Here is a 115,343-nt window from a genome sequence, read left to right as displayed (position 1 = left end):
GAGCTGATCCCTATTGAAACCGTCCAAATCATTGGAACAAGAGCATTAGATGAACACATCATAAAACAAGAATTCCAGCATGAAATTCAGCAGCTTTGTAACCTGTTACCCCAGCCTTACAAGCATGTCTTATTTTTAAAATATGTGTATGACTTTTCTTATAAGGAAATTGCCAACATTCTAGCTGTAAAAGAAGAGACCGTAAAAACCATGTATATCGAGCACGCAATCAATTCCGAAAGATATATAGGAGGAAAATCAATGAACCTGGATCAATTTGATCTTAATCAGGATCATCAAACAATCAGAAAAGCCCTACAAAAAGCTAAGCGAAGAAATTTATTACGAAACATCCTAATTTCCTTTGTCATTTCTGTATTGGTCCTAATTAGTTTTATTTTTGCTTCAAAACAAATCATGGATTATCATTTTTATCATGTCAGAGAGGATATCGAAACTTTTGGAGAAATCACCAGACCTAATGTTGAATTTATAAGCTTTCCAACAATAAGTGAAGGTCTTTTACAAAATGAATCTGTCCTCTACACCTATAAAAATATTGAAGGACGCCCTATAAAATGGGAAGAAGAATTGTATGTCTATTCTCTCTGGGGGACGTATACAAAAATGAGCACTAACCTTAAATTTTGGTCAAGCGGGAACCAAAATAAAACGAAATTAGCTTATAATTTACACACCTTCCAAAGAGAATTATTATTCTACCTTCCTTTTATTACTACATACGAGACATACATGAATCATTTGGAAGAATTAGACGAGCTGCAAAACGGTGCGGCGGAATTGGCCATCTCCTTTGACAAGCCCTACACCGTTCAACAGATTCGTTCTATGCTACCAGAAGGGATATACCCTCAATGGTACTGGGTAGATACCTATGACGATAAACCTGGTCTAATGCCCCGTACAAGAAGCTATAATGTAACAAATGAAAAAGGTCAGGTAATTGGAACTGAGACTGCCACAGAGCTAATAAAAGATCCATACCCCAGTTATTTAGTATATGGTTTTAAAAACAAATCAGATTCTGCGTCAGAACAGGATTTTATCGAATCTCTTGAAAAGGGTATGAAATTAAACGGAAAACATCAGCTGGAATACCAGCGAATTTTCAATTTTTTAAGAGGACAAAAAGAAAAACCTGACGCAGAGGATGTCAAAATATTTGGAGTCGTCGTTACGGGTTCAAAGGAGCATTTAAAACATTTGAAAGGTGTACCATACGCAAGAGCAATTGTTTTAGGTGCATCAGGATAAACATGAATGACCGCCTTGGCTGATCACCAGGCGGTCATTTTCACATTATAACCCATGTATATGATAGACATTTCTAAAATCCCATTTACTTTAAAGCATTCTTGCCATATTGACTGGGATTAACCCCATATGTCTTACGAAATAAAGAAGCAAAATGACTAAAATTATGATAGCCTACGAGAGATGAAGCCTGACTGACACTAATGCTATTATTCTCCAATAATATCCTTGCCTTTTCCATCCGTTGCTGTCTTACAAATTCAAATACGGTCATACCAAACACTTCTTTAAATCCAATTTTTAGCTTGTAATCATTAAGTTGAATAAGTCTCGATAGGGCGAGCAGGCTGGGGGGCTGTCCTAGCATCTTTACTAAAATATCCCTAGCTAAGTAAATCCGGTCAATATCGTCTTTTTTTAAACTAGTGCCCTTTTTAATCTGCCCCATTTCCATTTCATAGATAAATAATGCCAGAAGCTCTAATGTTTTTCCTTCCATATAAAGACGTTTAGCTGAACCGCTGTACGAACAATTACGTAATTGCTGCAGCAGAACCTGCATTTTAGGACGAATCGTATCCTGAAGGTGGAAGAAGGGCTGGTCAAACCTAACCTCTACATTTTGGAAAAGGCTGCCCCATAGCCTCGCATCCATACGTAGCTCCAAGTGAGTAAAACGTTTTTCCTTGCTATGTTTAGCATGAAATTTTGTATCGTTTAAGTAGACGAGCTGAGCACTGCCTGTTTCTGTTACAATATCCTTGTTTTGTCCATCAACCGAGAAATACCCATCTCCATCTATCGTAAACGCAAGCTCAAGATGTGGATAACGGATACCTACATCAAATGAAACATTCTCATATAAAACCATATCGCTGATCTGCAATTCCATGCCATCACGAAGCTGAATGCAACTGAAATGGCCTTCGCCAAGATGAAACGGTATCCTTCCGTAATGCTCAAATGACTCTACAGGTGAGTGACCCAGAATTTTATTCAGAACATTGCCATTAAAATCTGTAAACTCTGTATTTTCAGCTCGAACAATCATTTTCTCCCCTCCTATCTGTATATACAAGGTTGTGATATATGGCTATATTTATTGATAATAATTCTCATTTATGAGTAGTTTATCACATCATGGCTATGTATGTATGCTATAAAATGTTGATATGGTCATAACCCTGTCAAGTAGACTGCCTAAAAACCCATCGTTACGCGGCGATCGTTTCTCGATACTCAATCGGTGAGCGGTCGCCAAGTTTTTTCTGAAAACGACTCTGATTATAAAAGGCTATATATTTTTCAACAATTTGATTTAATTCCTCAAGTGATTTTGGAGAGCATCGGTACATCATTTCTGTTTTCAGATGAGAAAAGAATGACTCGATACAGGCATTATCTAGGCAATTTCCCCGTCTAGAATGACTTCCTAGTATTCCGTACTCCTCCAAACGTTTATTGTAATGCCTGGATGTATATTGAAATCCTTGGTCCGAGTGTAAGACCGAACCGTTAAGTTCTCTTTCTTGACAAAGAATTTCTATAGTTCTCATCACGAGTGACAAATCGTTATGGGAAGAAATCTGCCAAGCAACGATTTCGTTATTAAATAAGTCCTGCACAGCAGATAGAAAAAAATTGTTCTCCTACACGCAGATAAGTGATGTCGGTAACAAGCTTCTTGAGAGGTACTTCCGCTTTGAGCTTTCTCTTCAGTCGATTCGGGTTCACAACCGATACCTGCCTACCGAAGAATCGCCTTTTCTTACGAATAACTGATCGGATGCCTAAATTCTTCATTAATTGATAGACACGCTTGTGCTTGATATGTAGTCCCTCTTTGCGTAGGGCTACTGTCATTCGTAAGTAACCGTAATAAGGATGAACGCGATGGATACATAAAATATGTTCCTTCAGATTCACTTCCTCTTCGTATCGTCGAACCGTTGCCTCACTAGACTTTCTCCATTTGTAATATCCCGCACGGGATACTTTTGCAAAACAGAGTAGCCAAGATAATGGATATTTGGTTCGCATTTTATCAATAATGGAAAATCTCGTTTTCTTCGATGTCACTCCCCGTTTAGATTTGGATACCGCTTTTTTAGATATTCATTCTCTGCCTTAACATAAGCTAGCTCTTCCTCAAGGCTTGCAAACTTGGTTTTTGGACGCCCTTTTCGCCAAGCTTTATTTGATCGTGAAGATGTAAGTGCCTCTCCATTACGGACCTTTTTAACCCAGTCCAACACCTGTTTTTTTCCGGTATACCTAATTTTCTGGCGACTTCTCTGGAAGATACTCCAGACTCGTAAAGACGTACGGCCTCCATTTTTTCCTTTTCAGTATATACCTTGTATGTTTGTCCCTTTTTAGCCATAAAAAATCCCCTCTGGTCAATTGTGTCCTACCCAATTATAACAGTCGGGTTTTAAACACAGTCAACCACAAGGGGATAATACCATTACTTAGGCGGGTTTTCTTGCTGAGTAAGCACGAAGCGAACCTGCTCTTGTCTTGAAATCACCTATTGGTCGAACCTCTTCAAACCCGGTGTCTTCAAGGAGTTCAGGAATCACATCTGTAACATGATCTGCTGTAGTCTCAAAGCCATCTAATAGCTGCACGGTAAAAAACGCTGCTCTCATTACTACATTATGAGGCTTACCAAAGTCAATAATGTGTACTTCTCCACCCGGACGCAGGGTTCGTAGTAATTCGTGTATCGTGTTACGTTTCATCTCCCGAGTAAGATGATGGAAGAACAGACTAGAAAAAGCGTGGTCGAGGTGATTATCTTCAAAGGGAAGCTCAAACGACATTCCCTGTTGAAACGTAAGAGCTACTTGATGTTCCTCTGCCTTATTTTTAGCTATTGATAGTATGTTAGGATCAGCATCTAGTCCAATTACCTCTGCCTCTGGCTGTGCTTGTTTGAGCATAAGAGTTAAGGTACCTGTTCCGCAAGCTAAATCCAAGATACGCTGCTCTGGCATCAGGTTAGCTTGATTTACAAGATGTCCTTTGAATGCCTCTTCTTTCATTCCCCACAACGCAGGGTCATAAAGGCGGGTCAACCAATGAAATTTTAAAGCCGGAATATAGCTTTGATTTCCTGTGTTTTTCATCTATTCTCTTCCCCTTCCACCTGAAATTTCCATCCCAATGCTTACAAGCAAGTTGCGAAAAGCACATAGTAGCAAACTGACAACTTATTACTTAAAAGTATGGTAGAAAACCAACGGAGCGAATTATACATAATCTAGGAAGCGATCACTTTTATGGGAATATTTTCATAATTAAATGATAGTGATAATCATTATCCTTGTCAATGTTCTATTCTATCCTATAATTCCAAATGATGATCACTAGTAAAAAAATTCATATTACAACAGGTAATCATATATGCTATAAAATTTCTTGCTTCTTGTGCTCTCTTTACTCTGGAAGAAAAATGCGATGCCCCATTTTCTCTGTTACGAATTCTCAAGGATTCTTTGAGAAGTAGGTGCCATTCAGCAGGAAGGACTTGCAGTGCATACTCTACCGCTTTCCCTTTCGCAATAATCTCTTGATACTTTAGCGTGTAATAAATGCGACACAATGTTACTACAGCGTCCTCAATCCATTCATCAAACAAGAAGTAAATACGACTTTTCCCTTTTTTTGCCCAATATTCATTTATGTTATAATTCATTGTCTCCTTAACATCCTGCCATTCTGTAGCAATCCCTAAGTCATCTACCCTTTTCCCCACAATCGTTATTCCATGATGCTTTAATGTCCACCATGTCACATGATTAATATCCCAGTACCCCTCTTTTTTAAAAACTCCACTAGCACAGCATGGATAAGGCTGTAAGGATTTATTATCTCGTCCGATGTCCTCAAGGTTGATATACATACCGTCTAATTTTTTGGCAAGCGGGTTACTCTTCCTTAGCTTATGATGTAGCTTCCTTATTATTTCAATCTCTTCATTCGTTAAGCTTCTTTTTACGATTGTCATAAAATCTATATCACTTTTATGCTCATCAAATGCTGACAAAGCGATCGAACCATATAAATAAACCCCGTCTATAACATCAGATAATTCGGATATTAATGTATCACTATACTCTTGCAATAAAGGGCTAATCTTTTTTGGTATCTTTACATCCATAGTTAGAATCCTCATTTCTTTTTAAGTACCTACCAACTATTATACAAAACATTTGAAATATTCATCTTTATTATGTTATATTTTATAAAAAAAGTCCCATTACAAAAGGAGTTCGCATATGAAACCGAATAATAGGTAACGTGTTGTCTGCTTCTCTAAAGCACGATCACCACCTCCATATCCACTCATTTTAGCATTATGAAAATGAAATTATGGAGGAATAAATAATGAGTAAACCAGAAATGAATGTTGCTTTAGTCTGCGGGCCTGATTCTGATATGGATACACAAGCAATCCGAGCTACTTTGGAGTATTTTGGTGCAAGAGTCTTTACGTATTGGATAGGTAGACCCAATGATTTCACTGCTATCTTATCAGGTGAGGACTTATACCCGAATACTGACATGATTATTCTCAACTTCCACGGAGATGAAGGGAAATTCATCATGCCGGAGCTAGGAGAAGACGTGTATGATGCAGATGAGCTGCCTGGCAACTTTGGTCCAGAAGAAATTTCCCACTTTGCCAGATTGGAAGGAAAAATCGTTGTTGCCAATGGATGCTCTCTGGGCGATCCTGAACTGGCAAAAACATTCCTACAATGTGGTTGTCAAGCGTATATTGGCCCAAATGACTATCCAGATGGAAATGCTGCACTGCTATTTGTTTTGCGATTCTTCTATGAAGTAATTCAAAACAAGAAAAGTATCCAAGAAGCATTCCAGTTAAGTAAAGCAATGGATGAAAACATGACGATGTATCAAATCTATGAAAATTGATAGCTGAGCAACAAAACAAATGAATATAGCATTTAAAAAGCCCTGATCTACTTCAGGGCTTTTTTACGTCTACGAATCGTTCTTTGCAGATAAAAGAATCTGGGGATTTAATGGCATATAGACAAGCTCTGGGGCTTTACTACCGATTGGCCAAATGTAAACCAACGTCGCTGAATGCTTCTTAAGATACTCTTGTGTAGATTTCTGTACCGACATCCCCGCTTGTAAGCGACATCCATTCATAATAAAAAACCTCTGAGAATAATACCAGAGGCACACATGTTTATTAGATGTTCCATTCTTAGAGCACGTTGATTAAACCAAGACTACCTATATTGATATTATCCCTACAGGTGGGGGTGTGTTCGAGTCAGCAGGATAAAATGGTATCCTGCTCTGTATATAAGAAAGCGTCGAAAAGCTACTTTTTATTCTCCTTGCTTCTTTCAAGTAGCATGTCAACGATTAGATCAATTTGTCCAGTAATAGCAATTGGATCATAACGATAAAACGTATCAAAGTCGTTATAGAATAACGTATTGTTTTTAGATGCCTTTAGGTTTTTCCAAACCGCTGAAGACTGTAATTGCTTTAATGCTTCTCCCTTATTCTGAGGATCATAAGTGGTCAAGAACATGTAATCCGCAGCATATTGTGGTAGCATCTCCATGGACAGCTTTAACGTCTGCTCCTCTGCTTTATTCTTAGCATGTGGCATTTTAAGCTTCAGTGCGTTGTAGATTGCTTGTCCACCTCGACCAGCGTTGTCTCCGAAGATCCACAGTTCACCCTTATCCGTCAGTTCATAAAGTCCAAAGGCAGCATTCTCGTCAATAACACCCTTTAGCTTCTCACGACCCTCCGCTGCCTTTTTATCAAAAGCAGCGATAAACTCCTCTGCTTTTTCCTTTTCTCCTGCAATGTCACCAAACAGTCTTACCGTTTCATAGATGTTAGTGGCAGTACCATATGGAATGTGCAAGGTAGGAGCTATTTTTGACAAAGCCTCATAGTTTTCGTCCTTCATAACAACAATCAAATCAGGCTTTAGCTGCAATGTTTTCTCTGTACTAATAGGCTCTCCGATATCACTAGCCCCTTTTAGCAGATCAGTTAAAAATGGATTTTTGAAAGTAGTTGGTTCAACACCAACAACATTTGCCCCTACAGAAAGCAATTCACCACCATAAAAATCAGTAACGATTCGTTTCGGTTTTACGGGAATCTTCACAATTCCTTTCTTTGTTTCAAAGCTATGCATTCCCTCAGCAGCAGTTGTTTCCTTTTCCTTTGGTGTAGGAGCACCACTGTTTGGACTGCTCGTTCCACCACAAGCAGTCATCAGGACAGACAGCACAATAATCATGGTTGTTATGAAGAAGAATGTTTTTTCCTTTAACATGAAATCTCCCCTATATGTATTTACAAGGATTTTTTGATAATGATTCTCATTTTTCGTAGTAAATGTATCAGACAACGTTATCTGGTGTCAATATGCAAAGTTACTGAATATCAAAAGCGTTTGAAAGCCTTCAATAACAAAAAAGCTACTCTTTTAGCAAGTAGCTTTTTTGAACATCTTCATTATTAGGTTTGCCTGTAAACTATATCCCCCGTATTAACTTCTCGGCCTTTTTATCCTTCTTCATTTCTCGATTTGAATCTGCATAATCAGTCCATGAATCCAAAATTACTCTTGGCTCTGCCTCAATCAAATCCTTTGCTTTTTCTACATTTCCTTGTTTGAAAGCTTCGATAATAGAGATTAAATCAGTACGATCTAACAATTTTACATTATTAATTCCAGCCAAGGTCTCACATGAATCCGTATATGTAGATGTTGCAATCAGAATTGACTTCTTCGCTTTATAAAATCTCATAGAGGAATATACCTCTTGTACACCACTAATTCCTACTAAGTTATCAATCCTATATCGTTTCGCTTGTATTACATTACGAACCCCAGAACGATCTGTAAAAACAAGGTCAGCCCCAAAATCTCTGCTCCCCACTGTTTTATAAACCTCTTTATAGCCTAATGCATGAAACAGTCTATATAAATACATCTCAAATTCTGATCCATCAAGCATTTTATCTATATCACGGATATCTATAGCTAATGGATCAATATCATTTGTTATTTGTCTCGTATTTGGAGATTTTTTGGGGAAACTCCCGAATTTAAGAAATATTGCAACACCTATAATCAGAATCAAAAGCAAGAAAAAAATCAATTCCATCTTGTATTCTCCTATCAATGATTTTTCATACTTAACTATTAAGAAGTACCTGCGATCTGCTTCGAGGACTAGTATGCATCCACCAATAATCCCCATTTTAACCCTTGTTTATTATATAACAATTGTAAAAATAAGTAACTTAAAAAAGAAAAGCACCTCAATGAGATGCTTTTCATCGTATATACATACCTACAGTCGTACCACAACAACTATTACAATGCCGTGACAAACAGTCTGGCAGTGTTGTTCTGGCTCCTAGTGAATGCAGGTCATTTCATTCTATAAATTATTCATTCTCCGTAACTTTAGAAATAAAGTCTCCTGATGCAAATGTTACATCATTTGGTCCGATTTTTTTATGCTCCCATTTCGACTTATTCGTTACTTTCACTTTATCTCCTACTTTATAGGTGTGAGCCTCCGTAAAGGTAACATCAACTGTCTCCGTTTTTCCTTCATTGTTTTTGTATTCTACTGTAGCATAACCATAATCACTATCTGAATCTGTGACTGTTCCGATTATAAAGTCTTCCGCTTCTTTCTCAGCAACTTTAGAAATAAAGTCTCCTGATGCAAACGTTACATCATTTGGTCCGATTTTTTTATGCTCCCATTTCGACTTATTCGTTACTTTCACTTTATCTCCTACTTTATAGGTGTGAGCCTCCGTAAAGGTAACATCAACCGTCTCCGTTTTTCCTTCATTGTTTTTGTATTCTACTGTAGCATAACCATAATCACTATCTGAATCTGTGACTGTTCCGATTATAAAGTCTTCCGCTTTATTCTCAGCAACTTTAGAACTATATGAAGAATATATATCAACTGAATCGCCTATATTTATATTTTTCAGCACATTAGCAGGCACATTTTCAGTAAAGATTGTAAGCCCCTGATTTGTTTTTCCAGTAACAATTCCTGTATATTTCTCTCTTTGCTGTTCGAAAAGAGTTTGTTGTGAGTTACCTTCTGCTATAGAAAGACTCGAAGGGATAGCTGCATGCGCTGATATAACCTCTAATCCTGGAAGATTCGCCCCCATTAAGGCCCCAACACTTAATACGCCTGTTAAAACTAGCTTTTTCATAGTTGCATCTTCTCCATTCATTAATTTTTTACTAGATCTAGTCAAATTTTCATCTAATTTCCTCGAGGTTGTAATAATTATAGTTACACATTGTTTTTTAAGTCAACAAAAAAAACCTTACACTTTTGTAAGGGAAAAATGAATATATAGACACAGATATATATAGTTCATTCTTATTGATACATCACTTTCGCTTCTGCGTTTACTTACTATTTCTTCAAAAATTCCCTAAAAGCATACTCCATTTTCCCTATAGAAAATCCCCTCCTAGTCAATACAGCAAGGTGTTTTGCTTCTTACTGTCTACTAAGAGGGGAGAATATCAGAAACGATCTATCACTACCACCCTCATAGGTGATAGCTACAAATGACTGGCTTTCTCCGTTTTGTATTTCGCCAGATCGTTCCCCTAGATTTTAAACTTTGCCAATAATCCCTGAAGCTCCTCAGCCATGCCTGCCAAGGAAGCAGCGGCATGGGTGATTTCCTCCATAGTCGCGAGCTGTTCCTCTGTTGATGCAGAAACCTCCTGCGTACTTGATGCCGCTGTTTCTGCTACTTCCGTAATCATTTCCATGGAACTGACCATTTCCTTCGATCCCTCTGACAATTGTTTAATCGCTGCTGTGACCTCCTGAATTTGGGCTGTCACCTGCTCTACAGTTACTTGAATCAGTTCGAAGGAATCTCCAGCCGTATTAATCAGGTTGATCCCCTCTTCCGATTCTTGGGTGGCCAAATCCATCGAATGGACAGCTTGATTCGTCTCCTCCTGAATGCTCATAATCAGCTTATCCACTTGTTCAGCCGAATGAGTCGATTGCTCTGCTAATAATCGGACTTCATTCGCAACAACAGCGAATCCCCGACCATGCTCGCCTGCTCGTGCTGCTTCAATAGCTGCATTTAATGCTAACAGATTGGTTTGCGTAGCGATATTTGCGATAACGTCAACAATTTTACCGATTTCCTCGGAACGCTCACCCAAGCCTTTAATGACGCTTGCCACCTTTTTAACTGTATGATTAATGGAACTCATCTGTTCTACTGCTGTCTGAATCGAATGATTGCCTTCTGTTGCTTTAACAGATGCTTCAATCGCTTTAGCTGTTACCTCTTCAGAATGGGAGGCCATTTGCTCTACACCCAGTGACATGCGCTGTACGGTTTCCGAGGTTTCTTCTACGCTATGAAATTGCTTTTCGACCCCCGTGGCTAATAATTGAATGGTCGTGCTGATTTGCTCTGTTGCTTTACTTGTTTGATCTGCATTTGCAGTTAACTCTTCAGCCGAAGCGGCAACCTGATCTGCACTAAAGCCTACCTGACCAATGAGAGTGCGAAGATTGGTCTGCATCTGTTGAAACGATTGAGATAGCATTCCAATCTCATCCTCCCCGTTCACGCTGATCGTTTCAGTCAGATCCCCTTCACTAATTTTGCGGGAGGCTTTTATTAATCTCTTAAGCGGATTGGTAATGGAAAGAATGACGAGGATCATCAAAATTGTACCTGCCAATAAAGCCGCTACGATAACGACTAGGGTACGGGTAAAGATAGGCTGAACTGCCTCTTGAATCTCTGCGGAAAACATCAGACCAGCTATCTTCCAGCCCGTTACTTTATTCGTTTCATACGAGATGAATTCATTTGTTTCATCTAGCTCGATCTGACCTGACTTCTTCGCAAATAGCTCCTCTTCCCACTTCTCCTTAAAATCAGTTCCGCTTTTTATCGTGGGATGAACCAAATATTTGCCTGTTTGGTCCACAATAAATGCGTAGCCCTGTTGCCCAATTTTAACCTGCTGAACTACCTTTGCGATATTATCTAAATTCAAATTCATCGCTACTACACCGGAATTATCCTCAAGTGTTTTCGCAATGGTTACGACCACCTTGCCCGTCGATGCCGTTACATAGGGCTCTGTAATAATTGTTTGCCCTTTCTTTGCTATTGCATCTTGATACCAAGGTCTATTTCTTGGATCATAGTCCTCAGTCATCTTCTGAACAGGCTCTTGAATCATCACTCCCTCTTTGGTCCCAACATACACACTAACCAATTCAGGATGAAGGGCATAATATTCTTTCAATCTTTCTCTTATGGGAGCTTGAGCTCCCCCTTGTAAAAACGGTTCGGTTATTTGCTTGGAAAAGTATGTGATATCATGGATTTTTGGATCAATCGTATCGTTGATAATCTGATCCAGCATATTTACGCTTCTTACACCAAAGTTGTTAATTTCCTCACGCATTTTGTCTGCTGCAATTTCATAAGACATCAAACCAATTACAATACTTGGAATGATTAAAATGATTGCAAAGGAAAAAATTAATTTCCTTCTAATCGTCAAAGTTAACCTGAATTTCCATCCCATATTATAATTTTCCTCTCCATGCGTTTTTTCGTTGTGTAATGTTTATCGGATAAAATTTTCACTCAGAATATAGCAGTTACATATTTTTTATTTTGGTAATTAATGACAAGTATAAAACCTTACAATTTCAGGCATTAACGGGTTTTTTAGTCGGTAAATAGAATGAAAGAAATGAGCGAATTTTATAGATTGATTTTAAGAGAACGATACCATATAATTATTAATTAATATAATATTCCGATAATTAGAGAGGTGGTCATTATGAAAATTCAAGCGAAAAAAGTAGAGCAAGTTTCTCCAACTCTTATGACCTCCGTATAGTGAATGAAAAGCTGACCCAAGCTTCAGCTTTTTCGTTTTTGCTTTCACGATAAATCTTTAACTTAAAATTCAAAATAAAAGGAAGGGTACGTACATGGAGATACTGGATAAATATATAGAGGCAACGAACACCCACAACTTTGATGAAGTGAAAAAATTGTTACATCCAAATGCCCTTTACTACTTCTCAAATTGTACCTGTACTACTCACCAAGAAATACAGGCATACTTTGAAAACGCTTGGTCAATCATCCAAAACGAGATTTATAAAGCACAAGATATCCAATGGCTCCATAAAGGTAATGACTCTGCAACCTGTACGTATACATATTGCTATGAAGGCTATATGAATGGAAAGTACACAAGTGGGCAAGGAAGAGCCACAAATGTATTCGTTAAGGATACCATTGGATGGCTGCTCATTCATGAACATCTAAGTCCGTTACCCGCAAAAAAGGTCTAGACTTCTAGATCTTTTTTGCATTACTTTAGCCTAATTGCCAACAGCGGCGATTGTAGCCACATACTCTCTTTGCAGAATCCCCATGTGGAAAACGTCGCTCCACTTCCCGTCTCTAAAGATGTATTCACGCGAAATACCCTCGTGCTTGAATCCCATTCTTTCATATAGGGCAATCGCTTTTTTGTTAAAAGAAAACACTCGCAATGATACTCGGTGTAGATTTAATTCCAAAAAGGCGTAATCTAATAGAAGCTTCAACGCTTCCGTTCCATAGCCTTTTCCCCAATACGCCTTCTCACCAATGTCGATGATGCACTCCGCATTTCGATTTTTATAATCAATCTGGATAAGTGAGATGATCCCAATAGGGGTTTCCGACTCCTTAACGATAATCATATAACTTTTTGATGTGCTTGATCCTAAAATAACCTGATTAACAAATTCTTGTGTGCTATCTAATGTAAACAGATCAATAGATGGATTGGTAGTTCGCATGACCTCCATATCGTTTCTCCATGTATGATAAATCGTTACATCATCGGCAGTCATTTTTCTCAGATAAATTCTTGCAGATTGAAACAACATAGTCTTGCTCCCCTTTTTTAGTTATTTCCTACTTTTATTTTTCTGGAATCGGACAAAGCAATTCCTTCAATGAAAATAGCAAAACCTCCATTTGCTCCTTCACCTTTGTTTTTTCCAGCCCCAAATGAGCGGTATCTAACATTAAACCATCGATAAATGAAATGAGATAAAGCGAAATGGATTCAACAGGAATGCGCGGACGAATATCCCCCCGCTCTATTCCCTTCTGAAAAAAAGTAGTTACTACCTCAGCTATACGTTGGTACCGTGCTGTTACATAGGGATAGCTATCTCTATTTTTGCGGTAATTCGTTGATAGAAAAAACTCCGAATTGGCTAGCAAAAGAGATTGATCAAGCCTTTGCATTTCCTGCTGCTGCTGATTAACCCACTTGGTTATTTGTTGCCAGGACGTACCTTTATCATCTGTACCGAAAAAAAGTACATCCTTTTGATCCTCAGCATGAAGCAGTTCGATGTATACGTGCTCAATGTTATCGAAGTATGCATACAAAGCGCCTCTCGAAACTCCTGCCTTATCCATGATGTCTTGCATCGTCGCTTGGGTATAACCCTTTTCAATAAACACCCGTTTTGCCGCTTGTAACAAATCCAGCTTCTTTTGTTTTTTGTATTCCTCACTTACTCTTGGAGCCATAATGGTTCGCGCCTCCTGTAAAATATACATTCATGTCGTTTTTATCGGTACGTTTATTATAAAAGACATTAATGTCGGTTTCAATAAAAGGAAGCAAAAAGATTCCATTATATCTTTTCATTTACATCATTTTATGAAAAGAAAAAAGCACCCAGATAGGTGCAAGTAAAAAAGAGCAGCTTTATCGTAGCCGCCCCAATTATCATATATTTTATCCTAGGTGGATTATTTAGGTTGTCCCATAAATTCTGTAAGCTTTGCAAAATTTCCTTGATTCCCCATACCCTCAACCATTCGATCAATTGATTGTTTCGTAAACAGAAAGTTTGTTTCTAAGGTAGAATACACCAACTCCCGAGTGATTGCGGAAGCATCAAGAATATGTGCAAACTCTGGAACAGTGTCGCGTATTTTTTTATCATACTCAGCGGTAATGAGATTCCCTGTCAATTTATCAGAAATCAAATAGAGAAAAATATGAAGCTTTGATTGCTGACCAGATGATAAGTTCTGTTCTGTCAGCCAATCATAGTAGGTATATTTCTCGTGCAAAAGAGTTCCTCCTCGTTCATTCCTAAGCAACGAACCAGAGTAGCCACTCAATAGTAACAACGATTTCCTGGATTGTTCCATCCGAAAGATTGGAGTTCGCTTTCAAAAAGTTCCTTACTTGATCTTTCACATAAACAATAGCGTATTCTTCTTTTTGTTCCCAACCCTTGACGAGGCCCTCCAAGAAATCTGCTATTTTACTAGACCATCTTTTAAAGGATTGAGCCGCCGTTGGAGACAGCTTACTAATTGCTTGTTCTAACACGGCGCCCCCTTTTCTAATGTGTGTAACAACTGTTTTTACACTTTCTTTCGTAATATGTGTTTTCCATCCATACGTCCCTACCTGTTGAGCTCCAACCTCACTGTTCGGTACTACTACAGCCTGCTGAGTTGAAGTCACGGTCGACGCTGAAACTGGAATTGCTAGAGATACAGCCAATACTGACGTAGACAAAAGACTTAAAATCGTTTTTTTCGATAGTTTACGCATAAATCTACCTCCATTCAGCATTTACTTACATCATTATCATAATTATGTAATAAATGTAAGTAAATGGGTCTTATCTACCAAATGTTAGTCTTTTGCTATGATAGGTTAACATTTAGTATACATCCATTAGATATAGTATTAGTTAACTATACGATATGAATAGAATGATAGAGCTCTACCATGTTTTTTAGACATATAAAAACTCTGACAGTTTTGCATCAGGGCTTTGTTTTTCCTAGGTTTTTCCCCGTTTATTGTTGCTACACCTATCATCATAATCTAGTAAAGAAAGGCTACACTACCCAAATAAAAAGGTAAATGCGATACATACTAGTTCACCTGTAATAAAAAAATAACATTTTTTCCATAACCAGTTTTTAACTTATACAAGATGTAACGAACATACTACACAGAATCTAAATGCGATTACATCCCTATGGTGTTAGTTTGTAAATCAATTATATAGGTGACAAAATGCATACAACTATGAACCATTATACCCAGTGAAATTAGGGGTAGGATATATTTTTCATGTCGTTTTTTGTCTAAATTTAAAGAGGGTTTCTAATTTTTTATTTTAAGGGAAATTTCAAGACGCGATGCAAAATAATAGTAAAGGGGAAAGAAAGCTGGTTTGCAAGTGCATGATGCTTTTTACTAACACAGAGGAATGTTCTAAAAAAAGACTAAACTCAAGATAACGTCTCCACCAAAAAATGCTATTCAGGTTAATTGGTATTACTCATTTATAGGATATAGGAATAAACTATATGATCCGAAACCCTTTGGGATATGAACAGTCGTGTTTTAGCTATTCATTAAAAGACAACTAAGATGTTTCACTATGTTAATATGGGTCGATTTTTATTAAGTGGAACAACCAGATAAGGATTACGAAAAAAGAATTAGAACACCAATTGGTTTATGAACTCACTTGAACTGAAAAACCAGAAGATTTGACGGGATCGGCTGTTGGAGGAAACGTTTTAGAAATTTTTGGTAATAAACAGTGTTCTTAACTGGTTATTTTTGTAATTTTTGTTATAATAAAACAAAAAGGAGGGTGATTCTTTTGCTGAAAAGATTTTCGTTAAGCTTACTTGCACTTCTTACCACACTAAGTATGTCCACATCTGCTTTTGCATCAATTGGGAGTAATACTACTTCTCCTATTGAACAAAGCGCGGAATATACTTATACCTACCATGGAATAACCTTTACTGGACTAAATCCATTGAGTGAGAATCAATTGGAAAGTATGTATGAGAGCTTGATGAAAGAAAATAGAACATCAGTCATTGAGGGACCTGGTGGCAGTGCCGAAATTGTGTATGGTCCAAAATACGACCATTTTAATCATAGTGTCCACAGAGAAATGGCCGACATCATTGTTTCTTGGGTAGCAGAGAAGATCCCAATTCCAACAAAAAAATTTAAAAAGGCACTCTTAGGTTGGACTATTGCGAAGCTTTCTGCATGGAGTAAGGAAGTATTAGCTGATACCTATGTTGGGTATTGGGTTTGGAAAGTACAGGATTCCGACATACAATCTGATATTTACTATGAGACCGTTGTTCATTATAAAGACAAAAAATTTAAAAAACCGAAAAAAGTAGAGTATTACGAAATAGATAGGAAAAAGTGGTAATAAGTAAATTCTAAAAAAGGGAGCATTCCTCCCTTTTTTAGAGATTTGGAGGAGAATTTATGGCCAATGAAAAGAAGTACTCCATGTTTATCTTTTTTGTTTTCATTAGTCTATTTATTAAACTAAATTATTGGGTTGATTTTCTTCTGGTCAATTTCTATCTTGCAACTGTAATTGAACTCTTAGTAATTTTTCTTATCATTGCTTTGTTTGATTCCTTTCTAACAAACGCAGTTAAGAGTTTTTGTGAAAAATTCAAAATCAAGCTTTTTTATCTATATCTGGTCTACATTGTTTTATATTTGCTTGTGTTTGGATTGATAATCCCCTTACCAGCCTAGATAGCCAGCTTAGGAAAAATATAAACTCTACATTTTTCCCAAGTATGTAGAACCGGTGATTTTATCACCCTCTGCAAACGCCTGACCAGTAACAAAGTATACGCAATCGGAAAGTACATCAAGGTACTGTAAAAATAGCAGCCTGTCGTGTCTGTCTCACTATGCCAATACTCCCCCGGCACAAATCCATCCATTACTGCTCTGCATAAAAGATCAATCTATTTCCCTGTTGATAAATGAACATGAATGAACATGAATTAAAATCATAATAAACCAACCCAATCCTATCCCTTCCTTAGTCCCCCCTGCTTGTTTTGTCTCAACTCAGTATCTCAACTAGTCTCGCTCCCTCTGTTTCTCTGATGATAAAATCCTTGTAAAAGTCTGCAATCTCTTTTACCACTTCATACTCCCATACGTCGTAGATAGCCTTAGCGTGATAAAATGAAAAAAATGCGTGCAGAAAGGAGCTTATCATGGAAAAAGCCACACTGGAAGCCTATTGTCTGAAGCACCCGGGAGCGGTTCATGATTACAAAGCGGAATGGGAAGCAGATCGATATCAGGTAGGAGCAAAAATGTTTGCAATGCTTGGTGGAGATTCTAACGGAAAGCCTATCCTATCCTTAAAATGCGATCCAGATCGAGCCGAACAGCTAAGAGAAGCATATGAGGGGATTATTCCTGGTTACTACTTGAATAAAAGTCATTGGAATTCTATTTATTTAGATGCCGATATTCCTGCCCAATTGTGGGAGAAGCTGATTACTCATTCTTATGAATTGGTTTTTCATAAGCTACCTAAAAAAATGCAAAAGGAATTAGTAAAATAGTGCTGTCAGAAGGAACAAAAAGCTACTGACAAAGTATGCTAGTCAGTAGCTTTTGCTTATTCACCAAACAATGAGACCCCTAACATTACCACCGTCCGATCTATCAATCGCTCTATCAGTTAATATGGAGACGGCTGTTTTCCCCTGACTCTGAAATAAATAGCCTCCCATATGATCACCGCCATCAACCTTATACCCAGTAACATCTATTCCAGTTATGTTTTTGATGAGCGGTTTACCCACTGACATCGCTTCGTCTATTGATTTGATATTATAATGATCAGTTTCATAATGTACACGATACACTCGACCTGTTTTTGCTCCAATCTCAACAGAATATTTGTCGTGATACTCATCTTCCTTATTGGAGAACCTCCACCTATCTTCTTTTTCATAGGAGGTCTTTTTTGCATGATTAAATGAGAAATCATTTTTATTTGAAAGTTTCATTAACGCTTTTTGAGCTATGGACACATACTTTTTATCCACATTATCCAGATTGTAATCTAAAGAGAAATCGGTCACTTTATTGGTATTCAGATCAACACTAACCCTCTGGTTAACTTCTGACAAAAGAGTCATGCCTGATCCTGAGTTGCTTTTAGCAAGACGGACCAGTCGAAAATTATCATGTAGATTCGTTTCCTTAATCCGATTTCGTGCGGTCTCTACATATTGTTGATAGATATTCGGTAGCTCATCTAAATTATATTCAGCCACGACGCCTGTAACCTCTGTAGTTCCAGCTTTAAACCACACGATTGCCTCTTGATCCTCTGTCTCTAAAATATAGGAATCAGTGTTTTTATCCAAGTTTTCAAAATGAAAATCCTTATTAATCCCAAACGCTTTTTTTATTTCTTTTTGAGCTGCCGTAATATACTTTTGCTCTATTACATCCTTATTTCCTGATGTGTCTATTGAAGAAGAGGTTTCTACTGAAGAAGAGAATGGCTTCATCCAGATAAAAGCAACTAACGCTGCACATGTGATAAGTCCTTTTGCCGCCCATCCCAAATATGTTTTCCGTCTTTTTTGTTTTTGCATCATTCTTCTCTCCTTTCGTATGTTTTCTACTATCACTTGGTTCCGCTCCCTAGAAAGGATCTGATCCGGGAAATGATTTAAATCTTCCAATATAATTTGCTCATCTTGTGACGGCATCGTTGATCACCTCCGAAACAGGAACATTCCTATTTTTTTGAACAGCCTTCATTGCCCTATGCAAAGTGAGATTTACTTTGGCTTCGCTCCATCCCAATACCTCCGCTGTCTCCTTACTAGATAATCCCTTGATACCGCGCAATATCAACACGTCCCTATAAGATCGTTTCAACTGATTAATGATGTCATAAAGCAGACGTTTATTCTCGCTTAATTCTAAGGATTCTTCGGGTGTTTTATCGGGCGAAACAAGATGCTGCAGGAATATATCTGGCAACCAGTTTATTAGTTTTGTTTTACGCTTTTCATCAATGGCTACACTTCTAGCAATGGCAAACAACCATGTTTTTGGGTTTACAATCTCTGTATGCTGGATAGCCTTTAGGGCACGAATAAAGGTTTCTTGTACAAGATCGTCTATATCTGTTCGTCCCGTATAATAGACGAGAAAACGATAAATATCATTGCTGTATGCTAGAAACCATTGTTCGATACGTGCGCCAGCATTGTCATCCAATTGTGTTCCACCTCCTTATCACTGTATAGACGGAAAAAATTCTGACTATATTTCACTTTGCATATAAAAATTTTTAAGCTTCACTTCTATTGCTGTGTTATAAGTTGTAAAGCTGCACGATAAGTTCCAGAAGTTATTTTTTTATTTCATCGCCTATCCCGAACAAAAAAGCCGGTAACTTGAAAATTGATATTTCTAATTTTACTTGCCATTTTATAAAACATTTACTTAAATATAAGAGTGTGGTGTCGAAATGTGTCATTTAAAGCCATTTTAATACTATATTGTAATATTTTCATAATCTTCAATTTAATATATGTAAATGAAATATATAGGTTGAAGAATGAATAGAACAGAATTCGCTTCAATAAGAAACACAGGAAGATTTACAGAGAAGTCTGCTGGAAAAACAAATAAATGAAAAAGATGAGGTTTTTAGATGAATTTTTTTAAAAAGATATTCGGTGGAAAGAACAACGGAGAAAAGTCAAAGGACGGCACTACTATTTACAAGTATGAAGAAACAGCAAGCTATTCTCCCCCAGCACCCATGGAATATGTAGAAGAAATCGTTGAACATTTTGAAACAGTATTTCCTGGAAGAGAAAGCAGTGTTTTTCATGAGATTATATCAGATACCATACATATTGATGTGAATATAATGAAACCTACTGAAGAAGAGCCATTTTGGGTCTTATATACAACTGGTATGAGTGATTTACCAATGACGATACCAGATGAGATGCAAGAGCAGCTTGATGATCCATTTGATCGAGCAGAAGTTATGATGTTTCTGCCAGCTTCTTGGGAACTAACACAGGAATCGATGCAGGATGAAAATAATTATTGGCCTATCAGATTGATGAAGCAGATCGCTCGTTTTCCTCATCAGTATAATACCTGGTTGGGATATGGACATACCATCCCCAATTATCAGGACTATGAACCATATGCAGATTCAACTGGGTTAAACGGAGTTGTTATCTTCCAGTTAAAAGAGGAAATCAGCGTCATTCCAACAAAGGATGGAAATAAGGTTACTGCCTATTTCCTGCTGCCTTTATATAAAGAGGAAATGGAATATAAATTAGAGCATGGCATGGATGCTCTGATGGAAAAATTATCGGAGTTAGGAGATGAAGTGCTGGTTTTACAGCCGAATAGAAGGAATACTTGTGGGTAGTTTAGTTAGTTAGCTGTCAAGAGTAGGGGTTTTTTCAATTTTGATTTACATGTTGGAAAACTATTAATGTAACGTTTAGTGGTCAAGCTGTGGTTATTTTCTGACTTTATAAAAAACCAAAACAACAAACCCTTGGAGCTCAAGGGTTTGTTGCATTTATTTTAATGTAAGTGAAGGTACGCTTTCTTCATGTGTGGAACAATCTATATACATTTAGTTGGTGATATATTGTGGTAATTGCTGACAAACATTTTACACCCAAAAAATCACATAAAGTATATAATGAGGTAAATAGAGATTATAAAAAGGAGGGAATATTATGAAAAAAATATCTGGTATATTAGTATTTTCATTAGCTATGATAATAGCTTTAGGTATAACAACAAATATTGAAACCGCGAGTGCTAAAGAATTAATCTCTTCCAAAAAGGCTCAATCTTATTTTGTTGATCCAGGTCATTAATTCGGGTATTTTCAACTTCTAAAAGGGAGAACGCTACTAAATATAGCGTTCTCGAGCAGAATTTTTCAAATAAAATAAGGTAGCTCAGGTATAGTTTTATTATACCTGAGCTATTTTATTGCCGTTAAACCGAAAAACATATCCCAAATTGTACTCATGCCCAATCCTCAACAGCATGATCGTTATCTACTCCCCTGCCCTTTTTTCAAATTGATAGTTGTCACTGAATAGATTGTCGTCGTGGCAAGCGATGATAAGGATATCGTATTTCTCGCTAGTCAAAATCTTTTTCAAGCTGAAATCCGAATAATAGCGATTGTCTAAAACGGTTAGTTTGTTAAAATGCTGTGCCAGATACGGCGTAATTGGATTCATGTAAGAATCTTTTATCAGCAGGACCTTTAATTGATTATTGGCTTTTGGATTTTCATAAGCGATTTTTCGTTTGTCTCCGCCATATAGGCTCTTATAAGAATAATCGCTTTCACCATTTTTGAAACGAAAAAAATCATTAAAGTCCGTGATAACTTCTTTGCCGTCCGTGCTAATAGCCTCAAAATTCTTAAATGTAAACGGCATTTTTGGTTCATAAATCGGCGTTCTATCTGCATTTTTCGGATTTACAGCATAATTGATTTGAGTATTGTAACTACCTTTGAAGTTACCCGTTGTTAATGTAGAAACATTGATCTCATGTAAGGACATTGGCTTGCCTTCGAATTTGGAGGACTTTTTAGATAGCTGAGTAATCATTTCCTGATAAGCTATGAAAGCGCCTTTGATATTCCAATGATGGTCGGTTTCGAAGTAAAGCTCTTCCAACTGTGCCTTTGTAAAGGTATCGAACTTTTCTCCCAAGTTAATCACGTTTACATCTTTATCGAGTTTAGACAAGAAATACTCTTTCGATTTAGCATAAGCGTCGGTTTGAAAATATTTCGGATATAAATGCATCAACGCTTTGGTCCTTGACGGATTAAAGATGAAGTATGCTTCTGTTTTTTGGTTTTTGGCGAATGTAACTGCGTCGTTCAATCTTGCCGTCGCAGCGTCGATTTCACTCTTATGAACGACTTTGTTGGGAATTGGCAAAATCCATTTATTGTTCGTCACTACAAGCTTGGACACTATGCGTGAATTTTTTATTTTTGTTCCGTCTTCGGGTTTCCGCGGCTTGTTAGCCTCAAACAAGTTTTCGAACAGCATGGAATTAAAGATCTCTGAATTTTGCTGATTTTGGTAGATTCTAATCATTTCGTTGCGAAAAACAATTTGGTCATTCCAATACTGATTTATTTTTTCAAAAAAACTGCCTGTTGTAACGGCTGCGAGGCTGATCTCCGGAAATTTACGTAACGTCCGATTTTCGATGGCGGAAATCTCTTTATCTGGAGAAATGAAGGTAACAATTGCGAAACCATAAATAATAGCTAAAAATGTGACCATATAAACTATTGAAATATGTTTATTCACTTCGATACTCCTTTTGAAAAATTAAAATCTAAAATACAAGAAAGGGTTATACGTAGAATTAATAAGATACAAAATCACTTCTGTAAAAAGGAAGAAGTTGAACAGCATTCCAAAAACGGTTTGTACTTTTGTCATCGACTTACTCAATTGTAATTTTTGAAGTTTCGGATATATCGGCGTGGCAACAATCATCGCAATGACAAAGTAGAACCAATTGGAAGATAACAACGAAAGTGCCAGAGAATCAAATATTTCGTTGCCCCGGGTATAGAACATGGAAGCAATGAATTCTGTTGCATATCCAAAATTGTCAGCGCGGAAGAAAACCCATCCAATCATGACAAGCAGCAACACAACAACATGGTTTAACGGAGAAATCTTGGAAAGCATTTTTTCAAGACCAGCTTTTTCTAAAGCGATTAGGATTCCGTAATATGTACCCCATGCAATGAAAGTCCAACTGGCTCCGTGCCAGAAACCGGTTAGTGCCCACACTATAAACAAATTGCGATATATCTTCCAAGGAGCAACTTTGTTTCCGCCAAGCGGGATATACACATAATCTCTGAACCAACTTCCAAGAGAGATATGCCAGCGCCTCCAGAACTCAGAAATACTCTTTGAAATGTACGGATAATTAAAGTTCTCTGCGAACTCGAATCCAAACATTTTACCTAAACCGATAGCCATATCGCTGTAGCCTGAGAAATCAAAATAGATTTGTAAGGTATAAGCGATAATACCAATCCAAGCGCTTCCAGTTGAAAGGTCCATTGCAGAAGTGGCGAACACCGTGTCTGCTACGGACCCAAGGGAGTTGGCTAAGAGTACTTTTTTAGACAATCCTAGAATGAAACGCTTAATTCCCTCGGAGAATTGTATGGAAGAAAATACGCGTTTGCTAAGTTGTTCAGCGACGGCATTATAGCGAATAATAGGACCTGCTACAAGCTGCGGGAAAAATGTAATATACAGCGCCAAGCTGAAGAGATTTCGTTGCGCTCTTTCTTTTTTTCTGTATATATCAATCAAATAACTGAGTGCATGGAACGTATAAAAAGAAATTCCTATAGGCAAAGGTACCGGTTCCAAATGAAGATTGGTTTGAAGTGCGGCATTGATTACATCAACAAAGAAGTTGGCATATTTAAAGTAGCCGAGAAGTCCGATATTAACAACAATTGCAAACGTTAAAATCCAGACTCTCTTTTTTTCGTGATTTCCCGATTTATCGATCCATATCCCATACCCATAGTTAATGAGAATGGATAATATCATTAGAACCATATACCTCGGTTCGCCCCAGGCATAGAAGACTAAACTGAATAGTAATAGAATAGTATTTTTTAATTTGAACGGAACAAAGAAATATAGTGTAAGAACAAGCGGTAAAAAGAAAAACAAAAATATGACTGAGCTAAAGACCAAAACAAACTTCCTCTCTAAGTTGTTATTTTGTGTAATGTAATCAGAATTAACAGAGTAAAATATCTACGGATAAGTATCCCCTCTCTTTCTGCTCATTCTATAATAGGTTATTCCTAGATGTTTGCAAACCTGGGACAAATTTGTCCACGATAGCATGTCTTTTGTTAAGGTTCATCACCAGTTCCATATCTTGCTTTACCTGTGGTCGTTTTAAGGGAGTAAGGTTAGCGAGTTGGACTTAGAGGATTAAAGAAAAAAGCTGAGCCCGAAAATAAGCATTAAGAAATAAACGCCCGAATCTTCAAATTCGGGCGTTAGCTATTATTAGTCATTATGTATTTCTTTTATCTAAAAACTAAATTACTTATGCTACGGCTTCTGTCCGCTTCTCTTTGAAAAAATGGGTTATGCCGGTCCAAGCAAAACTTGTTTTTCCTTACCACTTCGTCAGACCATTATGGAGAAATCCATTTTCGGGGTAATGTTACGGTTTTTAATCAAAATACACATACATTTAGTTTGCAAGGTTTTTATTCTTCTATATTTAACATCCATACCCTTTTTAAAGGTATTTCAGTTTTAATATCTTCACTCAATTTATCGTAATTTTCAAAGAGTTGTTCTATAATTTTTTTTGAATCCCATAGTCTTACCTTAAAAAACTGTTTTGGAATTTCTTTTATCACAGAGGTTTTGAATCCAGTCCAGGAGACCAACAATCCATAGTCGGCATTAAAGTTACTCATTGTTCCTATTAATTGATCCATCGTAGGTCTATCAATAGGAGAATCAGCGGTTTTTACTTGAACACAAATTTTTGTTGAACCAAATCCTAAAATATCAGAAGCTGCTAAGATATCTATCCCATTATCTGCACCTTCTGGACTTCGATAGGTTGTGAATCCTTTGGCTTTTAATATTTCTTCAACCAGAATTTCCATTTTATGACCTTTAAATTTTTTGATTATATAATCAGAAATTCTATCAAATATGTACTCATCTAAATCAAATCGTATCTCATCATCTGATTCATCAATTTTTTGAGGTATAGTTTTATCCTTTATATTCCAATTGTTTTCATACATTATCTTAATTCTCTCTTCTGCATTATTTTTATGTATCCTACATACAGTCATAAAAGCACCCATTGAATATAAGATATCTTGTTCAAATTTATCTCTTGGAATATCGACTGCAAACCACTCTACCTCTCTGTAATGGTAATATGGACTTCCTAAGCTTTTATCATAATTATAATCTCCTACAATCTTCCCAAAATGTATCGTTCTATTAATCTTACTTGGAAGTACAACCCAATCGCCTATTTCCATTCTATGGGCTATGGGATAGATTTGAGAAGCCCAATTTATCGCTGTTTTTTCTTTTTCTAGATCATACTTGTCTACAAGAAACATGTAGAGATCCTCTTTTTTGTTGAATTTTTTCAAATTTATATCTAAGTTATCCCAAGTTAGATATATTCTCTTGTCATTCAAAAACTTACTTTCGTATTCTCCATTTGCTCCAGCTCTAAATAACCAAATACTCAATGTTAGTTCCTCCTATTACTAAATCTTTATCTATTATATAGTAAAACTTACCATTCAATGGGGTCCCCATGCAAAAAGACTTGTTATTATTTTTTGACTAGTTTACCACCGGCTCAGTCCTAAGTCTAAAAAACTTCATTTCCACTATGCTGACCGACTTATCAAGTATCGTCTTAAGTCCCCTTCCCTACCATTACAAAATTTTATTCATATTTACATAATTATACATCCAAGTTAGAATGTTAAGAAATATCATTTTTTATTAAATTCGGGAAGGGGATTTATATGTCTGATATTTTAGCTTCCACAACATTAGGGGAACTGATAAAAGAAACAAGGGAAGAATTTATCTACAAATTAAATTTCTAGTTTTGCGGGTTCTGTCCACTAACAACCTTACCCGATCAGCCCTTCAATCCTTATGTTACACCTTATCTATATGCTAAAAGGCCCCCCACATCAATAGGGAGAGCCTTTTGGATGTTATATATTCGCCAGATTCGTACGCCATTTTCCATAAGTAATCAGGTTACTTTTATTAAAACTGGCGTGATGCTACATTTTATACTTTAGAAAACAAAGCCATGATACGACTTGCGGCTTCTTTATACCCGCCAGCGTCACGGAAGGAATCCCCTATCTGCTTAGCATGCTGTTTATAAGTGGATTCGTTCAACACTTGCAACAAAGCGGACTTCAAAGCCTCAGGGGTAAGCTGACTCTTATCCAAAGTAATACCCGCTCGGAACTCCTCTACCTGCTTCGCAACAAGTGGTTGATCTGAGCTTAATGGAATCATGACAAGTGGTACATTATAATATAGAGCCTCACTTGCGCTGTTCATGCCGGCATGTGTAATAAAAGCATCAGCTTGCTGGAGCACTTCCAACTGGGGCACATACGGCTCAATGATAAAATTATGAGGAATACTGTCACCTAGCGAGTCCATATCCGTGTCTTGACCGCAAGATAACACAATTTGAGCAGGGATGTCTTGAAGGGCTTCAAAGCAAAGTTTGTAAAATTCAACATCTTTGTTCAAAATACTGCCCATGGAAATGTATACAACTTTATCATATTGAGCTCGAAGTTGTTCAAGCGGAAATGAAGGAGCATCAAGACGCGGTGTAATGGAGGGGCCAGTAAATATATAGCTATCATCAAGCTTATCAGCATCTGGTTGGAAATCACGGCTTGTAAATACAATCTTAATTTGACCATATTGGCGAGTGATATCTTCAAGAGCAGGAACAGCTACGTTACATGCACTCGCGATGCTTTGCGCTGTATTCGTTAGTCTTTCATAAAGTGCTTCTACATCTAAATCTCCTACATCAATCTCTTCTACAATTTTGTTTAGAGGCCCAGCGAAAGCAAAGTTTGTAACGGAGCAAATCGTCGGAATACCTAACTTTTTCCCTAAAATTTCCCCTCCCCAACCAAATAAGGAGTCAAAAATTACGTAGTCAAAAGAATCGTTCTCTACCTGCCTCAAGATTTCCGGAATACGTGGTTCAATAATGCCTCGCAGCATAAAATCGGTGAATTGAAGCGGATGTCTAAATTCTGTTGGATTAAAACCAAGATCTCTAAATATTTGTTCATCCAATTGATAGGCCAAAAATTGTGCCCCAGTCTGGGCAAGCCTAGCCCGATATTCTTCTGAACACATATAGACGACTTCTTCTCCATTGTCGACTAGCTGCTTCACTAATCCTAATGTAGGATTAACGTGACCTTCTGCTGGAATCGTTACATACAATACGCGTGCCACTTACTACACCTCCCCAAAAATATCAAAATAGAAGATATTACTAAAAATAGAAGATGCTACAACTTGATTATAGATGAGGGCAAATATAGGATCAAGACTAACATTAAACCCCAACACATTGCATAATGGTGGCTGGGGATATTGGTAATCCATCAATTTCTACACTTGTTCAAATGCTCAGACAAATACTTGATAACACCATCCTCTGCATCATGCGAATATTCCCATACCATGGCACCAGCAAGGTTTTTTCCTTAACGTAAATGACTTTTGCCTGCAATGCTTGCTTATCCTCATACGTTATAAACGTATCTCCACCATACAAGTAAGCTGCCTTCGCCTTGCGTCTGTCAGGCCACTTTAGAAGAAAAATGAAACTGCCTACGGTTCCACGATAAAAAGCATACACATACGACGCTTATGTTGCGGATGGGTCAGAATGTGAAGGTAGTTGCTGACCGCCTCAATCATACCAATGCAGCTATGACCCGGAATGTCTACTCTCATTACATTATCGATATACAACAAGAAATTGTTGCTCATTTTGATTGAATTAATGAAGCTTTCGAGCGCCAACAAGATAGCATGATTTCCATGTGATCAATCCGTGGTCAAAGTCAAAAATCAAGGGTTTGTGTGGTCATCACAACATTATATAGAGATGATAAAAGCCCTTGTGTTCCAAGGGTTTTCGTCGTTTCTATGGAGCTTATTCACAAATCGGAAGTGTCACAATCTCAAAATGTCCCTTATGCGGTAAGCGTAGTTGAGGAAACGACTTTCTTAATTAAATTACACACCAACCTTCACTACATCCTAAACAGGTATCCACCAGAAATCCTCATCATTCTTCAACTTGATCTGTTTAAACGTTGAATCAAACTTATCTACCCATCCCCAAGCGGATTCTACCACGCCTCTGCCCTCTTTTGTCTCTTTCCACCAGCTAATTGTAAGAGCATAGTCATACTGACGTGAGTCAGATATCCGATAGCAAAACTCGGCTAACTCATCCTCTTCGATGATAGGTTTCTCAATCAGTTTCTTATCCTCGTGATGCTGACGTATCATCTCGGCGTGTTCGGGCAAGATGAATTTTGTTACAAGCGGATCAAGTAGTTTGCTAGCCATATAAACATCACCTTAAATATGAATGTGTGTTCTTGTTTTATTGGACGATGGGGAGATTATGCAACGAAAAAATAATGACAAAAATACATAAGCAATATTGTATTATGACAATTTTATGGAAAACTCTAGAAAAAAGTCGAAAAGTAGTCTATTGTTAAACTGTTAATTGGTATTTTTTTGCTAATCAGGCAGTTGATTGTAAGTATTTTTCATATGAACTAGGAGGACTATTATGCTAAAAAAAATGACAAGTTTAATGATGGTTTTTGCGCTAATTTGTAGCATGTTCGGCATTCAAAGTATTCAGTCCGTAAGAGCTGAATCAAGTAACCTGCTTTATGATGAAAAAAATCCGATACTAGATATCGAAGGCAATGAAATCGGAGAAGAAATTGAAAAGGTTTATAGGGAAGTAACGAAAGATTCAGAAGAAACCTTAGTAAAATTGATAACCATAACAGAAAATAAATACTATAATGATGAAAACGAAAACACTACTGACCGAAAAGTTACCGAGATTAAGATAACTAATGATAAAAAGTTTTTTATTAACGGTGAACAATTGTCTCAAGACTTTTTAAATCAACCAGTTACAGCAAGTGAAGATAGGGTTTCCTTTGCAAAAGCCTTTAAAGGTGAGAGTGGCGGTCGTGCGGGGGTAATCACTTATAATGAGATTAATGACGACTATTATTATCTTAAGGCTTTTCCAAAGGTAAATGATTTTTTAGAAGAGCCTAGCGGTAAAGGATTAGTAAAATATAGCAATGGTAATGGTAATGTATCCAAATTCATTAGATATGCAGACAAAGTTGATAGTAAACATGCAGATATAATAGATGCACAAGTCACAATTGCATCAATGATAGGTGCGGCTTTGGTAACTTGGGAAACCGTCATTTTGCTACTTCCAGAAGCAGGGGTTGCAGGCTGGAATGCAGTCAAACTCTACAATGCCTCGAATGCAGGTAAAGAAGCTCTTAAAGATGCGTATGACCTACTAAAAAATAAAATTACACCATACTAAGGATTAACTATGATAGATATTATTATCTGCTTACTTATACTAGCCTCAAGTATATATGCTTTATATAAGGTGTGGGGAAATAAAAAAGCAAGAGGAATAGCAGTGATATTGTTGGCTATAACCCTTAACATGGTTTATAAAGCAATAAAAGCTTATCTTAGCCAATAAAAACTTTACTCTGAATTGCCTGATTAGAAAAAATCTCAAGGGTTTTGTTATTTCCCCCTTTCAAAAAAGGGGGATTTCTCTATTTTAAGGGTTATCAAAACTTGATATGATACGTGCTCCTAAACCCTTGAAAAGTCAACTTGATCAGGGGTTTTGTCATAAAAAACAATGAATTTACCTATGATTTCTTTTCCAGAACAACTAGTCTACACCTTCTCATTTTTGATTTGCTTCAAGAAATCTACGCTTCAAATCCTCGTTGATATCTTCCCACCAACTCCAGTCTTTTTGATTTCGTTGTTCTCTCAGCAAAATTCTTTGCTTTCTTTCTTCTGATGAGTTACTAAATTGAGGATCTTCGTTATTTCTCTTTTGCTCAATCCACTCTTTCCAATATTCCAGATCGTCATGACCTAAACAATACTCACAAATAAAGTAATATTCACCTTTACGAAGAAAATTGGCTAGAATTTCCCTAGGTAAATGGTCAATTTCTGAATCCAAAACGTTTTTACAGCAATGATCACATATGGATATATCACTCGAAGGAACTTTAGACATTTTTATCTCTCCTATAAAATATTTATTTTCATTTAAATACCAAAGGAGTGAACTAACGAAATTTTTAATCAAGAGATTTAAAAATCTTATTCTTGGCTGTAGCTTTACTACTAACGACAATAATTACTCCGAGTTATGCAACAGAAAAGGAAGTAAAAGGAATTGCCTCTACATACAACATAGAATTACATAATGAATCAAGTGATTCAATAGAGATTATAGCAGAAATTAAAAGACCAAAAATCTCTTACAGGGAAATTATGGGATATTACGAAGAAGAAATTCGGCAACTCTTCATTTCTCTGGAGGATGAGCCTATTCATTCACTGGCGTATGATGATTACATTAGCTTTGACAACTGGATTAAGGAGAGGAGAATTAGTAGCGCTTGAATGGAAGCATATTAATTTAGAAGCAGGAACTATTGAAGTGAAACAAAGTATTTCTAGTTCAGTTAATGGATCTGCAATCATTCAGAACCTAAAACAAATAAATCAAAAAGAAAGGTTAGTCTCCCTGATTCAGTCTGTCATCAATTGAAAGAGTATAATTTGCATTGTGGAAAAGAAAAATTACGTCTATGTGACTCTTGGAAAGGTGAAAATCGTTTTTTTGTATTCTTTAATGCTGAAGGTAAGTCATTTTATCCAGAATCACCATATCTTTGGTTTCGAACTTTCTTAAAAATGCACCATTTGCGATATATTCGATTCCATGATTTGCGTCTTACTTCTGCAACGATTCTAATTAATCAAGGAGTACACGCCAAGATAATTTCTGAAAGGCTTGGTCACCCAAGTATTTCTACCACGATGAATGTCTACGGGCACGCCCTCCAATCAGCAGATGAAGAAGCTGCTAATAAATTTGAATCCATATTTCAACCCAAAGCATCTGGCACCACAAAATAAGACACCAGATCAATTATCCGGTGTCTTTTACTCTTTTGTGATATAGTTTTATGAATTTGGTCAACAGTTCGTCAACAATCCATTATTTCAATATCTGTTACACTCAAATCCGAATCGCTGTTATATAGCAAAAATAACTGTTATATCAATGTTTTAAGATACCTGTTCCTTTTTTAGCAAGCAAAGCCCCACTCTCCACATGACTAGAGTAATCAAAATCGACAATTAAGATACGCTTACTCGCTAGTTAATTCCTTCACTGATTAGCCCAGGAAGATACAACTAAAGCACTATTTTTAAAATGAATTATTATGGTCCTTTTGACTTTTTATCTTCATTCGGACACTTTCTTTATAGAATTTATAATAATATATTACTAACTAGTTGAGTCTCTGGAACTATACTAAATTCCAAAAATAGAAGGTATGATTTACCAAAAGGAGTTGATGTTTCTTGAGAATTCTAAACCGTTTAAAAGCAACAAAGTTACTCATTTGTTTAAGCACAAGTTTATGCATTATTAGTTATCCTTTTATTTCCTTTGCTGAAAAATCTAATACGAGTGTAGCTAGTGAAACAAACCAGCCTAATGACATTGATACTGGAATAGCTAACTTAAACTATGATGTTCACGATATTTTAGCAACAAATGGTGATCAAATAAATAGTTATGTTCCAACAGAAGGTGTTAAATCAAATGGTAAATTTATAGTGGTTAAACGTGAGAAAAAATCACTTACAACTTCACCAGTGGATATTTCTATTATTGATTCTGTGGCGAATCGTACCTATCCAGGCGCAATACAACTTGCAAACGACGCTTTTGTAGCAAATCAACCTACTTTATTAACGGCCAAGAGAAAGCCCTTGAATATTAGTATAGATTTACCTGGGATGAAAAGAGAAAATTCAATAATCGTTGAAAACCCAGCATATGGTAATGTGTCTGGAGCAATTGATGAATTAGTATCTACTTGGAGTGAAAAGTATTCAACATCAAATACTTTACCTGCAAGACTACAATATGCAGAATCCATGGTTTATAGCAAAAATCAAATAGCAAGTGCTCTTAATGTTAACTCTAAAATTCTTAACAATTCACTGGGGATTGACTTTAATGCTATTGCTAGCGGAGAAAAGAAAGTGATGATTGCTGCGTATAAGCAAATATTTTATACGGTAAACGCAGAGCTGCCAGACAATCCATCAGACCTCTTTGATGATAGTGTTTCTTTTAAGGAACTGACCCGTAAAGGGGTAAGTGATGAAGCTCCTCCTGTTATGGTGTCAAATGTAGCTTATGGCAGAACCATTTATGTAAAATTAGAAACAACCTCTAAGAGTAAAGATGTACAAGCTGCATTTAAAGCCTTACTCAAGAATACCAATGTAGAAGCTAGCGGACAGTACAAAGACATTTTTGAAGATAGCTCCTTTACTGCTGTAGTATTAGGGGGAGATTCAAAAGAGCATAACAAGGTTGTTACAAAAGACTTTGATGAAATACGAAATATTATAAAAGATAATGCGGAATTTAGTCTAAAAAATCCAGCATACCCTATTTCATATACCAGTGTTTTCTTAAAAGATAATTCAATTGCTGCTATTCATAACAATACAGACTATATTGAGACTACCTCTACAGAATATTCTAAAGGTAAAATCATTCTTGATCATCATGGTGCATATGTTGCTCAATTTGAAGTATCCTGGGATGAATTTTCATACGATGAAGATGGAAATGAGGTACTTACCCACAAAACTTGGGATGGAAACTACAAAAACAGAACAGCTCATTTCTCTACCGTAATACCACTTCCACCTAATTCTAAAAATATAAGAATTTTGGCCAAAGAATGCACAGGTCTAGCATGGGAATGGTGGAGAACAATTATTGATGAATACAATGTTCCATTATCTAATGAAATAAAAGTTTCAATTGGAGGAACTACATTGCATCCATCAGCTAGTATTAGCCACTAGAAAAGGGAAGTATCCATTGGAAAAGCAGTACCTTTCCTACTTTCAGAGGCTAGCTAGACATAAAAAAGGATTACATGATTATGATGTAAACCTAAAGCATACCAAGGCAATGAATGAGATTAAAGTAATGTAAATGGTCAACACTTCTACGCTTAATCATTTATCAGATTGAAGAATTGAAAACGGCTAAAATCCTTGCTACACAAGGACTTTAGCCGTTTTCTTTATCCTTATTTTCTCTCCAGCAAGCAAACCGACTCCACATGCCCTGTATGTGGAAACATATCCACCGGCTGCACTTCCACAACCTCATACTTCTCCGCTAACACTTTCAAATCCCGCGCCAACGTAGACGGATTACAGGACACATATACCACTTTCTTCGGCTGCATTTGCAAAATGGTCGTTAGCAAGGCCTCGTCACAGCCTTTACGCGGCGGGTCAACGACGATCACGTCAGCCACAATTCCTTGCTTGCGCCAATTCGGAATCACAACCTCAGCAGGTCCCACCTCAAAGCTGACGTTCTCCAAACCATTCAGCTCCGCATTTTTTTTCGCATCAGCAATGGCCTCTGGTACAATTTCTACGCCATACACGCGCTTAGCCTTCTGAGCTAGGAACAGCGAGATCGTTCCGATACCGCAATACGCGTCAATTACGGTCTCATCTCCTTCTAGCCCTGCATATTCCAGCGTTTTGCTGTACAGTACATCTGTCTGTTCGGGGTTCACCTGATAAAAGGAGCGAGCCGAGATAGCAAACTTAATTGGTCCGATATAGTCATAAATAACGTCATCGCCCCACAGCGTGAAGGTTTGGTCTCCGAAAATCACGTTGGTTCTGCGCTCGTTAACGTTTTGGACGATACTTTTCACTCCTGGTAATTCCGCACGGATGAGCTGGATGAGCTGTTCTCTCTCTGGCAGGAACGCTTCTGTCGTGATGAGCACTACCATGAGGTCTCCCGTTTTGGCACCTACTTTTGCTACTACATGGCGTAATAAGCCTGTGTGGTTTACCTCATTATATGGCTCAATTCCTAGGCGTTTTGCGATCCGTTTCACTGTTTCGACCACTTCATCGTTGGCTTGATGCTGGATCAGGCATTCGCTGATATCGATAATATCATGTGATTTTTCTGCATAGAAGCCGCCGATTAACGCGCCGTTTTCCTCTCCAATTGGCACCTGTGCCTTGTTACGGTAACGCCACGGGTCTGTCATCCCTAGAGTCGGAAGCACCTTCACAGCCTTTGCTGGTTCAACGTTATGCGATGTAGCTAGGGATGAATTGGAGAAGGCTTTGTCAGAAGGAGATGCTTCACCATTCGCCGTTCCTACTGCTGTTGCCTCTTTACTGGATACTGCATTTGTTGTCGTGCTCTGTCCATGTGCCAAAGCATCTGCTTCCCGTTTTCCAGCCAAGCCCTTCTGCTCCTCACCCTCGATAGGGAATCCACCAATTCGGCGCAGGTTATCCATGACGATCTGTTGCTTGTGTCGGAGTTGCTCGCTATATATTAGGTGTTGTAAGGAACAGCCGCCACAACGATCGTAGACCGGACAGGGTGGCTCCTCTCTATACTGGCTGGTAGTTGTTATTTCGAGCAACTGAGCATAGCCAAAGTTCTTTTTGGCATGAATGACCTTTGCTTTGACGGTTTCGCCAGGCAATGCACCTTTTACAAACAAAGTATAGCCGTTATATCTACCGACCCCTTCCGCTTCATGGTTAAGACCGGTAATTTCTATGTCCACTACCTGCTCCAGCTGTACAGGGTAGTTTTTAGGCTGTTGCTCCTTTGATCGATTCGTTTCTTTTCTCTGATTATTGCCGCGTTGCGATTTTCCTGTTCCTGATTTTCTCACTCTGTCTAGCTCCTTTAATATTACATAAATCTATGTCATGGTACAAAAATCTCAAAATGATTGGCAAGGGTGTAGCACTCGCAAGGTAGTTCTCCACCCAATTCTCCATCCAGATTTAAAAGTACCTGTTGTTTGTCCTTGGTTGTTGCTTTGATATAATCCGATTGAAAATATAAAACATGGGGGTCTTTGATGTGGTCTCCTTTGATGGCCATACTAACGATACGTACGATTTCTGGCAATGTTGCCTTTTTTAAAACGATACAATCGAGCTTTCCATCTGAGAGACTAGCTGCAGGAGCTATTTTTTCAAAGCCACCTACAGAATTGCTATTCGAAATGAGAAAAAGCATAACTTCCTCATCGATCATGACCTGATTACGTGTCTCGATACGAATATGTGTCGGAGTGATAAACGGAAGCTTTTCTATTCCTTTTAAATAGTAGGCAAGCTGTCCTACCACGGTTTTTAATTTACTTGGCACTTCATAGGTGAGTTCGGTTAGTGTTCCACCGCCAGCTATATTAATGAAATAACGGTCGTTCATTTTGCCAACGTCCATCTTTTGGGTGCGACCAGCTGCGATGATTTGACTTGCTTTTTTTAACGATTTTGGTATACCTAAGGCCCGGGCAAAATCGTTGGTTGTACCAGCAGGGATAATGCCAAGCTTGGGTCTATTTTTCTTTTCCGCCATGCCATTGATTACTTCATAAATAGTGCCGTCCCCACCGGCTGCGATGACAAGGTCAAATTGTCTGGATACGGCTCGGGCAGCCTCTCTGGTAGCGTCCCCTTCCCCTTTGGTAGCATGACAAGAAGTTTCATATCCGGCCTTTTCCAGCGTCTCTAAAATCTCTGGCAACTGACGGCGAACAGCTTCACGCCCCGAGGTCGGATTGTAGATTAGACGTGCTCTCTTCACTCGCGTCCCCTTCTTCCGTTACATATATATTTTCGAATTTTATCATGATACCATACCCATCATATCCTGTATGACCATTTTTGGGAATCATTATGCGGCTTGTCACATGATTTTGCCTATTTTATCCCCTCTGCTCATGGTACTATTAGTGAAAAGATGACTTGTACGAGGGGTGTATGAAGTTTGACGAAGCGTATGATTGTAGGAGTAGATATCGGGGGAACCACGATTAAGATAGCTTTACTAAATCCTAACGGGAAAATTATTACAAAAACACAAATACCTACTCCTGTTCCTGAGGGAGAAGATGCGATTATTCAGCAGATGACAAGTACGATTGACCAGTTGATGGCCGAGCAGGGCTTCACCAAAGAAGACGCCTATGGGATTGGCATCGGTGTCCCTGGGCCGGTAGATACGGACACGGGCTTTGTATATGAAGCGGTGAATCTGGGTCTAAAGGATACTGCGTTGAAGGCTAAAACAGAAGCTTTGACTGGTCTACCCACATATGTAGAAAATGATGCCAACGCAGCCGCTCTCGGTGAAATGTGGTGTGGCGCTGGACAAGGAACAGATAACCTGGTTGCTATTACACTCGGTACAGGTATTGGCGGAGGAATTATTATCGACGGCAAGATCGTCCATGGTGTAAAAGGAGTCGGTGGCGAAATCGGTCACGTAACTGTTAATCCAGATGGTCCACTATGCAATTGCGGTAAAAAGGGTTGCATGGAGCGATATGGTTCAGCGACAGCGATTATTTTAGGGATAGAAAAAGCGGCGAAGGAAGGACGCAGTACATATTTAGCTAAGCAGCTAGCAGAGAAAGGCTCCTTAACTGCCAAGGATGCCTTTGATGCAGCGGCAGAAGGAGATATAGCAGCTCAAGAGGTCATTGACCAGGCTGCGTTTTACACCGGATTTGGTCTATCTCACATAGCTAACCTACTGAACCCTGCCAAAATTGTGATCGGTGGCGGTGTATCCGCAGCAGGTGATGTTCTATTCACGCTGATCCGTAAGTCTTTTGATTCCTACACATGGAAAATTGCCGCAGATTCATGCGAAATCCTTCCTGCTACACTTGGTAATGACGCGGGTGTGATTGGGGCTGGATGGCTAGTAAAGCAGGGGCAGTCCGTGTAAATTGAGTAGCTTTTTCTATCAATAGCTGATAGATATAGACAAGCGCTGGACTTGTTATCCTGATTCTGTGATTTGAGCGAAGTCCTGCTGATTGGTTGTAACTATAATACAAGCTTGGCTCCGCTAAGAGCCAAGCTATTTTTATTTCACTAACAAATTCTCCCGTTTAAAGAACTTCGCTGCCACCTTAATGGCTATGATTACATAGCAAAGCGAGGTAAACACTACTAGAAGAGCATGCATAGGTTGGAGCTCCCCATAGAAAATCTCTTTAAAAATCGCCACCCCATTAAAGATCGGCAACAAATAGTACGCATATGGAATGTCAATCGGATTAAGAGGCATCATCAGGTAAGCAGGTACTAATCCTACCAAGACAAGTGGGGTCATGTATGTCTGCGCTTCCTTAAAGGATTTAGCGAAAGAACTAATACTTAACATGATGCCAGCAAACATAGCCGAAAGTAATATGAGCACCACAAACAACACGATGATCGAGCTAGTGGTGAAAAATTGCAAGGAGAGTCCTCCAGCAGCGTGATTCATTGGGATAAACGAAAAAATTAACGAAACACTAATCACCGAAGCTAGCGAACTGACGCCACTCATGATCATGACCGTAAATAACTTCGCTGTTAACACGCTATTAGCGGTTATCGGGGCACTTATCAGTGTCTCTAAAGTACCTCGCTCCTTCTCTCCCGCAATTAAGTCTGTGGCAGCTGGTAAGCCCCCAGAGATTAAAGAAGCAATCATGAGGATAATCAGAACTCCAGATAAAATACTACCAGACACCTTTTCATCGCTTGCTACACTTTCAAAATTAGTATGCATTGGTTCAATCGCTTCAATCGACAAGCCCACATGCTGCAAACGCTTAGAGACAACATCTCTTTCATATTCCTTTATGGATTTTTCAATTAACGTTTTAGCGTAAGTAGACTTTTGATTAGAAGGATCATACCAGACGGTGATATCAACAGCCTCACCAGCTTGGAGCTTACTCTGCAATTGCTCCGGCAATTTTATGAAAGCTCTCGCATTACCATTCTTAATTGCTGCTAAAGGATCTTCTACCTGAATCATTTTTACACTATCATTTTTTTGTAAGATTTGTACAAAGGGGTGCTGACTATCTGCATTAACAATCAGCGGCACGAAGGATTGTGCTTCTTTGGCTACTCCATTCATAGAAAATGACATGAGAAATACAAATAATGGTACAACTACCAATGGTATGACTAAAGCTCCGATCCACGTTTTGCGGTCCCGTATGAGGTCCGTCATTTCCTTTTGAAAAACAATCCAGATATGCTGTCTATTCATTTTCTTTCTCACCTCCGACCGCTCGCATAAAGATGTCGTCCATATCCTGTAGATCATAGCGTTTACGCAAAGCCGGGATCGTCCCTTCTACAATCATCTTCCCTTTATGCATGATTGTTACTCTAGAGCATAGCTTCTCTACTTCCCCCATGTTATGTGTGGAAAATAGTATCGTTTTATTCTGCTGTTGTAATTCTTTAATTAAGCGTCGAAATACACTAGCTGCTGTAATATCTAAACCTGTAGTAGGCTCGTCAAACAAAATTACCTTTGGATCATGCACTAACGACCTGGCAATCGCTACCTTCTGTCGCATTCCTCGGGAAAAAGGACCCACACGACGATCCAAGAATTCACTCATGTCCAATTGCTTACTCACCTGTTCAATTCGCTGATCTAAGAGCTTCTGATCCAACCCATGTAGCTTCCCTATGTATTGAATATTCTCTCTTGCTGTCAACCTAGCGTATAGCTCCACATCTCCGCCGAACAACAATCCAATGCGTTTACGGACTTCCATCGGATGTGTTTTAACCGAGTAACCATCCATGATAATATCGCCGTTGGTAGGGGTCAAAATTGTTGCCATCATACGCATCGTGGTAGTCTTACCCGCTCCATTTTCCCCTAGAAGCCCCAGTACCTCTCCTGGTCGACATAGTAGTGAAAGCTGATCGACAGCAACGACATCTTTAAATGCTTTTGTCACACTCTGTACTTCAATCATAGATACCCTCTCTTTCTGAAAACAAACGCGGTTCTACTTCATTCTACTCGTTTTCCCCGACTTCTTCATTTTATGTAAGCATTCCTTTGCATTGTGACTACAACATCATTTTTTCATAAATAAGTACAACCAATCCTTGCATGAATCATTGTTGCACTTCTCCTATTTTACATCAAGTTTCTCCTACTGCCTTACACAAGAAAAAAAGAAGGCCTCCGTTGTTGAGCCTTCTTGTAGATTATTCTATCTTCTACGCATTATGCACCTGTTCATCTACAACTTCTTGCAACCATTTCGCTACAAAAGGATGTGGCAGGTATGTTTTACCACTATAGGCATAGTTTAAGCCATCCAAATTGGAGGGGATGACCTTCTTAGTGAAATATCCTTCGCTCAAGAATAGCGGGATAACAATTGTTCTGCCTAGATTGATTGCTTCTTCTGCCCGAGAGCGAAGATTGTCCGGATGCAGAGTTCCATAGGTAGCCTCAGAGAATTTCAAGCGTTCCTTCAAAGTCTGTGTCATACTCTGTAATACTTCTTCCCACTTCCGATGATTTTCTCCTTCGTCTGCTCCATGTCCAACTAGGAAAAGGATCTCTTCTTGTGGGTCCGAGGAAAGCTCGCGAATCCGCTCTTCTAAAATATCCAGAATAAACGGGTGATCGTTCATTGGTGGGCAATAGATCATTTCCATTGTTGTGTGTAATCGTTCCCACTCATCATCCAATTTATTATCGGTAGCACCTAACAAATAGCCGATCTCATCAATATGTGTACTGCCTTCTGCAACAAAGAGGGGAATCGCAATGACTTTTTCTACACCGCGAGCCTCAAGTTCTCGTAGACCATCCTCAACAAGGCGTCCTTCCACCATTTCCAGAAAACAGGTGGTGTAAGGTACCCGGATGTCTAAACTAGCAACTGCCTGATCCACAAGCTCCACCCATGCTGCACTGCTGGAACCATGACCTATAATGAGTACTCCGACTTGTTTCATTCCGTGCTTCGCCCCTCTATCTATGTCATTTCTTGTTCGCGATTGAATACGATTAACCGCTAAATAAGAATAGTTATCAAGTGATACAAATTCTATTATGCAAAACTTCGAGGGGAACTGCAATAATTCAAGTGCTGTAAAAACGCGTTGTCACAAAAATGTGATATTTTAGCCCAGAATATGTACGATTTCTACTCTGTATCGACGACAATTTGACATCTCATACCAAAGGGGAATATTTTTCCTTCCACTTTTCTATAGAAAATGTTGTAAATAACGTAGTGAACGATTCCGCATCGTTAAAATAGTGGCGAGATTCTTTTGCCTGAGGATTTTGTTCTAAAAAGAGAGTAGCTGCTATTTGATTTACAGGTACCCCCTCCTTCTCCTGATCGTACACTCCTTGTTGGGCTAGAAGCTTCTCGAAATAGCGGACATAGGTAACAGTAAGCGTTTTCGTTTCTTTTCCTACTTGATAAATGACAACTGATCGCTCAAAGGTGTCCGCAGGTGATCCCCCTTTTCCAGCGGGCACGCTTTCCCCTATAACAGACAGAATTTTCATTATCTCTTCCCCTTTTTTTATTCGCACACTCGTAGACCCATCTTCTATATTATAGAATAGAGTGATTATTTCCACAAACTAGTTCATTCCTTTTTAACCCATTACAAGGGCCTTTACATGTCCAAATGTCTAGTTTGAGCAATTTTTTAGCAGGAAATTTATTGCAAAAAATTCAACTATTTAAGTTTATATCTGACCTTGCTAAGAAGTAAAGGGAGGTTCTTGTCGTCATGTGCACATGATAAAGCTGTAAACCGACAAACAAGTAACTCCTTAGCAAAGCATGTCATTTCTTGGGAAATAAATCCGACATTTCTCAAGTCACAGTCAATGGTCTCTCATATACCTTCCGAATTAGCTCCTCCACCTCTGCTTCTTGCATGGATATATCACTAATTTCTTCCCATCTACCAACACTAGTAAGTAAGTCTATAGCAGTAATCAAGCGTTTGTCATAAAGAAACGTTACTTGTTTATCAATCACTTCATAGGTAACACCTGCTGGCAATGGCAGTGGATGAGGAATGTCCTTATACTCAATCTGTAACATACTTGGTAATCCAATCTGCTCACGTAGCTGATCCATACTTCCATCTGAGATAATCGTACCATGGTTGATAATCATCACTCTGGAACAGATAGATTCTATATCATCCATGTCATGTGTGGTGAGTAAGATCGTTTTCTGTTCTTGTTTATTGATCTGTTGTAAAAAGCTCCGAATATTGGTTTTCGCTACCACATCCAGCCCAATTGTTGGTTCGTCTAAAAATAATACATCCGGATTATGTAACAAAGCAGCTACCAGATCAGCTCTCATACGTTGCCCTAGTGATAGTTTACGTACAGGTGTATCAATAAACTCTTCTATATGTAAGAGATCATCATATTGCAATAAACGAGAGCGATACTGGGCCTCCTCAACCCTGTACATTTCCTTGATAATTTCAAAAGAATCACGAACAGGCAGATCCCACCACAGTTGAGTACGTTGCCCAAAAACTACACCAATCTGATGAGCTAGTTTTTTGCGCTGACGCTCTGGATGTAGCCCGCTAACCCTGATTTCACCGGAAGAAGGATGCAGAATGCCACAAAGCATTTTAATGGTTGTGGATTTTCCCGCTCCGTTTGGTCCAATGTAGCCGACCGCTTCTCCCTTGCCAATCTCAAACGAAATATCATGAACGGCATGCACAATTCGTTTCTCCCGTGAAAAGAGACTGCGAATAGAGGAAAACCGCCCCTTTTTTGGTTTTGCTAGCTCAAAATGTTTATGAATTCCTCGTGCTATGATCATCGTAATTCCCCCTTTCCACCTTTTATTAATTGCCCGTACTGTGGTAATGTCTGATACCAAAATTCCAAAAGGAAATTGCCGCTCCAAGGAAAACAAGGGCAACAAGTGGACTAATCAATACTTGTATCCAGTTCCCTCCCTTATCTAGTAAGTAGGAAAGAGCTGTGTAGTTCACAAAAGCAATCGGCATCAGTGTAAAGAACAGTGTCTTTAACCATCCGGTATATAAGCTAACAGGATATTTAGACGCATTCATTGGAGCATAGAATAAAAATACCTGTAAATCACTGATTCTTCCCATCCAAAAGCTGAATGTTGCCACGATCAGCGATAAAGAAAAGCAGATAAATGCCCCTCCCATTATGATAATAGGCAACCACATCAGGATACTTGTGACATCCTGCCCCTGCCTCACTAGCTGAATCAGAGAGTAGCCACAGACAAGCATACCTTGTCCCAATTGGCCTAGTCTTCCAATATCAATATTACGGCTTAATAACAACATTAATGGAGAGATGGGGCGAATTAATAAACTATCGAATTCTCCCTGTAAAATGTATCTTTCAAACTCATGTATTTCGGAAGCAAACATTCGAAACATCGCCTCTGAAATGGTGGCACAACCAAAAATTAAACCTAGTTCATAGAGGGTCCATCCTTGGATGTCAGTAAACTTCCATAATAACACTGTTATTCCAAGAAAATCGACTAAGAGTAAGAGTCCTATCATCAAATTAGAGATAATGAAATTCCATTTATATTGCATACGCGAGCGGATACTTGCTCGTAATAATCGTCCATAAATTCTTAGCATCGCTCTCCCTCCTAACCACCTTGGACTTCCAAGTGTTTTTGTGCCAGCCTAGCCAAGATCATATTACATAAGGTTAACAAGATAACCCATACCACTTGGATAAAGATCACCTGTGGGCCCTGCTTTTCTAGTAGGATCATGCTTGGATAATAAAGAATACCTGCATAGGGCAAGTAAGATAGGATCATTTCCAAAGAACGGGGAAAAAACTCCAAGGGTAGCATTTGACCACCTAGTAATAGCATTAAGGACTGATTAAAATAGTGAGCCCATTTTACTTCGGTACTCCAAAAAGCTAAAATGCCTACCATGAAATATAAATTAAGACCAATACCAACCGCACAACATGCCGATAGGCCAAACCATACTATGGTTATGAAATTCGTAGGTACGTAAAAGCCAACAACACAAGAAAGAATCAGATAAATCGGAAGAAAACGGTGAAAAAAATTATAAACAATCCGGCCTATTTCCTGACTCACTGTATAAAAATAAAAATGAATGGGTTTCATGATATGTAGGGAGATTTGTCCCGTACGAACCCATTCAGGTATAGAAAGTCCTGGAGTTAGAAAAGTAGTGATCCATAGCATACATTGGGTGAGAACTAAATAAAAGAGAACATCATGTAAAGCAAGAGGACTGAGCGCTTCTTTGCCATTCATGACGCCTGTCCAAATCGCCATCATGACAAAGCCAAAAATACAGCTTCCTATCGTGTTAATAAAATGAGCCATGCGATACTGAACGTTTGCTTTGTAGGTTTTAATAACCAGTACATAATAAACCATAGCCTCCCTCCTTTACCTACCTGCGTTGTTATTCAGAAAAATTAGTCAAGGGTTTCATATTAGCAAAATCTATTTTTTTTGTAAAGAAGAAGGTAAGAAGGTTTTAGTAGACACTTTCATGCATCCTTTTTGCAAATGGAAATCCCTCTCCTTATCCCGTTAGAAAGTAGAAAAGCCTACCTCGTCTAATAACGAAGTAGGCTTTGTTTGCTTACATTCACATAATAACTTCTAGTCAAACGCTAGATTAAATAGCGGAAGTAAATATACAGCGTTGAAATCACGATGGATAGAATCATCAGTGGAAAACCAATTTTCAAAAAGCCAAGGAATGTTATCTTTTCTCCTTCTTTAGCCGCAATACCAGCTACGATCAAGTTAGCACTCGCTCCAACTAGGGAACCATTACCACCTAAACATGCCCCTAGTGCCAGACTCCACCACAATGGTTCCAGATTGTCTATACCCATTCGTCCCATCTCCTGAATCATTGGGATCATGGTTGCAACAAACGGAATATTGTCCACGAAAGCAGATGCAATCGCACTCAACCACAGGATTAAAAGAGCAGTTGCCGTAACGTTTCCTTTCGTTAGGTTGACCGCTTCCTGCGCGAGAGATGCAATAATTCCTGTCTCGACAAGTCCTGAAACGAGTACAAACAACCCTACGAAAAAGAAGATCGTTGTCCACTCTACCTTGGTTAAGGCTTCCTCTAAATAATGCTCGCCCGTAATTAATAACAATAAAAAGGCACCGACTAACGCTACTGTAGCTGATTCAAGATGAAGTACTTGGTGTAAGAAGAATCCAATAATCGTCAGCGCTAAAATGAACAGTGATTTTACTAATAACGTTCGATCTGTTATTTCAGCAGCAGCATCCAGCTTCATGAGCTTTTGGCGCAGTTCTTCTTGCGTATGCAATTGCTTACGGAACATAAAAGCAAGTACCACAATCGTAACCACTGCTATAAACATAGAGATAAGGGTCAAATTATTGATAAAGGCCACGAAAGAAAGCTCCTTAACAGCACTTCCAATCATGATATTAGGCGGATCACCGATCATTGTTGCTGTGCCTCCGATATTTGACATCAGGATTTCTGACATCAGATACGGAAACGCAGATACCTCTAATTTTCGTGTAATACTAAACGTAACAGGTACCATCAACAAAACAGTAGTCACGTTATCTAAAAAGGCAGAACCTACAGCAGTAATGAGCGATAATGCAATTAAAATATACAGTGGGTTTCCCTTTGCCTTTTTCGCTGCCCAGATCGCAATAGCTTTAAACAATCCTGTCTTGGCTGTAATCGCAACAATAATCATCATTCCGATCAATAACCCAAGCGTATTAAAATCAATATGGTGTAATGCGGTTTCTTGGCTAACAATCCCTAGCATAACCATACATACTGCCCCCACCATCGCAATAATGGTGCGGTGAATTTTCTCTGAAATGATAATGGCATACGTAACCAAGAAGATTACAAGTGCAATGATCGCCTGTTGTTCCATATCTGCCTCCCCTAAGCATTCTTGTACCTTCTGTTAAATGATTTGTCCATTTTTCTAATCCGTCATCCATTTTACCTAATATCTACTATAATCTCTAGGCTTTATAGGTAAAAAAAACCTGCAAAGTACCGTTTTTTCTTTCCAAGAAAGGAAAAAGCGAACTCTGCAGGCTAGTATCGTACTCTACATGACTACCTTTTATATTGATGGTTACTTTCTCTACATACCCTCTGGATTCGTGAGTACTACTTCATCTCCATCTTTCAAACCGCTCACAATCTCCACATATTCGGCGCCTTCAATACCTATTCCCACGTCTTTTGGCATCGGGTTTCCACTTGGGTCCTTGACCATAACCGTACCTTTGCCTTCTTCCATTACTTCTACAGCATTAACTGGCAAACGCACCGCATTCTCTTTCTTATTGATATAGATATCACAATCACCGCTCATACCATGCTTCATTTGACTGCTATCCTCAACTGCAATTTTCACTTCGAAACGAACCGATTTGTCCTGCTTACTTCCCTCTTTCGGTAGTTCTGTTACCGTACCTTTAAATGCTTTTGTTCCAAAGGCTGTGATAAATACATCAACATTTTGTCCCACTTTGACCTGTGGGAAATCCAGTTCATCAACAGCTGCTTTAAATGTGACAGAAGAAGTATCCATGATGATAGCCGCAGGATCACTGCCAAGCGCTTCTCCTACTTTCACATTCAATTTCGTAATTTCACCGCTAATCGGAGCAACTACTCTTCGTTTGGATAAATCACGCATCTTTTGGTCCATACCAAGTTGCGCTTCTTTCCAGTTTAATTCTTTCTCTTCAATTTCTGTTTTATCTTCTTCTCTATCCATTTTCGCTAAGAGCTGATTCTTTTTAAGGGTGTCTCCTTTTTTAAACAGGACCTCACCAACTTTACCTGTAGTACCCGCTAAAATTTCGATATCGTCTGCTTTGGTAAAAGGAGAATTTCCCTGACTTGCGTATTTCAATCCTTTAGCATCCGTATATTCAACAGAACCAAGGTCATTTGCATACAAGCCTCCTGTATTTTTGACCAATACGTCAACAGCATGCTGAGCCATTTTTCCGTCTTGCTTGGTTCCTTCCATATCAATACGGTCGATTTCACCATCTACATAAGTCATTGAGCTTGGTAAAAAGACCTTCACCTTTTGCCCTTCTCGTAACAATTCAGCTTCGTAAGGAGAAAAATAGCCTGTAATCTTTATATAATTAGGGTCGTTTACCTTTGCAATGACCGTCTCAGGTGATACACTGTCCCCACGTTTAACCGATATTTCTTTGACAACCCCACCGGCATTAGCTTCAATTCTGTCTTTTCTATCTTTCAAATCCTTTATTTCTTTCTGCATTCGGGCCATCGACAATTTTTGCTTCTCGATTTCGAAGCCAGCATCTGTAGCCTCCATGGTAAATAACAAATCGCCTTTTTTAACACGCTGCCCTTCCTTAACAGCCAGACTCTCTACTTTACCGCTTACATCTGGCTTCACTTCCTGGCGGGCCGTAGCTTCAACTGTACCTGTCGAATACACTGTTTTCTTCACTTCACCCAAATCTACCGCTACAGTCTGAAGTGCAGGTGGTTCAACAACTTCCTGTGATGCATCCGTAGCAGGAGCAAAATATTTATACCCTCCATAGCCGCCACCCGCTAGTACGAGCACGGTGATGGCTGAAATAATCACTTTTTTCTTAATAGCCATGCGTTAATTCCCCACATTTCTTCCATTTATATTTAAAAAACCTTTCTTTATCAAAACAATCACCTAAGCAAACATCACTGTAACGCTACTGGGAGCGAATAGCCTCCAATGGACTTAGTCGGGATGCCCGGATGGCAGGAAGAATCCCCGCTAATAACCCGATAACAACCGAGAATAGAATGGCAAATATAGCAAGAGATGGAGGTACCAATGCAATTTGTGTTACTACCTCTTCTTCTGGTCCCATGCCTCCTCCCATTCCCATTCCAATGCTATCTAAAATATCGTTGTTTTTACCAAGGTAATTGATGATCGCTACAGCCCCATAAGCAAGACCTAAACCAGTCAGTCCTCCGATTAAACCGATTGAACCAGATTCAATCAAAAAGAGCCAACGAATATTATACACGGTGGCACCAATAACCTTCATAATCCCAATTTCCTTGGTTCGCTCCAGAATGGACATGATCATTGTGTTTACTATACCGATCGTTGCAACTAATAAAGAAATAGCAGCTATACCACCAAGCACTAATTGAATAACAAAGAAAAATTTATTTAGTTTAGCAAGCTGACGTGCTGACGAATAGTTCTCATAGCCGATTTTTTGTAAATCCTTGATGACCTGCTCTACTGCTTCTCTTGATTCTACCTTTACATTGATTGAATCATATTGCAGAGCTGGCTTCTGATTGCGATTTTTTGAACGGTTCGGTTTGCTTCCACCCATTTCCATATCATAGTCGCTTTGTTCTCTCTTTTGTTCCATCCAGGTATTTAGCTCATTAATCATCTTCATAGGAACATAAATAGTGCTACCTCGATAGCTCTTTTCATCCTTTTGCATCTGGCCGACGACACGAACACGTATTTCCTTCTTTTCATACTTCGTTTCGTTGTCGATCGTGTATTCTCGTCTTAGTTCTAACATCGCCGTTTTCCCAACCATCTCTATGATTCCAGATTCTCCAGAGCCACCCATTTCATATCTGGCTCTATTACCATTCTGGTTAGCATTGCGTTTTCTAGCTTCACGGCGGTCCTTCTCCACATCTCTCATTTGTCTTGGTATTTCGTAGGAGATCACGATTTCATTGTTTGCCCCAGTTAAATACTCACCCTTTTCTAGCTCCTTTGATCTCACAGGTGCCTCTTGTTGTGGATCAACCCCAATGATTTGGAAATGCTGTGCCTCTCGACGCCCTAGCTTTAAGATGGCATTTCCCATAAATTCTTTATGTGGCATAACCGCCTCAATCCCAGGAATAGCCTTTATTTCCGGTATACTTTTACTATCTAAGCGTTTCATTTGATCTGGCGTTCTCTCAGTGGTTCCATCTGGCATCAACCAAGCTGGATACACTTCAAGCTCAGTTAAATTACCGAAGTTTTCTAGACCTTTAACCGCATTCTCTTTTAGACCAATACTAAGGGATAGCATAGTCACAATAGCAGCGGTACCAATCATAACCCCAACCGATGTCAGCACCGTCCGTAACTTCATGCGCCAAAGATTGCGCCAGACGATACGTAGCGAATCAAGCAGTTTCACAAATTACACCTCATTTTTCCCCTTGCCTTTTTACCAGATAAGAGCAAATAAATTCTTGTCTCTATTACGCGAAAGCCCAGGCTAGTCATTGTCGCAGGCCTGAGTATTGCTACTTCCCTTATTGCTGAATATAGCCATCCCGTAGAAAAATTGTCCGATCAGATTGATTTGCAACCTCCTGATCATGTGTGACAATCACAAATGTTGTACCACTTTCCCGATTCATTTGACGCATGAGCTGTAAAATTTCTTCCTCTGTTGCTGTATCCAAATTCCCGGTTGGCTCATCCGCAAGAACAATTCCCGGTTCATTGACCAAGGCCCGCGCAATACTGACACGCTGTTGCTGACCACCACTTAGCTCATTAGGCTTATGATGCTCTCGATTTTCCAGTCCCACTTGGTTTAACATCGCTATCGCTTTTTCACGTCGTACACGAGGACTTACTCCAGAAAAAACGAGCGGTAGTTCCACATTTTCAACTGCTGTCAAATTAGGCAAAAGATTAAACGATTGAAACACAAATCCTAAGCAACGCCGTCTAAACAAACATAGCTGATTCTCGTTAAACTTAGATATCTCTTCCCCATTTACATGAATCGTTCCTTGTTCGGGACGTGTTAACCCAGCCATCAGGTTAAGAAGCGTTGATTTCCCTGAACCTGATGTTCCGCATAACGAAATAAATTCGCTTTTTCCAATATGCAGGTTGATATCATGTAATACAGGGACCTGAAACTTACCTGCCTTATAAAAATGATTGACATCTCGTACCGTTAATTCACCGATGCTATTACTCACTTTCTCTTCACCTCATAGCTTCCCTCTTCCTAAAATTTTAGATAATTTTTCCTTTATTCAAAAAACATCATCCTCCACACAGAAAGATTGTTGTTTTGCCTACGTATGTACAGGAAAAAGTTTCTCTTTGAAAAGACGCTTTAGTAGACCAAAAAGTAACATTTTTTCTTAAACTCTACTAATTTTTTGTTGAGAAATGCTGGAATTAGTAGCTCATACCACTAGCTATTAATAGACGATGGTAATACATGATTGTTACAAAAAATCAGTTTTATTCTTTGACATGTTTACTGTTCATTGCTACACTGTATCAAATACCTGAAAATTCATGATACGGAGTCGATACCATTGTAAAACCCTTTTCAAGAAAAAGAAAAAACAAATGGAAACTTAGTTTGTTGAAGACAGAATAGCTCTGTCTATCTTTCTCATGAAAAGAGGTTTTTTTGTCATGCTTACCAAACAAGTACGTTTTCTTTGGGTTGGCCAAATGCTTGCCAACGCTGGCGACGTTTTTTATATTATCTCTCTACTTACCCTCGTTTTTGAAATGACACATTCCGCTGTCTATACCGGCTTCGTACCGCTTACCATTATCCTAGCGCAGACAGTGAGCAGTTTTTTCGCGCCCCTTATGCAACGCCGTTTTTCCCTATCTACCCTACTGTTTTTGTCTCAATTTGCCAAAACATTATTTTTAGGTTTGCTTGTTTTTGTAACGCAATGGTCGTCTGTTCCGTTGCTTGTAAGTTTAGGTCTCGCCTCGTTGATTTCCTTTTTGGATGGATGGGCTACTCCTGCTCGTAATGCCCTGCTACCACGAATAGCACAGCCTGTACATCTGCTACGATTAAATAGTTTATTCGCAACCACCGATCAAGTAATTCAATTTGTTGGTTGGGCACTAGGGGGAATGCTCGTAGCTTTTTTAGGAATCACATACCTTTTTTCTGTTAGTCTTGGATTATTCATCATTTCAACAATCTGTATGGCTTATCTACATGATCCTATCTCTCAAGCAACAACAAGTGCTGATGGCTCTTCCAAAAAAGAAGCACTACTCCGCGGCTGGAATTATATCCTCCATTCCCGCACGCTTCTTACACTCACTTGTATGGATGTTCTGGAATCCTTGGCAGGGGCCATCTATGTAGCTGCCATCATGCTATTTTATGTGTCTGATGTTCTTGGCAAAGGTCAAGAATGGTGGGGATACCTCAATGCCAGTTACTTTGTCGGTATGATTGTCGGAGGCTTGTTATTAGTAGTTATTGCGACTCGTGTATCTCGTTATTTTCTTTCTTTTTTACTAGGAGCTGGGCTATTCTCTGCCCTAGTAACACTAGGCTTTGGAGTTACGCATAGCGCCTGGTTTGCCTTATTCCTATCATTTTTATTGGGACCTGCCACACAGATTCAATATGTCAGCAAACAAACCTACTTTCAAAGAAGCGTGGACCCTCTCTATTTGCCTAACGTTCTATCGGCAAAAAGTACAGTGGAATACGTGGGCTATGGCTTATCAGTTCTAATCCTGACCAACGTGGTTGCGATATATGGTGCGGCTATGGCCTATCTAGTAGCTTCGAGTATACTTACTACGAGCATGTTACTCGGATTTATCATGCGCCGAGCATTTCAGATTGAGCTACAGAAGTTGAATGGATAATAGGTAGAACATAGAAACAAACAAATACACAAAAGCTCCTCTTCCTGTCATAGTAAAGCTATCGAGAGAAAGAGGAGCTTTTTCATTTACAATGCTTCTAGTGATTCTACCAACAATTTATTGACCACACCTGGATTTGCTTTTCCTTTCGTCTGCTTCATAACTTGTCCCACTAGGAAACCAATTGCCTGTTTTTTGCCTGCTTTGTAATCTTCTACCGATTGTTGATTAGCTGCAATGATTTCATCGACGATGCGTTTCAATTCGCCTTCATCGCTAATTTGCACCAATCCTTTTTCTTCAACAATGGTTGCCGGGTTCTTACCTGTCTCCACCATTTCTGTAAAGACTGTCTTGGCAATTTTAATTGAAATGGTTCCCTTTTCGATCAGCTTCACCATTTCTCCCAAACCTTCAGGCGTCATTTTCACGTCTGAGAAGTCCAGATTGTTTGCATTTAGATATCCAAACAGATCGACCATTAAAAAGTTAGCAACCGTCTTTGGATCAGCACCTGTTGCTACTGCGGCGTCAAAGAAATCAGCTGATTCACGTGTCATAGTTATAACTTCCGCATCAGATGTAGACAATCCGTATTGCTCAACATAGCGTGCCTGACGCGCATCTGGCAATTCAGGGATAGAGGCCTTAACACGCTCAATCCATTCGTCAGTAATCGTAACGTTAACCAGATCAGGGTCTGGGAAATAACGATAATCATGCGCTTCTTCTTTAGAACGCATTACGATGGTTTTTTTATTAGCATCATCCCAGCGTAGCGTTACCTGTTTAATTTCTCCGCCGTTTTGGATTACTTCTTCCTGACGTTTCACTTCATATTCCAACGCAGCCTGTACATTGCGGAAGGAGTTCATGTTCTTCAATTCCGTTTTTGTACCTAATTTGGTCTCTCCTACAGGACGGATTGATACGTTAGCATCACAGCGAAGGGAGCCTTGCTCCATTTTCACATCAGATACTTCCGTATATTGAATGATTGCTTTTAACTTCTCCAAATACGCTTTGGCTTCTTCTGGTGAGCTAATGTCTGGCTCTGTAACAATCTCTACTAACGGCACACCTACACGGTTGTAGTCCATCATTGTACCGCTTCCGTATTCGCAGTGCGTCAATTTACCAGCATCTTCTTCTAAATGGAGACGATTGATACGGATACGCTTGGTTTTGCCATCTACTTCAATATCAATCCAACCGTTCTTACCCACTGGTTGGTCAAACTGTGAGATTTGATATGCTTTAGGAAGATCAGGGTAAAAATAATTTTTACGATCAAATTTTGTATCACGCGAAATTTCACAGTTAATCGCTAAGGAAGCCTTCACCGCGAATTCTAATGCTTGTTGATTCAGTACTGGCAATACACCCGGATGTCCTAAACAAATAGGGCATGTGTGTGTATTAGGCGGAGCACCGAATTCGGTTTTGCAACCGCAGAAAATTTTACTATTGGTCGATAATTCAGCGTGAACCTCTAAACCAATGACTGTTTCGAATTTTTGGCTCATGTTACACTTCCTCCCTTCCCAATTGTGGCTTGTTCGGGAACAGATTAGTTGATTGCTCGTACGCATGTGCCGCACGTAGAATCGTGGATTCGTCGAAAGCTTTCCCAATCATTTGCAAGCCAATTGGCAACCCGCTATCAGAGAACCCGCATGGAACTGAAATAGCCGGAAGACCAGCTAAGTTAACCGTTACCGTACAAATATCCTCTAAGAACATTTGCACCGGATCATTCATTTTCTCACCAAGTTTAAAAGCTGGGCAAGGAGTAGTCGGATGTAACACAATGTCAAAGTTCGCAAAGATTTCTTCAAAGTCTTGGATAATCAAAGTACGCACTTGTTGTGCCTTTTTATAAAAAGCATCATAGTAACCAGAAGACAAGGCATATGTCCCTAGCATAATGCGACGTTTGACTTCTGCACCAAAACCTTGGCTACGAGATTCCATGTATAAATCCAACAGGTTTTCTGCGTTATCAGCGCGTACACCATAACGAACACCATCAAAACGCGCTAAGTTAGAAGAAGCCTCTGATGAAGCTAATAGGTAATAGGCTGGTACGGCATATTTTGTGTGCGGCATTGATACCTCACTCCAAACAGCCCCCATGCTTTCCAATTGCTTCAAAGCAGCTAATACTGCATCGCGAACCTGTGGATCAATTCCTTCTCCAAGTAACTCTTTTGGTACCGCAATTCGTAAGCCCTTCACATCACCTGTCAGAGCAGATAGATAATCAGGGACTTCAACATCAGCAGAAGTAGAGTCATACGTATCATGTCCTGCAATAGCTTGTAACACAAAAGCGGAATCCTCTACGTTTTTCGTCAACGGTCCGATCTGATCTAGTGACGATGCATAAGATACCAAGCCATAACGGGATACACGTCCATAAGTTGGCTTCAAACCAACCACACCGCAGAAAGCAGCCGGTTGACGAATAGAACCACCTGTATCTGATCCAAGTGTAAAGAAGAATTGGCGAGCAGCCATCGCAGCAGCAGACCCACCACTAGAACCACCTGGTACATATTCTAAATTCCACGGATTGCGAGTTGGGTAGAAACCAGAGTTTTCATTGGAACCACCCATCGCGAATTCGTCCATGTTTAATTTAGCAAACACGAGTGCGTCAGCTTCCTTCAGCTTTTGGCTGACTGTACCATCATAAATAGGATCATAGTTAGACAAAAGCTTGCTTGCGCATGTTGTTTTTAAGCCTTTTGTTACGATATTATCCTTAACACCAGCGGGTAGGCCGAACAAGAGGCCGAGATCCTCTGTACCTTTAGCTAGCTTTTCATCCATCGCTCTTGCTTGGCTAAGAGCAGCTTCCTCGTCAACGAGCAAAGTCGCTTGTACATCCTTGTCCACTTCACGGATGCGTGCAAGCGATTCATTAGCTAGATCTGTGACAGATAGCTCTTTCTTTTTTAGCTCGCTATGTATATCTGCTAAGCGTTTATCAAATAGGGACACAATGTCTCCCCCTTTCTCTCCTATTCAAAAACAGCCGGTACCTTGAACTGTCCATCTTCTTGATCTGGTGCATTGCGCAGTGCTTCTGCATTGGATACGGAAGGACGGTTTACGTCAGGGCGCATAACGTTACGTACGTCAAACGCATGACTAGTTGGCTTCACATTGGTCGTATCCAATTCGTTTAATTGGGCAGCAAAATCTAAAATCGCATCCAATTCACGTGTGTAGCGCTCCGCTTCTTCCTCCGTTAAACGTAGTCGTGCCAATTTAGCCACGTGTTCTACTTCTTGTCGGGAAATCCTACTCATCTCTTTTCCACCTCCAAATGACCTAGTTGTACGTTTCTACATAACATTGATATTACTTGAAAAATCCAAGGTTAGTCAATTTGACCTCTTATTTTTCTTCTTTTCATTAAAGCATGAAAGAAGGTTTCTACTATCCTTTATCATTTCCTAACTGTTAAAAAAACGCCGCTTGCTCTTCTTTCAAGCAAAACGGCATTATTACGAACTTATTTATTATACCAAGTTAATCCAATGGCCCCTGGGCCCACATGAGTAGCAATAACTGGTCCAAAATGACTTATTGTAACAGTTACATGTGGATAGGTCGATTCAATGTAAGCCTTCCATTCCTCTGCTTCTTCTTGAACCTGTGCTTGAATAATAGAAACCTGCATAGGTTTGCCTGCTTTGGCATCTGCCTCAAATAAATCCATGATCCCAGCCTTAGCTTTGACACGCGTTCTTACCTTTTGATATGGAACAATTTTTTTATTCTCAAACGTTAGGATTGGCTTGATTTTAAGCATGTTACCCAACATCAATTGAGTCGCTGACAAGCGACCTCCGCGGTACAAGAAATCTAAATCCTCAACTAAAAAGTACGTTTTCATTTGCGTACGTATATATTCGATACGCTCCAGAATCTCTTCTCGTGATTTACCAGCTTGTGCCATTCTGGCTGCTTCCACGACAACAGCACCCATTGCATATGTAGTAATTTCAGAGTCAATTACATCAATTGGAAAGTCATCAACCATAGTGGTCGCTGTTACAGATCCCTGATAGGTTCCACTAATACCACTTGACATATGGATAGCAATTGCTCGTTTATGAGTTTTGGATAATTTCATATAAGCTTCTAAAAATTCGCCTACCGGTGGCTGAGACGTCGTTGGCAACTGATCACTTGTTTTTAGCTTTGAGTAAAAATCAGCTTCCGTTAATTCTACTTCTTCGCGATACGCTTTGTTTCCATAAACCACTTGCAGAGGCACTATTGTAATCTGTAATTCTTCTTGAAGCTCTTTTGGAATATAGCTGGTGCTATCTGTTATGATTGCAATTTCTGACAAAGATAGTCCCTCCACTTTCTTCATTCATATATGATGCTTAGAGAGGCAATCCCTATTCATCTCTTATTAACGTTAATCGCTAGAAGTCGGATTCTATTTATATTCAATTATTGTAACATAAAATAGTGCTATATGATAAAGCCTATAGTCCCTGGAACTCCTGTTTAAAAGATTTACCGAATCCAAGCAAAAAGGATAAAAAAAATAGAAGACCCTGCCTATGAGTCTCCTATTTCAGCTTTTTCCCTGTATATAATTTACGTAACTCTTTTAATCCACGGTGGGAAATCGTTTTAACGCTTGCTTCTGTTTTACCTAGGATGTCAGCCACTTGTGCAATCCGAAGATCGCCGAAATAACGCAAGGACAAAACATCACGCTGGTCGCGCGTCAGCTTTTCTAATGTTTCACGAAGAAGGAGCGTCTCCTCATTTGAGAGAGCATGTTCTTCCGGATTCCATGTATTATCAATACTGCTCTCAAAGAACTCCGTATGATCCATCGGTAATTCTTTCTTTTTTCGACAAAAATCAATAAATGTATGATGGGCTATGCTAAAAATCCATCCGGCGAACGGACTTGTACGGCTATATTGTTGGAATTTTTCCAAAGCCTTAATAAATACAACAGTCGTCAAATCGTCGGCATCCCAGGTATTATGTACGCGGCAACGCAAATAACGATTTACTCGGTCAAAAAACTCATCATACAATTCATGGAATTCGCGATCCTCATAGTATTCAGTTGTCTGAGTTTTAGCGTGCATCGGTACACCCATGTTCAACACCACTTCACCTAATTGTTGTTGAGGAGGCACGTAAGATGATAGCATTCTGTTTGCCAAATCTCTCGTGCCGTCCCTACATGTACAATGATACATGGTTACTCTTTCATCAATCTTACACAAACCTTAAGATTATCTTAATTTAATAGTAGAAATTTGCTAAACTTGGAGGTTAGCGAGCAATTCGGCTTCCATTTCATGCAGAATTTCCGGTTTTACGTTATTTATTTTTCCGTATTTTTCCTTATAAACATCTTGGACAAAACGATACCACTCTTCCTGTAAGAATCCGTCCGTGTCCTTTGTCCATTTCACTAGTAAATGAAGTGGGACCTCTTTCGTATTCTCCCATAACGGTGGTTGCTTGTAAGGAATACCTTTCACAGGTACCAATCCGTTTCGGTTAAAGAATCGCAATCGGCGCTGAGTCAATATCTGTTCTTCCTCATCGTGTGCATCCTCTTCACGCTCTGTCTCCAGTACAAAACCAGTCAGCTTTGCATCATGCTTTTGTGCATCCTCTTGCAGAATTTTCTCAATTTCACTCATCATTTTACTACCCACGCCACCGCTTTGTATAGCAGGATTAACCATCATATATACAATAAAACCTAAATTCCATGTTGCTAGGTAATGAAATGTGCTAACGGCAACTACTTGTTGATTCTCATTCGTTCCGACTAACAGATGAAAAGTATCTGGAGCTATCGGCCCTTTATTGGTCAGGCCTTTTAACAATATGTCATTAGGCTCACGTAGATCTTCGGTAAACATTTGTTCATACAAATCTAAAGCGTGAGGGATTAACGGTGATTCAATGTCCTTAATATCATGCCAAATGATCTCCATAGCTTATTAACTCTCCTTTTCTCGATGTGTTGTTTTATTTGGTCGATTCCCGTCAATGAAATCTGTTACTGCCAGTTATGAATTGTTACTCGAATGCTCAAACGATATATATCTATTCCAGTATATCGAATAAAAATTACCTCAGCAAATTATGGAACAATTTCGGCTACTAGAAAACACAAAAAATCCCTTTAGCTCACTATCACCAGGATAAGTAGCAAAAAGGATTTCTTCTTATGTGTTCCTATTCTACAGTTACGCTACTCGCGATTTTTTGGCCCATTTTTAGCACACTACCTTCTTTAATTCCTTCTGCCCAATTCATTTCGCCTTTTTCAAATAGCAAAATAACAGTGGAACCAAATTCAAACCAGCCTAGCTCTCTGCCTTTTTCAAAGAGAGGTGTGCCACCAATCGCTTCACAAACTTGTTTTCCATTTTTTACGTTCGTGGTCTGTGTATTATAAGTTACTTTTACGCTACCTACAAATAATGCTCCTACCTTTACCACAGCTACATTTCCACATGCCTTACTCTGAACATAAGTGATCAGCCTCTCATTGCGTGCAAAGAGCTGTTCTACATGCTCGACTCCCATATTATTAACAGGATAAAGCTTGCCTGGAAGGTAAGAGTATTTAAACAGCTTGCCTTCAACTGGCATATGAATGCGATGATAGTCTCGCGGACTTAAATAGATGGTCATAAAGGAGCCACCATTGAAGCGGCATGCCATATGTTCATCATTGCCAAGCAATTGGCTGACCGTATACGTTTTTCCCTTTGCTTGGATTAGTGTTCCTTGTTGGATTTCCCCCATCTGAGACACTTTCCCATCAACTGGACTCACTACCTCAGCATTCAAATCGATAGGTCTCGCTTCTGGTTTCAGGCGGCGTGTAAAAAATTCCTTTAACGAGCGATACTCACGAACAGGCTTTTCAATTTCCGACACGTCAATCTGATAATGATTGATATATTTTTGGATGGCAAAACGGCTGAAACGGGAGTTAGCCACTTTTCCCATTTGTCTAGACATTACGTTTTGCGGAAGTTTGTTTATAAGCCCTTGAAACACACGTTTCTTCATAAGACCTCTCCTACTCATGGTATACATTGCTACTCTACCACGACAGGAGGCTCCCCGCAAATATTAGCAGAGGCCTTCTGCATGAGCCTTAATGCAAAGACTGACGTAAAGAGTGTGAAAGCTCGTTTAATTGGTGAATTTCCTCCGTAATACTGTTAATTTTATCACGTTGTGTCTCAGCTGAGGCGAACAGTTGCTCTAAACTAGCTACGGATTCTTCGGTAATGGATGTAATACTAGAAACTTCATCTGTTACTTCACTGGACCGTTGCTTTACTTGCACCATGCTGACCTGTACCAGTTCAACTGATCCCATAAAGCCCGCCATTCCAGTACGTACCTTTTCCATGGATTCAACTGTCTTGTTCGCTAGTTCTTGCCCCTTAGAAACAGAGGTTTCTCCCTCTTTCATATGAACGACAGCATTTTGGGTTTCCTGATGTAGCGCTTCCAAAATTCTAGCGATCTGTTGTGTAGCACCTGCGCTCTGTTCTGCCAGCTTACGTACTTCGTCTGCCACTACGCCAAAGCCTCGACCATGTTCACCTGCACGCGCAGATTCAATGGCTGCATTTAGAGCTAGAAGATTGGTTTGCGTAGCAATTTGATTAATCGTCTCTACAATTGCTTCTACCTGACCAGCCTGTTGATTTAACTTATGAATAGTGTTTGACGCCAAGTCGACCGTACTGACAATATGTTGCATTTGAGCCGTAAGATCGGACATCATATCAATTCCTTCAGAAAGACGGCGGTTATTGCGCAACGCTTCCTCTTTCATTTCATTTGCCTGTTCATTTACTTTCTGTATTTCATGATCAATGGATTGGATATCCTCTTCCACTTTCACAGTAGAATGGGCTTGCTGTTCCATACCTGTTGCCACTTCTTTAAAGGCACCCAGCATTTCATCCGTATTTTGTTTGGTGATGTCAGCATTTTCATTCACTTCATTAGAGGTCGCATCCAAATTCTCAATCATGTTCGAAACACGGGACAATAGCTCAGTTAGTTGAGCCTCTTTCACCTCTGCTTCCTGACGAGCCTCTTCTACACGCTGTAAGGATGCACGTCCCGACAAGCAAAGGTAGATGGAAACGATTGTAGTAAATACCACACCAACAAGACGCAGACCCAGGTTAATAAGATCATGCTCACTTTTAAATAGGGTATACCAATCTGTTTGATAACCGATTAGCATAGAGATTATATACAAGAAGCCTGTAAATAACACTACTTTATAATCTAAATAAGCAGACATCAATGCCAACACTACGATTGGTAAGATAGCCATTTCTGGATACGGTGTAAAATGATCAAAGGATAGTGAATAAAAGACAAATCCTACAGCAACCAGATAACGCAACCAAATGCTATCCTTCTTGATAAAATACCATGGTGAAACAAGCAGTGTCACAATGAGTCCTACTGACGTAAGGTTCCAGATGGATATACCCGTAAACCATGAGTAAATGATTGACAGCCAAAGATGGTCCCATAAAATGAAGATCATAAATCCTTCTTTGTTTGTCAACGTATTTCGTATCAAATCAATTGTTCCATTGATCAACCTATTGATCATTCCCGCAGCTCTCCTTTTCCCTACACCACCAGAGGAATGTGATGTAATATAGAACGCCTCTGATGATAACAAAATAAATAGTACAATCCCAACAGCCAACGGATATATAATTTTGTAGGTCATGCTGTGCGGAGCCAATCCAGATCGGCTTACCTAGATTCTCTGTTCTCACAAGAAATAAAACAGGTATAAAGTACGATTTCTTATTTATCTACCATACTTATCGTACCATAGTTGTAAGATTTTCATAGTTCTATCGAAAGATATTTTAAAAATTTAAAAAAAGAAGTAAATCGGTTGTTATTCAAGCATTTTTTACAAAAACTGACGGTTTATCATATTTGTCGATTAAGTTGACAAAAAGAATATGAAGATCAAGGATAAGAAATGTAAAAATAGTGAAAATTCTTGTATAATAAACAATAGAACAATTCTGACAAAAAGGGTGAGGTAAGGTGAGCAATCAAATCGGAAAAGGAATTCGAGAATATCGTAAAAAGCTAGGCCTAACCCAGGGTGAGCTAGCTGAAGGTATTTGTAACCGTAGTTATATTAGCCAAATAGAAAAAGGAGATGTGGTTCCTTCTCCTGAAATCCTAGAAGAATTAGCCAAGAAATTACAGACCGATCTCTCCACTATTTTTGCTCCAACTGTCAAGCCAGCCTTTACTAAAATTGAAATCGAAAATAATTTTCGCCATCTGGTAAATAGTATTGATACACAGGATTGGGAGATTGCCCACAAGTGGTTCAATAAATTAGAAGGCGCTGAAATGAGTCTTGAGCAAACATGTATGTATCTCTGGTCAAAAGCTGTTTTATCAGAAAATAGGAATCATTTCGATATTGCGGAATCCCTTTTTCAAGAAAGCATCAAAATAGCCCGTGAGCTTGATAAATATGAATGGCAAGTACGTATACTTACTTCACTTGGCTTTCATTATTGTAAAGCAAAGAATGCCGACAAAGCCCTTCCGTATTTAAACGAAGCAATGCAATTAACCAATCGTTACCAAATTAATGGCCTATTACATATTACCTTATTACATGCTGCTGGCTATATGCACGTCTCCATGGGTGAAATCCATTCGGCGATCGAACATCTCAAGCAAGCAGAACAGATATGCAAAAGCCTACGTGCAATCTATCGTATGGAATCTATTTATTTGTTATTAGGAGTTTGCCAACAAATTTTAAAACAATACGAAGTAGCCCAGCGCTATTACGAAAAATCGTTAGATATTCTTAAAATCTCTCCGTCTCTCGCTTTAGAGGCTAATATTTACAACAATTTAGCCGTCATTTATACCGAGCAAAAGCATTATCAGTTAGCACATGAATATATCACACGCGCTATGTCGCTTCACTCCCCTCAAGACCATGCGAAACAGATTGAGTCTAAGATTGAACATGCTAATATTCTAAAAGGTTTACAACGCTATGAAGAGGCTAGCCAGCTGTGCTTAGAAATCTTTGAGCATTCCATAAATGAGCATGCATACGCAGAGGCTAAGCTAGTCTATGCTTCTATCTTATGTGAAATGGGGAAAGGCTCTGAGGCACTATCACATTTAGAAGAAGCCTTGCATTACTTTAATGAATACAAATCCCAGCGCTATTTACTAAAAGGACTCGCCTTGTTAGCTAAAATAAACTTAAAGTTTGGCAAGATAGACTCCTTTTACTATCTGTACGAACAGTATATATCATAACTTCTCTGGTATAAAGTTATCTACACTTCCATTAAAACCATGTGCGTTCAAGTGAGCATACATAGCTTGGCTGATCAAGTCATAGGGAGGTATACAGCCAAGCTATCCTGCACAAGCGTATAGATAGCTAGTTTTCGCTCTTATTCATAAATAAAAGAGGGTAGCCCATGTAGTTTATCTACTCAGGGCTCCCTCTTTTTGCCACAATACTTACAGTAATTCAGACACTAATTTTGCTTGTGTAAATAACAAGAGGTAATCAGGACCGCCTGCTTTGGAGTCTGTTCCTGACATGTTGAAGCCACCGAATGGATGTACACCCACTAGTGCACCTGTACATTTACGGTTGAAATACAGATTACCTACATGGAACTCTTCACGTGCGCGTTCTAAATGAGCACGATTGCGGCTGATAACGGCACCAGTTAGTCCATACTCTGTATTGTTAGCAATTTCCAAAGCATGATCAAAATCATTAGCTTTGGAGAAAGCCACAAACGGACCGAAGATTTCCTCCTGCATAATCCGAGCATCTGGAGCTACGTCAGCAAATACAGTTGGCATAATAAAGTAGCCTTCTTCTGGGCCTTTTACTCCACCAGCCAGTAATGTACCCTCTTGTTTTCCGATCTCGATATATTCCAAAATTTTATTATATGCTTTTTCATCCACCACTGGACCTGTATAGAACTCGGGGTTGCTTACATTTCCTACTGTTAATGCTTTTGTACGCTCAACGACACGTGCTAGTACTTCATCGTATACATCAGCATGAATGATTGCGCGGGAGCAAGCGGAACATTTTTGACCAGAGAAGCCAAACGCAGATGCTGTGATAGCTTGTGCAGCTAATTCCAAATCAGCATCGCTATCAACAATAATAGAATCCTTACCACCCATTTCAGCCACTAAACGCTTCATCCATTTTTGACCTGGACGATGTTTCGCCGCCAATTCGTTAATACGCAGACCTACATCACGAGAACCCGTAAATGAAATGAAACGAGTCAATGTATGTTCTACTAAATAATCACCGATTTCACTTCCGCTACCTGGTACAAAGTTAACAACACCAGCAGGAACGCCTGCTTCATCAAGAATCTCCATAAACTTAGCTGCAATGACCGGAGTAGTAGAAGCTGGCTTCAGAACAACGGTATTACCTGTTACCAGTGCGGCTGTGGTCATGCCTACCATAATAGCAAGCGGGAAGTTCCACGGAGGAATAACGATACCTACACCCAATGGAATATAGTACAACTCATTATCTTCACCAGGAATACGCGGTAGGGCATGTCGTTGGCCTAATTGATCCATTTGTCTTGCATAGTACTCCATAAAATCGATTGCCTCTGCTGTATCAGCATCAGCCTCAGGCCAACTTTTACCTGATTCTTTTACCAACCAAGCTGAAAATTCATGTTTTCGACGGCGCAGGATAGCTGCTGCCTTGTACAAATAGCGAGAACGAGCAGTAGGAGCAACACGCTTCCAGGTTTCAAAGGTACTTGCGGCTACTTGAATTGCTTTCTCTGCTAATGCTTGATCAGCTTGAGAGACAATCCCAATGCATTCATCTTTTTGGGAAGGGTTCATGGAACGGCTTTTCTTTTCCGTCTTGATACGTTCTTCCCCAATGATTAGATCATATTCACGTCCAAGTTCGCTTTCAACTTTATCCAAAGCGGCTTGGAAAGCTTGCTTATTTTCAGGCAGATTAAAATTAACGAACGGTTCATTTTTGAATTCTACTTGCACTTATGTTCGCCTCCTACTTCATCTTCCATGATCAACTTGTTACATCAAATAATATATGCAAGATATATGCCATTCTTTATAATTATGTAAAAACGTACGAAAAAAGACACCAATTGAACAGTTCTGTCTAATGGTGTCTCACTTCATTTATACACATGTGTTAATTTCGATAGATATGCATGTACGACTTTCCATCAGCCGGTCGTACATAAATTGCTAATGGTTGATTTATGGACTGAACATAAAAGTTAACATGAACCTTTTTGTCTATATATTGATCTATTGCTTGAGCAATCATTTGTGTGAACTGAATCACTTCTGTTCGTGAATCATACTCTGCGGTTGCATTGATAGTCAATTCCGTCAAATCACCATTTAAGAAGCGTGCCGTACCTGTCATTCCAACAAATTCCTGGAAGAAGCTTTGTCCTTGCTTCATCAATTTCTCGAATTGCAAGGAGGCCTGAGGATACTTACTGTATGCCGCATCCCCTGGTAGCAGGAAATATTCTTCATTGATTGGTTGCCATTTTGCAACGCTGCTATCATTCGCATTCACGATACCAGACATAATAAAATTACCCGGTACCAGATTGGAGCTTGACTCAGGTACTTGATACATCGCTACGACAAGCGGTATCTGCGGATTCTCCGCTCTTACCTTCATAACAATTTTTGCAGCGATTTGTTGCCCTTTTGATCGTAGCTCGTCGACACTTAACCGTTTTTCCAAACCAGATGGATCTTGATAAATTGGGGATAAAGATAGACCCAAAACTATACCTGCCAGCTTTTGATCTTTTTTATCCAGATAATTATGCTCCAACACATTGACGAGCAATTTATTTGCTTTATCCGGATTTAAACCTTCTGGGTTCTTCTTTTCCCATTCAATCCAAGTGGTTACCTGCTTACGGGAGATTCGCTGGCCTTCCTGAAACAAGTACAGACTCGGAGAGAAGCTCTCTTTTGCAATTTCCATCATGCCGTACTCTAAGTGGCTAAAATCAATGCGATATTTAGGATTAGAGCTAAGCATGCCTCGCGTTTGATTCTTTTGATAAGGCATGGCGGCGCTGCCGTAGTAATTCTCATCCACCTGTAAAACGGAAGACACGGCAGGTGCTACCGGATCTGCGCTATCCTTCTTTCCCGGTAGCAATGAACATGCTGACAACAGCACCGAACAGGCCATCAGGACGTAAAGACAGCGTACAAGCTTTCTTTTCGTTTTCATATTGCAAACTCCTTACTTGTTACTCCCACTTTTTCCACTTTTCTTGGCTGTATCTATAGATTTGGGCTGATTCTCCAATTCCGATGATAGGTGTATCTGCTGTACCGTAGGAGATATTAATCAGTTTTTCTGGAAGTTCTGAGGATAGTAGAGTCCACTCTTTGCCATCCTTAATTAAGATACCTTTATCACTTGCTGCATATAAGGCGTCTGTGGATTTATTAGCCGCAATAGAGTAAATGTGCGCATCGCCCTCCCGCCATTCAACCTGCCACTCGCCATCATGGATACCTATTGACAACAGTTCGTTTTGGGTTAGTACGTACAATTTTTCCTCACCGGGTACATAATCCAAATCATATCCTTCTACTGTATCGATCGGAAATCGTAAGCGCCAGTTAGCACCGGCATCCTTAGATTCGTATACGCCTTCTCTGTTCACAAATGCATAAAGAGATGTACCTTTATCGGTTGGAACTCCGATTAGAGATTGAATGTCATAACCATGAGGTAAACCACCTTCTATTTTTTTCCAGGTTTTTCCTCCATCCTTAGACACCTTGCAAACCTTCGCGCCAGCCACATATACCCGTTTAGGCTTCGTTGGATCAAAATATATCGTCTTAACATCCGCATGCTCCAACTCATCTGCCACTGCTCCCCATAATCCATGATCCGCAGATGCATAGAGTCCCGCATGAGTTGCTAGCCAGACTTGTTCTCCACCTTGATCTAGGGCCAACGAATTTATACTGTCGCCTTTTTGCAGCACATCCTGGTACGTCAATTCTCCTGTTATCTGAGCCAATTTAACCGATTGTTTAGCAACTGGCTCCTCTATCGTATGGCTCGCATCCACAATTTCTGTTTCAACTGACTTTTGCGTTGCAGTTGCACAACCGCTGAGCAAAAGGAGCACACTAACGCTTGCTCCCAGCTGTTTAAGCGTGAATCTATCCATCACCTTCACACCTTTGCTTAATATCTCCTCAGCCCACCTATGATAATAGCGCTAAAAATGCCTCTTCATCCAGTACAGTTATACCCAATTTTTCTGCTTTTTCCAATTTGGAGCCTGCTTTTTCACCAGCGATTACTAAATCCGTTTTTTTACTAACGCTCCCTGTTACTTTACCACCAAGCATAGCAATCTTTTCTTCCGCTTCCTGACGTGTTAATTGTGTCAATGTACCGGTTAAGACCACTGTTTTACCTGAGAATGGAAGATCCTCACCTGCTTGCACACGAACACCTTTATATTGCATATTCACGCCAGCACCCTTGAGCTTCTCAATCAATTCTTGTACTTGAGGCATCGAGAAATAGGTTAAGATGCTTTCAGCCATTTTAGGACCGATCTCGTCAATAGCGATCAATTCTTCTGCTGTCGCCTGCATGATATGATCAATGTCACCGAATTGCTCTGCAAGTACCTTCGCTGCTTTAGCTCCCACCAATCGAATTCCTAATCCGAAAAGTAAACGCTCCACAGAATTTTCCTTGCTAGCTTCAATTGCTTGTAGCATCTTATCGACAGATTTCTCACCCATTCTCTCCAATTGTAACAGCTGTTCCCGCTTATCGTGTAGATAATATAAATCTGCGACGCTTGTAATGAGACCTGCGGCAAATAGTGAAGCTACGACTTTCTCCCCAAGACCATCTAAATTCATCGCTTGTCGGGATACAAAGTGAGACATTCCTTCTCTAATAACGGCTGGACATTCTGGATTAATGCAGCGCAATGCCACTTCATCCGGTAGACGAACCAATTCGCTCGCACACTCCGGGCAATGAGTTGGCATCATAAATGGACGTTCTTCTCCCGTTCGTCGTTCTTTTAAGACTTCCACAATCTCAGGAATAATGTCACCTGCTTTTTTCACCAGGACGTAATCACCTAAGAGTAGACCTTTTTTCATAATGATGTCTTCATTGTGTAAGGACGCTCGCTTCACTTCAGTTCCAGCTAATATAACAGGCTGAAGCAACGCTGTAGGTGTCACCACTCCAGTACGCCCAACCGACACCTCAATATCCTTCAATTGTGTTACGACCTCTTCAGCCGGGAATTTATAAGCAATCGCCCAGCGTGGACTCTTCGCTGTAAAACCAAGCTCTTGTTGCTGAGCAAAGCTATCTACCTTAATCACCATACCATCAATCTCATAAGAGAGCTCTGGTCGCTTGATTGTCCAGCTTTGCACAAATTCAATTACTTCTTCTATATCATCAAATGTACGGCGTTCCTGATTCACCGAAAAGCCTAGCCCCTCTAAGAAAGTAAGACCTTCACTGTGTGAATCAATCTGACGCCCTTCTACTTCACCGATCTGATAAATAAAAGTGGAAAGAGAGCGAGAGGCTGCAATCTTAGGATCTAGCTGACGCAAGGAACCTGCCGCTGAATTACGCGGATTAGCAAATAAAGCCTCTTCTCGCTCTGCCCGTTCTTTATTCAAACGGTCAAAAGCGATTTTTGACATAAAAGCTTCTCCACGAACCTCCATGGTAATTGGTTCTGATAAACGTAACGGAATGGAGCGAATCGTCCGCAGGTTTTGGGTGATATCTTCACCAGTAGTCCCGTCTCCACGTGTTGCTCCTTTTACGAAAAGCCCGTTCTCATAACGAAGAGAGACAGCCAGCCCATCAATTTTTAATTCGCAGACATAGCGAACAGTTTGGTTCCCTAAGCCTTGACGCACACGACGATCAAAATCGCGTAAATCATCCTCGTCAAAAGCATTCCCAAGACTTAACATCGGGGTTTTATGCACCACCTTTTCAAAAAAAGGCAATGGCATACCTCCGACACGTTGGGTAGGAGAATCAGGAGCAACCATATCCGGCCATTGGTCCTCCAGGTCTTGCAATTCACGCATCATTTGATCATATTCCTGGTCCGTAATCTGCGGATTATCCTCTGTATAATAATGACGGCTTTCCTCTTCAATCCGTTTCTTTAGTTTTACAATTTGTTGTTTTGCGGCAACACGATCCACGTATCTCTTCATCCTTTCCGTTCGTTCAAAATCAACCTTTTTCAATAGGAGCAAACTTAGCAAGTAATTTCTTGATTCCTACTGGGCTAGGGAAAGCAATATCCAGCTCTGTGTTATCACCTGCACCCTTAACACTTACCACTGTTCCTGTTCCCCACTTACCATGCTTAGCCTTATCTCCTACTTTCCAATCTGCCTGAGATGCTGCTCCGTGTGTTGGCAATTTTGTTGCTTGATTCAACCCACGAAATGCACTTGGTTGCATAGAGACAGTTGATTCTGTAGGTTTAGGAGAACGTCCAAATGTATTGCCTGTACGTCCGCCTGCCCCAAAACGACTGGCTTGCCCTCCACGGCTGGCACCAAAACCTGAGCCTGAGCCTGCTCCAAAGACATTACTTGAATCAAAGCCACCTTCAGACCCACCACCTGAGCCTAGGTCTCCAGTAAGCAGTTCATCTGGTATCTCAGCGAAAAAGCGGGATTGCATATTCATATTTGTACGTCCGTATAGCGTACGCATTCTTGCTCGTGTCATAAATAATTTTTGTTCTGCACGAGTAATTCCCACATATGCTAGACGTCGTTCCTCTTCCATTTCACTTTCATCAAACAAAGCACGACTATGCGGGAAAACCCCTTCCTCCATGCCAACTAAGAAGACAACTGGAAACTCTAAGCCCTTGGCGCTGTGCAATGTCATTAACACCACTTGTCCATCATCTGGTACCGCTTCCTCTGTGTCGTCATTGCCAAGAGAATCAATATCTGCCACCAATGCTAAATCAGTTAGAAAAGCCAACAGAGTCTTATCTTCACTCTTTTTCTCAAACTCTTGGGTAACTGACAGAAACTCGTCGATGTTCTCTAAGCGCGCCGCTGCTTCCAATGATTTATCCTCTTTCAGCGACTCACGGTATCCCGATTGTTTTAAGATTTCCTCAACTAGCTCGGTTACACTTAAATAATCAACCATCTGAATAAGGTTCTTCACCATATCCGAGAAGGCCAAAATAGCATTGGTTGTCCGAGAGGCAAGCCCCATATACGCTACTTCCTGTACGACTTGAAAGAGTGTCAATCCATGTGCGCTTGCATAGGCTTGTAGCTTTTCTACCGTAGTATCCCCTATATTACGCTTTGGAACATTAATAATACGGGTCAAGCTGATATCATCGTCAGGATTGGATACCAAACGCAAATAGGCTAATACGTCTTTAATCTCTTTGCGATCATAGAACTTCGTACCTCCGACGATTTTATAAGGAATAGTCGATTTAACCAACACATCCTCCATTACACGTGACTGGGCATTCGTACGATATAAAATGGCAAATTTGTCATATCGTTTATAGGTTTTCAGTTGTTCACGAATCATATCCACAACAAAATAAGCTTCATCATGCTCCGAATCAGCTTGATAGCAATAAATTTTCTCCCCTGCCTCTTGATTCGTCCACAGATTTTTCTCTTTGCGGTTCTTATTATTTTTAATAACATGGTTAGCTGCTTCTAAGATATTTTTAGTAGAGCGATAGTTTTGCTCCAGCTTTATCAATTTCGCACTAGGATATTCCTTCTCAAAGTTAAGAATGATCGAAATATCAGCACCGCGCCATTTATAAATACTTTGGTCAGCGTCACCCACACAGCAAATGTTTTTATGCATGTCAGCAAGCATACTAATCAACATATACTGGGCTCGGTTCGTATCCTGATACTCATCTACATGGATATATTTGAATTTGCGCTGATAGAATTCCAATACTTCAGGCACTTCTTTAAATAGACGAATCGTCGTCATGATTAGATCATCAAAATCAAGCGATTGGTTATTTTTCAGCTTCTTCATGTATAGCTCATACACTTGTGAAACAATACGCTGGAATTGATCTCCCGCTACTTGTTCATATCGCTTTGGATCAAGTAATTCGTTCTTTGCTCCACTAATTGCTCCTAAAATAGAACGTGGTTCAAACTTTTTCACATCAATATTTAGTTCTTTCATGCACTGCTTCACCACAGTTAGCTGATCCCCAGCATCCAAAATGGTAAAACTGCGGCTGATGTTAATCCGATCTATATCTCTTCGTAAAATGCGTACACAAAGAGAGTGGAAGGTAGAAATCCAAATATCATCCGCCCCTGCTTCCCGACCAACCATTCTTTCTACACGCTCTTTCATCTCACGAGCCGCTTTATTCGTAAAGGTAATCGCGAGAATGCTCCAAGGAAATACCTGCTTATAACCAACTAGATATGAGATCCGTTGGGTAAGAACACGGGTTTTACCACTACCTGCACCTGCCAGAATCAGCACAGGACCCTCTGTGGTCTCCACCGCCTTTTTCTGTTCAGGATTCAAACCCGAGAAAAAATTATCTTGAATTAACATGCCGTAAGCCACCTTTCACTTTGCTTCTTTTTCCTTCGTCCCAAAAGAAAGCATATGTTCCTATTTTGTCATATCTTGACGTGTTATGCCACTCACTCTTTTAGGAAAAAAGACTCCTTTTTTATTCCATTTTATATGTGAAAGAAAAGAAACTCCTCGGCATTGGCTCAAGGAGTTTACTTTAAAATCATGTGTTAGAAAAACGAAACTAGAAACGACGCTCTGTCTCTTTTACCGCAGCAACAGTAGATAGAGCCTGTTCGAGAGAATCATAGATGATGTTGCCAACAACCACCGTATCAGCGATAGCTGCCATCTCTCGAGCCTGACTTGCATTAGTAATCCCGCCACCATACATAAGGTGCCCTTCATCCAAAGCTGCTTTGCAGGCCTCAACCATTTGTGGGTCCCCATATGTACCGCTGTATTCGATATACACGATTGGCAAACGACATAATTTTGTAGCTGTCTGCACGTAAGCCTTGGCTTCTGCTTTTGACGAAATAGTACGAGCGCTGGTTACCTCAGCAACAGCCGAGTCCTGATTAAACACCAGATACCCTTCCGCTACAATTTCGTCCCAATGTATATAGCTTCCGAGTGAGCTTAAAGCCTCTATATGCGGAGCAAAAATCACATCTGGATTGCTTGCATTTAAAACGATAGGGATAAAATACCCATCAAAGCCTGGAACAATGGCCTGCAAATTGGAGACCTCCAGCATACACGGTACAGCATAGCGTCTAATACGCGACATTAGGTCAAGCGTGTTGTCAAATGTGACTCCGAGAGTTCCCCCTACAATAATCGCATTTGTACCTGACTCGCAGATTTGCTCCAATTGATCATCCTCAATAGGCTTTTCTGGGTCCAGTTTAAAAACATGTCGCCAGTTGCTAAATTCAATCACGTTGATACCTCCACTTTATTTACCGATCCGATCCAATGCCAGTTGATAACCATCATTACCGTAATTGAGGCATCGCTTAACACGAGAGATCGTCGCTGTACTCGCCCCTGTTTCCGATTCAATATGGTTATACGTATATCCTTTACGTAGCATACGCGCTACTTCCAAACGTTGAGCAAGTGACTGCATCTCATTTACCGTACATAGATCATCAAAAAATTTATAGCATTCTTCCATGTCTTTTAAAGACAAGATCGATTCAAAAAGTTGTTCAATTCCCTTACCCTTTAATTTCTCTAATTGCATGAAAAATCACCCCGTGATCGTCTTGGGAACTTTTTCTCTCTGTAAAGTTTTTAAGTACTAAAGTTCTGCTTTCATGATAGAGCAAAAGACTTCTCTACGCAAGACGATGTTCATCAAATTTATCTGTTTCCTAAAGTTTGGTTATTGAAAGCTAAGATGCTGGTCTAAGCTTGGTGTATTAGGCACAATGTTTACCCAGGTATTTCCTGGGAGTAAAGGTATTTCTTTTGTTAAAGCAGCGTCTTCATACGCTCGAATAATACCATCTTTTCTAGCCCATTTGATTGGTTTTGCCTTCCCCTGCTGGAACAGATACCCTTCCCCAGGGCCGGTCACATCGACTTCACGCCGGCCTTCATTATCTAGCACCTTATGTTTAGATGAGATCACCAGTACATTCGTAATTTCCAGTTGTTTATCTGACGTTAGATCCTTATGAACCTCGCCTTGTGTATAGCGTAAATATTTCTCCTTATCCGTATCATATTTGTAACTGAGCGAATATTGAGGATGTGGTTTCACCTTAATTTCTGCCGCTGCCTGTCCTTCTTCTATTTTGGCATCTTTAGGCAGGAAAGGAAAAAACGGTAGATCAGAAGTTATACGCATATTTTTAGCCTGCATCGCTTTTTCGATATGGCTTAGATCAGTATATACATTATGGGGAGCAGAACGGAATTTTTCTCTCCAGAAGTATGTACTGTTACTAATCTCATTAATATCGTCATCTGCACCTTTAAGTATTTGAAGAGCATCTGGACTTCCACCAACATGCACCAGAATGGAATCCAAGCCTCTCCCCAATTTAATAAAGTACGGGCGTATACTTCTGACTGGTCCAATCGTTTTAGGAGTTTGACTGTGAAAAATGGCTAGAAAGCGTGTCACTTCACCTTCCGACAGCACTTCGTACACGATATCAGCTTTATCCAGTCCAGATTGAGGTCTTGCTTTCGGATGATTATTAATCATAACCATTACAGGACGATGATCAATTCGTTCATCCACACCCATTCCTGTTAATGGAGCTGTATAAGGAAACGTCTTCTCTTGCAAAGGTTCAGAAACTGGTGGCGTCACCGGATTGGGTTGTGATGGTTGTTCTTTATTTGCAAACTGATTGCAGGATACCAATAAGGCCGATGCTGTAACAACGACAACCGCATACTTCCAGATCTGTGTCATATATATGCCTCACTCCTTTTTTGTCCCTACTATTTTTCGAGCAACTTCTGTATAATTCCTGCCACAACTTTCCCACATTCCTTCTATTTAGTTCCCACATGTTTTTATACAAGCTATGGTACTATGAAAGATAGAAAGGAAGGGTGACCATGACTCAGACCACACCTTATCTTGTTTATCTAGTTGATGATGAAACTAATTTGCTAGAGCTATTGCGCTCCTACCTTGTACGGGCAGGTTTTGAAGTAAGAACCTTCCAGAGCGGTGAAGAGGTTCTAGCTGTTCTAGATGATACAAAACCACACTTATGGATTCTTGATATTATGTTGCCTGATATAGATGGGTATGAACTACTTAGACTAATCCGAAATAAATGGGAAGACGTCCCAATCATGTTCATTTCTGCTCGTGATCAAGATATTGATAAAATTATCGGGCTGGAACTAGGTAGCGACGACTATTTGGCAAAGCCCTTTTTGCCTCGTGAGCTAGTCATCCGTACACAGCGTTTGTTGCATCGTACCTATGAAAAAACTAGCCCTCCTGTAACAGCTACCCAACCTCCCGTAGTGTATGAGGACTGGATAAACGTCTCGCAGTATTTCATTTCAGAAAAAGGGAGACTGGTTAAAGAAAACGAGCAAATGATTGACTTAACCACAAAAGAATTTGATTTGGTGCTTTACTTTATTAAAAATCAGGGCCAGGCTTTGCAACGCGAGCAAATCCTTACGGCTGTCTGGGGCGATGACTATATCGGATCAGATCGTGCCGTGGATGATCTGGTGAAACGCATTCGTAAAAAGATGCCTGAATTTCCATTGGAGACGGTGTATGGCTTTGGCTACCGGATGACCAAATGAGAGGAAAATTCTCTTTACAAAACCTGCCGTTAGCCAAACAGATTTTTTTACTGTTTTTATCTTTGACGATCGTGCTTGGGGCAAGTGTAGCCATCCTCTATCCCTATACCTTAAAGCAGATCCTACTGGATAATACGTATTCATTGCTTGAGGACGAATTTGAAAAGGTGTCTGACCAAATCTCCTTTACGCAACAACATGAGCTTGGACCACTACCATCTTTCACTTCTCCACGGATATTGATGTTATTGTTACAAAACTATAACTTTTCTTTTCAGATGATGGTTTTTAGTAAAGATGGTCAACTTATTGGGGTTCAACATATGCCAAAAGAGGGCGTTCCAGTCAAGGTTGCGAATGGGCTTTTCAAAGAAGCTTCTGCTCATAAAGGTTCGACCCCTTATAAGGGGAGCACCGAGTGGGATAATGAAAATTTCTTAATGGTAAGTCAGAAGATGGATTACTTTGGATTCCCTTATTACCTAGTGATCTTCACAAAGGAAAAGGAAATCATTCAGATCAATAACATGCTTACCAAGCAATTCTTCATCATTTTTGCCTTTTTTATCTTTGTCAGTTTGTTATTAGCTGGTTGGTTTAGTGGGTATTTGAGTACCCCCTTACGCCGTTTAGAAGAATCCTGTCAAAAGATTGCACGCCGTCAATTTGATATTCCTCTAATGGTGGATCGAAAGGATGAAATCGGTCAATTAGCTCGCTCTTTTGACATGATGAAAAAGCAATTGAAGGATCATGACGAATCCCAGCAACACTTTGTGCAAAATATCTCCCATGAATTAAAAACGCCAATTATGGCGATACAAGGCTATGCACAAGGCTTACTAGATGGCGTTTTTCAGGGTGCTGAAGCACAAAAAGGCTTGTCCATTATTATGGAGGAAAGCAATCGTTTGGAGAATGTGGTAGAACAACTATTGTATTTAACAAAAGTAGAGTCAGTTGATAGAATGATGACCTTTACATCATTAGATTTGACAGAAATGATTGGACTGTTACACCAGCGCTATCATCTTCTACACCCACATTTAGCATGGCAGATCGAGATACCTGATACCCTACCAATGAAAGGTGATGGTGAACAGCTTTACAGTGCTTTCACTAATATTGTGGAAAATCAGCTACGATACGCCAAGACCACGATTACCATCACTGCCAAAGTGGTAAAAGAACAGATCGAAATCGCTATCTCCAATGACGGTCCACCTATTGAAGAAAGCGTCATGCCCTACCTTTTCCAACGTTTTCGCAAAGGCAAAACAGGTAAACATGGCTTAGGTCTTGCTATCGCGCGTGCTGTTCTGGAAGCCCATGAAGGATCTATTACTGCCAAGAACATATCTGAGCAGCAAGGTGTTATGTTTATTGCAACATTGCCACAAAAGCAATTTCATTTGGAATAAAAAAGCGGTAATCTGGAGTAATTTCCGGGTTACCGTTTTTTCATATCTTCTAACATTGCCTATCTTCCCCATAAACGTGTATAACTTTGTGTTAATTACCGTATGTTAAAACTAACATTCAGGATAAAACTACCTTTATGATAAGAAAGGAGAGAAGAAATGCCACGTCTCTTCTCACGCGTCTTCATCTTGTTGTTGGTGATTAGCTCTTTGCTGGTAGCTTCTTGTCAGACTGGCTCTCCCTATAAATCTGCTACCTCTGATAGAAGTACTTCCCCTCATTTTGCATCCGTTCATCAGACTACTACCTTACAGAACGCAATACCTAGCTCTCGACCAAGAGAGGTGCTTGGGTTTTATACAGAGTCGGAAGATCCTTATCCTGGATCTCTCCCCACCTTATCTGCTCAGCATGAACAACTTAGTATGATTGTGCCTTTTTGGTGTAAGCTGGATGAAAAAAATCCTGGATATTTAAAAACGACCCTTTCGAAAGAAGAACAAAAAAAGGTCATAGATCGAGCACATGCCAATCAGGTTCAAGTCTATCTGTTAGTTCACAATCTGTTCTATGATTCTATAGAAAAAGGAAAAGATGTTGCCCGAGATATTTTACGTAAGCCTACAAATCAGCGTTATTTTTTGCGTAATTTAGAACGTGAAGTGCTTTCACTAGGCTATGACGGCATTAATTTAGACATCGAGAACCTATATTTAGAAGACAAATTTGCCTTCACTCAGTTAGTTAAAAATGTAACCCAATTGATGCATCAACATGGCAAAACCGTCACAGTAAGCGTTCCTGCTAATACAGGTGATGAACGTGCCAATGTGTGGTCTCCCTGGTTTGACTATAAGCTACTAGGTCGCTATGCTGATCGCTTGGTGATCATGGCCTACGATGAGCATAATCCACGAACAAAACCAGGTCCTGTTGCTTCCATTCAATGGGCAGAAGATACAGTGCGATATGCACTCTCGCAAGGTGTACCGGCACACAAAATCTTACTTGGAGTTGCTGGGTATGGCTGGAATTGGAACAGCAACGGAGAAAAAGCCGTATATCAATCCTATAAAAGTCTAATGGAGCTAGGCAAAAGCCATGGAGCTACTCTTAATTGGGATCAGGAACAACTCGCCCCCCATATGCAATACATGGATGAAGAAGGCAATATGCATATCGTTTGGTTCGAAAACTCTTTTAGCACGCGCTCCAAGCTAGATTTGGTTGAGAAATATGATTTGGCCGGAATAGCCTTTTGGCGCTTGGGACTAGAGGACCCAACCATTTGGGATAACCTTTCCAACCACATTAATGTCTGGAAAACAGATACGATTCATTAATAAAGTCCCTCTTCATGTAACCAACAAAAACCTTGAATTCTAGAATGAATTTCAAGGTTTTTGTTGATATTCTATGCAAGCTGTTCAATTCGACCTTCCTCACTTGATCCAATTGCAACGCATGTCAGTTTAATGTGATGACTCTCGCCTCCGCTTACGCCAAATATGCCTCTCGTACCTGTGGATCTGATAACAAATTTTTTGCATCATCCTTCAAAATAATCTCACCAGTCTGAATGACATAGCCGCGGTGTGCAACGGCAAGTGCCTGATTTGCATTTTGTTCTACTAATAGAATGGTCATACCCTCTTGATTTAATTCCGTGACTATCTCGAAGATTTGCTCTACTAAAATAGGAGCTAATCCCATTGACGGCTCATCTAACATCAGGATTTTTGGCTTCATCATCAATCCACGAGCGATAGCCAACATTTGTTGTTCACCGCCCGACATCGTGCCTCCTTTTTGTGATACCCGTTCTTTTAAGCGCGGAAAGTAATGAAAGGCTCGCTCAATTCCCTCTTCAATCACTTTCTGATCCTTGATAGAAAAGGCCCCCATCTCCAAGTTTTCTCTTACAGTTAGTTTTGGAAAAATATGCCTGCCCTCTGGAACATGGGCAATCCCTAATGCTGAGATATCATGTGGCCTTTTACCAGTGATAGGTTGCCCGTCAAAAAACACTTGACCTTCTTTTGTATGAACTTGACCACATATGGTTTTTAAGGTAGTTGATTTTCCAGCTCCGTTTGAACCGATAAGAGTTACTACTTCTCCTTGCTCTACCGTGATACTTAGACCTTTTAACGCATGGATGCCTCCGTAATAGGTATGAACCTCCTTCAATTCCAATAATGCCATCGCTCTTCCCTCCTACGAAGCTTCTGTTGCGCTCTTGCCCAAGTACGCCTCAATAACCTTTGGATTTGTTCTTATGTCGTCTGGTGTACCCTCAGCAATTTTCCTTCCATAATCCAGAACATGAATATACTCGGAAAGCCCCATAACCAGCTTCATGTCATGCTCTATTAAAATAATGGTTAATTCTAATTCGCGTTTTAGCTGGCGTATAAAGTCGGTCATTTCCACCGTCTCTCTCGGGTTCATCCCTGCTGCTGGCTCATCTAACAAAATAATGTGTGGGTTCGTAGCCAAAGCCCTAGCAATCTCTAATCTGCGCTGCAATCCATACGGCAGACTACCTGCGGTTTCATTAGCAATATGTTCAATTCCCACATATTCAAGAATTTGATAAGCTTCAACACGGGCTCGTTCCTCCTCTTCCCTTACCCGTTTTGAATGAAACAAAATACCAAGAAGACCTGCTTGTAGCCGCCCATGTTGGCCGATCATCACGTTCTCTAACGCCGTCATTTGTTTGAACAATCTGACATTTTGAAACGTCCGTGTAATTCCCCGGGTTGCTATTTGATCGGGTTGAAGGCCTTTTATACTCTTTCCATTTAATACAACATCCCCCTCATCTGGCTCGTAAAAACCTGTAACCATATTAAAGAAGGTGGTTTTACCTGCCCCGTTCGGACCGATGACTGCCGTGATGCTGCCTTTTTCAATATCAATCGACACGTCTTCGTTGGCCACCAGACCACCGAATCTCTTGGTTAAATGTCTCGCTTCTAACAATGCCATACTACTACCTCCTCTAGCCCACTTTGTTTCGTCCGTTCAGCTTAGCAAGAATGCCCTGCCGTTGTTCAACTTGAGCGTGATTTTTAATGTTCTCGATGTTTTCTTTCTTTCTCCTTGCTGGAATTAATCCGTTCGGACGATATAGGGCCGCTAATACCAGTAGAATTCCAAACACCATTCGTTGCAGCTTAGACGGGTCCAATTGACTTGGGAGGTATAGGATACCTGATTGTGACAACTCATGCAGATAATTGGACAGCTCCTTTAAAATTTGAACCTGTAGCAGTGTAACAAACGTGGCACCTAAAATAACACCAGGGATGCTACCACTCCCACCTAAAATAACCATTACCAATATGCTAAATGACTCCATCAGCGTAAAAGAGGTAGGGTCAACAAAGGTTTGTTTTGCCGCAAAGATAACCCCAACTACCCCAGCAAAGGATGCTCCTGTAGCAAATGCCGCTAACTTCGTTTTTAAGAGAGAAATCCCCATAGACTGCGCCGCCAGCTCGTCTTCTCGAATCGCAATCCAAGCGCGCCCTAGTTTAGAATGCTCCAAGCGGATATTGGCAAGTACAATCAATAAAATAACCACTAACACAATAAAATAGAAATGAAAAGCATCAGAAAATGATTCTCCCATAATTTGTGGAGCATTGATAGAAGTTATCCCCTGAGGTCCATTTGTTATATTAATAGGCTTATCCAAATTATTAAAGACTATTCTGATAATTTCACCAAATCCCAATGTAACAATGGCTAGATAATCTCCTTTTACCCGAAGAACGGGGAGTCCTAGCAGAATTCCAAAGATAGCAGCTACCAGCAATCCAACCACTAAAAATGCCCAAAACCACTCTCCGCTTAACGGAAATAAGTCTCCCGGAATAAAATGATTAGCCTGTGCGGTAGCAAATATGCCATATGCATATGCACCAGCGGCAAAAAAAGCAATGTATCCCAAATCCAATAGTCCCGCAAATCCAACCACAATGTTTAAACCAAGCGCCATAGCAACATAAATACCAATATTGGTCGCTACTTCCATATAATAGCTATTATCATAAGCAAGTATTGGAATAAGACCGAATAAAACTAACACCCCTAAAAGTACTTGTGCCCTTTTATTCGTATTCGTGTAGTAGATTAGCAGTACTGAAAAAATAAGCCCCACAAAGCTTGTTACCGATTGCTGTAAAAAATAGAGCGCTACAGAGCATCCAACAATCCACACCAGCGTAAGAAGAAGTGGGATTGGTTTTTCTTTTGCTAGCACATTTTTAAGAGTTCCCATTTCTTTCACCTACACTTTCTCTTTTACGGCTTCCCCAAGCAGACCCTCGGGTTTGAACAGAAGCACTAGAATGAGAATGGCAAATCCGATGACATCCTTATACTCTCCACCGAATGCTCCTCCTGTTAACGGCCCCATATATGCACCAGCCAATGACTCAATTAATCCAAGAAGCACCCCACCTAGCATCGCCCCTCTAAGATTACCAATACCGCCTAAGATAGCAGCAGTAAAAGCTTTCATTCCCAAAATGAAGCCGATGTAGGGATCAATCGTTCCATAATTTTGTGCGAACAGCACACCAGTCGCTCCACCTAAGCTTGAACCAATAAGGAAGGTTAACATAATAACTTTGTCCACATTTATGGTCATAAGTGATGCTGTGGATTGATCTTGTGAAACGGCACGCATCGCGATGCCCCATTTTGTCTTGTTAATAAATAGTGTTAATGTAATCATCATGACAATAGCTACGACAACAACAATCACAGCTTTTGAGGGAATTTGAGCGATACCGATATCGATCTTTCCAGGGAATAAAATCGGGCCTGTTAAATAAAAAGCATCCCGATGAAGCGCTTCTGCAAAACGAACGACATCCTGCAAGAAGAAGGATACACCAATGGCAGATATCAGTGGGACTAATCGTGGGGCATTCCGTAGAGGCCGATAAGCAACCCGTTCAATCCCTACACCCAATAAACCGGTTAACACCATACTGATAAGCAGAGCAAGAACCAGAGCCAAAAATGGGTTCATTCCTTGCAATACTCCATTAGCTTCCATAACAAGAAGCACTTCTGTCCCTACAAACGCTCCCACCATAAAAATTTCTCCATGTGAAAAGTTTATAAATTCTAAGATTCCATACACCATTGTGTAACCCAAGGCCACAACTGCATACATGAAGCCGAGGGTAAGTCCGTCAACCAACACTTGAGGTAGGATCTGCCACATGTACATTCCCTCATTTCTCTTGTATTTTTCTTTTCACTGTAAATGCAGATCATTTTCCCTACAACAAATAGGGCTTTTCCTCAATCGTTCTTAAAAGAAAAGGGCGCTTCTAGGCGTCGTCCCCTTACTACAACGGTAGAAAGCGTCCTCCGTGATACTACTCTGCTTTGGTTACAAAAGTGGCCTTTCCATTTTCAAATTTGTAGACGAATACCTGGGCGAATTCATTGTCCCCCTTATCTGTAAAGGTGACTTTGGTAAATTGTCCTTGAAAGTCTTTCGTTTTATGAACAGCATCTAACACTTGCTCTCGGCTAGGCTTTTTATTACCATTTGCCTTAATAGAATTTTTCAAACCATTCAGTAATACTTTCATCGCATCATAACCGTAAACGGAATAGGTTTCTGGTTTTTTGTTAGTTGCTTTTTCATAAGCCTCAGCCCATTTTTTTCCTTCAGTAGTCTGGGTAACGTCCCCTGCTGCCGATGTATAGATAACCCCTTCAGCAGCACTGCCAGCAATCGTCACTAATTCAGAGGAATCGATTCCATCCCCACCCATAAAAATGCCCTGATATCCCTTATCACGAGCCTGCTTAAATAACAGACCTCCTTCCGAATAAATCCCCCCAAAGAAGACCATATCTGGTTTGCTAGAGACTACCTGATTAACCACAGCACTATAATCCTTTTCCCCTACAGTAATGCCTTCTAAACCAAGTATTCCCACCCCATCCTTTTCAAATTGAGCTTTTACTTGGTCAGTTAATCCTGTACCATACGCTGTCTTATCATTAATAATGAATACGTTTTTTACACCAAGCGTATTTTTGGCGTATCTGGCAGCTGCGGGGCCTTGTACATCATTTCGTGCACAAATGCGATGGACTGTCTTCTTCCCTTCTTCTGTGAGTGTAATGCCTGTGTTAGCGGGAGAGACCATAACTAGTTTGCCAGCTTCATACTTTGAAGAGGACGGAACAGCAACACCGGTGTTGTAGTGACCGATCACCCCCAGTACGTCCTTGTTGGCAACCAGTAGCTGGGCATTGGTAACACCTTGTTTAGGATCAGCCTGGTCATCCTGAGGAAATAGCTGTAGTTCGAATCCCATTTTCGCAAATTCTTCCTTCTCCTCCTGAAGTGCGTATCCTGCTCCCTGTTTAATCGCGTCACCAATGTTTGCGTATGCACCAGATAGTGGGCTTTGTGTAGCTATTTTAATTACCTCTTTTCCAGTGCTTTGGCCTGCTCCTGTACAGCCTGATAAAACTAATCCAGTAGTCAATATGGCGGTAAAGAGTCCCATGCTACCTTTCTTGTTCATGGAATCAGATCCCCCTTATTTGTACTTTCTTTTAACTAAACCAGTTTATTCGCAGATCATTCGGGTTTTGACAACTTTAGGGTAGGAAGGGCCGTTTTGTGTTAATGATTATTTTTTATTGTAAAATAAATCAGAAAATTTACAAGAAAAAAATAATTTTTATCGAAGCGATCCTACCGCACTATTGGCACTATTTTACACATATCAACAAGGATGAGAAGCTTTATTGATAACCTATTAGGAAGACTTTTTAGAGCGGAGTAGCAGGATAAATCAAGGAACCAGTCTTCACTTCATAGATTCCAGCCTTGGTAAAACGGACAAAGGGTAAGTGGGTGGCAGTAAAAAATAATAAGGAATAAATTGGATCATCAAATCGATATCCACGTTCCTTCATTAAAGTGGTAAAGCGCTCGCTTTTTTCCATAACGATCTCCATCGATTCATCTGTCATTTTCCCTCCTATAGGTAAGGGTATATGAAAAAGCACTTCCCCCTTTTCGATGATCGCCACTCCACCTTTTGATCCCATGATCTCCTGTAGGGCCGCTTTCATCGATTGAGGATTACGACCTAGCACGAGAAATTCTGTGGATGCATGAAAACTGGTAGCTAATGCCTCCAGCTCAACTGCAAAGCCTCGTAAAATAGCCTTCGTCAATTGTTTCGTTTTTGGATCAATTAATACTGCAAGCATCGCATCCGGTATTTGAATAAGCTCCTCCCAATCATGAATAACGGTTGTTTCATCTAATTTACTAATAACCGCGTTAATCATACAGATTACAGGAAGAGTATCTAAGGAAAGGGCTTGCGTCTTATCTGGAAACAAAAACCATTGATCAGACACCATTTCTTCCATGGTGAGACTACCAGAAACATAATCACTCATTTGACTCTTTGGTACCTTTGCAACTACCTGCCCCTCCTGTACGATAATAAGACCATTTGCAATGACTGTTTCAGGGGTTGGATTATTTTTTTCCGTAAGAAACAATATATCAGCCAGACGACCTGGAGCAATTCCACCTATTTCGGTATCCATGCCATAATACGTAGCAGGATTTAGGGTTGCCATCACATAGGCTTCCTCAATTGGCATACCTGACTCAATCGCAACTCGGATCGTGTAGTCCATTACTCCGTTTCGAAGCATCGGAGCTGTTGCTCCATCGGATGTCAGCATCATACGAGGTGACCAAGGTAAATCTAACTCTAGCCATTCTGTGATCAATTTGGGCAGATCAGGTCGAATGGAGGAATGACGAAGTGTGGCATACATTCCCACTTGTAAGCGGTGCAACAGCTCCTCCGCCTTCATACTTTCATGACAAGCTCCTACCCCATGAGCAGCTGCTAGAGCCAATGTCTGATAAGAAGCCCCTGGATGATGTCCCTCTATTCGCTTACCTAGATCCAGAGCATAACGCATGCCTTCTAACAACTCTTCTCGTTCATCCAATATGCCTCTCCAATCGGTTAATTCTCCGGCCTGAATCACTAAAGGGTGATCTAATAGCTCCTTTATCCTTTCACGTTGGAAAACACCTTCTGGATCAGGTAACGTTTGTGAATCCAATCGGGCCCAAAAAAATTGCTTCATAGGATGCTTATTTATTTCATCAAAAAGCGAAGAGAGCTTGTCATACGGCAACAATTGAAAAAAGAATAAGCTATCACTTATCATTGTCGTAGTCCCTGTTTGTAGGGCATAATCAGCTAAAGTGAACGGGTTATACCATTGAAAAGGATGAGCATGTGGTTCTATATATCCAGGAACGATATACTTATCCTTTGCATTTATACAAATTGTATCCTCATTCACTAGTGGTACTTTTTCTCCCACATAAGCAATACGCTCACCAGCCAAGACTATGTCTGCTTTTCGCCAGGACTTCGTATATACATCTAATATTGTCCCTCCAGTAATCCATACACTAGCAGCTTCAAGTCCTTTTGCCGTACGAATCAATTGTTTATAAGCAATTTCTGTTAGTTTTCTTGCCCTCACTCATTCCCTCTCCTCTCTTGTTAGCATCGTCATTTACTAGTTATATGGTATGCTAAGCGATCCCTGCTTTCCTACCATTTTTTCCTTGGGTGGACAATCGCTTCTCAACACAAACTAACACAAGGAAGGAGGCAGGATGAGCATGAAAAAGAATGTTGGTAGGTTTGATGCCTATATTCGTATAACATTGGGACTAGTTGGTTTAGGATGCGCTATTAGCAAAATGTCAAATTATCGTTATGGTAAAAAGCCTTATGGTCTCTTACTATGGTCAGCTATGAAAGTAGCCGAAGGAATCACACGCTTTTGTCCAATCCTTTTAGCGTTTGGTATCAGCACAAGAAAAGAGGATTTAGTCCGTCAAGCGATGGATAAAATTATTCCAACTGGCCTTTCTCTTTACAACAAGACCCGAGAGGCTACCTCGTCGATGAAAAACCGAGCATTGAAGCGCACCTCTACAGATCAACAGGTACATTCTGAAAATGAGCAAGCAACAGACCACAACTCTCAAAATACGCAGGTTGAAGAGCTTGCTCGTAAGGCTTTCGAAAGCTTTGTAGAAAGCGAAAAACAAAGTGATCAAGCATCTCAAAAGCAATCTACTCATCAAAACAGCTCACATCTTGATCAATCACAGAATAAGAATTCGTCTACTCATGATGCTGAGTAAAAACAAACAAAGGGATAAGGCCACAGAGGCCCAATCCCTTTTGTTTGTTCAGTCCAGACTAAATGTTATACTGGCTTCCTATACCTTTTTAAAAGCTTTATCAGCAATATCTCTACGATAATGTGCACCTGTAAAGGATATCTTTGCTACAGCCTGATACGCCTTTTCTTTTGCTAGCTGTAAGGAGTCTGCTAAAGCAGTTACCGCCAGTACCCGTCCACCACTTGTTACAAAATGATCAGCTTCTTGTTTCGTACCAGCATGAAACACGATCTCCTGATTGTCTCGTTTAGGCGAATCGGCTACAGGCACGTCCACACCAGTTATGATAGCCCCCTTAGGATAATCCCCCGGATATCCTGGTGAAGCCATAACAACTGTAACCGCACTCTGTTTACTCCAATTGATGTCTAAGTCGGCCAAGCTTCCATTTAATGTGGCCATAATAATATCTATTAAATCCGTTTCCAATAAAGGCAATACGACTTGTGTTTCTGGATCGCCAAATCTGGCATTAAATTCTACAACCTTAGGCCCTTCCTCGGTAAGCATTATTCCCGTGTACAAAATACCACGAAATGGGATACCTTCCGCTACCATAGCAGAAGCCATTGGTTGAACAATCGTATCTATCATACGTTGTATATCGCTATCCTTTACTTGAGGTACAGGAGCATACGCACCCATTCCACCCGTATTAGGTCCTTTATCTCCATCAAATACCGTTTTATGATCCTGAGAAGGAATCATTGGTTTAACGGTCTCCCCATCAATAAACGAGAGCAGCGTTAATTCTTCTCCTTGCATAAACTCTTCAATAACAATGCGGCTTCCTGCTTGACCAAACTTACTATCCTGCATGATCTGGCGGATTGCTTCTTCTGCTTCCTCTAAGCTAAAAGCTAATATTACACCTTTTCCTTGTGCCAGACCATCCGCTTTAATAACAATGGGGGCCCCTTTTTCTCTTACGTAAGCAATAGCAGATTCAAAATCGAGGAAAGATTCATAATCCGCAGTTGGAATATCATATTTTCTCATCAGGCATTTAGCAAAGGACTTGCTGCCTTCCAGTTTTGCAGCTTTTGCACTTGGACCATATATAGGTAGGTTACGTAGAGTAAAGAAATCTACAATCCCTCCTAAAAGTGGATCTTCAGGACCGACAACGGTAACATCAATTTCCTCGTCTTTCGCAAACTGAGCCAGTGCCGCATAATCTGTAACCTGGATCGGAACGTTTTGCACCAGAGCAGCGGTTCCGCCATTACCCGGAGCGCAGAATATTTTCTCCACTTTAGGGCTTTGTGCCAGTTTCCACACGAGGGTGTGTTCCCTTCCCCCGCTGCCTACTACCAAAACTTTCATCCTATTTGTCCTCCCCTTAATGTTTAAAATGACGGACACCTGTGAAAATCATAGCAATGCCATGACGATTGCACGCATCGATCGATTCTTGGTCTCGAATAGAGCCACCAGGTTGAATAATAGCTGTAATTCCTGCTTGAGCTGCTGCTTCTACTGTATCAGACATTGGGAAAAAAGCATCCGAGGCAAGAACTGCTCCCTTGGCCTCTTCTCCAGCTTGCGTGATCGCAATCTGAGCTGAACCTACTCTGTTCATCTGCCCCGCACCAACACCGATCGTTTTATCTGATTTAGCTAGAACGATTGCATTAGACTTAACGTGTTTGACCACCTTCCAAGCGAATTCTAGTTGCGTTAGCTCTTCTTCACTTGGTGAACGTTCAGTTACGACCATTATAGCAGTAGGGTCAAGCGCTTTGCGATCCCATTCTTGCACAAGCGCTCCACCATGCATAGAAGTAATTTGAAAAGCCGAGCTTAATGCACCCTTATGTTCAGAAGAAACTATTGTGTCCATCTGAAGTAAACGTACATTTTTCTTTTCCTGTAAAATAATCAACGCTTCTGGTTCAAAAGCTGGCGCTACGATGATTTCTAAAAATACTTCCTTTAGTAATAAAGCTGTTTCGCGATCAATCGGGCGATTCGCTGCTACGATCCCACCAAAAATAGAGACAGGATCAGCATCATACGCTTTTTGGTAAGCCTCGTGAATCGTCCCCCCCATACCTACCCCACATGGATTGGTATGTTTTACTGCAACTACTGTTGGTTCGCTGAATTCAGCCAATATAGCTAGTGCAGCATTAGCATCGTTAATATTATTATAGGAAAGTTCTTTGCCGTGAAGTTGTTTACATGTAGCGATATTGCCCCTAGTAGCCATCGCATCTCGATAAAAGGCCGCCATCTGATGAGGATTTTCTCCATAGCGGAGTTCCTGAGCTTTTTCATAGGTAACAGTAAAGCTCTCTGGCAATTCCTCACCTGTTTGTTCACTTAGATAACGTGAGATGAGAGAATCGTAGGCTGCCGTATGACGAAATACTTTAGCCGCTAGACGCTTGCGGGTTTCTAGACTGGTGTTTTGTTTTTCTCGAATTTCAGTCAACACAAGCTCATAGTCATTGGCGTCAACAACTACAGTCACGTATGCATGATTCTTTGCAGCGGAGCGCAGCATGGTTGGGCCACCGATATCAATATTTTCAATCGCATCCTCATAGCTAACATCTGTTTTAGAGATCGTCTCCTTAAACGGATAAAGATTAACAGCTACAATATCAATATATTCAAAACCTTGGGTCGCCATTTGCTCCACGTGTTCTTTATTATCACGAACTGCCAGCAAACCACTATGAATAGCTGGATGCAGGGTTTTTACCCGTCCATCCATCATTTCTGGAAACTGAGTTACCTCTGATATTCCTGTTACCTTAACACCTGCATCAGCTAAAAGCGTCGCTGTACCCCCAGTTGAAATGACCTCAAAACCTAGCTCGACAAGCTGGCTCGCAAATTCCACCACACCTGTTTTGTTAGATACGCTAATCAGTGCTCTCTTTTTCCCCACGGAAAGAACCTCCTGACATGTAATTAAATCGTTTAACACGAACATTTCAAGCTAATCATATTATAAACGTACGTTTTTTTCAACATTTTTACTACTGAAATCGCCAATTACCTTTTATTTACTTTCTAATTTCTTTCCGTCATGATGTTCTTTTTTTTCTGTAAAAAATAGGAGATAATAAGAAAGATGGAATAAGTCAGAAAGGATTGTTGACATGCTCCAAAAGAAAACAGCCCTTCTTGCGGGTGCAAGCGGACTGGTAGGAGGACATTTACTCTCTTTCTTGTTAGAAGCTTCTGAATATGAGCGTATATATGTGGTTGTACGTAAGGCACTACCTATTGATCATCCTAAACTCGAACAAGCTGTTCTTTCTTTTGAAAATCTGGATCAATACGGCTCTCTTTTCTCTTGTACGCATATCTATTGCTGTCTTGGTACCACACGAAAAAAGGCCAAAAGTAAGGAACAGTTTCAGCGTGTTGATTATGAGTATCCATTGACCATGGCCCGCCTAGCTAAACAACAAGGCGCTGAAAAATTTCTATTGGTTTCTGCTCTAGGTGCAAATGTGAACTCTCTTTTCTTTTACAATCAATTAAAAGGAAGGATGGAACGAGACATTACACATCTCCAGCTGCCTACTACCTTATTCTTTCGTCCTTCCCTATTACTAGGTAAACGTCATGAGTATCGATTTGCCGAACATTGGGCAGGTAAGCTGGTGCCTTTTCTCTCCCCCTTGTTGATTGGCCCATTGGCGACTTATCGTGCTATCCCTGCTGAAGAAGTAGCCTATAGCATGTACCAAGCCGCCCAACAAAGCATTGTCGGAAATCATGTGTACAAATCATCTCTTATACATGATATTGCTCAATCACGTTTTCCTAAATCCTGATCTACAGTACGTATATCTGCCTAGTCCCTCGTTGTGTATGCAGACATAAACTGATTACTAGGTCGACAGAGAGGGGGAAGAGTCATGCCAGCAACATCCGATTTAGTGGGAAATCTCGGTGTTTCATCAGAAAATTTAGCATTTTGGGCCGCTATACTTAGCATCATCAGTTCTGTACTAGCCTTCCTCGCCCTTGTAATAGAGAAGAATAATAAAGAATCCAAAAAATGCTAATAGGCTTCTCCTTACCATCAAAAGGCCATGGTTATCACCTTTAGCTTCCATTCGAATAAATGAATGGTTGCATAAATACTCAGCCAGCCGAGTAACAGATAAAGGATTTGTTGGTTTCTTGGGTATGTGTTTTTTACATTCATGATTAAAATAGATCCAGATACAACACCGATGGTAAACCAGGCTACTTGAATAGCAGGTATCATTCCCTCAGCTTTACTCCACATAAGTACCCATATCAGTGTGGCAACAAAATAGGAAGTAATAAATCGCCAAAATGAGTTCATGTTCTCACCTCACGACCACTTGACATTCTTATTTACAAATAAAATACTGAAACTGTATAAACACCTTACTTTTTACAAAAAAGGTACCGATATAACTAGAGGATATATTAATTTTAAATAGAAGCTACTATAGTTCTATATGATAGGGAATCACTTATTTATAATATATATATATTACAATCAAAAGAGATTGCAACGGACAATCAGATCAAAAACTGCTGTCTCATTATTCCGGGGGGTATTTCATGTGCGCCAAACCTTTTTCCGCATTTTTTGGTTCTAACCACAATAAGAAAGCATTCTCACTAGATGAGCAAGCGCATGCAGAGCATGTATCTCTAACCGTGTCAAAACATTCCGATGTCATGAAACAATTAGAAATGATTCAACTTTCCGAATCTGATCTTCGCATTGCCCGATGTCTGCAACCATTCGTTGAACAACATATCGATGAGATGGTACATCAATTTTATAAGAATCTGAAGCACGAGCCTTCCTTGATGGTCATTATTGAACGCCACAGCTCCATTGACCGTTTAAAATCAACTTTGCGTACTCATATTTTACAATTGTTTAACGGTATTATTGATGAGAATTTTCTGCAGCAGCGTAAACGCATTGCCATAGCTCATGTAAAAATCGGTCTTTTACCTAAATGGTATTTATGTGCCTTTCAGGATTTATCCATCTCGTTGTTCAATATGCTAGACATACATATAGACAGTAAATCTGATTACCATAAATCAGTGACAGCAATTACTAAATTATTAAGTATTGAGCAACAAATTGTGTTGGAGGCTTACCAAGATGAAATAAACCGTTTACGTGGTTTAGAGGAAGATAAGAAAGTGATTGTCCGTGAAAAAGTCAACCAATCCGCTCAGGAATTAGCTGCTATCTCTGAAGAAACGAGTGCTGCTGTCCAGGAGTTAAGTGCTCAAGCTGGCGAATTTGTGATTCATGCGAAGAAAGGAACCGCATCCTCTATCGAAGCGCAAAATTTATCCATAGAGGGTACCACCAAGCTTGACGAGCAGGTAAGCCAATTCGACCTGCTCCAGTCTAGTATGAAAGAAATCTCCGTCGAAATGAAAGCCCTAGAAAATACTTCAGAACAAATTCGTGGAATTGTTAGTGTAGTAACTGGTATCGCCGAACAAACCAATCTCCTTGCCTTAAATGCAGCCATCGAGGCAGCTCGTGCTGGTGAACAAGGGAGGGGCTTCGCTGTGGTTGCAGATGAAGTACGCAAGCTCGCTGAACAAACGAAAAAGTCGGTCTCTGGTGTAACTCAGTTGATTGAAAAAACAAATAATCAAACCTCCAGAGTGTCTTCGCTTCTCGACCGTGTAGAAGAATTGATTACTTCCTCTACGTCTTCGATGAGCGAAATAACCTGCTTTTTTGCAAATATCCAAAAAGCGGTCAGTATTAGTAAGGAACGTAGCAATCTGATTGAACAAGAGCTTGTCACTTTTTCACGCGTAATTGAAGAAATGAATCAGGCTGTTTCTCATGTCGCACATTCAGCAGAGAACCTATCTGAGGTAATGGATACGTTATAGAAACCTTTGCTAGGAATAACCGTACCTCCCATAACGCGGGCTGTACGGTTTATTTTTACACACGCTTCTTTTTTCCTTTTTTTTTACTTAGTTTTTTTACACTATGATAGAGACCTTCAGTACCTTCAGATCCTTTTCTCGATTTTTGATGCAAAGCAACTTTTGCAGATTCTCCTTTTGCTTTTTGACTTGCTTTGTTCTCTTTTTTTGCTTTTTTCTCTTTTTTATCCATGCTACATTCGGTAGGTGATTCTTCCTCATCAACAGGATGTTGTAGCACTTCATTTTTAATTCCTGTATAATCCTTGTTTTTTACTTTAGTTAATACCTGATCACGTGCCTCTTTGGACACGTTCAATCCCATGTCAGATATCTCATTTAGTACTGAAGTTATATTTTGACTATTTACTTCAGGTAGCTTTTGCGCCAAACGATAAATGTCATGAATGCTCCACTCTCTGCCTGTTCGCTCACTAAGCTTGCTCAGCAAATTGGATACGATATCTGCCATTCCAGTTGTTCGCCTCCTTGTGTGCGTGCCCACTTACTTTATCGTATGAATGAAGCAAGCAGTTGGTGAGTGGGAAAGTCGTGGAAAGGCACTTTTGGGTGGTTGAGATCATTCTACTCCGATACGAATCAAACACAGAAAAGCGTTTTCCTTCATCCTGAAGGAGAACGCTTTAATTATGTTGCTACACCAGGTTGTTCAGCTAGATAGATTCCCCTTACCTTCTATTCCTATCAGGGCTTCTTCACTAATATTTTGTAACACACGAACCAACAGCCTATGCTCTATTTCATGTATCTTTTGTTCTAAGCTCTCTATCGTATCATTCTTGTGAACAAAAATGACTTCTTGGTCAATGATGGAACCTGTGTCCATTCCTTCGTCGACATAATGAACAGTCACTCCCATCACTTTTACCCCGTACTCCCATGCTTGCTTAATAGCATTTTTTCCTGGAAATGCCGGTAATAGAGACGGATGCAGATTGATCATCCGCCCTTCATAGCCGGTAAGCAATACATTTCCTATCAATCGCATATAGCCAGCTAGTACAATAAATTCAATTTCTAATAGCTTCAATTGAGCTAAAATCTCTTGTTCAAACGCTTCCTTCGATATATAATCCTTGGCTGAAAACAAGTACACAGGAATTCCCAGCCGCTCTGCTCTCTTAATCGCATATGCTTTAGCTTGATCGCAGACTAACAAAGCTACCTCTAAGGAAGGAAGACGTCCATCTCGAGTCGCTTGCACAATCGTTTCAAAGTTAGATCCGCTTCCTGAAGCAAACACCGCTATCCTCATCGGTGCTCCCCTTCCACATATACAACCCCACTGTCGCCTTGCTGTACATCCCCAATCAGATACGCTTCCTCTCCAGCTTCCTGAAGCATTTTTAATACGTACTCAGCATCCTTCTGGGCTACAGCAAGTACCATTCCAATTCCCATGTTAAAAGTAAGGAACATGTCCTGCTGGTTGATATTACCTGTTTTTTCGATCAATTTAAAAATCGGTAATACTGGCCAGCTCCCTAATGTAATGGAAGCTTGTAGTCCATCCGGTAGCATTCGTGGAATGTTCTCCGTAAATCCACCACCCGTAATATGCGCCATTCCTTTAACATCAACCTGTTTTAATAAGGACAAAATTGGTTTGACATAAATCTTTGTGGGAGTGAGTAAGACCTCACCTAAACTTTTTTCAAAACCTTCTATTTGATCGTGCAACGAAAATCCAGCATCCTGCAACAATACCTTTCGTACTAACGAAAATCCGTTACTGTGAACACCACTTGATGTAATACCGATTAACATATCCCCTGCTTGTATGTTACTTCCATCAATTATTTTTGATTCCTCAACAACCCCAACAGTAAAACCAGCGATATCATATTCTCCACCTGCATACATACCAGGCATCTCAGCCGTTTCTCCACCAATCAGGGCACAGCCCGCTTGCTCACAGCCATCCGCAATTCCCTTCACAATGGATTCCAGCTTCGTCGGGATTACCTTATCACATGCAACATAATCTAAAAAATATAACGGCTCAGCACCTTGTACCACAACATCATTGACACACATCGCTACTGCATCAATGCCAATTGTATCATGTTGATCCATTTGAAAAGCGAGCTTTAGCTTAGTCCCTACACCATCGGTTCCAGATACAAGCACGGGCTGCTTATACTCTGCTACATTTAGACGGAACAAAGCCCCAAATCCACCAAGTCCACTCATCACTTCGGGACGAAATGTGCGTCTAACGTGTTTTTTCATTCGTTCAACCGCTTCATTTCCAGCAGCGATATCAACACCAGCTTCTTTATATGCTTGACTCATCTGTAATCGCTCCCTTCTAGCATTTCGTGATTGGTAAGGCTTCCTCGAAGTTAACCTCCGTCGGGTAATTACCTGTAAAGCAAGCCAGACAATGCCCTCGATCCGGTGCTTTATCACTGTCTATACGCCCAATAGCATCAATCATGCCCTGTGGTGTCATAAAGGTTAATGAATCCGCTCCAATATACTGCCGAATCTCTTCAACAGACTTATTCGATGCAATCAATTCATCAAAGGATGATGTATCAATTCCATAAAAGCACGGATTTTTTACAGGTGGGGAACTGATTCGAACATGGACTTCAGCAGCTCCTGCGTCTCGTAGCATCTGTACAATACGACTACTCGTCGTTCCGCGTACGATCGAATCATCAATCATGATCACTCGTTTACCTTCTACAACTTTACGAACTACTGACAATTTCATGTGAACTCCACGCTCACGTAACTCTTGAGAAGGCTGAATAAAAGTACGACCAACATAACGGTTTTTAATAAAACCAATCTCATATGGAATGCCTGTCGCCTCAGCAAAACCAATCGCCGCTGAAGTACTGGAATCGGGTACACCGATTACCACATCACCTTCTGCTGGCGCTTCATAAGCTAATTGCTTCCCAAGTCGTTTACGAGCCATGTGTACATTAATACCATCAATGTCACTATCCGGTCGTGCAAAATAAATATATTCGAAAGTACATAGCGTACGATTTATTTTCGGTGCAAATCGGTGGGATTGAATACCATGCTGATCAATAACCAATAACTCACCTGGCTCGATCTCACGCCAATAGGAACCTCCTACGATATCAAAAGCGCAGGTTTCTGAAGCAACTACAATCGCTTCTCCCAATGTTCCAAGCGATAGTGGTCGTAATCCATTTGGATCAAGCGCTACAATTAACTGATCCTCGTTCATTACCAAAAGAGCATAGGCGCCTTTAATCTCCTGTAAGGCCTCCTTAACCGCGGAAGGTAAATCCTTCTTCGATGAACGGGCAATAAGATGCGCAATCACTTCTGTATCGCTGGTTGTTTGAAAAATAGAGCCTTTTTTCTCCAGTTCCTTACGAATAACTCCTGCGTTTACCAAATTTCCATTGTGAGCAACAGCCATGCTACCTTGTGCATAATTAAAAAATAAAGGTTGTGCATTTTCAATCCTACTTGAGCCTTGTGTAGTATAACGTGTATGTCCAATAGCTAAATGCCCATGGAACTTAGCTAATTCTCCTTGCCCAAACGCTTCACTTACTAATCCCATTCCACGATGCTTATACCATTTTTCTCCATCAGATGAACAGATTCCGGCGCTCTCCTGACCACGGTGTTGAAGAGCATGCAGCCCCAAATAAGTAAGTGGGGCTGCCTCCTTGTGATTGTATATTCCAAAAACACCGCACTCTTCATTTAACTTATCCCAGATTATTGGATCAAACATGGTATCGCATCCTTCCATGCTGATTTTAGGCGAGTAAGTGATGCGTTCACGATTTCTTTTCCTTGATGTGTGATAACCAAATGGTCTAATCCTGTTGTACCTAGTACTTGGCAAGCCACTCCCTGCTCTTCTGCTATCCGTTTCACTTGATTAACATTGTCTTGCGTTGTACTCACTAGAATACGTGATTGTGACTCGCTAAATAGTGCCAGATCAGCGCGTAAGTCGTCAGTTAGGTCAATCGTTGCCCCAATCTCTTTTCCAAAGCAGCTCTCAGCAAGAGCGACAGCCAATCCACCCTCCGCCAAGTCGTGAGCCGATTGTATATACCCTGCGCGAATCGCAGACAACACTACTTTTTGAACATTTGCTTCCTTTTCCAAATGAATTTGTGGAGGGCGACCGGAGATGTTACCTGTCAGTAGCTTTTGATACTCTGAGCCACCTACTTCTGCGTGAGTTTCACCCAACAACAAAATGATGTCTCCCTCTTGTTTAAACTCTTGTGTCGTAATATGGTCCACGTCTGTAATAAGGCCAACCATTCCAACTACCGGTGTGGGATAAATTGCCTCACCACTACGTTCGTTGTAGAGTGAAACATTTCCACCAATAACCGGAGTAGACAATGCGTTGCATGCAGCACTCATACCGTCTACCGCTTTCTCAAATTGCCAGAAAACCTCTGGTTTTTCTGGATTTCCAAAGTTCAGGCAGTCTGTGATAGCTAATGGCTCAGCACCCGAACAAACCACATTCCGTGCTGATTCGGCAACCGCGATTGCTCCACCCACTTCTGGATCAAGATAAACATATCGACCATTACAATCCGTACTCATAGCCAGCGCCTTACGAGTTCCACGGATCATCACCACTGCTGCATCCGAACCTGGCGTTACAGCAGTTGAGGCACGAACAATGTGATCATATTGCTCATATACCCACGCTTTGTTAGCAATTGTTGGTTGTGCTAGCAATTGGACTAGCGTTTGATTTAGATCAGTTGGCATTTCGAAGTCTGTAGAATCTATAGCTGCATTCTGCTCGTAATAAGCAGGTACCTTTGAAGGTTTATGATAGACGGGTGCATCTTCTGCTAAGCTATCTACTGGTACATTGGCAACAATTTCGCCATGATGAAGTAAGCGTAACATGCCATCATCCGTTACACGCCCAATTTCTGCGGAATAGAGACCCCATTTTTCAAAAATGGCTGTAACCTCTGACTCCCTTCCCTTTTCTACGACTACCAGCATGCGCTCTTGCGATTCGGATAGCATCATTTCATAAGCGCTCATCCCTTTTTCACGCTGAGGTACTACATCTAAATTCATTTCAATTCCGTTACCTGCTTTGGAGGCCATTTCTGCGCTTGATGAGGTAAGGCCCGCCGCTCCCATATCCTGTATACCTGTAACTGCACCTGTTTCAATTAACTCGAGGCAAGCTTCCAATAGTAATTTTTCCATAAAAGGATCGCCAACCTGCACAGCAGGACGTTTTTTCTCTGATTCCTCACTCAGTTCCTCAGAAGCAAAAGTAGCACCATGAATACCATCCCGACCAGTGCTGGCCCCGACATATATTACTGGGTTACCAATTCCTTTAGCTACACCTTTTTGAATCTTGTCATGATCAATTAACCCCACACACATAGCATTCACAAGTGGATTTCCTTCATAGGTTGGATCAAAACTAATCTCTCCTCCTACGGTAGGAATTCCAATACAGTTGCCGTACCCTGCAATCCCAGCCACAACATTTTTAAATAAATAGTTGACCCGAGGTGTTTTTAATTCCCCGAAACGTAAGGAATTCAATAACGCTACCGGACGAGCCCCCATCGAGAACACATCGCGAATAATACCACCAACACCGGTTGCTGCTCCCTGATAAGGTTCGATAGCTGAAGGATGATTATGGCTTTCGATTTTAAAAACTACAGCTTGATTATCACCGATATCAACAATACCTGCTCCCTCACCCGGTCCTTGCAAAACACGAGGACCTTTGGTTGGAAAACGACGAAGCACTGGTTTAGAGTTTTTATAAGAACAGTGCTCAGACCACATCACACTGTATAGCCCAATTTCTGTCCAATTTGGCTGTCTGCCTAGCAAGCGGACAACGCTTTGGTATTCTTCATCTGTTAAACCTAGTTCACGGTATAGACGTTCTTCTGCAATACGGTTTGCTGATGGTTCGTTATGCGTAAGTTGTGACACCGTTTTTTTCCCTCCAGGCATTCAGAATTGAGGTAAACATGGTACGACCGTCGGCTGATGTCATCCAGCTATGCACAGCACGCTCTGGATGTGGCATCATACCAAGTACATTTCCGCGTTCATTCGTAATCCCTGCGATATCGTCCAAGGAGCCATTTGGATTCTCTCCATCGTAGCGAAAGACAATCTGTCCGTTTTGTTGCATCCTTCTTAATGTTTCCTCTTCGCAGAAATAGTTACCCTCTCCATGCGCAATCGGGATTTCAATTCGCTCCCCTTTGGCAAATGCATTGGTAAATGGAGTCTGATTATTTTCTACACGTAATGTAGACAATTTACAGCGATAAGTAAGCGAGGTGTTCCGTAACATAGCTCCCGGTAACAAGCCTGTTTCTAACAGAATTTGAAAACCATTGCAGACTCCCATAATTAATTTACCTTCCTGTGCCGCCTTAACCACTTGCTCCATAACAGGTGAGAAGCGGGCTACTGCACCACAGCGTAAGTAGTCACCGTAGGAGAACCCTCCTGGTAAAAGAATGACATCGTAAGCTGATAAATCTGTTTCGGAGTGCCATACGTAATCAACAGGCACCTGCATGCAATCTTCTACTGCGTTGTACATGTCCACATCTGCATTAGAGCCGGGAAATACGATAACAGCTACTCTCATCTTAGCCCTCCACCAGTTCTACCAGCTCGTAGCGGTATTCTTCAATGACAGTATTAGCTAGTAGTTTTTCACACATCTCTTTCACTTGCTTTTCGGCTGCTTGGTGATCGTTTGTATCTAGTGTCAATTCGATATATTTTCCGATGCGAGCATCTTTTACTTGTTGAAATCCTAAGGTATGAAGGGCTCCTTGTATCGCATGCCCTTGAGGGTCTAGTACGCTTTCACGCAAGGTAACATAGATAACAGCTTTACACATGAACTTCTCCTCCTAATCGTTTCAGCATTTCTTGATACGCCTCTTCAACGTTTCCTAAGTTGCGACGAAAACGATCCTTGTCCAGCTTTTCCATCGTCTCTGCATCCCAGAAACGGCAGGTGTCCGGTGATATCTCATCTGCTAACAATACCTCTCCATCTGAGGTTCGGCCGAATTCTAATTTAAAATCAACAACAAGTATGTCTCTTGCATCCATATATTCCTGTAAAAATTCATTGACCTGCAAAGCCGTCTCTTTCATTACCGTTAGTTCTTGAACTGTGGCAATCTTTAAAATAGCAATGTGGTCATTATTAATGAGCGGATCTCCTAGTTCATCACTTTTGTAATAAAATTCTATGATTGGTTCATCTAATTGTACGCCCTCAGCCCACCCCAAACGCTTGGCTAAGGACCCGGCAGCAATGTTACGCACAACCACTTCTAACGGGATAATGTCGACCTTTTTAACCAATTGCTCCGTTTCAGATAACAGGCGGATAAAATGATTGGCGATGCCTTTTTCAGTCAACGCCTTAAATAAAATCGCGCTAATCTGATTATTCCATCTGCCTTTATTCACTATTGTCCCTTTCTTCTCGCCATTAAAAGCAGTGGCGTCATCCTTATAAGCCACCCAATACACATCTGGATCTGAAGTAAGATAAACCTGCTTCGCTTTTCCTTCATATAGCTGCTCGCGCTTTTCCAAGAAAAATTCTCCTCCCGCTACAAGCTTTATGCGTGTTTTAGTCAAAAAATCACTTTCAACTTGATTAAAACATAAACCAAACAGATAATCAACGAATATTATAAAGGATATATTCGACATTTGTTCGTGTTTATAGCTTTACACTTCTTCTTAGATTGCCAAAATGCCATTGTGGTACAATATAGACACGATTTATGTTCGGATTTTCTTTCGAACACGAAACTGTTTTCTAATGAAAAGAGGCGATGGTACCATGTACCCTTTCCAGGTTCAATTTCCCACTCACATCTACTTTGGAGTCGGTGAGCTTGCACGTGTCGGTACAGAGGCACGTGCATTAGGAACAAAAGCTTTGTTGGTGACAGGCGGACGATCAGCCAAATCAACAGGACTATTAGCAAAGGTAGAACAGTTACTACAAGCTGCAAAACTACCTTACCAACTATTTGATCAGGTAGAACCAAATCCACGCACCTCCACCGTAGACCGCGGAGGACAGCTTGCCCGCGACACAAACTGCGATTTCGTCATTGCACTTGGTGGCGGTTCTGTCATGGATGCAGCGAAAGCCATTGCTGCCGTAGCTCTGTCCGGTCGATCCAGTTATGAATATTTGCGTGGTAATCCTCAGAACACAGCAAAAGAACTGGTTCCCGTAACTGAAGCTCTACCTTTACTGACAATTCCCACTGTGGCGGCAACAGGCTCTGAAGCTAACAACATCACTGTACTAACTCACTGGGAGACCCATGAAAAAAGCTCCTTTTCAGGTCCAGCCCTATTCCCTAAAGTAGCTATTCTTGATCCATCTTTAACCTACACAGTCCCAGCTCGGGTGACAGCTGAGTCTTCTGCAGATATCTTTTCGCATTTATTTGAAGAATATTTGGTTGGTCCCAATGACGCTCATGTACAAGACGGCGTCACAGAAGCATTGATTCGTTTAGTCGTTCAGTTTTCTACGGTTGCTATCGCTGAACCTCATAACGAAGAAGCCCGCTCCACCTTATTGTGGGCAAGCACACTTGGCATTTCTCCATTTGCCCGAGCAGGTCGAAATGCAGGGTATCCACTACACAAGGTCGAACATCCTTTAAGTGGACATGTCGATATGTCTCATGGACGTGGACTTGCTATCCTTTCCCTGCCATACTTCGAGCAGTTTGTAGCAATAGATCGCCCTGAGAGGCTCGCCCGTTTAGGACGACAGTGCTTCCAGGTAACAGCCGAATCTGATCAGACCGCAGCACAGGCTACCATCCAAGCTGTTGCTCATTGGTATCAGCAGATGGGAATTACTCAGCGCTTATCCGACTTTGGTATTTCTCACGAAGATTTGCCAAGTCTGGCTCACGAGGCAATTCGTACCGGTGGAGGCGTTGACCACATTCCAAGTACAAGAGCGTTATCAGCTGATGACGTCCTTCGCATCTACGAGACTTGCTTCTAGGAAGGAATAATCTTTGATAATATATTCATGTTATACATATTATAAAAAGAGGTGTTAAAGCATGGATTCACGCATCAATGAACTTGCAAGTCGATTAATTCGTTACTCTCTCGATTTACAAAAAGGGGAAAAGGTGCTAATCGAAAATATTGGACTTCAGCCCGCATTAGTTAAAGCGCTGGTACGTGAAGCTTTTGCAGTAGGAGCTCTTCCTGTTGTCACTGTAAAAGATCAGGAAATTATGCGATCCTTGATCATGGGCTCAAGCGAAGAGCACATGGCTCTTTTTGCTAAGCATGAATTAGCGCGCATGGAAGATATGGACGCATACATTGGGGTACGTGCCTTCGAAAATGTAAATGAGTACTCTGATATTCCAGAAGACAAAATGGGGCTTTACTCCCGTGTTTATTACAGCACGGTTCATCTTAAAGAGCGCGTTCCAAATAAACGCTGGGTCGTACTTCGTTATCCAAACAAAGCTATGGCACAAGCTGCTAATATGAGCTTGGAAGGCTTTGAAGATTTTTACTTCTCCGTATGCAATCTGGACTATGCCAAAATGTCCAAAGCAATGGACCCATTAGTAGAATTGATGAACAAAACAGACCGTGTACGCATTGTGGGTCCAGAAACTGATCTACAATTCTCTATTAAAGGAATACCAACTATCAAATGCGATGGTAAAGCAAATATACCGGATGGTGAATGCTATACCTCTCCTGTACGTAATTCCGTAGAAGGTACTGTCTATTACAATGCAAAAACCAATTACCATAGTACGACCTTCACAGACGTGAAGCTCACGTTTAAAGAGGGCAAAATTGTTGAAGCTACTAGCAGTAATACAGCATTGCTAAACACGATTCTAGATACAGATGAAGGTGCTCGCTACATTGGGGAGTTTGCAATCGGCTTTAACCCTCACATCCTACAGCCAATGGGCGACATCTTGTTCGATGAAAAGATCGCGGGAAGCTTCCACTTTACACCTGGTAATGCCTATGATATTGCTGACAACGGTAACCGCTCCTCTATCCACTGGGACTTGGTACAAATCCAACGCCCTGAGTATGGCGGTGGAGAAATCTGGTTTGATGATGTATTGATTCGCAAGGATGGAATATTCGTCTTGCCTGAACTAAAAGGCTTAAATCCTGAGAATTTGGTCTAAAAGAAACCAGGTTTAAGAGAACCATTCTTTTGAAGAAGGTAAATAAAATGAAATAGGCTTTTCAAGAACTCTGATTGAGCTCTGAAAAGCCTATTGTTTTGCAGTTTATTAACGAAAAAGGGTGGTTACTTACCTTCAATCAATCCCAAACGGACAAAAATAGTATCTACATGCTTCAGATGATAGCGATAGTCGAAGCAAGCCTCCAGCTCTTCTGTGGTCAGCATTTCCTTCACCGTTTCATCCTCACTGATAATCTCTTTAAATGAACGTTGCTCCTCCCACGCTTGCATCGCACGTGGTTGTACCGTGTCATAAGCTTTTTCGCGGCTCAAGCCTTTATCAATCAATTTAAGCAATACTTGTTGAGAATAAATTAATCCAAACGTACGATCCATGTTGCGTTTCATATTCTCAGGGAACACCGTCAGGTTCTTCACGATGTTCATAAAGCGACGCAGCATATAGTTAAGTAGTTGTGTTGCATCTGGTAAAATAACACGTTCTACAGAAGAATGCGAGATATCACGCTCATGCCAAAGTGGTACATTCTCATAAGCAGACATCATATGACCACGGATAACACGCGAAAGTCCACAGATGTTCTCAGAGCCAATCGGGTTGCGTTTATGTGGCATCGCCGAAGAACCCTTCTGACCTTTTGCAAATGCCTCTTCCACTTCACGAATCTCACTCTTTTGTAAGCCCCGGATTTCAGTAGCAAATTTGTCTAAGGAAGTAGCAATCAACGCAAGCGTAGCCATATACTCTGCATGACGATCACGCTGTAAGGTTTGCGTCGAGATTGAAGCTGCTGTCAGACCAAGCTTCTTACATACATGCTGCTCTACATATGGATCAATATTTGCATACGTACCAACAGCCCCTGACATTTTACCCGCTTCTACTTCCACACGTGCAGAACGGAATCTGGCCAAATTACGTTTCATCTCTTCATACCATAGTGCTACCTTCAGACCAAAAGTAGTTGGCTCAGCATGAACTCCATGTGTACGGCCCATCATGACTGTATCCTTATGTTCAATGGCCTTCTGTTTTAAGACTTCAATAAAATCCTCAATATCCTTTTCAATAATTTCGTTTGCCTGGCGAATCAGGTAACCAAGTGCCGTATCTACTACATCGGTAGAGGTTAGACCATAGTGAACCCATTTTTTTTCATCGCCCTCCATCGTTTCCGAGACAGCACGGGTAAAGGCTACTACGTCGTGGCGTGTCTCTTGTTCGATTTCATAAATACGATTAACATCAAAACTAGCATTCTTCCATAGCTTTTCAACATCTTCTTTTGGAATAACCCCTAACTTTGCCCATGCTTCACACGCCAAAATCTCTACTTCTAGCCATGCCTTATACTTATTTTCTTCTGTCCAGATGGCGCGCATTTCTGGTCTTGTATAGCGTTCAATCATTCGTTCATTCCTCCATTTATGATCATATTCCAAGTTTTTCTGCCTGTTGCAGTGCTACATCTACCGATTCGGCAACAAGATTTATGTGACCCATTTTTCGTTTTTCCTTGGCCTCTTGTTTCCCGTACAAATGCAATTTTGCTTTCTTGGGTAGTTGATCTATTTTTTTGAGTAAAGGTGCTACATGCTCACCTAAAATATTAACCATAACGACCGGACTAAGCAACTTCGTGGAGCCAAGTGGTAAGTTACTAATCGCTCGAATATGCTGCTCGAATTGCGAGGTCAAGCAGGCATCCATTGTATAATGACCAGAATTGTGCGGACGCGGAGCCATCTCGTTTATATAAAGCCCCCCATCCTCCGTAAGAAACATTTCCACAGCAAGTAACCCAACCATCTCCAGCTTTTCTGCCAACTCAATGGCTAATCGCTCAGCTCGCTGTTGAATCTCCCTTTCAATCCGAGCGGGGACTATACTCTGATGCAAAATGTTTTCTCGATGAATATTTTCCGCTATAGGAAAGGCTGCTATTTCCCCTGATACATTACGAGCTACGATAACAGATAACTCCTTGATGAAAGGGACAAATTTTTCCACGATCAGTTCTGTTTTAGCTTTTGCAAGACATGAAAAAGCTTCTTCTATTTCTTCAAAAGAGCGTAATACCCACTGCCCCTTACCGTCATAGCCTCCTGTAGCTGTCTTCATAACAGCAGGTAAACCCAATTCCACAACAGCCGCTCGTACATCCTCTGCTGAAGCTACGACTCGGAATGGTGCTACAGGCAGACCACAGGCTTGAAGAGTAGTCTTCTCCTTAACGCGATGTTGTGTAATGCCCAATAGCTTACTTCCCTGTGGCACAAAAGCTTCCTCTTCTAAAATAGCTGCTACACCAGCATCTACGTTCTCAAATTCATACGTAATCACATCACTAAGTTGGGCCAATTTACGAGCTGCCAGTTGATCATCATATCTAGCAACGATTTGCTGATCGCTTACTTGACCACATGGTGAATCCTCTGTAGGATCTAGCACCACAAACCGATATCCCATCGCTCTACCAGCGAGTGTAATCATTCTTCCTAGTTGTCCTCCGCCTAACAAGCCAATGGTACTACCTGGTTTGATCTGCTTCTCTTTATTCATGGGGCAACTCGCTCTCTTCCATAACCTTTTTTCGTGTAGCCTCTCTTCGTTTTGTTAAACGCTGACTTATTTCCTCGTCATTCGTCCCGACGATTTGAGCAGCTAGCAAACCAGCATTCGTAGCCCCAGCCTTGCCAATCGCTACGGTAGCAACCGGAACGCCCCCTGGCATCTGCACGATCGACAACAAAGAATCTAATCCGTTTAAAGCGGCTGATTTCACTGGTACACCGATGACAGGAAGAATGGTCTTAGCCGCTACCATTCCCGGAAGATGAGCTGCTCCACCGGCCCCAGCTATAATCACCTTCAAGCCTCTCTCTTGAGCAGTCTCTGCATACGTAAACATAAGATCAGGCGTACGATGAGCAGAAACTACCTGCTTTTCATATGGAATCTGCATCTCCTCTAGTATGTGGCAAGCTTCCTTCATTGTTTCCCAATCAGAAGTACTTCCCATGATAACTCCTACAATCGGTGCAACCACGCCGCTTCCCCCTTGACCTTCCATTTTCGTTATATTACGTTTTTAAGATCATTTCACGTTCAGTTTAACAAAATAAATTACAAAACGTCAACAAAACACGAACATTTTAGTTTTATATTTAAATTTCATTCTTCTTTATCTAATTACTCACATAAAATAGAAAAAGCCTTCCGATCTGACTCAAAAGAAGACAGTTCAAGAAGACTTTTTCATGGTGACAATCTAGTGATATTCCAAAATCATATATTGTAAATATCAAAGCTACTAGCTCTGACAAAACAACCTATTCACGGAACCAAATGAAGTAAACCAGGAAGATGACAAATAGTACATACATCGCTGGGTGCACCTCACGTGCTTGGCCTTTACATGCTTTAGTCACTGGATAGAAAATGAATCCACAAGCAATACCAGCTGCGATGCTAGAAGATAGAGGCATCATCAACATGGTAAGGAAAGCAGGCAATGACTCTTCTAATTTATCCCACTCAATGTTACGTAAGCTACTAGCCATCAACACACCCACAATAATCAGGGCAGGTGCTGTAACAGCGGGAGTAATAACAGACAGTAATGGAAAGAAGAACAGAGACAGCAGGAACATAAATCCAATGACAACCGCTGTAAAACCAGTTCTACCACCTGCGGCCACACCAGCAGTCGATTCAATGTAGCTTGTTGTTGTAGAGGTACCTAACAGCGCACCAGCCATTCCAGCAACAGCATCAGAAGCAAGTGCTGATCCAGGACGCTCCAGCTTACCATCCTTCAAAAGCCCCGCCTGATTGCACACGCCCAGCAAAGTACCGGTTGTATCAAAGAAATCAACAAATAGGAACGTGAACACAACTATGAACATGCCTTGAGAAAAAATAACACTTGGATCTAATAAATATGGTAAGGCAACACCAAGCGTAGGAGCCAAACTTGGTGGAGCAGATACTATTTGTGAAGGAAGCTCTACCACTCCAAAAATCATACCAGCAACCGCTGTGATCAACATTCCAACGAATACTCCAGCGTGAATGCGTCTTGCTAATAAAACCCCCGTAACAAGCAATCCAAAGACTGCTAACAACGCATTTTTTACTGTAAGAATTTGAGTAGCATCCATGCCTTCTTTAAAGCTTAAATGTCCCATTGTGACCAGAGTAGCTGGAGAATCTACGATAATACCTGCATTTTTCAGACCCATAAAAGCAATAAATAATCCGATACCTGCTGTTGTAGCATTCTTTAGGTTCTGCGGAATCGCATCAATAATCTGCGAACGAATACCCGTTAAAGATAGGATCAGGAACAAAGTACAAGAAACAAATACACCAGCCAAGGCTTGTTGCCAAGGAATCTGCATGGTAAGAACTGCGGTAAAGGCGAAGAACGCATTTAAACCCATACCTGGTGCTTGACCAATCGGTAATTTACCGACAATCCCCATAATAAGTGTACCTATAGCCGCTGCCAGTGCTGTAGCAGTAAACACGGCATCATGTGGAGGGAATTTTGCCTGTAATTCTGGTGGCAATCCTGCCCCACTTAAAATGTTTGGATTTACGGCTAAAATATATGCCATTGCCAAGAAGGTTGTTAAACCAGCAATAATCTCTCGACGATACGTGGTGCCATGTCGATCAAACTCAAAATACTTACGCACCCTTTGTCCCTCCTAATAGTAACCTCTCAAGTCTTATTTGCTAAAAAGACAAGCTTTATTCGAATAATGACGAATAACATTCGGTAAAAAACAAAAAACGCGCGATAATTCCTGCTAAACAAGTCGTTATAAGTCGAAAATCCGAATAAAAACTCGAACTTCTATCTTACAACGAAAGTTTAACAAGAACATCGCACGCTGTCAACATAAAACACGAACGTTCACGTTATTTTAATAACAATTATACGTATTTACTATTCCCACTCAATAGTTGCAGGTGGTTTAGAAGTAACATCGTACACAATACGGTTTACGTTATCCACTTCGTTAACAATACGTACAGAGATTTTCTCTAGTATATCCCATGGAATACGAGCCCAGTCTGCTGTCATACCATCAATAGATGTAACCGCACGAATCCCTACTGTGTAAGAGTACGTACGTGCATCACCCATTACCCCTACACTCTTCATGTCAGGCAAAGCAGTGAAGTATTGCCAAATTTCGCGATCCAAACCAGCTTTTTGAATTTCTTCACGCAAGATAGCATCAGATTCACGAACAATCTCTAACTTTTCTTCAGTAATCTCGCCTAAAACACGAATACCAAGACCTGGACCTGGGAAAGGCTGTCTCCATACAATTGCATCAGGTAGGCCTAGCTCTGAACCTAGTTTACGTACTTCGTCTTTGAATAACGTGTCCAAAGGCTCGATTAGCTTAAACGTCATGTCTTCTGGTAGACCGCCTACATTGTGGTGAGATTTAATCGTTTGAGCCGTAGCTGTCCCACTCTCAACAATGTCCGTATAAAGTGTACCCTGAGCTAGGAAGTCCATATCCGTAAGCTTAGTAGCCTCTTCATCAAATACATAGATGAATTCGTTACCGATGATCTTACGTTTTTGTTCCGGGTCAGTTACACCGGTTAGTTTGTTTAAGAAGCGCTCACGAGCATCAATTTTGATTACTTTCATATCAAATTTGCCTACGAACGTTTCCATTACGCTTTCCGCTTCACCTTTACGCAACAAACCATGATCAACAAACATACAAGTTAACTGATCACCGATCGCACGATGAATGAGAGCCGCTACTACAGAGGAATCAACTCCGCCGCTCAAAGCACACAATACGTTTTTATTTCCAACAGTCTCACGAATATCTTTGATTTTGTCTTCAATAAATGTAGTCATGCTCCAGTCGCCAGTGCACTTACAAATATTGAACAAGAAGTTACTTACAAATTCATGTCCTTTTACGGTATGACGAACTTCTGGGTGGAACTGTACACCATATAGATTACGCTCTGGATGACTGATAGCAGCAATCGGGCAAGAGTCGCTCACTGCGTCGATAACGAAGCCCTCTGGCAATTCTACTACTTTATCAGTATGGCTCATCCATACTACTTCAGAAGATTCCCAGTTACTATATAGACCATGTTGGTTTTCAAGACGTATTTCCGCTTTTCCGTATTCACGCTTACCAGCACGTTCTACTTTTCCCTTCAATGTTTGGGACATTAATTGCATTCCATAGCAAATACCCAAGATAGGTACACCTAGGTCAAAAATTGCTGGGTCAATTTGCGGTGCTCCTTCTTCGTATACACTAGCCGGTCCTCCAGAGAAAATAATCCCTTTTGGGCTAAGCTCCTTAATTTTTTCCACTGGCGTATTGAAAGGCAACAACTCACTGTATACGCCTAAATCACGTACACGTCTTGCGATCAATTGGTTATATTGCCCCCCAAAATCTATTACTACCACTAATTCCAACGGCTTTTCCACGGAAAGATCCTCCCTTAACCTTGTATACTTGTGCACTCAGTAGACATGTCCAAAACGTTCTTGAAGATATTATCTCCCTTTCTCTTTTTTGGTATGAAGAAAAAAATTTCTCCCGTTCCATCAAAAAGACAGGCCACCTACCCGTAGATGAAATCGTCTGACATCTTCTAAGGGCAAATGTCCCTGTCTTTAACGTTGTCATTCAAAAAAGAGGTAGTGCCGTTTCTCCTGCTTACTGCTACCAAAGTATCATATTGTCAAAAATTCTAGCAGATGATGGGGAAATGATCAAGGTTTCATTTGGCGTAATAAACGCTCAATGGTCTGCTGCCACAACGATCTTGTTTTCCCTTCCATTTCTTTCAAGCCATATAGCATTTTTTCATAGATGGTTGTTAAATAAAGTAAATCCTGACGCTTATCTCCACTAATTTGGAGCCGATTCACATATTCGCGTAATGTTTCACCAGAATGACGAGGCGAAACCATTTTTTCAAATATCGTTAGAACCAACGTAAATCTACGTGGAAAATCATCCTGAGCGTATTGTGTCATTTTGCGTTGTAACCACCATAAATACATCTCCTGACGTTTTTTCCACAGAATCCAAACACCCACTGCTAGCAAAATACCAATTAACCCTGGCCAAATCCATGAGAATCCTGCACTCGTTTTCACTACAGGCTTATCCGCTTCTTCCAGTCGGTCCATTTGTTTTGGTTTATTCACTTCTTTTTCCTCTGTGGAAGCAGGAGTATTTATCTGACTTGACTCATTGGAAAGGCGATCATAATTTACTTGTAGAGGAGATGTAAAAGAAGCAGTTGCTTCAAACGGTATCCAGCCGCTACCTGGAAAGTAAACCTCTACCCAGGAGTGTGCATCTCTATTTCTCACTTCAATGGTGATATTATTGTTGGCATCACGGCCAATCTCTTGACCTGGAGCAAACCCTTTTACCCAACGGGCAGGTATATCAATTGAGCGAAGCATGACCACCATAGAAGTTGAAAAATGATCACAGTATCCCCTCATGGTATCGAATAGAAACTGATCTACGAAATCTTGTCCTTCCTTAGGCATCGGAACATCTTTTGTTTCATACCGATATCTTCCTTGACGCAAATAATTCTCTATTGCTCTTGCCTTGTCGTATGGATTGTTTGACGTTTCCGTAATTTTTTCAGCTAGCTTCTTTATTCGACCAGGGAGACTATTAGGTAGTTGTAGATACCTCTCTTCTATCTCTCTAGGATAATTGGTACCCGCCGCAATGATTTTCTTTTCACTAATCACTGGAATCTCAGCTTGTAGCTGATAATGATCCATGTACTGTTGAACAGGCGTCGGAATCAAGGTGCTATCGTCTCTTTCAACAAACGAGCGACTATTTGAATCCTTTTGCATAGCTCCATTAAAGGTAAGAATCCCCTGAGAAATGGTGTCATAGGTTAACGTCACATTTTCTGGGTTTACCTCTTCAATACCTTTAAGCTGTCCTGGATAAAAAATAGCCGGTAACTGTTCTTCCTCAGCCTGCACAACAGCCATGACCTTTTTGGTTTCCAATCCAGAAAAAAGCGTATCATTCCAAATGTAGTTTTTAGGATATACAATTGATTCCAATTGTTTATCGCTTTTTATCCAACCTTTGCCGGTATATACATCTTTAGCATCCCCGCGCAAATAGTATTTATCATTAGTTGTTACGGTAAATACCTTGGTATCATCCTGTTGAAAAGGTCCTCCCAACATCTTATCATTGGTGTCATAACCCACTCTACGAATCACGTCGCTCTTTCCAATTCCAGACTTTCCTTGCAAAAAACCGATCGGATCAGGCCAATTGGGCTCTGCCTTTGGTGACGCGTATCCTACACCTATTGCGAGTGAAATAATCATTAGCGGAACCACAAGCGTTTTCCAAATTGCAGATTGGGTTCCTCTATAGGTAAATCCCTTTTGGATAGATGATAGATGTAAGGTTGTGATTAGCATGAAGCCAATTAACAACGTCCGCATAATCGCTCCACTACTATTAAAAGGCATAAAGGTGTCTAATACAGCAAGGTAAGAAATGGTGATAAATACAAACCATAAACCTTGTCTTTGTTCTAATACTAAGAAATCAAGCAGGGTTACCAACACTAAAATCATGCCCGAAAACAGCAGATTTCTTGAAATAATACTCATATTTGCCCAATCTTGATTAAATATCTTAGTAAAGTCTTCACTAACTGCTCGCCATGTTTCCGAAATCCACTCAGGATTAAAAAAAGAAATTTCCACAAACGCGGCATGGAAGATGACAATAGCTAATATGCCTTTCATCAATAAACCCATCCAGTGACTACGGAAGATCATATCTACTAAGATGATCCCCGCTACCAGATAAAGAAAGCAACTAATACTCCCCGTATCTGAAAGGGAAGGTAGCGGTAACAACCACTCACGTAACAGGAAAAACAAAAACAAGGCAGCTAGCCATTCCAGCCCTTTTTTTGGTTTCCAAAAGGATGCTCCCGACATCTTAGGCACCCCCTATCTGTTTTAGCTCTTCATATGCGTCCACATGAACTGGGGTACACATTACTTTTACAGATCTTAAACGCTTTAATGCCTCGTTCTCCTCCACAGTTGGAATCACATGATCGTGTACCCAGAACAGTTGAACATTACGTCCAGACCTAGCTAAATGGCCCAACTGTATCACTAGGTCTTTCGTCAATGCAGAGGTAATCATCACTAGCGTATATCCTTTGGGAAACTCCATTGTTTCCCTTCCGATCACTCGCGCAAATGAATCTTCGCCGTCCGAGTGAACTCTGGCTAATTGGTCAAATACCCGAAAAAAATGTTGCTGTGAAATAGCTGGTGGAATAACGATTCGCTCTTTTCCACGGGCTACAAAACCATAGGAATGCATATTAATACTTGAATAGTAAATTAGACTGGCAGTTAGTTTCACACTGGTTTCAAAAATATGATGGTGAATTTGTGTTGAAGCAGGCTTTTGCACATCTAGAAAGAAGATTAATTGATTCATTGCCTGATGTTCAAATTCCTTTGTTTTAAGCCCGTGGCCCCTTGCAGAAGCCCTCCAATGAATCTGGCTTAACCGATCCCCTCTCTGGTACTCTCGGATGCCTCTTACAGCTGCTACATCGTCTGAGCGCAAATGGGCCACATGTACATTACCACTGATACGCCCATCTCCTGAAGACCAATGGCTAATTTGCTTATAGCTAGGATAAACTAAAAAATCATTACATAACTCAATTTTTTTCTGTCGATGTAAAAAACCAAAAAAGTCACCACCAACCAGAATGCATTCTTTCATTTGATAATGCCCACGAGGGATCGCTGGAATTAAATAATGAATGACCTGTTCTCTTTTAAATCCAGGAAAAATAACTTGTTGATGTGGTTCAAAATAACCGGATAATTTATCAGGTAGCGGCTCGACAATTAAATTCCAGCCAAGTGGAAACCAAAATCGTCGACGGAAGGTTAGTGTAACCATAACATCATCGCCATCTTTTAGTCTTTGGCGATTCACCTCTCGCGTAACCTCCAAGGTTGCAAACATCAACAAATATGTTAATCCTTCATAAATTCCGAGGATACAAGCGCTATAAAATAAAAACCAACTGACGAATCCCCCTTGAAACTGTGCATATACATAACAAATCAGCACTAACAGCGCCAATAGAGCTTTGTTTAACTTTCTCTGTTTCATTTAGACACCGTCCTCTCAATGTACAGGGACTCGTGTCTCCTGTAACAACCGGTTGATAAAACGTCCCGGTGTTTCCCCATCCATACGCGCCTCTGCCTTCAAAATAAGGCGGTGTCTAAAGATAGGCGGTACCAGCTCCTTTACATCGTCTGGAATAACGTAATCACGTCCCTGGATAAACGCATAAGCTTGAGCAGCGCGACACAGAGCCAATGTTCCACGAGGGCTAATTCCTAAATAGACACTTGGATTGCTCCTTGTTTTCTGAGAAAGCCTTACCATATACTCTTTCACCGAGTCGGTTACTTTGATTTGGGTAATCATCGCTTGTAATTGAACGATTTCCTGTACACTAATAACGGCCTTCAAGCTTTCTATAGGGTGAACTGCTCCCATACGAGTTAGAATAGCCATTTCTTCTTTTTCTGTTGGATATCCAAGCTGCAGTTGCAATAAAAAACGATCTAACTGAGCTTCTGGAAGCGGAAATGTTCCTTCATACTCAAGAGGATTTTGAGTAGCCATAACAAAAAACGGTTGATTTAATTCATATGTATTGCCATCAATCGTTACAGAGTGCTCCTCCATCGCCTCTAATAGGGCAGATTGCGTTTTTGGTGAGGTGCGGTTAATTTCATCAGCAAGCACCACATTTGCAAACAGAGGGCCTTTACGGAATTCAAACTCCATTGATTTTTGATTATAAATAGAAACACCAGTCACATCAGTAGGAAGGAGATCAGGTGTAAACTGAATCCTTTTAAATTCTCCACCAATCGATTTGGCTAATGCTCGAACAAACATAGTTTTCCCTACACCTGGGACATCCTCTAACAAAACATGACCTTTTGCCAATAAAGCAACTAAACCAAGCTCTATCATTTTCCTTTTACCAATAAGGACTTTTTCAATATTCAGTATTAGATCTTCTATAGAATGATGGGGACGATCCATCTGGATCATACTCATATTTACAACCCCTTTTTGATTACATTTTAATGTCTCGTATAATGATTGTTTCCTTCTACCAACTTACTGGAAGATATATGGAAGAACAAGTGTTAATTTTTAGTAAATACCTATAAAATGAAAGATTTAATTACATTTCTATTGAATAAAACATTCGGTTTTTACTCGCCATTTCCTGCGCCATATATCATCTTACGTGAATCAAAGAAATCTATATGAATAGGAAAGCAAAACACTTGTCTACGCTTCTAATCAATTAAAAAGGCATAGCTATATTGAAATTCAATCAACAATAATGCAATATACCTCTTAATAGTAGAAAAAAGCTTCATCAAAAATGCTGACGAAGCTTTTATACGTTTGTAGGAATTAAATGTGTACAGGTAACTCTTTATATGACACTCTTTATATGACGTTTTTCAAATGCTTTACGTGACAATAAATTATAAAACAAAAAAAGCCTGCAATATTTGCGGCTTCCTGCTTTAAATATGTGGTGCGGGTGGAGGGACTTGAACCCCCACGGTCGCCCGCCAGAACCTAAATCTGGTGCGTCTGCCAATTCCGCCACACCCGCATATGAAACTGGTGAGCCATGAAGGACTCGAACCTTCGACCCTCTGATTAAAAGTCAGATGCTCTACCAACTGAGCTAATGGCTCATAATGGCTGGGGTACCAGGATTTGAACCTGGGAATGACGGAGTCAAAGTCCGTTGCCTTACCGCTTGGCTATACCCCACCAAAATGGTGCCGGCGATAGGACTTGAACCCACAACCCCCTGATTACAAGTCAGGTGCTCTACCAATTGAGCTACACCGGCATTATGTACAATGGTGGCTCGGGACGGAATCGAACCGCCGACACGAGGATTTTCAGTCCTCTGCTCTACCGACTGAGCTACCGAGCCTTATTATTTCTCTAACAGAGATTCCTATACAAGATAGAATCTTTATTCCACCAAGCTAATAAATGGCGGAGCTGACGGGACTCGAACCCGCGACCTCCGGTGTGACAGACCGGCGTGAACTCCAACTTCACCACAGCTCCAAAATTTTGGTTGCGGGGACAGGATTTGAACCTGCGACCTTCGGGTTATGAGCCCGACGAGCTACCGAACTGCTCCACCCCGCGACAATATGAAAATGAAAATGGTGGAGGATGACGGGATCGAACCGCCGACCCTCTGCTTGTAAGGCAGATGCTCTCCCAGCTGAGCTAATCCTCCAGATAAATGGTGACCCGTAGGGGATTCGAACCCCTGTATGACAGCGTGAAAGGCTGCTGTGTTAAACCGCTTCACCAACGGGCCAAGATAATTGTTCTCTTAATGGTGCGGTCGGCGAGACTCGAACTCGCACGGGTCGCCCCGCCACCCCCTCAAGATGGTGTGTCTGCCAATTCCACCACGACCGCAAGAGTTATAAAGAACTGGTAGCGGCGGAGGGGATCGAACCCCCGACCTTTCGGGTATGAACCGAACGCTCTAGCCAGCTGAGCTACACCGCCACGATCGAGAGAAAAACAATATGGCGGAGAGTGAGGGATTCGAACCCTCGCTACGCTTACGCATACTAACGGTTTAGCAAACCGTCCCCTTCGGCCTCTTGGGTAACTCTCCTTATAATGGCTCCTCAGGACGGACTCGAACCGCCAGCCTACCGGTTAACAGCCGGTTGCTCCACCATTGAGCTACTGAGGAACAGTATGAAAGAATTGTTCTTTCAAAACTAGATAATGAAGTCAGCATAAAGGCAATGTGGATAAGTCCTCGACCGATTAGTATTCGTCAGCTCCATGCATTACTGCACTTCCACACCGAACCTATCAACCTCATCGTCTATGAGGGGTCTTACTAGCTTGCGCTATGGGAAGTCTCATCTTGAAGGGGGCTTCACGCTTAGATGCTTTCAGCGCTTATCCCGTCCGCACATAGCTACCCAGCTGTGCCACTGGCGTGACAACTGGTGCACCAGAGGTGCGTCCATCCCGGTCCTCTCGTACTAAGGACAGCTCTCCTCAAACTTCCTACGCCCGCGACAGATAGGGACCGAACTGTCTCACGACGTTCTGAACCCAGCTCGCGTACCGCTTTAATGGGCGAACAGCCCAACCCTTGGGACCTACTTCAGCCCCAGGATGCGATGAGCCGACATCGAGGTGCCAAACCTCCCCGTCGATGTGGACTCTTGGGGGAGATAAGCCTGTTATCCCCAGGGTAGCTTTTATCCGTTGAGCGATGGCCCTTCCATGCGGAACCACCGGATCACTAAGCCCGACTTTCGTCCCTGCTCGACTTGTAGGTCTCGCAGTCAAGCTCCCTTGTGCCTTTACACTCTACGAATGATTTCCGACCATTCTGAGGGAACCTTTGGGCGCCTCCGTTACTCTTTAGGAGGCGACCGCCCCAGTCAAACTGCCCACCTGGCATGGTCCTTCCACCCGATAAGGGCGGCAAGTTAGAAACTCCGTACATCAAGGGTGGTATCCCAACGACAGCTCCACGAAGGCTGGCGCCCTCGCTTCACAGCTTCCCACCTATTCTGTACATGATGCACAAAGTTTCAATACCAGGCTACAGTAAAGCTCCATGGGGTCTTTCCGTCTTGTCGCGGGTAACCTGCATCTTCACAGGTATTATGATTTCACCGGGTCTCTTGCCGAGACAGCGCCCAAGTCGTTACGCCTTTCGTGCGGGTCGGAACTTACCCGACAAGGAATTTCGCTACCTTAGGACCGTTATAGTTACGGCCGCCGTTTACTGGGGCTTCGGTTCAAAGCTTCGCTTGCGCTAACCCATCCCCTTAACCTTCCAGCACCGGGCAGGCGTCAGCCCCTATACTTCGCCTTGCGGCTTCGCAGAGACCTGTGTTTTTGCTAAACAGTCGCTTGGGCCTTTTCACTGCGGCCTCCTCGGGCTATAAACCCTACCGAGGCGCCCCTTCTCCCGAAGTTACGGGGCCATTTTGCCGAGTTCCTTAGCAAGAGTTATCCCGCGCACCTTAGGATTCTCTCCTCGCCTACCTGTGTCGGTTTGCGGTACGGGCACCTTGTTCCTCGCTAGACGCTTTTCTTGGCAGTGTGAAATCAGGGACTTCGGTACTTAAATTTCCCTCGCCATCACAGCTTGTGCTTATTGGTGTGCGGATTTGCCTACACACCACACTTACTGCTTAGACGGCCATCCAATAGGCCGCTCACCCTATCCTCCTGCGTCACGCCATTGCTCAAACGGAACAGAGGTGGTACTGGAATATCAACCAGTTGTCCATCGCCTACGCCTTTCGGCCTCAGCTTAGGTCCCGACTAACCCTGGGAGGACGAGCCTTCCCCAGGAAACCTTAGGCTTTCGGTGGACAAGATTCTCACTTGTCTTTTCGCTACTTACACCGGCATTCTCACTTCCAAGCGCTCCACCGCTCCTCACGATACGGCTTCACTGCTGCTTGGAACGCTCCCCTACCCAGTCCATAAGGACTGCCATAGCTTCGGCGGTATGTTTAGCCCCGTTACATTTTCCGCGCAGAGTCACTCGACCAGTGAGCTATTACGCACTCTTTAAATGGTGGCTGCTTCTAAGCCAACATCCTGGTTGTCTGGGCAACTCCACATCGTTTCCCACTTAACATACACTTGGGGGCCTTAGCTGATGGTCTGGGCTGTTTCCCTTTTGACGATGGATCTTAGCACTCACCGTCTGACTCCCGGATATAAGTACTTGGCATTCGGAGTTTGACTGAATTCGGTAACCCGATGAGGGCCCCTAGTCCAATCAGTGCTCTACCTCCAAGACTCTAAATCCGAGGCTAGCCCTAAAGCTATTTCGGGGAGAACCAGCTATCTCCGAGTTCGATTGGAATTTCACCGCTAGCCACACCTCATCCCCGCACTTTTCAACGTGCGTGGGTTCGGGCCTCCAGTAGGTGTTACCCTACCTTCACCCTGGACATGGCTAGATCACACGGTTTCGGGTCTACGACAACGTACTTTCGCCCTATTCAGACTCGCTTTCGCTGCGGCTCCGTCTCTTCGACTTAACCTCGCACGCTATCGTAACTCGCCGGTTCATTCTACAAAAGGCACGCCGTCACACATAGAAAGTGCTCCGACTATTTGTAAGCACACGGTTTCAGGTACTATTTCACTCCCCTCCCGGGGTGCTTTTCACCTTTCCCTCACGGTACTGGTTCACTATCGGTCGTTAGGTAGTATTTAGCCTTAGCAGATGGTCCTGCCAGATTCACACGGGATTTCACGTGTCCCGCGCTAC

At 40.8% G+C, this 115,343-nt stretch carries 97 protein-coding genes, 13 tRNA genes, 1 rRNA gene and 3 pseudogenes (2 of these 114 cut by a window edge); 24 read left to right on the top strand and 90 right to left on the bottom strand.

All coding sequences use genetic code 11. The features are described 5' to 3' along the window. A protein-coding gene (locus tag ACQV1I_RS02910; RefSeq protein WP_236645920.1) for a sigma-70 family RNA polymerase sigma factor crosses the window boundary here: on the top strand, nucleotides 1-1,275 show its 3' portion. 228 nt of this gene lie to the left of the window's left edge; the window shows 1,275 of its 1,503 coding nt (coding positions 229-1,503); its start codon lies beyond the left edge, outside the window; the stop codon is at nucleotides 1,273-1,275. An 85-nt stretch (nucleotides 1,276-1,360) separates the two neighbouring features. On the opposite strand, the gene ACQV1I_RS02905 is transcribed toward ACQV1I_RS02910, so the two are convergent. From ACQV1I_RS02905 to ACQV1I_RS02890, 4 genes and pseudogenes are all read right to left on the bottom strand, one after another. Further along, nucleotides 1,361-2,326, bottom strand: coding sequence for a helix-turn-helix transcriptional regulator (locus tag ACQV1I_RS02905; protein WP_116335259.1), 966 nt, complete (start codon nucleotides 2,324-2,326; stop codon nucleotides 1,361-1,363). A 163-nt stretch (nucleotides 2,327-2,489) separates the two neighbouring features. Next, nucleotides 2,490-3,658, bottom strand: a pseudogene (locus tag ACQV1I_RS02900) (IS3 family transposase). An 88-nt stretch (nucleotides 3,659-3,746) separates the two neighbouring features. Then, on the bottom strand, nucleotides 3,747-4,406 hold the full coding sequence (locus tag ACQV1I_RS02895) for a class I SAM-dependent methyltransferase (RefSeq protein WP_094701518.1): 660 nt from the start codon (nucleotides 4,404-4,406) through the stop codon (nucleotides 3,747-3,749). A gap of 218 nt (nucleotides 4,407-4,624) precedes the next feature. Then, nucleotides 4,625-5,440, bottom strand: a complete 816-nt coding sequence (locus ACQV1I_RS02890) for an aminoglycoside adenylyltransferase domain-containing protein (protein ID WP_116335260.1) — start codon at nucleotides 5,438-5,440, stop codon at nucleotides 4,625-4,627. Between the two features lie 227 nt (nucleotides 5,441-5,667). On the opposite strand from ACQV1I_RS02890, the gene ACQV1I_RS02885 reads away from it, so the two are divergent. Next, nucleotides 5,668-6,219, top strand: a complete 552-nt coding sequence (locus ACQV1I_RS02885; RefSeq protein WP_116335261.1) for a delta-aminolevulinic acid dehydratase — start codon at nucleotides 5,668-5,670, stop codon at nucleotides 6,217-6,219. A gap of 69 nt (nucleotides 6,220-6,288) precedes the next feature. On the opposite strand, the gene ACQV1I_RS02880 is transcribed toward ACQV1I_RS02885, so the two are convergent. The 5 genes from ACQV1I_RS02880 to ACQV1I_RS02860 all read right to left on the bottom strand — a co-directional run bounded on the left by ACQV1I_RS02880 (nucleotide 6,289) and on the right by ACQV1I_RS02860 (nucleotide 11,926). Beyond that, the gene (locus ACQV1I_RS02880) at nucleotides 6,289-6,462 is read right to left on the bottom strand and encodes a hypothetical protein (protein WP_161555142.1); all 174 of its coding nucleotides are present in this window, start codon (nucleotides 6,460-6,462) and stop codon (nucleotides 6,289-6,291) included. Nucleotides 6,463-6,640: 178 nt separating this feature from the next. Continuing rightward, nucleotides 6,641-7,621: an ABC transporter substrate-binding protein gene (locus tag ACQV1I_RS02875; protein WP_116335262.1), complete on the bottom strand. Its 981-nt coding sequence runs from the start codon at nucleotides 7,619-7,621 to the stop codon at nucleotides 6,641-6,643. Between the two features lie 202 nt (nucleotides 7,622-7,823). After that, nucleotides 7,824-8,459: a restriction endonuclease gene (locus ACQV1I_RS02870; RefSeq protein WP_116335263.1), complete on the bottom strand. Its 636-nt coding sequence runs from the start codon at nucleotides 8,457-8,459 to the stop codon at nucleotides 7,824-7,826. A 286-nt stretch (nucleotides 8,460-8,745) separates the two neighbouring features. After that, nucleotides 8,746-9,546, bottom strand: coding sequence for a hypothetical protein (locus tag ACQV1I_RS02865; protein ID WP_438769057.1), 801 nt, complete (start codon nucleotides 9,544-9,546; stop codon nucleotides 8,746-8,748). Between the two features lie 409 nt (nucleotides 9,547-9,955). Next, nucleotides 9,956-11,926, bottom strand: coding sequence for a methyl-accepting chemotaxis protein (locus tag ACQV1I_RS02860; RefSeq protein ID WP_116335088.1), 1,971 nt, complete (start codon nucleotides 11,924-11,926; stop codon nucleotides 9,956-9,958). Nucleotides 11,927-12,341: 415 nt separating this feature from the next. On the opposite strand from ACQV1I_RS02860, the gene ACQV1I_RS02855 reads away from it, so the two are divergent. Further along, nucleotides 12,342-12,710 (top strand): YybH family protein, encoded by a 369-nt coding sequence (locus ACQV1I_RS02855; RefSeq protein ID WP_116335089.1) that lies wholly within the window; start codon nucleotides 12,342-12,344, stop codon nucleotides 12,708-12,710. Between the two features lie 30 nt (nucleotides 12,711-12,740). Here ACQV1I_RS02855 and ACQV1I_RS02850 read toward each other — a convergent pair whose 3' ends face one another. The 4 genes from ACQV1I_RS02850 to ACQV1I_RS02835 form a co-directional block, all read right to left on the bottom strand. After that, entirely contained in the window at nucleotides 12,741-13,295 is a 555-nt protein-coding gene (locus ACQV1I_RS02850; RefSeq protein WP_116335090.1) for a GNAT family N-acetyltransferase, read from the bottom strand. Nucleotides 13,296-13,329: 34 nt separating this feature from the next. After that, nucleotides 13,330-13,953 carry a TetR family transcriptional regulator gene (locus ACQV1I_RS02845; RefSeq protein WP_116335091.1) on the bottom strand — a complete coding sequence of 208 codons (624 nt, stop codon included), beginning with the start codon at nucleotides 13,951-13,953 and terminating at the stop codon, nucleotides 13,330-13,332. 225 nt (nucleotides 13,954-14,178) lie between these two features. Beyond that, nucleotides 14,179-14,505 carry a hypothetical protein gene (locus ACQV1I_RS02840; RefSeq protein ID WP_116335092.1) on the bottom strand — a complete coding sequence of 109 codons (327 nt, stop codon included), beginning with the start codon at nucleotides 14,503-14,505 and terminating at the stop codon, nucleotides 14,179-14,181. 22 nt (nucleotides 14,506-14,527) lie between these two features. Further along, on the bottom strand, nucleotides 14,528-14,998 hold the full coding sequence (locus tag ACQV1I_RS02835; protein ID WP_094701454.1) for a hypothetical protein: 471 nt from the start codon (nucleotides 14,996-14,998) through the stop codon (nucleotides 14,528-14,530). A gap of 1,063 nt (nucleotides 14,999-16,061) precedes the next feature. Between ACQV1I_RS02835 and ACQV1I_RS02830 the strand changes: the two genes are divergently transcribed. Continuing rightward, entirely contained in the window at nucleotides 16,062-16,646 is a 585-nt protein-coding gene (locus tag ACQV1I_RS02830) for a hypothetical protein (protein WP_236645904.1), read from the top strand. A gap of 817 nt (nucleotides 16,647-17,463) precedes the next feature. Beyond that, nucleotides 17,464-17,820, top strand: a complete 357-nt coding sequence (locus ACQV1I_RS02825) for an MmcQ/YjbR family DNA-binding protein (RefSeq protein WP_116335093.1) — start codon at nucleotides 17,464-17,466, stop codon at nucleotides 17,818-17,820. A gap of 60 nt (nucleotides 17,821-17,880) precedes the next feature. Here ACQV1I_RS02825 and ACQV1I_RS02820 read toward each other — a convergent pair whose 3' ends face one another. Beyond that, a complete protein-coding gene (locus tag ACQV1I_RS02820) occupies nucleotides 17,881-18,984 on the bottom strand; it encodes a hypothetical protein (RefSeq protein WP_116335094.1) in 1,104 nt (367 codons plus the stop codon). Beyond that, the gene (locus ACQV1I_RS02815; protein ID WP_116335095.1) at nucleotides 18,968-19,501 is read right to left on the bottom strand and encodes an RNA polymerase sigma factor; all 534 of its coding nucleotides are present in this window, start codon (nucleotides 19,499-19,501) and stop codon (nucleotides 18,968-18,970) included. Before ACQV1I_RS02815 ends, ACQV1I_RS02820 begins: the two co-directional genes overlap by 17 nt. A gap of 439 nt (nucleotides 19,502-19,940) precedes the next feature. On the opposite strand from ACQV1I_RS02815, the gene ACQV1I_RS02810 reads away from it, so the two are divergent. After that, on the top strand, nucleotides 19,941-20,684 hold the full coding sequence (locus ACQV1I_RS02810) for a suppressor of fused domain protein (protein ID WP_116335096.1): 744 nt from the start codon (nucleotides 19,941-19,943) through the stop codon (nucleotides 20,682-20,684). A gap of 319 nt (nucleotides 20,685-21,003) precedes the next feature. Then, the gene (locus tag ACQV1I_RS02805; protein ID WP_162932811.1) at nucleotides 21,004-21,147 is read left to right on the top strand and encodes a hypothetical protein; all 144 of its coding nucleotides are present in this window, start codon (nucleotides 21,004-21,006) and stop codon (nucleotides 21,145-21,147) included. 186 nt (nucleotides 21,148-21,333) lie between these two features. Here the strand turns inward: ACQV1I_RS02805 and ACQV1I_RS02800 are convergent, their stop codons facing one another. The 5 genes and pseudogenes from ACQV1I_RS02800 to ACQV1I_RS02780 form a co-directional block, all read right to left on the bottom strand. Beyond that, nucleotides 21,334-22,620 (bottom strand): DHHW family protein, encoded by a 1,287-nt coding sequence (locus ACQV1I_RS02800; RefSeq protein ID WP_116335097.1) that lies wholly within the window; start codon nucleotides 22,618-22,620, stop codon nucleotides 21,334-21,336. Nucleotides 22,621-22,641: 21 nt separating this feature from the next. Continuing rightward, complete coding sequence (locus ACQV1I_RS02795) at nucleotides 22,642-24,048, bottom strand: MBOAT family O-acyltransferase (RefSeq protein WP_116335098.1); 1,407 nt, start codon at nucleotides 24,046-24,048, stop codon at nucleotides 22,642-22,644. Nucleotides 24,049-24,578: 530 nt separating this feature from the next. Next, nucleotides 24,579-25,598: a restriction endonuclease gene (locus tag ACQV1I_RS02790; RefSeq protein WP_116335099.1), complete on the bottom strand. Its 1,020-nt coding sequence runs from the start codon at nucleotides 25,596-25,598 to the stop codon at nucleotides 24,579-24,581. A 562-nt stretch (nucleotides 25,599-26,160) separates the two neighbouring features. Next, nucleotides 26,161-27,372, bottom strand: a complete 1,212-nt coding sequence (locus ACQV1I_RS02785) for a macrolide family glycosyltransferase (protein WP_116335100.1) — start codon at nucleotides 27,370-27,372, stop codon at nucleotides 26,161-26,163. A gap of 152 nt (nucleotides 27,373-27,524) precedes the next feature. Further along, nucleotides 27,525-27,715, bottom strand: a pseudogene (locus ACQV1I_RS02780) (glycosyl hydrolase family 18 protein); the annotation flags it as partial. Nucleotides 27,716-27,765: 50 nt separating this feature from the next. On the opposite strand from ACQV1I_RS02780, the pseudogene ACQV1I_RS02775 reads away from it, so the two are divergent. Further along, a pseudogene (locus ACQV1I_RS02775) lies at nucleotides 27,766-27,924 on the top strand (site-specific integrase); the annotation flags it as partial. Nucleotides 27,925-28,188: 264 nt separating this feature from the next. Here ACQV1I_RS02775 and ACQV1I_RS02770 read toward each other — a convergent pair. Beyond that, nucleotides 28,189-28,503, bottom strand: coding sequence for a YolD-like family protein (locus ACQV1I_RS02770; RefSeq protein WP_094701441.1), 315 nt, complete (start codon nucleotides 28,501-28,503; stop codon nucleotides 28,189-28,191). Between the two features lie 232 nt (nucleotides 28,504-28,735). On the opposite strand from ACQV1I_RS02770, the gene ACQV1I_RS02765 reads away from it, so the two are divergent. Next, nucleotides 28,736-29,530: a hypothetical protein gene (locus ACQV1I_RS02765; protein ID WP_018674120.1), complete on the top strand. Its 795-nt coding sequence runs from the start codon at nucleotides 28,736-28,738 to the stop codon at nucleotides 29,528-29,530. A gap of 384 nt (nucleotides 29,531-29,914) precedes the next feature. Here the strand turns inward: ACQV1I_RS02765 and ACQV1I_RS02760 are convergent, their stop codons facing one another. Further along, the gene (locus tag ACQV1I_RS02760; RefSeq protein WP_116335102.1) at nucleotides 29,915-30,259 is read right to left on the bottom strand and encodes a hypothetical protein; all 345 of its coding nucleotides are present in this window, start codon (nucleotides 30,257-30,259) and stop codon (nucleotides 29,915-29,917) included. 309 nt (nucleotides 30,260-30,568) lie between these two features. Between ACQV1I_RS02760 and ACQV1I_RS02755 the strand changes: the two genes are divergently transcribed. The 3 genes from ACQV1I_RS02755 to ACQV1I_RS02745 all read left to right on the top strand — a co-directional run bounded on the left by ACQV1I_RS02755 (nucleotide 30,569) and on the right by ACQV1I_RS02745 (nucleotide 33,153). Beyond that, nucleotides 30,569-30,799 carry a tyrosine-type recombinase/integrase gene (locus tag ACQV1I_RS02755; protein ID WP_255193726.1) on the top strand — a complete coding sequence of 77 codons (231 nt, stop codon included), beginning with the start codon at nucleotides 30,569-30,571 and terminating at the stop codon, nucleotides 30,797-30,799. Beyond that, a complete protein-coding gene (locus ACQV1I_RS02750; protein WP_268878084.1) occupies nucleotides 30,796-31,170 on the top strand; it encodes a tyrosine-type recombinase/integrase in 375 nt (124 codons plus the stop codon). The genes ACQV1I_RS02755 and ACQV1I_RS02750 overlap by 4 nt, the downstream gene beginning before the upstream one ends. A gap of 453 nt (nucleotides 31,171-31,623) precedes the next feature. Continuing rightward, nucleotides 31,624-33,153: a thiol-activated cytolysin family protein gene (locus ACQV1I_RS02745; RefSeq protein WP_116335103.1), complete on the top strand. Its 1,530-nt coding sequence runs from the start codon at nucleotides 31,624-31,626 to the stop codon at nucleotides 33,151-33,153. Between the two features lie 230 nt (nucleotides 33,154-33,383). On the opposite strand, the gene rlmD is transcribed toward ACQV1I_RS02745, so the two are convergent. Further along, a complete protein-coding gene (gene rlmD, locus ACQV1I_RS02740; RefSeq protein WP_116335104.1) occupies nucleotides 33,384-35,024 on the bottom strand; it encodes a 23S rRNA (uracil(1939)-C(5))-methyltransferase RlmD in 1,641 nt (546 codons plus the stop codon). Nucleotides 35,025-35,059: 35 nt separating this feature from the next. Continuing rightward, nucleotides 35,060-35,950 carry a diacylglycerol kinase gene (locus ACQV1I_RS02735; protein ID WP_094701432.1) on the bottom strand — a complete coding sequence of 297 codons (891 nt, stop codon included), beginning with the start codon at nucleotides 35,948-35,950 and terminating at the stop codon, nucleotides 35,060-35,062. A 183-nt stretch (nucleotides 35,951-36,133) separates the two neighbouring features. Between ACQV1I_RS02735 and ACQV1I_RS02730 the strand changes: the two genes are divergently transcribed. Continuing rightward, complete coding sequence (locus ACQV1I_RS02730) at nucleotides 36,134-37,099, top strand: ROK family glucokinase (protein ID WP_116335105.1); 966 nt, start codon at nucleotides 36,134-36,136, stop codon at nucleotides 37,097-37,099. A 141-nt stretch (nucleotides 37,100-37,240) separates the two neighbouring features. On the opposite strand, the gene ACQV1I_RS02725 is transcribed toward ACQV1I_RS02730, so the two are convergent. From ACQV1I_RS02725 to ACQV1I_RS02675, 11 genes are all read right to left on the bottom strand, one after another. Then, nucleotides 37,241-38,425 (bottom strand): ABC transporter permease, encoded by a 1,185-nt coding sequence (locus ACQV1I_RS02725; protein ID WP_094701430.1) that lies wholly within the window; start codon nucleotides 38,423-38,425, stop codon nucleotides 37,241-37,243. Beyond that, nucleotides 38,418-39,152 (bottom strand): ABC transporter ATP-binding protein, encoded by a 735-nt coding sequence (locus ACQV1I_RS02720; protein ID WP_018673657.1) that lies wholly within the window; start codon nucleotides 39,150-39,152, stop codon nucleotides 38,418-38,420. Before ACQV1I_RS02720 ends, ACQV1I_RS02725 begins: the two co-directional genes overlap by 8 nt. Nucleotides 39,153-39,402: 250 nt before the next feature. Continuing rightward, nucleotides 39,403-40,152 (bottom strand): sirohydrochlorin chelatase, encoded by a 750-nt coding sequence (locus ACQV1I_RS02715; protein WP_094701429.1) that lies wholly within the window; start codon nucleotides 40,150-40,152, stop codon nucleotides 39,403-39,405. A gap of 220 nt (nucleotides 40,153-40,372) precedes the next feature. Further along, entirely contained in the window at nucleotides 40,373-40,717 is a 345-nt protein-coding gene (locus tag ACQV1I_RS02710; RefSeq protein ID WP_094701428.1) for a hypothetical protein, read from the bottom strand. Between the two features lie 316 nt (nucleotides 40,718-41,033). After that, nucleotides 41,034-42,017, bottom strand: a complete 984-nt coding sequence (locus ACQV1I_RS02705; protein ID WP_116335106.1) for an ABC transporter ATP-binding protein — start codon at nucleotides 42,015-42,017, stop codon at nucleotides 41,034-41,036. Nucleotides 42,018-42,042: 25 nt separating this feature from the next. After that, nucleotides 42,043-42,831 carry an ABC transporter permease gene (locus ACQV1I_RS02700; RefSeq protein ID WP_116335107.1) on the bottom strand — a complete coding sequence of 263 codons (789 nt, stop codon included), beginning with the start codon at nucleotides 42,829-42,831 and terminating at the stop codon, nucleotides 42,043-42,045. A gap of 11 nt (nucleotides 42,832-42,842) precedes the next feature. Then, nucleotides 42,843-43,622, bottom strand: coding sequence for an ABC transporter permease (locus ACQV1I_RS02695; RefSeq protein ID WP_116335108.1), 780 nt, complete (start codon nucleotides 43,620-43,622; stop codon nucleotides 42,843-42,845). A gap of 242 nt (nucleotides 43,623-43,864) precedes the next feature. Beyond that, nucleotides 43,865-45,145 (bottom strand): SLC13 family permease, encoded by a 1,281-nt coding sequence (locus ACQV1I_RS02690; RefSeq protein WP_116335109.1) that lies wholly within the window; start codon nucleotides 45,143-45,145, stop codon nucleotides 43,865-43,867. Between the two features lie 219 nt (nucleotides 45,146-45,364). After that, nucleotides 45,365-46,882 (bottom strand): HlyD family efflux transporter periplasmic adaptor subunit, encoded by a 1,518-nt coding sequence (locus tag ACQV1I_RS02685; protein ID WP_116335110.1) that lies wholly within the window; start codon nucleotides 46,880-46,882, stop codon nucleotides 45,365-45,367. Between the two features lie 85 nt (nucleotides 46,883-46,967). Further along, nucleotides 46,968-48,434: an ABC transporter permease gene (locus ACQV1I_RS02680; RefSeq protein WP_116335111.1), complete on the bottom strand. Its 1,467-nt coding sequence runs from the start codon at nucleotides 48,432-48,434 to the stop codon at nucleotides 46,968-46,970. Between the two features lie 118 nt (nucleotides 48,435-48,552). Continuing rightward, nucleotides 48,553-49,236, bottom strand: a complete 684-nt coding sequence (locus tag ACQV1I_RS02675) for an ABC transporter ATP-binding protein (RefSeq protein WP_116335112.1) — start codon at nucleotides 49,234-49,236, stop codon at nucleotides 48,553-48,555. A 451-nt stretch (nucleotides 49,237-49,687) separates the two neighbouring features. Here ACQV1I_RS02675 and ACQV1I_RS02670 point away from each other — a divergent pair, with 451 nt between their 5' ends. Further along, complete coding sequence (locus ACQV1I_RS02670; RefSeq protein ID WP_116335113.1) at nucleotides 49,688-50,905, top strand: MFS transporter; 1,218 nt, start codon at nucleotides 49,688-49,690, stop codon at nucleotides 50,903-50,905. Nucleotides 50,906-50,991: 86 nt separating this feature from the next. Here ACQV1I_RS02670 and gatB read toward each other — a convergent pair whose 3' ends face one another. The 8 genes from gatB to ACQV1I_RS02630 form a co-directional block, all read right to left on the bottom strand. Next, complete coding sequence (gene gatB, locus ACQV1I_RS02665) at nucleotides 50,992-52,431, bottom strand: Asp-tRNA(Asn)/Glu-tRNA(Gln) amidotransferase subunit GatB (protein ID WP_094701419.1); 1,440 nt, start codon at nucleotides 52,429-52,431, stop codon at nucleotides 50,992-50,994. Between the two features lies 1 nt (nucleotide 52,432). Next, nucleotides 52,433-53,911 (bottom strand): Asp-tRNA(Asn)/Glu-tRNA(Gln) amidotransferase subunit GatA, encoded by a 1,479-nt coding sequence (gene gatA, locus ACQV1I_RS02660; RefSeq protein WP_104033217.1) that lies wholly within the window; start codon nucleotides 53,909-53,911, stop codon nucleotides 52,433-52,435. 20 nt (nucleotides 53,912-53,931) lie between these two features. Next, nucleotides 53,932-54,222 (bottom strand): Asp-tRNA(Asn)/Glu-tRNA(Gln) amidotransferase subunit GatC, encoded by a 291-nt coding sequence (gatC, locus tag ACQV1I_RS02655; protein WP_003335653.1) that lies wholly within the window; start codon nucleotides 54,220-54,222, stop codon nucleotides 53,932-53,934. Between the two features lie 206 nt (nucleotides 54,223-54,428). Next, complete coding sequence (locus ACQV1I_RS02650; protein WP_176452445.1) at nucleotides 54,429-55,298, bottom strand: DegV family protein; 870 nt, start codon at nucleotides 55,296-55,298, stop codon at nucleotides 54,429-54,431. A 205-nt stretch (nucleotides 55,299-55,503) separates the two neighbouring features. Further along, entirely contained in the window at nucleotides 55,504-56,052 is a 549-nt protein-coding gene (locus tag ACQV1I_RS02645) for an RNA polymerase sigma factor (RefSeq protein WP_004432758.1), read from the bottom strand. 165 nt (nucleotides 56,053-56,217) lie between these two features. After that, nucleotides 56,218-56,907, bottom strand: coding sequence for a GNAT family N-acetyltransferase (locus tag ACQV1I_RS02640; protein WP_116335114.1), 690 nt, complete (start codon nucleotides 56,905-56,907; stop codon nucleotides 56,218-56,220). A gap of 244 nt (nucleotides 56,908-57,151) precedes the next feature. Next, the gene (gene asd, locus ACQV1I_RS02635) at nucleotides 57,152-57,997 is read right to left on the bottom strand and encodes an archaetidylserine decarboxylase (protein WP_018673642.1); all 846 of its coding nucleotides are present in this window, start codon (nucleotides 57,995-57,997) and stop codon (nucleotides 57,152-57,154) included. An 88-nt stretch (nucleotides 57,998-58,085) separates the two neighbouring features. Continuing rightward, nucleotides 58,086-59,579 carry a methyl-accepting chemotaxis protein gene (locus ACQV1I_RS02630; protein ID WP_094701415.1) on the bottom strand — a complete coding sequence of 498 codons (1,494 nt, stop codon included), beginning with the start codon at nucleotides 59,577-59,579 and terminating at the stop codon, nucleotides 58,086-58,088. A gap of 455 nt (nucleotides 59,580-60,034) precedes the next feature. Here ACQV1I_RS02630 and ACQV1I_RS02625 point away from each other — a divergent pair, with 455 nt between their 5' ends. Further along, a complete protein-coding gene (locus ACQV1I_RS02625; protein ID WP_094701414.1) occupies nucleotides 60,035-61,291 on the top strand; it encodes a helix-turn-helix domain-containing protein in 1,257 nt (418 codons plus the stop codon). A 210-nt stretch (nucleotides 61,292-61,501) separates the two neighbouring features. On the opposite strand, the gene pruA is transcribed toward ACQV1I_RS02625, so the two are convergent. From pruA to ACQV1I_RS02585, 8 genes are all read right to left on the bottom strand, one after another. Continuing rightward, a complete protein-coding gene (gene pruA / locus ACQV1I_RS02620; RefSeq protein WP_116335115.1) occupies nucleotides 61,502-63,049 on the bottom strand; it encodes an L-glutamate gamma-semialdehyde dehydrogenase in 1,548 nt (515 codons plus the stop codon). 160 nt (nucleotides 63,050-63,209) lie between these two features. Further along, nucleotides 63,210-64,286 carry a CamS family sex pheromone protein gene (locus ACQV1I_RS02615; protein ID WP_094701412.1) on the bottom strand — a complete coding sequence of 359 codons (1,077 nt, stop codon included), beginning with the start codon at nucleotides 64,284-64,286 and terminating at the stop codon, nucleotides 63,210-63,212. Between the two features lie 19 nt (nucleotides 64,287-64,305). After that, entirely contained in the window at nucleotides 64,306-65,247 is a 942-nt protein-coding gene (locus ACQV1I_RS02610; RefSeq protein WP_116335116.1) for a WD40/YVTN/BNR-like repeat-containing protein, read from the bottom strand. 37 nt (nucleotides 65,248-65,284) lie between these two features. After that, nucleotides 65,285-67,291, bottom strand: a complete 2,007-nt coding sequence (ligA, locus tag ACQV1I_RS02605) for an NAD-dependent DNA ligase LigA (protein ID WP_116335117.1) — start codon at nucleotides 67,289-67,291, stop codon at nucleotides 65,285-65,287. A 31-nt stretch (nucleotides 67,292-67,322) separates the two neighbouring features. Further along, nucleotides 67,323-69,686 carry a DNA helicase PcrA gene (gene pcrA, locus ACQV1I_RS02600; protein ID WP_116335118.1) on the bottom strand — a complete coding sequence of 788 codons (2,364 nt, stop codon included), beginning with the start codon at nucleotides 69,684-69,686 and terminating at the stop codon, nucleotides 67,323-67,325. Between the two features lie 208 nt (nucleotides 69,687-69,894). Beyond that, a complete protein-coding gene (locus ACQV1I_RS02595; RefSeq protein WP_116335119.1) occupies nucleotides 69,895-70,596 on the bottom strand; it encodes a heptaprenylglyceryl phosphate synthase in 702 nt (233 codons plus the stop codon). Between the two features lie 15 nt (nucleotides 70,597-70,611). After that, nucleotides 70,612-70,902 (bottom strand): YerC/YecD family TrpR-related protein, encoded by a 291-nt coding sequence (locus ACQV1I_RS02590; RefSeq protein WP_003335673.1) that lies wholly within the window; start codon nucleotides 70,900-70,902, stop codon nucleotides 70,612-70,614. Between the two features lie 141 nt (nucleotides 70,903-71,043). Further along, the gene (locus ACQV1I_RS02585; protein ID WP_116335120.1) at nucleotides 71,044-72,087 is read right to left on the bottom strand and encodes a DUF3048 domain-containing protein; all 1,044 of its coding nucleotides are present in this window, start codon (nucleotides 72,085-72,087) and stop codon (nucleotides 71,044-71,046) included. 149 nt (nucleotides 72,088-72,236) lie between these two features. Here ACQV1I_RS02585 and ACQV1I_RS02580 point away from each other — a divergent pair, with 149 nt between their 5' ends. The 3 genes from ACQV1I_RS02580 (at nucleotide 72,237) to ACQV1I_RS02570 (ending at nucleotide 75,715) form a co-directional block, all read left to right on the top strand. After that, a complete protein-coding gene (locus tag ACQV1I_RS02580) occupies nucleotides 72,237-72,950 on the top strand; it encodes a response regulator transcription factor (RefSeq protein WP_018673632.1) in 714 nt (237 codons plus the stop codon). Next, a complete protein-coding gene (locus ACQV1I_RS02575; RefSeq protein WP_018673631.1) occupies nucleotides 72,947-74,371 on the top strand; it encodes a HAMP domain-containing sensor histidine kinase in 1,425 nt (474 codons plus the stop codon). The genes ACQV1I_RS02580 and ACQV1I_RS02575 overlap by 4 nt, the downstream gene beginning before the upstream one ends. 159 nt (nucleotides 74,372-74,530) lie before the next feature. Next, a complete protein-coding gene (locus tag ACQV1I_RS02570) occupies nucleotides 74,531-75,715 on the top strand; it encodes a glycosyl hydrolase family 18 protein (RefSeq protein WP_116335121.1) in 1,185 nt (394 codons plus the stop codon). Nucleotides 75,716-75,869: 154 nt separating this feature from the next. Here the strand turns inward: ACQV1I_RS02570 and ACQV1I_RS02565 are convergent, their stop codons facing one another. The 6 genes from ACQV1I_RS02565 to ACQV1I_RS02540 form a co-directional block, all read right to left on the bottom strand. Continuing rightward, a complete protein-coding gene (locus ACQV1I_RS02565; protein ID WP_094701404.1) occupies nucleotides 75,870-76,577 on the bottom strand; it encodes an ABC transporter ATP-binding protein in 708 nt (235 codons plus the stop codon). A gap of 12 nt (nucleotides 76,578-76,589) precedes the next feature. After that, nucleotides 76,590-77,366 carry an ABC transporter ATP-binding protein gene (locus ACQV1I_RS02560; RefSeq protein ID WP_116335122.1) on the bottom strand — a complete coding sequence of 259 codons (777 nt, stop codon included), beginning with the start codon at nucleotides 77,364-77,366 and terminating at the stop codon, nucleotides 76,590-76,592. Between the two features lie 13 nt (nucleotides 77,367-77,379). Further along, complete coding sequence (locus ACQV1I_RS02555; protein WP_116335140.1) at nucleotides 77,380-78,663, bottom strand: branched-chain amino acid ABC transporter permease; 1,284 nt, start codon at nucleotides 78,661-78,663, stop codon at nucleotides 77,380-77,382. A 9-nt stretch (nucleotides 78,664-78,672) separates the two neighbouring features. Beyond that, complete coding sequence (locus ACQV1I_RS02550) at nucleotides 78,673-79,626, bottom strand: branched-chain amino acid ABC transporter permease (protein WP_438769055.1); 954 nt, start codon at nucleotides 79,624-79,626, stop codon at nucleotides 78,673-78,675. A 151-nt stretch (nucleotides 79,627-79,777) separates the two neighbouring features. After that, on the bottom strand, nucleotides 79,778-80,947 hold the full coding sequence (locus tag ACQV1I_RS02545) for a branched-chain amino acid ABC transporter substrate-binding protein (RefSeq protein WP_116335124.1): 1,170 nt from the start codon (nucleotides 80,945-80,947) through the stop codon (nucleotides 79,778-79,780). Between the two features lie 250 nt (nucleotides 80,948-81,197). Further along, the gene (locus ACQV1I_RS02540) at nucleotides 81,198-82,958 is read right to left on the bottom strand and encodes an adenine deaminase C-terminal domain-containing protein (RefSeq protein ID WP_116335125.1); all 1,761 of its coding nucleotides are present in this window, start codon (nucleotides 82,956-82,958) and stop codon (nucleotides 81,198-81,200) included. Nucleotides 82,959-83,100: 142 nt separating this feature from the next. Between ACQV1I_RS02540 and ACQV1I_RS02535 the strand changes: the two genes are divergently transcribed. After that, complete coding sequence (locus tag ACQV1I_RS02535) at nucleotides 83,101-83,631, top strand: YgaP family membrane protein (RefSeq protein ID WP_255193724.1); 531 nt, start codon at nucleotides 83,101-83,103, stop codon at nucleotides 83,629-83,631. A gap of 78 nt (nucleotides 83,632-83,709) precedes the next feature. Here ACQV1I_RS02535 and purD read toward each other — a convergent pair whose 3' ends face one another. Together purD and purH are read right to left on the bottom strand one after the other, a co-directional pair. After that, nucleotides 83,710-84,999 carry a phosphoribosylamine--glycine ligase gene (gene purD, locus ACQV1I_RS02530; protein WP_116335126.1) on the bottom strand — a complete coding sequence of 430 codons (1,290 nt, stop codon included), beginning with the start codon at nucleotides 84,997-84,999 and terminating at the stop codon, nucleotides 83,710-83,712. Nucleotides 85,000-85,015: 16 nt separating this feature from the next. Beyond that, nucleotides 85,016-86,572, bottom strand: coding sequence for a bifunctional phosphoribosylaminoimidazolecarboxamide formyltransferase/IMP cyclohydrolase (purH, locus tag ACQV1I_RS02525; RefSeq protein WP_116335127.1), 1,557 nt, complete (start codon nucleotides 86,570-86,572; stop codon nucleotides 85,016-85,018). A gap of 214 nt (nucleotides 86,573-86,786) precedes the next feature. Here purH and ACQV1I_RS02520 point away from each other — a divergent pair, with 214 nt between their 5' ends. Both ACQV1I_RS02520 and ACQV1I_RS02515 read left to right on the top strand, forming a co-directional pair. After that, nucleotides 86,787-87,470 carry an NAD-dependent epimerase/dehydratase family protein gene (locus ACQV1I_RS02520; RefSeq protein WP_116335128.1) on the top strand — a complete coding sequence of 228 codons (684 nt, stop codon included), beginning with the start codon at nucleotides 86,787-86,789 and terminating at the stop codon, nucleotides 87,468-87,470. Nucleotides 87,471-87,554: 84 nt separating this feature from the next. Further along, on the top strand, nucleotides 87,555-87,704 hold the full coding sequence (locus ACQV1I_RS02515) for a hypothetical protein (RefSeq protein ID WP_201747444.1): 150 nt from the start codon (nucleotides 87,555-87,557) through the stop codon (nucleotides 87,702-87,704). Nucleotides 87,705-87,721: 17 nt separating this feature from the next. Here ACQV1I_RS02515 and ACQV1I_RS02510 read toward each other — a convergent pair whose 3' ends face one another. Next, nucleotides 87,722-87,991 carry a hypothetical protein gene (locus ACQV1I_RS02510; RefSeq protein WP_236645905.1) on the bottom strand — a complete coding sequence of 90 codons (270 nt, stop codon included), beginning with the start codon at nucleotides 87,989-87,991 and terminating at the stop codon, nucleotides 87,722-87,724. Nucleotides 87,992-88,236: 245 nt separating this feature from the next. Between ACQV1I_RS02510 and ACQV1I_RS02505 the strand changes: the two genes are divergently transcribed. Then, the gene (locus ACQV1I_RS02505; protein WP_094701395.1) at nucleotides 88,237-89,556 is read left to right on the top strand and encodes a globin-coupled sensor protein; all 1,320 of its coding nucleotides are present in this window, start codon (nucleotides 88,237-88,239) and stop codon (nucleotides 89,554-89,556) included. A gap of 55 nt (nucleotides 89,557-89,611) precedes the next feature. Here ACQV1I_RS02505 and ACQV1I_RS02500 read toward each other — a convergent pair whose 3' ends face one another. From ACQV1I_RS02500 to purC, 8 genes are all read right to left on the bottom strand, one after another. Further along, nucleotides 89,612-90,067 (bottom strand): hypothetical protein, encoded by a 456-nt coding sequence (locus tag ACQV1I_RS02500; protein ID WP_094701394.1) that lies wholly within the window; start codon nucleotides 90,065-90,067, stop codon nucleotides 89,612-89,614. 198 nt (nucleotides 90,068-90,265) lie between these two features. Further along, entirely contained in the window at nucleotides 90,266-90,871 is a 606-nt protein-coding gene (gene purN, locus ACQV1I_RS02495) for a phosphoribosylglycinamide formyltransferase (protein ID WP_018674288.1), read from the bottom strand. Beyond that, a complete protein-coding gene (gene purM / locus ACQV1I_RS02490; protein WP_094701393.1) occupies nucleotides 90,868-91,911 on the bottom strand; it encodes a phosphoribosylformylglycinamidine cyclo-ligase in 1,044 nt (347 codons plus the stop codon). The genes purN and purM overlap by 4 nt, the downstream gene beginning before the upstream one ends. A gap of 16 nt (nucleotides 91,912-91,927) precedes the next feature. Continuing rightward, nucleotides 91,928-93,352, bottom strand: a complete 1,425-nt coding sequence (purF, locus tag ACQV1I_RS02485) for an amidophosphoribosyltransferase (RefSeq protein ID WP_094701392.1) — start codon at nucleotides 93,350-93,352, stop codon at nucleotides 91,928-91,930. Beyond that, nucleotides 93,337-95,577, bottom strand: coding sequence for a phosphoribosylformylglycinamidine synthase subunit PurL (gene purL / locus ACQV1I_RS02480; protein ID WP_116335129.1), 2,241 nt, complete (start codon nucleotides 95,575-95,577; stop codon nucleotides 93,337-93,339). Before purL ends, purF begins: the two co-directional genes overlap by 16 nt. Continuing rightward, nucleotides 95,558-96,250: a phosphoribosylformylglycinamidine synthase subunit PurQ gene (gene purQ / locus ACQV1I_RS02475; RefSeq protein ID WP_104033192.1), complete on the bottom strand. Its 693-nt coding sequence runs from the start codon at nucleotides 96,248-96,250 to the stop codon at nucleotides 95,558-95,560. Before purQ ends, purL begins: the two co-directional genes overlap by 20 nt. A gap of 1 nt (nucleotide 96,251) precedes the next feature. After that, the gene (gene purS / locus ACQV1I_RS02470) at nucleotides 96,252-96,509 is read right to left on the bottom strand and encodes a phosphoribosylformylglycinamidine synthase subunit PurS (protein ID WP_018674283.1); all 258 of its coding nucleotides are present in this window, start codon (nucleotides 96,507-96,509) and stop codon (nucleotides 96,252-96,254) included. Then, nucleotides 96,502-97,221, bottom strand: coding sequence for a phosphoribosylaminoimidazolesuccinocarboxamide synthase (purC, locus tag ACQV1I_RS02465; protein WP_116335130.1), 720 nt, complete (start codon nucleotides 97,219-97,221; stop codon nucleotides 96,502-96,504). Before purC ends, purS begins: the two co-directional genes overlap by 8 nt. Nucleotides 97,222-97,474: 253 nt before the next feature. Between purC and ACQV1I_RS02460 the strand changes: the two genes are divergently transcribed. Beyond that, nucleotides 97,475-98,671, top strand: coding sequence for an iron-containing alcohol dehydrogenase (locus ACQV1I_RS02460; protein WP_116335131.1), 1,197 nt, complete (start codon nucleotides 97,475-97,477; stop codon nucleotides 98,669-98,671). 61 nt (nucleotides 98,672-98,732) lie between these two features. Then, nucleotides 98,733-99,845 (top strand): aminopeptidase, encoded by a 1,113-nt coding sequence (locus ACQV1I_RS02455; RefSeq protein WP_116335132.1) that lies wholly within the window; start codon nucleotides 98,733-98,735, stop codon nucleotides 99,843-99,845. A gap of 125 nt (nucleotides 99,846-99,970) precedes the next feature. Here the strand turns inward: ACQV1I_RS02455 and purB are convergent, their stop codons facing one another. From purB to ACQV1I_RS02345, 22 genes are all read right to left on the bottom strand, one after another. Next, nucleotides 99,971-101,278, bottom strand: a complete 1,308-nt coding sequence (purB, locus tag ACQV1I_RS02450; RefSeq protein WP_116335133.1) for an adenylosuccinate lyase — start codon at nucleotides 101,276-101,278, stop codon at nucleotides 99,971-99,973. A gap of 22 nt (nucleotides 101,279-101,300) precedes the next feature. After that, nucleotides 101,301-102,431 carry a 5-(carboxyamino)imidazole ribonucleotide synthase gene (gene purK, locus ACQV1I_RS02445; protein ID WP_116335134.1) on the bottom strand — a complete coding sequence of 377 codons (1,131 nt, stop codon included), beginning with the start codon at nucleotides 102,429-102,431 and terminating at the stop codon, nucleotides 101,301-101,303. Next, nucleotides 102,424-102,918, bottom strand: a complete 495-nt coding sequence (purE, locus tag ACQV1I_RS02440; protein ID WP_116335135.1) for a 5-(carboxyamino)imidazole ribonucleotide mutase — start codon at nucleotides 102,916-102,918, stop codon at nucleotides 102,424-102,426. Before purE ends, purK begins: the two co-directional genes overlap by 8 nt. A gap of 283 nt (nucleotides 102,919-103,201) precedes the next feature. Further along, a complete protein-coding gene (locus tag ACQV1I_RS02435; protein WP_018674276.1) occupies nucleotides 103,202-104,572 on the bottom strand; it encodes an NCS2 family permease in 1,371 nt (456 codons plus the stop codon). Nucleotides 104,573-104,826: 254 nt separating this feature from the next. Continuing rightward, the gene (gene guaA / locus ACQV1I_RS02430; RefSeq protein ID WP_094701384.1) at nucleotides 104,827-106,365 is read right to left on the bottom strand and encodes a glutamine-hydrolyzing GMP synthase; all 1,539 of its coding nucleotides are present in this window, start codon (nucleotides 106,363-106,365) and stop codon (nucleotides 104,827-104,829) included. Between the two features lie 288 nt (nucleotides 106,366-106,653). Next, nucleotides 106,654-108,894, bottom strand: a complete 2,241-nt coding sequence (locus tag ACQV1I_RS02425; RefSeq protein WP_116335136.1) for a transglutaminase TgpA family protein — start codon at nucleotides 108,892-108,894, stop codon at nucleotides 106,654-106,656. Between the two features lies 1 nt (nucleotide 108,895). Further along, on the bottom strand, nucleotides 108,896-110,104 hold the full coding sequence (locus ACQV1I_RS02420) for a DUF58 domain-containing protein (RefSeq protein ID WP_116335137.1): 1,209 nt from the start codon (nucleotides 110,102-110,104) through the stop codon (nucleotides 108,896-108,898). A 15-nt stretch (nucleotides 110,105-110,119) separates the two neighbouring features. Next, nucleotides 110,120-111,073 carry an AAA family ATPase gene (locus ACQV1I_RS02415; RefSeq protein ID WP_116335138.1) on the bottom strand — a complete coding sequence of 318 codons (954 nt, stop codon included), beginning with the start codon at nucleotides 111,071-111,073 and terminating at the stop codon, nucleotides 110,120-110,122. A 494-nt stretch (nucleotides 111,074-111,567) separates the two neighbouring features. Continuing rightward, a tRNA-Leu gene (locus ACQV1I_RS02410) sits at nucleotides 111,568-111,650 on the bottom strand. A gap of 9 nt (nucleotides 111,651-111,659) precedes the next feature. Further along, nucleotides 111,660-111,735, bottom strand: a tRNA-Lys gene (locus tag ACQV1I_RS02405). 4 nt (nucleotides 111,736-111,739) lie between these two features. Next, nucleotides 111,740-111,814 (bottom strand) — tRNA-Gln (locus tag ACQV1I_RS02400). A 6-nt stretch (nucleotides 111,815-111,820) separates the two neighbouring features. After that, nucleotides 111,821-111,896: transfer RNA gene (locus ACQV1I_RS02395), tRNA-Thr, on the bottom strand. Nucleotides 111,897-111,907: 11 nt separating this feature from the next. Beyond that, nucleotides 111,908-111,983: transfer RNA gene (locus tag ACQV1I_RS02390), tRNA-Phe, on the bottom strand. 63 nt (nucleotides 111,984-112,046) lie between these two features. Continuing rightward, nucleotides 112,047-112,123 (bottom strand) — tRNA-Asp (locus ACQV1I_RS02385). Nucleotides 112,124-112,130: 7 nt separating this feature from the next. Then, nucleotides 112,131-112,207 (bottom strand) — tRNA-Met (locus tag ACQV1I_RS02380). Nucleotides 112,208-112,225: 18 nt separating this feature from the next. Further along, nucleotides 112,226-112,301, bottom strand: a tRNA-Val gene (locus ACQV1I_RS02375). 7 nt (nucleotides 112,302-112,308) lie between these two features. After that, nucleotides 112,309-112,385: transfer RNA gene (locus ACQV1I_RS02370), tRNA-Glu, on the bottom strand. Nucleotides 112,386-112,404: 19 nt separating this feature from the next. After that, nucleotides 112,405-112,489, bottom strand: a tRNA-Leu gene (locus tag ACQV1I_RS02365). Nucleotides 112,490-112,505: 16 nt separating this feature from the next. After that, nucleotides 112,506-112,582 (bottom strand) — tRNA-Met (locus tag ACQV1I_RS02360). A 21-nt stretch (nucleotides 112,583-112,603) separates the two neighbouring features. After that, nucleotides 112,604-112,694 (bottom strand) — tRNA-Ser (locus tag ACQV1I_RS02355). Between the two features lie 6 nt (nucleotides 112,695-112,700). Beyond that, a tRNA-Asn gene (locus ACQV1I_RS02350) sits at nucleotides 112,701-112,775 on the bottom strand. A 57-nt stretch (nucleotides 112,776-112,832) separates the two neighbouring features. Beyond that, a 23S ribosomal RNA gene (locus ACQV1I_RS02345) occupies nucleotides 112,833-115,343 on the bottom strand; it runs 418 nt beyond the window's last position.

This window comes from Brevibacillus sp. JB24b (assembly GCF_051713385.1).
GTDB classification, from domain to species: domain Bacteria; phylum Bacillota; class Bacilli; order Brevibacillales; family Brevibacillaceae; genus Brevibacillus_B; species Brevibacillus_B laterosporus.
The sequence above is the reverse complement of the archived record's forward strand: the minus strand, read 5'-3'. Positions and strand labels throughout refer to the sequence as shown.

Bases quoted from the DNA above. Each gene is read 5' to 3' on its own strand.
- ACQV1I_RS02565 (WP_094701404.1), bottom strand. From the start codon at position 76,577: ATGGCATTATTGGAATTGAAGGAGGTTCATACCTATTACGGAGGCATC.
- ACQV1I_RS02770 (WP_094701441.1), bottom strand. From the start codon at position 28,503: ATGGCTAGCAAACTACTTGATCCGCTTGTAACAAAATTCATCTTGCCC.
- ACQV1I_RS02865 (WP_438769057.1), bottom strand. From the start codon at position 9,546: ATGAAAAAGCTAGTTTTAACAGGCGTATTAAGTGTTGGGGCCTTAATG.
- ACQV1I_RS02820 (WP_116335094.1), bottom strand. From the start codon at position 18,984: ATGCCGTCACAAGATGAGCAAATTATATTGGAAGATTTAAATCATTTC.
- ACQV1I_RS02545 (WP_116335124.1), bottom strand. From the start codon at position 80,947: ATGAACAAGAAAGGTAGCATGGGACTCTTTACCGCCATATTGACTACT.
- gatC (WP_003335653.1), bottom strand. From the start codon at position 54,222: ATGAGTAGGATTTCCCGACAAGAAGTAGAACACGTGGCTAAATTGGCA.
- ACQV1I_RS02670 (WP_116335113.1), top strand. From the start codon at position 49,688: ATGCTTACCAAACAAGTACGTTTTCTTTGGGTTGGCCAAATGCTTGCC.
- ACQV1I_RS02575 (WP_018673631.1), top strand. From the start codon at position 72,947: ATGAGAGGAAAATTCTCTTTACAAAACCTGCCGTTAGCCAAACAGATT.
- ACQV1I_RS02420 (WP_116335137.1), bottom strand. From the start codon at position 110,104: ATGAAACAGAGAAAGTTAAACAAAGCTCTATTGGCGCTGTTAGTGCTG.
- asd (WP_018673642.1), bottom strand. From the start codon at position 57,997: ATGAAGAAACGTGTGTTTCAAGGGCTTATAAACAAACTTCCGCAAAAC.
- ACQV1I_RS02560 (WP_116335122.1), bottom strand. From the start codon at position 77,366: ATGGCATTGTTAGAAGCGAGACATTTAACCAAGAGATTCGGTGGTCTG.
- gatB (WP_094701419.1), bottom strand. From the start codon at position 52,431: ATGAGCCAAAAATTCGAAACAGTCATTGGTTTAGAGGTTCACGCTGAA.
- ACQV1I_RS02570 (WP_116335121.1), top strand. From the start codon at position 74,531: ATGCCACGTCTCTTCTCACGCGTCTTCATCTTGTTGTTGGTGATTAGC.
- ACQV1I_RS02705 (WP_116335106.1), bottom strand. From the start codon at position 42,017: ATGATCATAGCACGAGGAATTCATAAACATTTTGAGCTAGCAAAACCA.
- ACQV1I_RS02845 (WP_116335091.1), bottom strand. From the start codon at position 13,953: ATGGCTCCAAGAGTAAGTGAGGAATACAAAAAACAAAAGAAGCTGGAT.
- purK (WP_116335134.1), bottom strand. From the start codon at position 102,431: ATGAATAAAGAGAAGCAGATCAAACCAGGTAGTACCATTGGCTTGTTA.
- purQ (WP_104033192.1), bottom strand. From the start codon at position 96,250: ATGAGAGTAGCTGTTATCGTATTTCCCGGCTCTAATGCAGATGTGGAC.
- ACQV1I_RS02885 (WP_116335261.1), top strand. From the start codon at position 5,668: ATGAGTAAACCAGAAATGAATGTTGCTTTAGTCTGCGGGCCTGATTCT.
- ACQV1I_RS02765 (WP_018674120.1), top strand. From the start codon at position 28,736: ATGCTAAAAAAAATGACAAGTTTAATGATGGTTTTTGCGCTAATTTGT.
- ACQV1I_RS02455 (WP_116335132.1), top strand. From the start codon at position 98,733: ATGGATTCACGCATCAATGAACTTGCAAGTCGATTAATTCGTTACTCT.
- ACQV1I_RS02875 (WP_116335262.1), bottom strand. From the start codon at position 7,621: ATGTTAAAGGAAAAAACATTCTTCTTCATAACAACCATGATTATTGTG.
- purN (WP_018674288.1), bottom strand. From the start codon at position 90,871: ATGAGGATAGCGGTGTTTGCTTCAGGAAGCGGATCTAACTTTGAAACG.
- ACQV1I_RS02460 (WP_116335131.1), top strand. From the start codon at position 97,475: ATGTACCCTTTCCAGGTTCAATTTCCCACTCACATCTACTTTGGAGTC.
- ACQV1I_RS02755 (WP_255193726.1), top strand. From the start codon at position 30,569: ATGAGCCTATTCATTCACTGGCGTATGATGATTACATTAGCTTTGACA.
- ACQV1I_RS02710 (WP_094701428.1), bottom strand. From the start codon at position 40,717: ATGAAAATTCTGTCTGTTATAGGGGAAAGCGTGCCCGCTGGAAAAGGG.
- ACQV1I_RS02685 (WP_116335110.1), bottom strand. From the start codon at position 46,882: ATGGCTATTAAGAAAAAAGTGATTATTTCAGCCATCACCGTGCTCGTA.
- ACQV1I_RS02695 (WP_116335108.1), bottom strand. From the start codon at position 43,622: ATGGTTTATTATGTACTGGTTATTAAAACCTACAAAGCAAACGTTCAG.
- ACQV1I_RS02550 (WP_438769055.1), bottom strand. From the start codon at position 79,626: ATGTACATGTGGCAGATCCTACCTCAAGTGTTGGTTGACGGACTTACC.
- ACQV1I_RS02700 (WP_116335107.1), bottom strand. From the start codon at position 42,831: ATGCTAAGAATTTATGGACGATTATTACGAGCAAGTATCCGCTCGCGT.
- ACQV1I_RS02880 (WP_161555142.1), bottom strand. From the start codon at position 6,462: ATGAATGGATGTCGCTTACAAGCGGGGATGTCGGTACAGAAATCTACA.
- ACQV1I_RS02825 (WP_116335093.1), top strand. From the start codon at position 17,464: ATGGAAAAAGCCACACTGGAAGCCTATTGTCTGAAGCACCCGGGAGCG.
- ACQV1I_RS02835 (WP_094701454.1), bottom strand. From the start codon at position 14,998: ATGCGTAAACTATCGAAAAAAACGATTTTAAGTCTTTTGTCTACGTCA.
- ACQV1I_RS02715 (WP_094701429.1), bottom strand. From the start codon at position 40,152: ATGAAACAAGTCGGAGTACTCATTATAGGTCATGGTTCCAGCAGTGCA.
- ACQV1I_RS02535 (WP_255193724.1), top strand. From the start codon at position 83,101: ATGAAAAAGAATGTTGGTAGGTTTGATGCCTATATTCGTATAACATTG.
- ACQV1I_RS02555 (WP_116335140.1), bottom strand. From the start codon at position 78,663: ATGGGAACTCTTAAAAATGTGCTAGCAAAAGAAAAACCAATCCCACTT.
- ACQV1I_RS02585 (WP_116335120.1), bottom strand. From the start codon at position 72,087: ATGACACAGATCTGGAAGTATGCGGTTGTCGTTGTTACAGCATCGGCC.
- ACQV1I_RS02810 (WP_116335096.1), top strand. From the start codon at position 19,941: ATGAATTTTTTTAAAAAGATATTCGGTGGAAAGAACAACGGAGAAAAG.
- ACQV1I_RS02855 (WP_116335089.1), top strand. From the start codon at position 12,342: ATGGAGATACTGGATAAATATATAGAGGCAACGAACACCCACAACTTT.
- ACQV1I_RS02690 (WP_116335109.1), bottom strand. From the start codon at position 45,145: ATGGAACAACAGGCGATCATTGCACTTGTAATCTTCTTGGTTACGTAT.
- pcrA (WP_116335118.1), bottom strand. From the start codon at position 69,686: ATGTTAATTCAAGATAATTTTTTCTCGGGTTTGAATCCTGAACAGAAA.
- ACQV1I_RS02650 (WP_176452445.1), bottom strand. From the start codon at position 55,298: ATGAAGAAAGTGGAGGGACTATCTTTGTCAGAAATTGCAATCATAACA.
- ACQV1I_RS02725 (WP_094701430.1), bottom strand. From the start codon at position 38,425: ATGAATAGACAGCATATCTGGATTGTTTTTCAAAAGGAAATGACGGAC.
- ACQV1I_RS02760 (WP_116335102.1), bottom strand. From the start codon at position 30,259: ATGTCTAAAGTTCCTTCGAGTGATATATCCATATGTGATCATTGCTGT.
- ACQV1I_RS02630 (WP_094701415.1), bottom strand. From the start codon at position 59,579: ATGATCAATAGGTTGATCAATGGAACAATTGATTTGATACGAAATACG.
- ACQV1I_RS02510 (WP_236645905.1), bottom strand. From the start codon at position 87,991: ATGAACTCATTTTGGCGATTTATTACTTCCTATTTTGTTGCCACACTG.
- ACQV1I_RS02425 (WP_116335136.1), bottom strand. From the start codon at position 108,894: ATGTCGGGAGCATCCTTTTGGAAACCAAAAAAAGGGCTGGAATGGCTA.
- ACQV1I_RS02500 (WP_094701394.1), bottom strand. From the start codon at position 90,067: ATGGCAGATATCGTATCCAATTTGCTGAGCAAGCTTAGTGAGCGAACA.
- ACQV1I_RS02590 (WP_003335673.1), bottom strand. From the start codon at position 70,902: ATGCAATTAGAGAAATTAAAGGGTAAGGGAATTGAACAACTTTTTGAA.
- ACQV1I_RS02645 (WP_004432758.1), bottom strand. From the start codon at position 56,052: ATGGGTGTACCGATGCACGCTAAAACTCAGACAACTGAATACTATGAG.
- ACQV1I_RS02640 (WP_116335114.1), bottom strand. From the start codon at position 56,907: ATGGAGATCATTTGGCATGATATTAAGGACATTGAATCACCGTTAATC.
- ACQV1I_RS02720 (WP_018673657.1), bottom strand. From the start codon at position 39,152: ATGATTGAAGTACAGAGTGTGACAAAAGCATTTAAAGATGTCGTTGCT.
- ACQV1I_RS02610 (WP_116335116.1), bottom strand. From the start codon at position 65,247: ATGGATAGATTCACGCTTAAACAGCTGGGAGCAAGCGTTAGTGTGCTC.
- ACQV1I_RS02515 (WP_201747444.1), top strand. From the start codon at position 87,555: ATGCCAGCAACATCCGATTTAGTGGGAAATCTCGGTGTTTCATCAGAA.
- ACQV1I_RS02895 (WP_094701518.1), bottom strand. From the start codon at position 4,406: ATGAAAAACACAGGAAATCAAAGCTATATTCCGGCTTTAAAATTTCAT.
- ACQV1I_RS02850 (WP_116335090.1), bottom strand. From the start codon at position 13,295: ATGTTGTTTCAATCTGCAAGAATTTATCTGAGAAAAATGACTGCCGAT.
- ACQV1I_RS02615 (WP_094701412.1), bottom strand. From the start codon at position 64,286: ATGAAAACGAAAAGAAAGCTTGTACGCTGTCTTTACGTCCTGATGGCC.
- purM (WP_094701393.1), bottom strand. From the start codon at position 91,911: ATGAGTCAAGCATATAAAGAAGCTGGTGTTGATATCGCTGCTGGAAAT.
- ACQV1I_RS02520 (WP_116335128.1), top strand. From the start codon at position 86,787: ATGCTCCAAAAGAAAACAGCCCTTCTTGCGGGTGCAAGCGGACTGGTA.
- ACQV1I_RS02580 (WP_018673632.1), top strand. From the start codon at position 72,237: ATGACTCAGACCACACCTTATCTTGTTTATCTAGTTGATGATGAAACT.
- ACQV1I_RS02505 (WP_094701395.1), top strand. From the start codon at position 88,237: ATGTGCGCCAAACCTTTTTCCGCATTTTTTGGTTCTAACCACAATAAG.
- ACQV1I_RS02805 (WP_162932811.1), top strand. From the start codon at position 21,004: ATGAAAAAAATATCTGGTATATTAGTATTTTCATTAGCTATGATAATA.
- purS (WP_018674283.1), bottom strand. From the start codon at position 96,509: ATGTGTAAAGCTGTTATCTATGTTACCTTGCGTGAAAGCGTACTAGAC.
- ACQV1I_RS02890 (WP_116335260.1), bottom strand. From the start codon at position 5,440: ATGGATGTAAAGATACCAAAAAAGATTAGCCCTTTATTGCAAGAGTAT.
- purF (WP_094701392.1), bottom strand. From the start codon at position 93,352: ATGTTTGATCCAATAATCTGGGATAAGTTAAATGAAGAGTGCGGTGTT.
- ACQV1I_RS02415 (WP_116335138.1), bottom strand. From the start codon at position 111,073: ATGAGTATGATCCAGATGGATCGTCCCCATCATTCTATAGAAGATCTA.
- purD (WP_116335126.1), bottom strand. From the start codon at position 84,999: ATGAAAGTTTTGGTAGTAGGCAGCGGGGGAAGGGAACACACCCTCGTG.
- ACQV1I_RS02860 (WP_116335088.1), bottom strand. From the start codon at position 11,926: ATGGGATGGAAATTCAGGTTAACTTTGACGATTAGAAGGAAATTAATT.
- ACQV1I_RS02870 (WP_116335263.1), bottom strand. From the start codon at position 8,459: ATGGAATTGATTTTTTTCTTGCTTTTGATTCTGATTATAGGTGTTGCA.
- ACQV1I_RS02905 (WP_116335259.1), bottom strand. From the start codon at position 2,326: ATGATTGTTCGAGCTGAAAATACAGAGTTTACAGATTTTAATGGCAAT.
- purB (WP_116335133.1), bottom strand. From the start codon at position 101,278: ATGATTGAACGCTATACAAGACCAGAAATGCGCGCCATCTGGACAGAA.